General features: G+C 58.8%; 90 protein-coding genes and 15 pseudogenes (2 of these 105 cut by a window edge). 65 read left to right on the forward strand and 40 right to left on the reverse strand.

Annotated elements, in window-relative coordinates:
* Together dctA and XH91_RS36170 are read left to right on the forward strand one after the other, a co-directional pair.
* Positions 1 to 595, forward strand: partial view of a C4-dicarboxylate transporter DctA gene (dctA, locus tag XH91_RS36165; RefSeq protein ID WP_206733223.1) — the 3' end only. Its footprint begins 635 nt before the window's first position; only the last 595 of its 1,230 coding nucleotides appear in the window; the start codon falls outside the window, past its left edge; the stop codon is at positions 593 to 595.
* Positions 596 to 1,434: 839 nt separating this feature from the next.
* Entirely contained in the window at positions 1,435 to 2,106 is a 672-nt protein-coding gene (locus tag XH91_RS36170) for an FkbM family methyltransferase (protein WP_128929894.1), read from the forward strand.
* 169 nt (positions 2,107 to 2,275) lie between these two features.
* On the opposite strand, the gene XH91_RS40270 is transcribed toward XH91_RS36170, so the two are convergent.
* Positions 2,276 to 2,464 carry a transposase domain-containing protein gene (locus XH91_RS40270; protein ID WP_465251698.1) on the reverse strand — a complete coding sequence of 63 codons (189 nt, stop codon included), beginning with the start codon at positions 2,462 to 2,464 and terminating at the stop codon, positions 2,276 to 2,278.
* A gap of 214 nt (positions 2,465 to 2,678) precedes the next feature.
* Here XH91_RS40270 and XH91_RS40350 point away from each other — a divergent pair.
* The 4 genes and pseudogenes from XH91_RS40350 to istB form a co-directional block, all read left to right on the forward strand.
* Positions 2,679 to 2,993 (forward strand): annotated as a pseudogene (locus XH91_RS40350) (integrase core domain-containing protein); the annotation flags it as partial.
* Between the two features lie 331 nt (positions 2,994 to 3,324).
* Positions 3,325 to 4,350: an IS110 family RNA-guided transposase gene (locus tag XH91_RS36185; RefSeq protein WP_164934317.1), complete on the forward strand. Its 1,026-nt coding sequence runs from the start codon at positions 3,325 to 3,327 to the stop codon at positions 4,348 to 4,350.
* Between the two features lie 281 nt (positions 4,351 to 4,631).
* Positions 4,632 to 6,104, forward strand: a pseudogene (istA, locus tag XH91_RS36190) (IS21 family transposase).
* Positions 6,101 to 6,843, forward strand: a pseudogene (gene istB, locus XH91_RS36195) (IS21-like element helper ATPase IstB); the annotation flags it as partial. The pseudogenes istA and istB, both read left to right, overlap by 4 nt.
* 1,090 nt (positions 6,844 to 7,933) lie before the next feature.
* Here the strand turns inward: istB and XH91_RS36205 are convergent.
* Both XH91_RS36205 and hisC read right to left on the reverse strand, forming a co-directional pair.
* A complete protein-coding gene (locus XH91_RS36205; RefSeq protein ID WP_128955129.1) occupies positions 7,934 to 8,947 on the reverse strand; it encodes an LLM class flavin-dependent oxidoreductase in 1,014 nt (337 codons plus the stop codon).
* 37 nt (positions 8,948 to 8,984) lie between these two features.
* Positions 8,985 to 10,037 (reverse strand): histidinol-phosphate transaminase, encoded by a 1,053-nt coding sequence (gene hisC / locus XH91_RS36210; protein ID WP_232995662.1) that lies wholly within the window; start codon positions 10,035 to 10,037, stop codon positions 8,985 to 8,987.
* A gap of 655 nt (positions 10,038 to 10,692) precedes the next feature.
* Between hisC and XH91_RS40280 the strand changes: the two genes are divergently transcribed.
* The 3 genes and pseudogenes from XH91_RS40280 (at position 10,693) to XH91_RS40290 (ending at position 11,354) form a co-directional block, all read left to right on the forward strand.
* Positions 10,693 to 11,085, forward strand: a complete 393-nt coding sequence (locus XH91_RS40280) for a transposase (protein WP_128929899.1) — start codon at positions 10,693 to 10,695, stop codon at positions 11,083 to 11,085.
* A pseudogene (locus XH91_RS40285) lies at positions 11,019 to 11,159 on the forward strand (IS3 family transposase); the annotation flags it as partial. The gene XH91_RS40280 and the pseudogene XH91_RS40285, both read left to right, overlap by 67 nt.
* Positions 11,157 to 11,354: a DDE-type integrase/transposase/recombinase gene (locus XH91_RS40290; protein WP_167506288.1), complete on the forward strand. Its 198-nt coding sequence runs from the start codon at positions 11,157 to 11,159 to the stop codon at positions 11,352 to 11,354. The pseudogene XH91_RS40285 and the gene XH91_RS40290, both read left to right, overlap by 3 nt.
* 151 nt (positions 11,355 to 11,505) lie before the next feature.
* On the opposite strand, the pseudogene XH91_RS36225 reads toward XH91_RS40290, so the two are convergent.
* A pseudogene (locus XH91_RS36225) lies at positions 11,506 to 12,044 on the reverse strand (IS30 family transposase); the annotation flags it as partial.
* A gap of 560 nt (positions 12,045 to 12,604) precedes the next feature.
* Here XH91_RS36225 and XH91_RS36235 point away from each other — a divergent pair.
* The gene (locus XH91_RS36235) at positions 12,605 to 13,021 is read left to right on the forward strand and encodes a MerR family transcriptional regulator (protein WP_128929901.1); all 417 of its coding nucleotides are present in this window, start codon (positions 12,605 to 12,607) and stop codon (positions 13,019 to 13,021) included.
* 205 nt (positions 13,022 to 13,226) lie between these two features.
* Here the strand turns inward: XH91_RS36235 and XH91_RS36240 are convergent, their stop codons facing one another.
* Positions 13,227 to 14,168, reverse strand: a complete 942-nt coding sequence (locus XH91_RS36240) for a LysR family transcriptional regulator (protein WP_128929902.1) — start codon at positions 14,166 to 14,168, stop codon at positions 13,227 to 13,229.
* A gap of 725 nt (positions 14,169 to 14,893) precedes the next feature.
* On the opposite strand from XH91_RS36240, the gene XH91_RS36245 reads away from it, so the two are divergent.
* The 12 genes and pseudogenes from XH91_RS36245 to nifA all read left to right on the forward strand — a co-directional run bounded on the left by XH91_RS36245 (position 14,894) and on the right by nifA (position 30,711).
* Positions 14,894 to 15,487 carry a NodA family N-acyltransferase gene (locus XH91_RS36245; RefSeq protein WP_128929903.1) on the forward strand — a complete coding sequence of 198 codons (594 nt, stop codon included), beginning with the start codon at positions 14,894 to 14,896 and terminating at the stop codon, positions 15,485 to 15,487.
* Positions 15,488 to 15,498: 11 nt separating this feature from the next.
* Positions 15,499 to 16,143 (forward strand): chitooligosaccharide deacetylase NodB, encoded by a 645-nt coding sequence (nodB, locus tag XH91_RS36250; RefSeq protein ID WP_128930191.1) that lies wholly within the window; start codon positions 15,499 to 15,501, stop codon positions 16,141 to 16,143.
* A gap of 7 nt (positions 16,144 to 16,150) precedes the next feature.
* Complete coding sequence (nodC, locus tag XH91_RS36255) at positions 16,151 to 17,461, forward strand: chitooligosaccharide synthase NodC (RefSeq protein WP_128929904.1); 1,311 nt, start codon at positions 16,151 to 16,153, stop codon at positions 17,459 to 17,461.
* Between the two features lie 80 nt (positions 17,462 to 17,541).
* Positions 17,542 to 18,150, forward strand: a complete 609-nt coding sequence (locus tag XH91_RS36260; protein WP_128929905.1) for an SAM-dependent methyltransferase — start codon at positions 17,542 to 17,544, stop codon at positions 18,148 to 18,150.
* Between the two features lie 30 nt (positions 18,151 to 18,180).
* Positions 18,181 to 19,893, forward strand: a complete 1,713-nt coding sequence (nodU, locus tag XH91_RS36265; RefSeq protein ID WP_128930192.1) for a nodulation protein NodU — start codon at positions 18,181 to 18,183, stop codon at positions 19,891 to 19,893.
* Positions 19,894 to 19,901: 8 nt separating this feature from the next.
* Positions 19,902 to 20,816 (forward strand): nodulation factor ABC transporter ATP-binding protein NodI, encoded by a 915-nt coding sequence (gene nodI / locus XH91_RS36270; RefSeq protein WP_128929906.1) that lies wholly within the window; start codon positions 19,902 to 19,904, stop codon positions 20,814 to 20,816.
* Complete coding sequence (locus XH91_RS36275; RefSeq protein WP_128929907.1) at positions 20,813 to 21,601, forward strand: ABC transporter permease; 789 nt, start codon at positions 20,813 to 20,815, stop codon at positions 21,599 to 21,601. Before nodI ends, XH91_RS36275 begins: the two co-directional genes overlap by 4 nt.
* 139 nt (positions 21,602 to 21,740) lie before the next feature.
* A complete protein-coding gene (locus XH91_RS36280) occupies positions 21,741 to 23,774 on the forward strand; it encodes a carbamoyltransferase family protein (protein ID WP_128929908.1) in 2,034 nt (677 codons plus the stop codon).
* Between the two features lie 181 nt (positions 23,775 to 23,955).
* Positions 23,956 to 24,984: a nodulation protein NodZ gene (locus XH91_RS36285; RefSeq protein ID WP_128929909.1), complete on the forward strand. Its 1,029-nt coding sequence runs from the start codon at positions 23,956 to 23,958 to the stop codon at positions 24,982 to 24,984.
* Positions 24,985 to 25,630: 646 nt separating this feature from the next.
* Positions 25,631 to 26,701: a GDP-mannose 4,6-dehydratase gene (gmd, locus tag XH91_RS36290; RefSeq protein ID WP_128929910.1), complete on the forward strand. Its 1,071-nt coding sequence runs from the start codon at positions 25,631 to 25,633 to the stop codon at positions 26,699 to 26,701.
* Positions 26,682 to 27,631 (forward strand): annotated as a pseudogene (locus XH91_RS36295) (GDP-L-fucose synthase family protein). The gene gmd and the pseudogene XH91_RS36295 overlap by 20 nt, the downstream one beginning before the upstream one ends.
* A gap of 1,364 nt (positions 27,632 to 28,995) precedes the next feature.
* Entirely contained in the window at positions 28,996 to 30,711 is a 1,716-nt protein-coding gene (gene nifA, locus XH91_RS36300; RefSeq protein WP_128929911.1) for a nif-specific transcriptional activator NifA, read from the forward strand.
* 2,122 nt (positions 30,712 to 32,833) lie between these two features.
* Here the strand turns inward: nifA and XH91_RS36315 are convergent.
* The gene (locus XH91_RS36315; protein ID WP_128929914.1) at positions 32,834 to 33,445 is read right to left on the reverse strand and encodes a hypothetical protein; all 612 of its coding nucleotides are present in this window, start codon (positions 33,443 to 33,445) and stop codon (positions 32,834 to 32,836) included.
* 1,642 nt (positions 33,446 to 35,087) lie between these two features.
* Between XH91_RS36315 and XH91_RS36320 the strand changes: the two genes are divergently transcribed.
* Complete coding sequence (locus tag XH91_RS36320; protein ID WP_232995663.1) at positions 35,088 to 36,197, forward strand: glycoside hydrolase family 28 protein; 1,110 nt, start codon at positions 35,088 to 35,090, stop codon at positions 36,195 to 36,197.
* 213 nt (positions 36,198 to 36,410) lie between these two features.
* Here XH91_RS36320 and XH91_RS36325 read toward each other — a convergent pair whose 3' ends face one another.
* Positions 36,411 to 37,385, reverse strand: a complete 975-nt coding sequence (locus XH91_RS36325; RefSeq protein WP_128930193.1) for a pectinesterase family protein — start codon at positions 37,383 to 37,385, stop codon at positions 36,411 to 36,413.
* Between the two features lie 262 nt (positions 37,386 to 37,647).
* On the opposite strand from XH91_RS36325, the gene XH91_RS36330 reads away from it, so the two are divergent.
* From XH91_RS36330 to XH91_RS39190, 15 genes and pseudogenes are all read left to right on the forward strand, one after another.
* Positions 37,648 to 37,959, forward strand: coding sequence for a transposase (locus tag XH91_RS36330; protein ID WP_128929916.1), 312 nt, complete (start codon positions 37,648 to 37,650; stop codon positions 37,957 to 37,959).
* A 140-nt stretch (positions 37,960 to 38,099) separates the two neighbouring features.
* Positions 38,100 to 39,189 (forward strand): annotated as a pseudogene (locus XH91_RS36335) (IS110 family RNA-guided transposase).
* A gap of 9 nt (positions 39,190 to 39,198) precedes the next feature.
* A pseudogene (locus XH91_RS36340) lies at positions 39,199 to 40,083 on the forward strand (IS3 family transposase); the annotation flags it as partial.
* 1,596 nt (positions 40,084 to 41,679) lie between these two features.
* A complete protein-coding gene (locus XH91_RS36345; protein WP_232995639.1) occupies positions 41,680 to 42,510 on the forward strand; it encodes an SDR family NAD(P)-dependent oxidoreductase in 831 nt (276 codons plus the stop codon).
* Positions 42,511 to 43,097: 587 nt separating this feature from the next.
* Positions 43,098 to 44,600, forward strand: coding sequence for a nitrogenase molybdenum-iron protein alpha chain (nifD, locus tag XH91_RS36350; protein ID WP_128929919.1), 1,503 nt, complete (start codon positions 43,098 to 43,100; stop codon positions 44,598 to 44,600).
* 85 nt (positions 44,601 to 44,685) lie between these two features.
* Complete coding sequence (gene nifK, locus XH91_RS36355) at positions 44,686 to 46,230, forward strand: nitrogenase molybdenum-iron protein subunit beta (protein WP_128929920.1); 1,545 nt, start codon at positions 44,686 to 44,688, stop codon at positions 46,228 to 46,230.
* Positions 46,231 to 46,347: 117 nt separating this feature from the next.
* On the forward strand, positions 46,348 to 47,910 hold the full coding sequence (nifE, locus tag XH91_RS36360; RefSeq protein ID WP_128929921.1) for a nitrogenase iron-molybdenum cofactor biosynthesis protein NifE: 1,563 nt from the start codon (positions 46,348 to 46,350) through the stop codon (positions 47,908 to 47,910).
* An 11-nt stretch (positions 47,911 to 47,921) separates the two neighbouring features.
* Complete coding sequence (gene nifN, locus XH91_RS36365) at positions 47,922 to 49,304, forward strand: nitrogenase iron-molybdenum cofactor biosynthesis protein NifN (RefSeq protein WP_128929922.1); 1,383 nt, start codon at positions 47,922 to 47,924, stop codon at positions 49,302 to 49,304.
* Between the two features lie 20 nt (positions 49,305 to 49,324).
* On the forward strand, positions 49,325 to 49,735 hold the full coding sequence (gene nifX, locus XH91_RS36370; RefSeq protein WP_128929923.1) for a nitrogen fixation protein NifX: 411 nt from the start codon (positions 49,325 to 49,327) through the stop codon (positions 49,733 to 49,735).
* 100 nt (positions 49,736 to 49,835) lie between these two features.
* Positions 49,836 to 49,985: a DUF269 domain-containing protein gene (locus XH91_RS36375; protein ID WP_232995640.1), complete on the forward strand. Its 150-nt coding sequence runs from the start codon at positions 49,836 to 49,838 to the stop codon at positions 49,983 to 49,985.
* Between the two features lie 11 nt (positions 49,986 to 49,996).
* A complete protein-coding gene (locus tag XH91_RS36380) occupies positions 49,997 to 50,230 on the forward strand; it encodes a CCE_0567 family metalloprotein (RefSeq protein WP_128930194.1) in 234 nt (77 codons plus the stop codon).
* Complete coding sequence (gene fdxB, locus XH91_RS36385) at positions 50,136 to 50,468, forward strand: ferredoxin III, nif-specific (protein WP_128929924.1); 333 nt, start codon at positions 50,136 to 50,138, stop codon at positions 50,466 to 50,468. The genes XH91_RS36380 and fdxB overlap by 95 nt, the downstream gene beginning before the upstream one ends.
* Before the next feature lie 846 nt (positions 50,469 to 51,314).
* Entirely contained in the window at positions 51,315 to 51,617 is a 303-nt protein-coding gene (locus XH91_RS36390) for a HesB/IscA family protein (RefSeq protein WP_128929925.1), read from the forward strand.
* A 113-nt stretch (positions 51,618 to 51,730) separates the two neighbouring features.
* Positions 51,731 to 51,946, forward strand: a complete 216-nt coding sequence (gene nifT / locus XH91_RS36395) for a putative nitrogen fixation protein NifT (RefSeq protein WP_128929926.1) — start codon at positions 51,731 to 51,733, stop codon at positions 51,944 to 51,946.
* Between the two features lie 515 nt (positions 51,947 to 52,461).
* Entirely contained in the window at positions 52,462 to 52,659 is a 198-nt protein-coding gene (locus XH91_RS39190) for a hypothetical protein (protein ID WP_164934261.1), read from the forward strand.
* Positions 52,660 to 52,781: 122 nt separating this feature from the next.
* On the opposite strand, the pseudogene XH91_RS36405 reads toward XH91_RS39190, so the two are convergent.
* Positions 52,782 to 53,477, reverse strand: a pseudogene (locus tag XH91_RS36405) (transposase); the annotation flags it as partial.
* Positions 53,478 to 54,031: 554 nt separating this feature from the next.
* On the opposite strand from XH91_RS36405, the gene nifB reads away from it, so the two are divergent.
* The 13 genes and pseudogenes from nifB to panC all read left to right on the forward strand — a co-directional run bounded on the left by nifB (position 54,032) and on the right by panC (position 67,438).
* Positions 54,032 to 55,588 carry a nitrogenase cofactor biosynthesis protein NifB gene (gene nifB / locus XH91_RS36410; protein WP_128929927.1) on the forward strand — a complete coding sequence of 519 codons (1,557 nt, stop codon included), beginning with the start codon at positions 54,032 to 54,034 and terminating at the stop codon, positions 55,586 to 55,588.
* A 10-nt stretch (positions 55,589 to 55,598) separates the two neighbouring features.
* Positions 55,599 to 55,838, forward strand: coding sequence for a 4Fe-4S binding protein (locus XH91_RS36415; RefSeq protein ID WP_128929928.1), 240 nt, complete (start codon positions 55,599 to 55,601; stop codon positions 55,836 to 55,838).
* A 943-nt stretch (positions 55,839 to 56,781) separates the two neighbouring features.
* On the forward strand, positions 56,782 to 57,096 hold the full coding sequence (locus XH91_RS36420) for a nitrogen fixation protein NifZ (RefSeq protein WP_128929929.1): 315 nt from the start codon (positions 56,782 to 56,784) through the stop codon (positions 57,094 to 57,096).
* Positions 57,097 to 58,500: 1,404 nt separating this feature from the next.
* Positions 58,501 to 59,385, forward strand: a complete 885-nt coding sequence (nifH, locus tag XH91_RS36425; RefSeq protein ID WP_128929930.1) for a nitrogenase iron protein — start codon at positions 58,501 to 58,503, stop codon at positions 59,383 to 59,385.
* A 95-nt stretch (positions 59,386 to 59,480) separates the two neighbouring features.
* On the forward strand, positions 59,481 to 60,131 hold the full coding sequence (locus XH91_RS36430; protein ID WP_128929931.1) for a nitrogen fixation protein NifQ: 651 nt from the start codon (positions 59,481 to 59,483) through the stop codon (positions 60,129 to 60,131).
* 485 nt (positions 60,132 to 60,616) lie between these two features.
* Positions 60,617 to 60,928 (forward strand): annotated as a pseudogene (gene nifW, locus XH91_RS36435) (nitrogenase stabilizing/protective protein NifW); the annotation flags it as partial.
* Between the two features lie 180 nt (positions 60,929 to 61,108).
* Positions 61,109 to 61,951, forward strand: a complete 843-nt coding sequence (locus XH91_RS36440) for an electron transfer flavoprotein subunit beta/FixA family protein (protein WP_128955188.1) — start codon at positions 61,109 to 61,111, stop codon at positions 61,949 to 61,951.
* An 18-nt stretch (positions 61,952 to 61,969) separates the two neighbouring features.
* A complete protein-coding gene (locus XH91_RS36445) occupies positions 61,970 to 63,076 on the forward strand; it encodes an electron transfer flavoprotein subunit alpha/FixB family protein (protein WP_128929933.1) in 1,107 nt (368 codons plus the stop codon).
* On the forward strand, positions 63,051 to 64,400 hold the full coding sequence (locus XH91_RS36450; protein ID WP_283810024.1) for an FAD-dependent oxidoreductase: 1,350 nt from the start codon (positions 63,051 to 63,053) through the stop codon (positions 64,398 to 64,400). Before XH91_RS36445 ends, XH91_RS36450 begins: the two co-directional genes overlap by 26 nt.
* Before the next feature lie 31 nt (positions 64,401 to 64,431).
* Positions 64,432 to 64,728: a ferredoxin family protein gene (locus tag XH91_RS36455; protein WP_128929935.1), complete on the forward strand. Its 297-nt coding sequence runs from the start codon at positions 64,432 to 64,434 to the stop codon at positions 64,726 to 64,728.
* Between the two features lie 200 nt (positions 64,729 to 64,928).
* Entirely contained in the window at positions 64,929 to 65,162 is a 234-nt protein-coding gene (locus XH91_RS36460; RefSeq protein WP_128929936.1) for a hypothetical protein, read from the forward strand.
* Between the two features lie 529 nt (positions 65,163 to 65,691).
* Positions 65,692 to 66,570, forward strand: a complete 879-nt coding sequence (gene panB / locus XH91_RS36465; protein WP_128929937.1) for a 3-methyl-2-oxobutanoate hydroxymethyltransferase — start codon at positions 65,692 to 65,694, stop codon at positions 66,568 to 66,570.
* A gap of 4 nt (positions 66,571 to 66,574) precedes the next feature.
* Positions 66,575 to 67,438 carry a pantoate--beta-alanine ligase gene (panC, locus tag XH91_RS36470; protein ID WP_164934262.1) on the forward strand — a complete coding sequence of 288 codons (864 nt, stop codon included), beginning with the start codon at positions 66,575 to 66,577 and terminating at the stop codon, positions 67,436 to 67,438.
* A gap of 72 nt (positions 67,439 to 67,510) precedes the next feature.
* Here panC and XH91_RS39195 read toward each other — a convergent pair whose 3' ends face one another.
* On the reverse strand, positions 67,511 to 67,663 hold the full coding sequence (locus XH91_RS39195) for a hypothetical protein (RefSeq protein ID WP_164934263.1): 153 nt from the start codon (positions 67,661 to 67,663) through the stop codon (positions 67,511 to 67,513).
* Positions 67,664 to 69,161: 1,498 nt separating this feature from the next.
* Here XH91_RS39195 and XH91_RS36480 point away from each other — a divergent pair.
* Positions 69,162 to 69,329 carry a DUF2934 domain-containing protein gene (locus XH91_RS36480; RefSeq protein ID WP_128929940.1) on the forward strand — a complete coding sequence of 56 codons (168 nt, stop codon included), beginning with the start codon at positions 69,162 to 69,164 and terminating at the stop codon, positions 69,327 to 69,329.
* Between the two features lie 392 nt (positions 69,330 to 69,721).
* On the opposite strand, the gene XH91_RS36485 is transcribed toward XH91_RS36480, so the two are convergent.
* From XH91_RS36485 to XH91_RS36515, 6 genes are all read right to left on the reverse strand, one after another.
* Positions 69,722 to 70,822 carry an HAD-IA family hydrolase gene (locus XH91_RS36485; protein WP_128929941.1) on the reverse strand — a complete coding sequence of 367 codons (1,101 nt, stop codon included), beginning with the start codon at positions 70,820 to 70,822 and terminating at the stop codon, positions 69,722 to 69,724.
* 8 nt (positions 70,823 to 70,830) lie between these two features.
* Positions 70,831 to 71,883, reverse strand: coding sequence for a DNA-processing protein DprA (locus XH91_RS36490; RefSeq protein ID WP_128929942.1), 1,053 nt, complete (start codon positions 71,881 to 71,883; stop codon positions 70,831 to 70,833).
* Positions 71,884 to 72,271: 388 nt separating this feature from the next.
* Entirely contained in the window at positions 72,272 to 73,384 is a 1,113-nt protein-coding gene (locus XH91_RS36495; RefSeq protein WP_128929943.1) for a Fic family protein, read from the reverse strand.
* Positions 73,385 to 73,562: 178 nt separating this feature from the next.
* Entirely contained in the window at positions 73,563 to 73,763 is a 201-nt protein-coding gene (locus XH91_RS39770) for a hypothetical protein (RefSeq protein WP_128929944.1), read from the reverse strand.
* A 641-nt stretch (positions 73,764 to 74,404) separates the two neighbouring features.
* Positions 74,405 to 75,277 carry a S1/P1 nuclease gene (locus XH91_RS36505; protein WP_164934264.1) on the reverse strand — a complete coding sequence of 291 codons (873 nt, stop codon included), beginning with the start codon at positions 75,275 to 75,277 and terminating at the stop codon, positions 74,405 to 74,407.
* Between the two features lie 1,200 nt (positions 75,278 to 76,477).
* Entirely contained in the window at positions 76,478 to 77,821 is a 1,344-nt protein-coding gene (locus XH91_RS36515; RefSeq protein ID WP_128929947.1) for an LLM class flavin-dependent oxidoreductase, read from the reverse strand.
* A 253-nt stretch (positions 77,822 to 78,074) separates the two neighbouring features.
* Between XH91_RS36515 and XH91_RS36520 the strand changes: the two genes are divergently transcribed.
* From XH91_RS36520 to XH91_RS36550, 7 genes and pseudogenes are all read left to right on the forward strand, one after another.
* Complete coding sequence (locus XH91_RS36520) at positions 78,075 to 78,347, forward strand: hypothetical protein (protein ID WP_128929948.1); 273 nt, start codon at positions 78,075 to 78,077, stop codon at positions 78,345 to 78,347.
* Between the two features lie 114 nt (positions 78,348 to 78,461).
* Positions 78,462 to 79,391 carry a TauD/TfdA dioxygenase family protein gene (locus XH91_RS36525; protein ID WP_128929949.1) on the forward strand — a complete coding sequence of 310 codons (930 nt, stop codon included), beginning with the start codon at positions 78,462 to 78,464 and terminating at the stop codon, positions 79,389 to 79,391.
* Between the two features lie 27 nt (positions 79,392 to 79,418).
* Positions 79,419 to 80,474 carry an ABC transporter substrate-binding protein gene (locus XH91_RS36530; RefSeq protein WP_128929950.1) on the forward strand — a complete coding sequence of 352 codons (1,056 nt, stop codon included), beginning with the start codon at positions 79,419 to 79,421 and terminating at the stop codon, positions 80,472 to 80,474.
* Positions 80,471 to 81,346: an ABC transporter ATP-binding protein gene (locus XH91_RS36535; RefSeq protein WP_206733218.1), complete on the forward strand. Its 876-nt coding sequence runs from the start codon at positions 80,471 to 80,473 to the stop codon at positions 81,344 to 81,346. Before XH91_RS36530 ends, XH91_RS36535 begins: the two co-directional genes overlap by 4 nt.
* Entirely contained in the window at positions 81,339 to 82,214 is an 876-nt protein-coding gene (locus tag XH91_RS36540) for an ABC transporter permease (protein ID WP_128929951.1), read from the forward strand. Before XH91_RS36535 ends, XH91_RS36540 begins: the two co-directional genes overlap by 8 nt.
* 40 nt (positions 82,215 to 82,254) lie before the next feature.
* A pseudogene (locus tag XH91_RS36545) lies at positions 82,255 to 83,870 on the forward strand (FAD-dependent oxidoreductase).
* Entirely contained in the window at positions 83,867 to 84,187 is a 321-nt protein-coding gene (locus XH91_RS36550) for a 4Fe-4S dicluster domain-containing protein (protein ID WP_128929952.1), read from the forward strand. The pseudogene XH91_RS36545 and the gene XH91_RS36550 overlap by 4 nt, the downstream one beginning before the upstream one ends.
* Before the next feature lie 278 nt (positions 84,188 to 84,465).
* Here XH91_RS36550 and XH91_RS36555 read toward each other — a convergent pair whose 3' ends face one another.
* Both XH91_RS36555 and XH91_RS36560 read right to left on the reverse strand, forming a co-directional pair.
* Positions 84,466 to 85,689: a type II toxin-antitoxin system HipA family toxin gene (locus tag XH91_RS36555; RefSeq protein WP_128929953.1), complete on the reverse strand. Its 1,224-nt coding sequence runs from the start codon at positions 85,687 to 85,689 to the stop codon at positions 84,466 to 84,468.
* Positions 85,682 to 86,200, reverse strand: a complete 519-nt coding sequence (locus XH91_RS36560; RefSeq protein ID WP_249798546.1) for a helix-turn-helix domain-containing protein — start codon at positions 86,198 to 86,200, stop codon at positions 85,682 to 85,684. Before XH91_RS36560 ends, XH91_RS36555 begins: the two co-directional genes overlap by 8 nt.
* Before the next feature lie 537 nt (positions 86,201 to 86,737).
* On the opposite strand from XH91_RS36560, the pseudogene XH91_RS39775 reads away from it, so the two are divergent.
* Positions 86,738 to 86,998 (forward strand): annotated as a pseudogene (locus XH91_RS39775) (Fic/DOC family N-terminal domain-containing protein); the annotation flags it as partial.
* Between the two features lie 136 nt (positions 86,999 to 87,134).
* Positions 87,135 to 88,091, forward strand: a complete 957-nt coding sequence (locus XH91_RS39780) for a Fic family protein (RefSeq protein WP_232995664.1) — start codon at positions 87,135 to 87,137, stop codon at positions 88,089 to 88,091.
* 496 nt (positions 88,092 to 88,587) lie between these two features.
* Here the strand turns inward: XH91_RS39780 and XH91_RS36570 are convergent, their stop codons facing one another.
* The 7 genes and pseudogenes from XH91_RS36570 to XH91_RS36600 form a co-directional block, all read right to left on the reverse strand.
* A complete protein-coding gene (locus XH91_RS36570; protein ID WP_128929955.1) occupies positions 88,588 to 88,986 on the reverse strand; it encodes a type II toxin-antitoxin system HicB family antitoxin in 399 nt (132 codons plus the stop codon).
* A 5-nt stretch (positions 88,987 to 88,991) separates the two neighbouring features.
* On the reverse strand, positions 88,992 to 89,180 hold the full coding sequence (locus XH91_RS36575; protein ID WP_128929956.1) for a type II toxin-antitoxin system HicA family toxin: 189 nt from the start codon (positions 89,178 to 89,180) through the stop codon (positions 88,992 to 88,994).
* A 75-nt stretch (positions 89,181 to 89,255) separates the two neighbouring features.
* Positions 89,256 to 89,882 carry a UPF0149 family protein gene (locus XH91_RS36580; protein ID WP_232995571.1) on the reverse strand — a complete coding sequence of 209 codons (627 nt, stop codon included), beginning with the start codon at positions 89,880 to 89,882 and terminating at the stop codon, positions 89,256 to 89,258.
* The gene (gene tnpC, locus XH91_RS36585) at positions 89,879 to 91,438 is read right to left on the reverse strand and encodes an IS66 family transposase (protein ID WP_128929539.1); all 1,560 of its coding nucleotides are present in this window, start codon (positions 91,436 to 91,438) and stop codon (positions 89,879 to 89,881) included. The genes XH91_RS36580 and tnpC overlap by 4 nt, the downstream gene beginning before the upstream one ends.
* A 50-nt stretch (positions 91,439 to 91,488) precedes the next feature.
* A pseudogene (gene tnpB, locus XH91_RS36590) lies at positions 91,489 to 91,843 on the reverse strand (IS66 family insertion sequence element accessory protein TnpB).
* Positions 91,840 to 92,313, reverse strand: a complete 474-nt coding sequence (gene tnpA, locus XH91_RS40295) for an IS66-like element accessory protein TnpA (protein ID WP_128929538.1) — start codon at positions 92,311 to 92,313, stop codon at positions 91,840 to 91,842. Before tnpA ends, tnpB begins: the two are co-directional and overlap by 4 nt.
* A 176-nt stretch (positions 92,314 to 92,489) precedes the next feature.
* A complete protein-coding gene (locus tag XH91_RS36600) occupies positions 92,490 to 92,864 on the reverse strand; it encodes a hypothetical protein (RefSeq protein ID WP_188637391.1) in 375 nt (124 codons plus the stop codon).
* A 68-nt stretch (positions 92,865 to 92,932) separates the two neighbouring features.
* Here XH91_RS36600 and XH91_RS36605 point away from each other — a divergent pair, with 68 nt between their 5' ends.
* Entirely contained in the window at positions 92,933 to 93,262 is a 330-nt protein-coding gene (locus XH91_RS36605; RefSeq protein ID WP_128930197.1) for an EAL domain-containing protein, read from the forward strand.
* Positions 93,263 to 93,486: 224 nt separating this feature from the next.
* Positions 93,487 to 93,727 (forward strand): annotated as a pseudogene (locus XH91_RS39790) (IS630 family transposase); the annotation flags it as partial.
* Between the two features lie 647 nt (positions 93,728 to 94,374).
* Here XH91_RS39790 and kynU read toward each other — a convergent pair.
* From kynU to XH91_RS36640, 7 genes are all read right to left on the reverse strand, one after another.
* Positions 94,375 to 95,589, reverse strand: coding sequence for a kynureninase (gene kynU / locus XH91_RS36610; protein ID WP_128929957.1), 1,215 nt, complete (start codon positions 95,587 to 95,589; stop codon positions 94,375 to 94,377).
* On the reverse strand, positions 95,586 to 96,425 hold the full coding sequence (gene kynA / locus XH91_RS36615) for a tryptophan 2,3-dioxygenase (RefSeq protein ID WP_128929958.1): 840 nt from the start codon (positions 96,423 to 96,425) through the stop codon (positions 95,586 to 95,588). Before kynA ends, kynU begins: the two co-directional genes overlap by 4 nt.
* A gap of 256 nt (positions 96,426 to 96,681) precedes the next feature.
* The gene (locus XH91_RS36620) at positions 96,682 to 97,533 is read right to left on the reverse strand and encodes an ABC transporter permease (RefSeq protein ID WP_128929959.1); all 852 of its coding nucleotides are present in this window, start codon (positions 97,531 to 97,533) and stop codon (positions 96,682 to 96,684) included.
* A gap of 2 nt (positions 97,534 to 97,535) precedes the next feature.
* Positions 97,536 to 98,381, reverse strand: a complete 846-nt coding sequence (locus XH91_RS36625) for an ABC transporter ATP-binding protein (protein WP_164933581.1) — start codon at positions 98,379 to 98,381, stop codon at positions 97,536 to 97,538.
* Entirely contained in the window at positions 98,381 to 99,427 is a 1,047-nt protein-coding gene (locus XH91_RS36630; protein WP_128929961.1) for an ABC transporter substrate-binding protein, read from the reverse strand. The genes XH91_RS36625 and XH91_RS36630 overlap by 1 nt, the downstream gene beginning before the upstream one ends.
* Positions 99,428 to 99,473: 46 nt before the next feature.
* Positions 99,474 to 100,688 (reverse strand): CaiB/BaiF CoA transferase family protein, encoded by a 1,215-nt coding sequence (locus XH91_RS36635; RefSeq protein WP_128955189.1) that lies wholly within the window; start codon positions 100,686 to 100,688, stop codon positions 99,474 to 99,476.
* Positions 100,688 to 101,623: a hydroxymethylglutaryl-CoA lyase gene (locus tag XH91_RS36640; RefSeq protein ID WP_128929962.1), complete on the reverse strand. Its 936-nt coding sequence runs from the start codon at positions 101,621 to 101,623 to the stop codon at positions 100,688 to 100,690. Before XH91_RS36640 ends, XH91_RS36635 begins: the two co-directional genes overlap by 1 nt.
* Before the next feature lie 446 nt (positions 101,624 to 102,069).
* Here XH91_RS36640 and XH91_RS36645 point away from each other — a divergent pair, with 446 nt between their 5' ends.
* Positions 102,070 to 103,230 (forward strand): amino acid aminotransferase, encoded by a 1,161-nt coding sequence (locus tag XH91_RS36645; protein ID WP_128929963.1) that lies wholly within the window; start codon positions 102,070 to 102,072, stop codon positions 103,228 to 103,230.
* Positions 103,231 to 103,271: 41 nt separating this feature from the next.
* Here XH91_RS36645 and XH91_RS36650 read toward each other — a convergent pair whose 3' ends face one another.
* Positions 103,272 to 104,081 (reverse strand): GntR family transcriptional regulator, encoded by an 810-nt coding sequence (locus tag XH91_RS36650; protein ID WP_232995542.1) that lies wholly within the window; start codon positions 104,079 to 104,081, stop codon positions 103,272 to 103,274.
* A gap of 1,096 nt (positions 104,082 to 105,177) precedes the next feature.
* Between XH91_RS36650 and XH91_RS36660 the strand changes: the two genes are divergently transcribed.
* Complete coding sequence (locus XH91_RS36660) at positions 105,178 to 106,434, forward strand: GGDEF domain-containing protein (protein ID WP_128929965.1); 1,257 nt, start codon at positions 105,178 to 105,180, stop codon at positions 106,432 to 106,434.
* 435 nt (positions 106,435 to 106,869) lie between these two features.
* Here the strand turns inward: XH91_RS36660 and XH91_RS36665 are convergent.
* The 8 genes and pseudogenes from XH91_RS36665 to XH91_RS36700 all read right to left on the reverse strand — a co-directional run.
* Positions 106,870 to 107,264: pseudogene (locus XH91_RS36665) on the reverse strand (Fic family protein); the annotation flags it as partial.
* A 295-nt stretch (positions 107,265 to 107,559) separates the two neighbouring features.
* Positions 107,560 to 110,094: a S8 family serine peptidase gene (locus XH91_RS36670; RefSeq protein WP_128929966.1), complete on the reverse strand. Its 2,535-nt coding sequence runs from the start codon at positions 110,092 to 110,094 to the stop codon at positions 107,560 to 107,562.
* Positions 109,997 to 111,073 carry an AAA family ATPase gene (locus XH91_RS36675; RefSeq protein ID WP_128929967.1) on the reverse strand — a complete coding sequence of 359 codons (1,077 nt, stop codon included), beginning with the start codon at positions 111,071 to 111,073 and terminating at the stop codon, positions 109,997 to 109,999. The genes XH91_RS36670 and XH91_RS36675 overlap by 98 nt, the downstream gene beginning before the upstream one ends.
* A gap of 615 nt (positions 111,074 to 111,688) precedes the next feature.
* Positions 111,689 to 112,063, reverse strand: a complete 375-nt coding sequence (locus tag XH91_RS36680; protein ID WP_074274398.1) for a helix-turn-helix domain-containing protein — start codon at positions 112,061 to 112,063, stop codon at positions 111,689 to 111,691.
* Entirely contained in the window at positions 112,063 to 112,374 is a 312-nt protein-coding gene (locus XH91_RS36685) for a type II toxin-antitoxin system HigB family toxin (RefSeq protein ID WP_128929968.1), read from the reverse strand. Before XH91_RS36685 ends, XH91_RS36680 begins: the two co-directional genes overlap by 1 nt.
* A 297-nt stretch (positions 112,375 to 112,671) precedes the next feature.
* Positions 112,672 to 113,133 (reverse strand): hypothetical protein, encoded by a 462-nt coding sequence (locus tag XH91_RS36690; RefSeq protein ID WP_128929969.1) that lies wholly within the window; start codon positions 113,131 to 113,133, stop codon positions 112,672 to 112,674.
* Entirely contained in the window at positions 113,123 to 114,085 is a 963-nt protein-coding gene (locus XH91_RS36695) for a helix-turn-helix domain-containing protein (protein WP_128955131.1), read from the reverse strand. Before XH91_RS36695 ends, XH91_RS36690 begins: the two co-directional genes overlap by 11 nt.
* Positions 114,086 to 114,161: 76 nt before the next feature.
* Positions 114,162 to 115,343, reverse strand: the 3' portion of a protein-coding gene (locus XH91_RS36700) for a carbon-nitrogen hydrolase family protein (protein ID WP_128929971.1). 144 nt of this gene lie beyond the right edge of the window; the window shows 1,182 of its 1,326 coding nt (coding positions 145-1,326); the start codon falls outside the window, past its right edge; its stop codon occupies positions 114,162 to 114,164.

The raw sequence follows: 115,343 nt of genomic DNA on the forward strand, positions 1-115,343 counted from the left end.
GATGGGCCTGATCGCGACCTTCTACGTCACTGCGGCCCTATTCGTGCTCCTGGTGCTCGGCATTATCGCGCGCCTTGCCGGCTTCTCGATCTTCAAGTTCCTCGCCTACATCAAGGACGAGCTGCTGATCGTGCTCGGCACCTCGTCCTCGGAGAGCGCGCTGCCGTCCTTGATGGAGAAGCTGGAACGTCTCGGCTGCTCAAAATCGGTGGTCGGCCTCGTGGTGCCCACGGGTTATTCGTTCAATCTCGACGGCACCAACATCTACATGACGCTAGCGACGCTCTTTATCTCGCAGGCGCTCGGCTACGATCTGACGTTCAGCCAGCAACTCACGATCCTGCTCGTGGCGATGCTGACCTCGAAGGGGGCCTCTGGCATCGCCGGTGCAGGCTTCATCACGCTGGCGGCGACGCTCGCGGTCGTAGATCCACGGCTCGTGCCGGGCATGGCCATCGTGCTGGGCATAGACAAGTTCATGAGCGAATGCCGCGCGTTGACCAACCTCTGTGGCAACGGCGTGGCCTGCGTGATCGTTGCCTCGTCCGAGGGCGAGCTCGACCGAGAGACCTTTAATGCGGCTCTGAGCTATTAGTTGCAGCCGTTATGGCCGTCATCTCGCACCCTGTCATGGCGCGGCGGCCTGCACGGTGCACAAGTTGGTATGAACATAGGTCTTGAAACCGAGCACCGGAGCCGTTCACTCGGCAGTATGTCAACGGCCATTGATGCCATCTTTGTAAGTGACGTGCCATCGTGGTGTCGCACATCAACTTAGAGAGGGCAGGGCATCGGGTCCCCACCTAAGTTTGAATGACCATAATCATCGCGAGTGCGGGTGGCCCCGTACGCCCGGCAGCACGCGGCCAGACCCCAGGCGCCACCATCGGACGGTGATTGCGCGTGTGTTGTATTTAAATGACCTTTTCGCTGGCCTCTGGAGGCCAACTATCCATTAGCCAAATATAGCCCATCATTGAAATCGATTGTACAGCCGAGGGTGGGCCGCGCAATAGTAAGCAGCAGCTCGGTGCGAGCTCGCAAATAGAGATCCCTCAATGAATATTAGGGCGCAGAACGCTACCGGAAACACGATTGTTGATACGCTCCTATTTGCCTACTGCTTGGCCAGATCTCACCGATTGTGGACGCTCTATCCAACCATAGGGTTGCCTGTCTCGCCTCCGATCGCGTGCTCTCGGGTAGCCGCACCGTTTCCTCGACCTCGCAATTTCCACTTGTGAACGCGGCTCTGAGCCAAAGGCTACTTACCCCGGTCAATGATCCGCCAGAGCCTCGCAACAGAGCTGCCATTGCCCTCTCAACGTTGTTACTCGTTACTCGACGAGTGCCCTTATTGAGCAACCCGCCAGCACCTCCCAGGCTCCTGGTTCCACCGGTTAACACACATCGCAACGAAAAGGATAAGGACAGATGCTAGAGTCGTTACCTACACTGGAAATACACCAGAAGATCGTTTCTCATCTTCGGGTCACATGCCCGGTTATCTTGGACATTGGATGCAATGATGGTAGCGACACACAGCGATTTCTTGAGCTGTGTCCAGACGCCAGCGTATACTGCTTTGAACCTGACCCTCGCGCAATAGCTCGCTTCAAGGAGAATAAGCGTCTGGCTCGACCCAACGTGGCGCTCATGCAGCTCGCCATCAGTGATCGAAACGGTACCATCGAGTTTCATCCGAGCAATGGGGACGGAGATGCGAGGGGGTGGGACTTATCGGGCTCCATACGTAGACCCAAAAATCACCTTTCAGAATATGATTGGGTTCGCTTTGATGACTCGATTCTGGTCGAGACCCAGCGACTGGATGACTGGAGCGGCGAAGCTGGTCTCAGCGGCCCTGTTGATCTAATCTGGATGGATGTTCAAGGAGCTGAGTCGGACGTAATCGCTGGCGGTCAGAAAACCCTGGGCAGAACACGGTTCATCTACACCGAGTATAGTGACCGCGAACTGTACGAAGGCCAGCTTTCACTGCGCTCCATCCTTGACCTCCTTCCCGCGTTCGAAGTGGTTACTCTGTATCCGCGAGAGATTGAGGGCGACGTTCTGCTTAGAAACAAGGTGCTCCGGTCTGTTTGAGGAAAGCCACGCTCGGCAGAGTGGATGACCGACATGCGCGGTTCGCGGGCTTGTTTGTACCGCAGCACTCCTATCGCGGGGCCGACGATGAAGTGGCAAGTTGCCGAAGCTTTGTTTGCATACCGCCTAGGGTGGCTCGTTGGCTATCCAAAGCGCGCCAGGATACGGCTCAGACAATTCCCAGCCCGGAGGCATGCATGGGCAGATCGCAGGTGGCGCATAGATCGATGCGTTCCCGTGGGAGATGCTCCGCCAGTGGCCGGCGGGCTGGCTTGCGGCGCTCGAACGATGGCACCGCCATCTTGTCCGCAGCCACCTGAGACCGGTCTGGACTGCCCAGCTTTTTCCTCCAGGCCAGCGAGCTGCAGCTCGAGCCAGTCCAGCAATGCGCCTCGCTCCGGAGGACTGTCCGAACTGCTCGTGCTGGAGCTTCTTGAGCGTGAGCTTCTCGATCTCTCGATCAGCTAGGTCCCCGCTTGCCTTCCGCCCCGCCGGCGAACCGGACTTACGTCCGCCGCGCAGGCTGTCTGCAGCGTCCGAACCGCTGATCGCGCAACCGATTTAACTCCATTGAGCGCGGCAACTCCAAGATGGTGGTCAACGACAACAGCGAGGCCGACAGCAATGGCATCATGTCGTGGGCTGATCAGAGCCGCCTAGCCTGGCACTAAATGGGGCCCGGCAAGCCTATGCAGAATGCGCATCGAAGACTTCAATGGCCAGCTGCGGGGCGAGCCGCTGTTTACGTCCCTGCCCAGGCCCGTGTCGTGCCTGGGTGCCGGCGGGCCGATTACAACGACGCGCGACCACACTCCCAGCTCGGATGGAAGACCCCGTTCGGGTTCGTCTTCACCTGCCGGGATCTGGCACTGCGCTATGCGAAGGCTCCGCGTCAGCTTGTCGCGCGGCGATCAGGATGGAAGGCAGCGTCAATCAAGGTGAGAGAGTTTCGCTGGGCTCGTGACGTAGGGAGGGCGTAGCCCGACCGGAGTTACGAGCCCAGCGTCGGCGCGATCCCGAGGAGGACCGCGCCGACTGGTGATCGCGGCCGGCGGGGTTATGCAAGTGGTTCTTCCGCCAAGAGGAATCACTCGCGTGCCCGGCCGACACATCACAGATCACCAGATGAGATGGGATGGTTGCCGCCCTCCCCAGACGGCATCGTAATGTGCCAAGAACGCAGTGTTTGAACCCCGAAGCGAAGAGGACGGCAAATTGATGGATACGGTGATCGGAGTGGATCTAGCCAAGAATGTGTTTCAGCTCCACGGGGCGTCAATGGCGGGACACTTGAAATTTCGAAAGAAACTGTCGCGGCTTCAGTTTCGGAAGTTCATGGCGGGCCACCCATCGGCAGTGGTGGTGATGGAAGCCTGTGGCAGCGCCCACTATTGGGCACGGGAGATGGTCAAGCTCGGCCATGAAGTGAAACTGATCGCTCCGCAATATGTGAAGCCTTTTGTGAAACGCCAAAAGAACGACGCGGCTGATGCCGAAGCAATCGTGATCGCGGCACAGCGCCCCGAGATGCGCTTCGTCGAGCCGAAATCGGAAGAACAGCAGGCCAGGGCAGTGCTCTTTCGGGCTCGGAAGCGCCTTGTTCATCAGCGCACCGATCTGGTGAATGCGCTGCGTTCTGTTCTCTACGAATTCGGCCATATCATCCCGCAAGGAATCGAACAACTTAAACGCATTGACGCAATCCTCGAAGATCCGAACAGCGATCTACCAGAACTGGTCCGCGAGGAATGTCGGAGTCTCATTGATCAGATCGCCTACAAGACGGAGCGGATCGATGCCAAGGCAGAGCAGCTCAAGAAGTTGGCGACGCGGACGGTCACGGCGCAGCGGCTGCAGACAATGCCGGGGGTCGGCCCGCTGACCGCACTCGCGATCGAGGCTTTCGCGCCCGACATGGCGGCCTTTCGACGTGGCCGAGACTTCGCGGCTTGGCTCGGCTTGGTCCCACGGCAACATTCCTCAGGGGGAAAGGAAAGGCTCGGACGCGTTTCGAAGGAAGGACAGGCGGACATTCGCCAGTTGCTCATCGTTGGGGCGATGTCGCGGCTGAACTGGCTCGGGCGCAAGTCGATCCCTAGCGGATCCTGGCTGGCGCAGATGCTGGCGAGGAAGCCGCGCATGCTTGTGGCGATCGCCTTGGCGAACAAGATGGCTCGGACGATTTGGGCCATGCTCACCCGGAAGGAGGATTATCGGAACCCAGCGCAGGCAGTGACGGCATGACTGCATGCAGCACGAAATAGCCTGACGTTGGCGAAGGGGGTGTGAGAAGGCGACGACCCGAATGGGCGCAACGATCGAACAGATCTGGATCAGGAAACCAGCTAGAGCCAAAGAGCCGACGTGCTCGGAGATGAGAATTGGACCTGGTCCGCGGATCACCATACCGGCCAGCGGCTTCTGAAAATGCCGTAAAGGAAGGCCTGACAGAAGACCGCACTCGATCACACGCCAAAGGGTCAGAAACTTCTTGCATTGCGGGCGGCAACCACAGAAGGCTCTACATGAAGTACCGTCAGACCGATAGCCCGCCAGTGGCGGCGGCCAAGGCGTCATTCAGTGCGTCGACCGCCTATCGGATCGAGAGAGATCCCCGATTTCCATCGCAAAGGAAGGCGCCCCGCGGCCGGCGACGACCGGACCCGTTGAGCGAGGTGTTCGAGACCGAGATCGTCCCGATCCTGAAGGCGGCACCTGGCTTACGCCCGGTGGCGGTGTTCGAGGAGATGCTACGGCGTCATCCGGATCTCGGCATCGGTATCCGTCGTACCCTGGAACGTCGGATCCGTGCATAGCGGGCGGTCCACGGCGAGGAGCAGGAGGTGATCTTCCGCCAAACCCACGAGCCTGGCCAACTCGGCCTCTCCGACTTCACAGACATGGACGAGTTGGGTGTGACGATCGCGGGTGCTCCGTTGGATCATCGTCTCTATCACTTCCGTTTGGCCTATTGCGGGTTCGAGCACGCCCACGTCGTGCTTGGCGGCGAGAGCTTCGTCGCCCTGGCGGAAGGCCTGCAGAATGCCCTCTGGTCGCTCGGTGGGGCGCCGCGGGAGCATCGGACCGACAGTCTGTCGGCCGCATTCTGCAATCTCAATCGTGATGCACGGGACGATCTGACGCAGCGATACGAGGCCCTTTGTGCCCATTACGGCATGCGGCCTTCCCGCAACAATCGAGGCGTCGCCCACGAGAATGGCTCGATCGAAGGGCCTCACGGTCATCTCAAGCGAGCAATCGCGGACGCCTTGCTGCTGCGCGGAACTGTCGACTTCGACGATCTTGCCACCTATCGCGGCTTCATCGACGAGATCGTCAGCCGCCGCAATGCCCGCAACGCCAAGCGGATCGATAGCGAGCGCGTGGTGTTGCAGGAGCTGCCCGATCGGCGCACCTCCGACTACGAAGAGGTGATCGTCCGCGTGACCTCGTCCGGCGGCTTCACCCTGCGCAAGGTGTTCTACACGGTGCCATCGCGCCTGATCGGTCACCGGCTGCGGGTGCGCCTTTACGACGATCGTCTCGACGTGTTCGTCGGGGGCACCCATCTCGTCACCTTGCCGCGTGGGCGGCCGCATCCCAATGGCAAGTACGACCAGGTCGTCGATTATCGGCACGTGATCCATTCCCTGCGGCGCAAGCCGATGGCACTTCTCAATCTGGTCTACCGGGATCGGCTGTTCCCGCGCGATGCCTACCGGAAGACCTTCGATCGCTTGCGCGAACGCTTGCCGGACAAAAAAGCCTGCCGGATCATGGTCGATCTCCTCGCGCTCGCTCATGAACGCGGCTGCGAGACCGAACTCGCCGATCAGCTCACCGCCGACCTCGAGGCCGGCCAACTGCCCGACATCAACCGGCTACGTGCTTACTTCGCCCCCGATCCCGCCAACCTGCCGAACGTCGTGGTGCAGCTCGTGCCGCTTGCGACCTACGAATGCCTCATCGGTACCGCCGAGACCGGAGGTGCCGCATGAGCGTAACGAACACGGTTGATGCCGCGCGCCTCAATCTGTTGCTCAATGAGCTCCGTCTGCCTGCCATCAAGGTGCTGTGGGCGCAATTTGCCGAACAGTCCGACAAGGAAGGCTGGCCGGCCGGCCGCTTCCTCGCGACCATCGCCGAGCACGAGATTGCCGAACGCGGCCGCCGTCGGACCGAACGACACCTTGTCGAAGCACGTTTGCCCACCGGAAAGACCTTCGACAGCTTCGACTTCGAAGCTGTGCCGATGATCTCAAAGGCGCAGGTGATGGCGCTCGCCGGTGACAGCTGGCTGGGCAAGGGCGCCAATTTGCTGTTGTTCGGCCCGCCCGGCGGCGGAAAGAGCCACTTGGCGGCAGCGATCGGCCTGGCCCTCATCGAGAACGGATGGCGCGTCCTCTTCACCCGGACCACCGATCTCGTGCAGAAGCTCCAGCTAGCGCGACGCGAGCTTAACCTCGAGGCGGCCATCAATCGTCTCGATCGCTTCGATCTCCTGATTCTTGATGATCTCGCTTACGTCACCAAGGATCAGGCCGAGACCAGCGTGCTGTTCGAGCTCATCAGCGCACGCTACGAGCGCCGCTCGATGCTGATCACCGCCAATCAGCCATTCGGCGAATGGAACAGGGTCTTCCCGGACCCCGCCATGACCTGGCCGCTATCGATCGCCTCGTTCATCACGCCACCATCGTCGAGATGAACGTCGAGAGCTATCGCAGACGGACCGCCCTCGAACGAAAACGCGGTCCCGGACGGCCGCCATCGCACGCGACATCCAAAACCGTCGCTGATTGACGCTGCGCGACAATCAGAGTTCAACAAAACTCTTGCGCGCGACAATCATCGCGGCAATCATCATCAGGCCGCGACACGCCTCGCCATCCTGATTGCCGCGCACTTCCTACCCAGATTGCCGCGCTACATCAGCTCCCGTCGCTACGACCCCAATCGGGAATCCAACAGCCAGAGTGTACTCAGGGCTGGATAATCGTTGGGGGTCAGTCAAAGTCTACGGCTGCTGATGTAGTTCCAGAAGTTCCAAATGGGAGTCGCCAAGTTCCATGCCTTTGTCGGAACGAGCCGCCCGTCCAACAGTCAAGCACGGATGACGCCAGACTGGGGACAGACGCCGGCACTGTCGTCCCCGGAATGTCTACTGAAGGAGCAACAACGGCTCACATCTAGGGCCAAGTAATCTCACCCCACGCGCCAAATTGCTACCTCTCGGTAACATGGCATGATCCAATCCGTCGGGCAGGAATGACAAATTGGGGTTCGCTTGCTGGCTGTGGGCCCATCCGGTTTGGACCGTGCAAACCACAGCCACGGCAATCGAGGACGACGAACCGTCCGTGATGACGACTACCGCATCCTGCTCGCATCTCGACAAAAGCTCGACAAGTTCACAAACCTTCATCTTCCTAACCAACTTCTCGCCATCTAACCTCCTACTACAACAGCTTCTGTCTCTCTTTGACATTTCGCATTGCTCGGCTGACTGATCCGCCCTCAGTCGGTCGTCACTCTCCTGTTAAATACAGAGCCCACCTCGAGGTCATCGGACCTCGCCACCTTGCGAGGCACCACCACTCGCTCGTTCAGCGCCCGGAAAGCCCGCCGAATGAGCAGACCTGGAGTACTCACCCGCGCCGCCTGGGACAACCATGCTTCGAACACTTGATGTGCCCGCTCGACTGCACTAGGTGCAGCCGAGCGGGCATCCGCTTCACAGGCGCTCGACCTGGCGCCGCAGCGCCTGTCCAGAGAGGATCATGGGCTTCAGCCCACCGAAAGGTTTATCACTCTTATCCTAAGAGGTTCATGGGCCGCCTCCCGCCATAAGTTCGGACCGGAGAATAGTCGCCGTGTTCAAGGCCGCAACAAGCGGGAGATCGCCAAAGGCCACTTGGCAGAGAAGATAGTTAGCTCCCGCTTGCTCCAGGTGATCAATAAGGACACTTCGCACAGAAGCGGCGGTTCCGACAACGCACAATTCACTTTCAATTGCTGCTTCGAAGGTTGGCGGAAGGTTCGGAGGGGCAGGTACCCCGCTGAGATCATAAAGGACCCTAAAGCTCGTGAGCCATCTGTCGTAAGCCGCTGCAGCTAGCGAATACGCATGAGCTTCCGAAGTGTCTGCTACAATCATGCGAAGCAAACCGACAAGCGGAGCCCCTCCGCGCCAATTGCACGCGCGGTACGCGTCAGTCGATTTCCGAACCATAGAGGCCGGGCCAATGCTCGCGATATTGGCACCGATCTCAGCGGCCGCTCGCGCAGAGCCGGGCTGGCTCACGGGAATCCAGGTCGGTGGATGGGGACGCTGATAAGGCGTAATTGCTAACGGCACTTCGTGGAGGCGATAATGCTGACCTTCGTAGGACAAGGTCCCGCCTCGCATCGCTCTGGTCAAGATCTCCATTCCTTCGGAATACAGCTCGCGAGCGCTCTCTGCGCTAACCCCGAAGTACCCCAATTCAATCGGTAGAGAGCCCCACCCGATACCGAGCTCAAGACGACCGCCGCTCAAATGATCCAGCATGCATGCCTCTTCATAGGCCCGAAGGGGGTGCTGAAGGCTTAGCAGCATGACCATCGGCCCGATGCGGAGCTGCTTCGTACGCTGCGCAACGCTCGACAGAAATACGTTAGGCGAGGGCGATCGCCCGTGCGGTGTGCAATGGTGCTCGGCAAGATGGTACGCGTGGTATCCCAACCGGTCACACGCTTCGGCCAACACCAGTCGATCGTTATACTGCTGCGATAAGTCGAGACCGTCTTCGTCCAAGTGGTCAAAGATTCCAAGCCGTATTCGACGTGATACATTTGTCACGTTAGTCCTCCCGATTTGACGAAATCGTTCTCATTAATCAGATCAGCCCCCCAGCAATGCCACTGACCACAGATAAACAGGTGTCCATCTGCTCCGCCGCACCTATTGAGATTCTTATGAAGCCCCCAAGGTCCCCCTCGGGAAACACCGCAACGTTCACATTCTTCCTCTCTAAGGCTTGCTGCCACCATCTACCGTCGTACCCAAGCGGTACGCGAGCCAATACAAAGTTTGCATGTGATGGCAGGACATAGAATCCAAGCGCCGACAGCGCCACCATAGTTCTCTCCCTTTCCTGAACAATGCATTCAATGCACTGATCGTAGGCATTACGATGCTCGAGGATGCTGACGCCAACGGACTGGCTAATCACGCTCATGTTGAAAGGGTTCTGTATGCTACGCAGTCTTGCAATCACCCGCGGGTTACCGAGGCCAAAGCCGATGCGAAGGCCCGCTGCAGCGTAACTCTTCGAAAACGTCCTTAGCAGCAGAAGATTCTGATATCGGTCGATCAGACCCAGTGCATTGTCTGGAGCAAAGTCGACATACGCCTCATCGAGCACGATAAGCTGATCCGTTTCAGCGACCAGTCGCTCAATTTCCGCGATCTGAACGAATGTCCCTGTTGGGTTATTTGGGTTGGCGAGCACGATGAACTTTGCGTCTCCTGCCGCCTGCCGAACACTTTGGCTCGCCGGCAGAGCATTGTGATCGGCCCAATCAACTTCAAGCAAGCGCGCTCCGTTCACCGCCGCCAATTTATGATTGAACGAAAAGCCGGGCGACAACATTCCGACAGTATCGCCAGCGGCAAGAAACCCCCGGTAAATAAGTGCGAGAATCTCCGATGAGCCATTTCCTGCGATCACCTGCTCGACAGAGACCCCATAGGCTCGCGCGGCCGCTGATCGTAAGCCGCCGCTGTCCTCCTCCGGATACCTATTGTGGGTTCCAATCGCGGCAAACGCAGCCCGCATGACTACGTCAGGCATCGGGAACGGGTTTTCGTTCCTGTTGAGGTTCACGCATGGCAGCGAGTACGCAGCGATCCCGGCGGATCTGCCTTCCGCGAGACTCCTGTCTGCCATAGCATGTCGATGAAGGTATTCCTCGTCACCTGACATCCAGATCCTCCTCTATGCAGCCCGACATCCGCCTGCTGCCGCAGGTCGCGCTGCTTTCCCTATCTCTGTTGCGGACCAGCCGCACCTCACCTCTTGGTTTGTTCAAAGCCGGTCACAGTGCCCCACATTGGGCTCTATGGGTTCGGTTGAAGACACTCGAGGCTGTCACACAGCAAGGCGTCAAAATGCAGCCCTAACCGACAGCATCTAGCGCGATCGCCATAGCCATTGCTTACCAATCGAGCTCACTCGGCACGCCTGTGCGCTTCCACCTTTTCCGTGTACAACCTGACCCTGCGGTCGATTCAAGTGGTTTATCCCAAGGCCGCTCCTGCAGACCGACATTAATCAGCTGGAAGCACACACAATCCGAACCAATAATGCCGCCGTTCACAGATCACTCCTTTCGCCACAGGGCCGCCAAAAGCAAACCGCCTGCCCCCCGGCCTGTTCAAATGACCTGTTGAGCCTCTGCCGCTGAATGCCGCACCGATCAGAAACAGCCCGGTGCCACACCGCACATTGGCTCCGGATATTACCGATCTCCCTTGTTGCACCCGTGAACCTCCTCCGAATTGATGGACACCTGTAGTAGGCTCGAAGAGCCAGGAGGTGTCGGATGGAAGGACGTCAGCGTCGGTCGCTTACGGACGACTACAAGCGGCAAGCGGTTGATCTCGTAACATCGAGTTGGCGCTCGATCGGATCTGTTGCCAAGGAGCTTGGCTTGCGAGAGTCCGTGCTGCGGCGGTGGGTGGAGCAGCGAGGGGTTCGGCTGCAGCCGACGGCGGCGGCGCGGCGCCCCACGACGCGGGCGACGCTGCCGTCGGCGGACCACGCGGCAGAGATCGCGCGTTTGCAGCGAGAGAACGAGCGGCTGCGCATTATGCCTGGCGCTCGCGCCCGGGGAGCCGACGATCTGCTGCCAATCGTGACCTCGTCGACGACATCAGGCGGGTCCACCGCGACACCCGCGGGCGTTATGGCAGCCCGCGTATCCATGCCGAGTTGAAGGATCAGGGCCGCGGGGCGAGCCGTGGTCGCATCGAGCGGTTGATGCGGCGTCACGGCAGCAGGGCCATCATGGCGCGGCCACGTCGGGTGCGGACCACCGACAGCCGCCACGACCTGCCGATCGCCCCCAATCTGCTCGACCGCAACTTCATCGCCACTGCGCCGAACCGGATCTGGCTGGCCGATATCACCTACATCGAGACCGATCAGGGCTGGCTCTATCTGGCTGCCGTCATGGATCTGTACAGCCGCAGGATTGTCGGCTAGGCGATGGCGGATCATTTGCGCGCCGAGCTGGCCTTGGCGGCGTTGCGGATGGCGATCGCGGCGCGGCGGCCAAGTGCCGGCCTGATCCACCATTCCGATCGCGGCGTTCAAGGCGGATTCAAGCGGTCGTCGCAACACAGATTGTGTTCACTCACGATAGCAACTCGTCAAGGGCCTCTGCCGGCGTTTTCTAACCCAGGGTTTTTCTCGGTCGAGCATTGAGGGCCGCGGCCACAGCGGCGATCTCGTCGGCGCTGTGGCCGCTCAGGTCGGTGCCTTTCGGGAAGTACTGACGCAGCAGCCCATTTGTGTTCTCGTTGGTGCCACGCTGCCATGGGCTTTGCGGATCGCAGAAGTAGATTTGGACACCCGCGTCGATCTTAAGACGATCGTGCTGAGCCATTTCAGCTCCCTGATCCCAGGTCAGCGAACGACGCAGCTCTTCGGGCAAGCTGATGATGGTGCGCGTAATCGCGCCGCGCACCGCTTCAGCTCCGTGCCCTGCGAGAGCAGGCCCATTCTTCATGCGCGGAGCTTCGCCATGCCCCGCAACCCGGGGAAGATGCAGCAGCATCGTGAAGCGCGTCGTACGCTCAACCAGCGTGCCGATCACCGAGCTGCCAAGACCAAGGATGAGGTCTCCCTCCCAGTGACCGGCACCGCGCGATCGGCCGCTTCGGCGGGGCGTTGTCGCTTAAACTCGCTCCTCTAGGCGGGGGCACCTGAGAGCTTCTCCGTGCCCGGGCCGAGGAGCCTGCGTTTTTTCAAGTCTCCGGTCCTACGCGCCCCAGGTCCGTCTCCGTTCTGCCTCATAGCAGCCAAACCCCTTTGTAAGGAGCCGCGCCGACGTGACGGATTTGAATACAAGCTAAGGGACCACGTTGCATATGCCAGGCCGCATCTATACTCCCGAAGACCTCTTAATGCTCGGACGTCTTCTTGATGAGGCCGTCGTTGCGCTCCCCGATTGCATGCGAACTCCTGCGAATCGCACAGCACTCGCGACGCTCATTCTTGAACGCACGTCCGCCGCGGACGATCTGCGTTCATTTGTCAGGCTGATGCAGCTTGTAGCGCCCTCAACGTAGTTCAGGCCGGATGCGCTATTAGCGCAATATTGCGCTACATGGCCTGCCGCAACACCCGCGTATCGCAAGCTTCGTTCGATCTACGACACGCCGCCGCCCTGCCAGGCAAGCGGTCCGAAAGCGCTTGAACCTCCCCTGGCGTCAGGTTGTACAGGTCCGGCTATGAACAGGCCTTCATTCTATAAGCGTCGGTGGCGGCGCATTGGTGAACTTGCAGATGCCACCGGCGTCACGGTGCGGGCATTGCGTCACTATGAGCAGACAGGACTGCTCACTGCTTCTCAGCGTACGTGCGGCGGCCATCGCATGTACGACGCCGACAGTTTGACACGCGTTTACCACATAGTCGCACTTCGCCGGCTCGGCCTTTCGCTTCAGGAAATCCGGAGCGCTCTTGAAGGACGCTCGTCTCTTTCGCGTTTGTTGAGCGAGCAGCTGGAACGTGCAGAGCGCGAAGTGATGCGCGCAACCGCCGTCCGCGATCTGCTGCGCCGCCTCGCTCAGAATGTCGACGCAGATGTCCGGCTAGACGAGCTACCCAACCATCTGAACCGACCTCCGGGTAAAGTCGACATGTGAGTACCTCTGCTCGAACGGCGCGCTCGGCGGCAATCAGAGTGGGGCCGTCGCCTGTCTGGACGCCGCTGCGCGACACCGTTTCCGACGACCAACAAGGGCATGCGGGTCATTTGCTGCGGCCAACCCGTGTCACGTGGAGGCCAGTAATTGAAGGCTTAGCGCGACATGCTCCGCCGCGTCTGAACGGCCCCAATTGGGGGACGCGCTACTCAGGAGCCAGGCTTGGTTCCTCCTGTGACGAACCGAGGCGAGCGGCTTCCTCAAGCAAGACCTGGCGCATCCACTTGCTTGCAGGCTCATTGTTGTGCAGTGCAGGCCATTGCAGCGTCTCCGTAAAGCCAGGCAACGGCAGGGGAAGCTTTGCAACGCGCAAGGGTAGCGATTTTGCGAAATGCCGCACCAACGTTGCCGGCATGGTCGCTACCCGGTTCGTCCCGACGAGCATGTGGGGCATCATGCTGAAGCCCTGAACCACGACCTCCACGCGCCGCTTAACTCGATGCTCCTGCATGAACCATTCGTCGATTGACGGGACGCGAGAACGGCCGAACCGGACAGCAACGTGCCCCATGGACATGTAGCTTGAGAACGTCAGCGGTCGCGCCAATCGCTTGTTGGAACGGCAGCCCACGCAAACCAGCGTCTCATCAAATAGCGTGGCCTTCGGATGCTCATCCGTCGTGTACACGTCGGGAAGAATGATAAAGTCGACCGCACCCCGCTGAAGGGGGTGGTCGAATGGATCGGCCAGTGGCATCAGCTCGAATTTGATGCCGGGCGCCTCTCGCGCGACGCGCTCAATCACCTTGCGAATAAGCACGATAGCCGCGAAATCGGACATGCAAAGGCGAAAACGGCGATTTGATTCGTCCGGCCTAAAGGGCTCGCGAGACGTGATGGAAAGCTGAATGTGCAGTAACGCTTCGCGAGTAGGTGAGGCGAGAGCCTCTGCGCGTGGGGTCAGGACAAGTTCACGGCCGCTCATCGTGAACAACTCGTCCTTGAAATACGCACGCAGGCGGGCGACCGCCGCACTCATTGCGGGCTGGCTCAAGTTGATGCTGCGTGCTGCTGCCGTCAAGTTACGCTCTGCTATCAGGGCATCAAGAGCGACGAGCAGATTTAGATCTAGGCCACGAAACCGCATTGTTCATTCATCCGCAGTGTAGATGTAACTCATCTAAACAATCGATTTTACCCGCGCGCGCCACGATGGAATAAAAGTGACGTGTCCGACGCAACACGTTAGATTTTGGAGACCACGATCGTGGCGCTGCGCATTGAACATAGTGAACCGCGAATCATAGCGACACCGCCCCAGGCATTTCTTGAAGCTCACATATGGTCTCAGCCCTGCAGACCCCTTGGTCTCGCGACCCAGTTATCAAGCGGCAATGGGCTCTTTACAACGATCAATCGGACAGCGCGCCCCATCCAATCGACACCACCATGCGTGCCCCTTGCAAACAGCAACAGGCGCTATCCCAGTTCGAGCGCGCCATGTCTTACATTAGTAGCCCGTACCAGTTCACACATTCAAACCACCTCGATCACCCCATCAAACATCTTTAAGGCGAGTAATACATCAGAGGTGCTTTGTCTCGCAACTCGCAGGACGCCGATATGTCCGCGAAAGGACGCCGATATACCATCGTATATTGTACAACCTGACCGCACCCACCTTCTTTCTAGCAGGATTCCTGTAGGGCTCCCGCGGCCTGCTACGCATTGCGCCGCATTCCCAAGTCGTTCTTCGCCGAACCGCAGGAGAGCGCCTGCAGCAGCCCCGTGCGCTCGATTCCGTGCGCACCCTGCTGTAGCGCCTCACCTCATGCATACACGGCAATGAAGCCAAACGTAGGAGATGGGTCGATGCGCCCCCCAATACAGTGGCGGACGTGCTGGGAGAATGAGTTGGAGCTATCGGATCATATCCAGCTCTCGGCATTCTTACGAGCGGCTTACGGACCGACCGGAACGTTCAATGCACGTCCCTTTGAGGGCTATCGGAGCTGGGCGGGTGCGAGGCCCGAGCTCCGATGTGTCGGCTACGACAGCAGGGGCGTTGCGGCTCATCTTGGCGCGCTGCGACGGTTCATCAAGGTCGGCGATGCCGACGTGTTGGTGGCCGAACTCGGATTGTACGCGGTACGCCCCGACCTAGAGGGTCTGGGAGTGCCACACTCTGTACGCGCAATGTATCCTACACTACACCTGATGGGCGTTCCTTTCGGATTTGGCACAGTCCGTCATGCGCTCAAAACGCACATCACGAGGTTGCTCGATCGCCCAGGGCTGGCCTCGATCATTCCGGGTATACGCGTCCGTTCTACGCTGGCGGAGGTCTATCCTGCTTTGCCGCCCACGCGAACAGACGACGCTCTTCTCGTCGTTTTGCCTGTCGGAAAGCCGTTGAGCGAATGGCCGCCCGGAACGACAATTGAGCGAAACGGGCCCGAACTGTGACAGGCCTCTCTATGCACTTAACAAGCGTTGGCGATGGCAGGCAGTATGCTGACTCACCAAGCGTCCACTTGACGTTCGACGACGGGCCGCACTCTTTTTATACCCCGCACATCTTAGACATCCTCTCCCAACATAACGTGCCGGCGACGTTCTGCGTCATCGGCAGATATGCAGCAGAACATCCGCACATTACGCGCAGGATAGTTTCCGACGGACACGAACTCGCAAACCACACCATGAACCATCCCGATCTCTCGAAATGCGAGCCAACGAAAGTCGCGTCGGAGATTGCACACGCGAACTGTGCCATTAAGTCGGCTTGCCCGGAGGCTCGGCTCCGACATGTGCGTGCGCCATATGGGCTCTGGACCGAACATGTGCTCTCCTGCGCCGCGAGCGCTGGGCTCGGCGCACTTCACTGGTCTGTAGACCCTCGCGACTGGTCTCGGCCTGGTGCGGATGCGATCGTCAGCGCGGTACTGAGCTCCATCCAACCTGGAGCCATTGTTCTTTTGCACGATGGCTGCCCTCCCGATGAACGCAATTGGGGTCATGATCAAAGGCTGCGCGATCAGACAGTATGCGCCGTCAGCCAGCTAATTCCCGCATTGCACAGTCGCGGCTTTGCAATTCGTCCCATTCCTCACTTTCACTGAGACCAGAATGAGCCTGCTTGTGACCGCCAGCACTGCCGCGATTGGATCATACACAATCCTTTCAGCGTTTTATAAGAGCGCTCAAATGATCTATGCAATAAAGAGCCGGGCCTCATCGCCGCCACTCACGGACGTCGATCACGAAACGATGCCCAGTGTCGACGTTATCGTTCCTTGCTACAATGAAACGCCAGACACCCTGTCGGCGTGCTTAGGCTCGATTGCCGCCCAGGATTTTACTGGACGACTGCGCGTCTATGTCGTTGACGATGGCTCTCAAAACCTCGCTGCTGTCAAAGCTGTCCACGACGCTTACGCGCAAGATACACGATTTCGCTTTATCATTCTGCGAAAGAACGTAGGCAAGAGGAAGGCGCAGATTTGTGCCATCCGGCAGTCATCTGGAGACCTGGTTCTCAACGTCGACTCTGATACGACGCTCGCAGTCGATGTCGTCACAAAACTAGCAGCTAGCATGCACGAGCCGGAAGTTGGTGCCGCTATGGGCCATCTGGTCGCGACCAATCGGGATCGCACTTGGCTCACGCGGCTCATCGACATGGAGTACTGGCTTGCTTGTAACGAAGAACGCGCTGCACAAGCCAGCTTCGGTGCTGTTATGTGCTGCTGCGGACCCTGCGCCATGTATCGCCGTTCGGCTCTTACATCGCTGCTCGACAAGTATGAAACGCAATATTTCCGCGGGAAGCCCAGTGATTTCGGCGAGGATCGTCACCTCACAATACTTATGCTGCAGGCAGGGTTTCGAACTGAATACGTTCCAGATGCGATAGCCGCAACCGTCGTTCCCGACAGGCTCGGACCTTATTTGCGTCAACAACTACGCTGGGCACGCAGTACGTTCCGCGACACGCTGCTAGCACTGCGGCTGCTGCCTCATCTTAATGGCTATCTCACATTAGATGTTATCGGACAGAACCTTGGCCCTCTTCTTTTGGCTCTGTCCATAATGACCGGGCTCGCTCAGCTTGCGACCACGCACACCATACCATGGTTGACGATCGTTGCTATTTCATCGCTAACGCTGATGCGGTGCACCACAGCGGCGATTCGTGCTCGTGAGGTGCGATTTCTTGGCTTCGCGTTGCACACGCCAATCAATCTGTTCCTAGTGCTTCCCTTGAAAGCCTATGCATTGTGTACATTGGATAACAGTAACTGGCTCTCCCGTACGACGCCTCCGGCATCACTCTGCGGGGCTCCGGAAACGATCCACGAACGTGACGCCTGTCACCATGATGCCGCTCGGCGACAGCCGGCAGCGCTGGCGGTCACCGGGGAGGGGACCACCCGTTAAGGCGCTCCAACGCTCGGCCTGTGATCTAGGACCGCGCTCAAACGCGGCGAAAACAAGCGCACTAAAGTAAGGAAGGGTGAATGACATTCGATAAGGTACTGCGCTTGCTCGAGCGGGAGATGGAGGCGGACGACCCGTGGCGGCTCAACGCGAACCCATTCGAGCAAGAGCGCCACGCGCACTTGCTCCGTCTGTGCCTCGCGGAAGGCGCGGTCGGTAACGCGCTTGAGGTGGGTTGCGCAGCGGGCGTCTTCACGGCAAAGCTGGCGCCCCACTGCCAGCAACTCGTAGCAATCGACGTTCTGCCGCGTGCGATCACTCGAGCAAGGGAGCAAGCTCAATGGCCTCATATCGCCTGGCACATCTCTGACGTGCGGGACCTCAACGCAACTAATCCATTCGACCTGATCGTGGTGGCGGAAGTGCTTTATTATCTTGAAGATACCGGCCAGATGGGTGACGCCATCGAGAAGCTCACGCGAATGCTGGCGCCCAGCGGACGGCTCGTTTTCGGATCAGCGCGTGACGCCTCTTGTCAGCGTTGGGGGCATCCTGCGGGTGCCGAAACAATGCTTGATGTTTTGAATGAACATCTGGTCGAGACTGAGCGCGTACAATGCCGTGGCGCGAGCATCGACGAAGATTGTTTGATTGCGTCTTTTCGCACTAAGTCGAACTTGCCAGACTAGTGCATTCGCTGCGGCGAACACGGAGTGACTATGCGAATCTGTGGAATCAAGCTGACACATGACGGAGCGGTTGCCGTTGTGGAAGATGGGCGCTTGCTCTTCTGCATAGAGCAAGAAAAGAGAGCCAATAATCCACGCTATCAAGCCATCACCGACCTCTGCGCAGTCACTCTCGCGCTGGCCGAACACGGCTTAAGGCCCACGGATGTTGACCGATTTGTCATCGACGGCTGGGACGGGCTGACGCACTCGCAATTTGATGTCCTAAGTGAAGGGGTGCCGCTCACCATTAAGGGAGCGCCATATATCGAGTCCCACGAAAACACGCTCCTCACGCCCTATGCCGGGTCGGGCCTCGTCCTCGATCGGGTGCCTTTACGTTATCATAGCTATGCTCACGTAGCCGGCCACGTGGCCGGCGCTTACTGTACCAGTGCTTTCGCCAAAGCCCGAGCCCCTGCATTGTGCTTAGTGTGGGACGGCTGCATCTTTCCGCGCCTGTATCATGTAGATCCGACCGGAGCCCGCTTCCTCGACACTCTTTTCCCTTTCATCGGCCATGCCTATGCTATCGCTGGGCAGCACTTCGGGCCCTATCGTCAAGCCAGCAGGGCAGGCTGGGATCTTGGTGTCGCAGGTAAGCTTATGGCGTATATCGGGCTAGGCGCTCTCGATGAGGGCATTCTGGCAGTCTTTCAAGAGATGTATGAAGCGTGTCTAGCCGGTCCTTCCGAGCGTGCTCGCGCTTACCGTGCCAGCATAAACGATCCTGAAGCCTTACTTGCCGCCACTGACTGGTTTTTCGAGGCATGCGGTCGTCGGCTCACCGGTACGCCTTCCGAAGATGTACTCGCATCTTTTCACGTTTTTCTGGAGCGGCTGCTGGAGCAAGAAATAGGACTTGCTCTGCTACGGCACTCAGGTCTTCCGGGCTTACGGCACCTGTGCATCGCTGGAGGGTGTGGACTTAATATAAAGTGGAATAGTGCTCTGCGCGCGACGGGATTGTTTGATTCAGTTTGGGTACCCCCGTTTCCAAATGATAGCGGCTCAGCAATTGGCGCGGCTTGCGCCGCCATGGCCGAGCCAAACGCTTTGACTCCTTTGGAGTGGTCAGTTCACAGCGGACCGGCCTTGACCGGAAGCAACCCATCAGGCCAATGGGAGGCTTTGCCCTGTACCATCGTAGAGCTTGCGGCTCTCATCGCTACAGGCAAGCCCGTAGTGTTCCTCACCGGCCTCGCGGAGCTCGGACCCAGAGCACTCGGCGGCCGCAGTATTATTGCGGCTGCAACCTCCAAGGAGATGAAAGACCTTCTGAACGATATCAAGCTACGGGAACGATTTCGTCCCGTCGCTCCTATTTGCCTCGAGGACCGGGCTGCTGAAATTTTCGATCCCGGCAGCCCAGATCCTTACATGCTCTTCGACCATCAAACCCGTCGCGAATGGCGGACAAAAGTTCCCGCTATCGTGCACCTGGATGGTTCTGCCCGATTGCAAACAATCTCCCGAACGTCTCCGCAAAAGATCGCTGCTCTTCTGGTCGAGTATGAGAAACTTACAGGAATTCCGCTGCTCTGCAACACGAGCGCCAACCATCCTGGCCGGGGGTTTTTTCCTGATGTTGCTAGCGCTTGTGACTGGGGTCGCGTCGACCATGTTTGGTGCGACGGCTTTCTCTGGCAACGATCCGTCGAAGCTGGTCTGACATTATCCAATTCCGCTCTGGTCACTGACTAAGACAGCCTATGTCCAATCCAGCGATTCAACTGACTGACGTCCAAAAGACTTATCATGATCGAGGCGTCGTACGGGGTCTGACCTTTAGCGTCGCTAAGGGAGAGTGTTTCGGGCTACTCGGTCCAAATGGGGCGGGTAAAAGCACGATCGTTCGGATGATCCTCGGCCTCATATCGCCCGATGCCGGCCGGATCACTGTTTTGGGTGAGCAGGTGCCGGCACGCGCCCGTTTGGCGCGCGCGGGCATCGGCGTCGTCCCACAAGTTGATAATCTCGAGGATGCGTTCACTGTGCGCGAAAATCTCCTCATATTTGGACGGTACTTTGGACTGAATACGCGCGAAAGTGAGGAGGCTGTGCCTTCGCTGCTCGAATTTGCGCGACTTGAGGGTAGAGCAGAGTCACGGGTCGCGGATCTGTCCGGCGGCATGAAGCGACGTCTCGTGCTGGCCCGTGCCCTGATCAACGATCCACAACTGCTCATCATGGATGAACCCACGACCAGCCTCGATCCCCACGCCCGCCACTTGATTTGGGAACGCCTGCGTCTTCTGCTCGCTCGAGGAAAGACTATCCTGCTGACGACCCACTTCATGGAAGAGGCTGAACGACTTTGCGATCGCCTCTGCGTGCTAGAGAATGGACGTAAGATCGCCGAGGGTGCGCCCAATGCTCTGATCGACTCTCAGATTGGCTGTGATGTCCTCGAGGTCTACGGCGGAAACCCACTCGAGCTCCGTGCGATAATAGAGCCTCACGCTTCGCGCATCGAGGTGAGGGGAGAGACGCTGTTTTGCTACGCGCCGGATCAGGCGGCGGTGCGGCTTCGGCTTCGTGGATGCACCGGTCTGCGCCTTCTGGAGCGGCCGCCTAACCTGGAAGACGTCTTCCTGCGGTTGACGGGACACAGGATAGACGCATGAAGACGATATCCAAAGCAGCCTTGCCATCGGACGCACTCAGTTGGATCAGCGTGTGGCGCCGCAACTATCTGGCATGGAGGAAGGCCGCCGCTGCTTCGCTGCTTGGCAACTTGGCCGACCCGTTGACCAACCTCTTGGGTCTCGGCTTTGGGCTCGGCCTGATTGTCGGCAATGTAGACGGTCACTCATATGTCGATTTCTTGGTCGGCGGAATGGTGGCAACCAGCGCTATGACCGCGGCAAGCTTCGAAACTCTGTACGGAACGTTCGCTCGCATGCGCAGCCAACGAACCTGGGACGCAATGATGTGCACTCCGCTCACGCTGGGTGATATCCTCCTCGGTGAATTGGTTTGGGCAGCAAGCAAGGCCACTTTGGCGGGCACCGGAATCGCGCTTGTTGCTACGGGGCTTGGCTATGGCACCTTATTATCCACGTTCTATTGTTTCCCCGCTCTCGCCCTCACCGGCCTTGCGTTCGCGAGCGCGGCGCTCGTCGTTGTCGCGATTGCCCCAAGCTACGACTATTTTGTGTTCTACCAGACTCTCATCTCGACCCCTATGGTGTTCCTATCCGGGGCAGTCTTTCCCGTTGCGCACCTTCCGCCCGCTCTCCAGTTGGCTGCAGCCGCGTTACCTTTGGAACATTCGATTGCGCTAATACGGCCTGCAATGCTCGGGCTACCACTCGATAGCATCGGCGCGCATGTTGGTGTCCTTTTCGCTTACGCAGTACTGCTCTTCTTACTGTCGGCAAAGCTATTTCGGCGACGCTTATCACACTGACGATGCCCAGCCGCTTAATGAACGCACACCCTGTTTCTCGGCCTGCGCTTGCCGGCCTATTCGCGTTCAACGTCGCGGACGTTTCATTACCCGGCCGCCCTAAAGATCATGATTACTACCACACTTGCTGGAGGATAGAATGCTGTGTCTTGGATTGAGCGGCGGATTGGATAAGGTCCATGAATATCGACCTGCACTCTCGCACACATTCTTGCATGATGGCGCAGCTGTCATGGTGCGTGACGGGCGTGTGTTAGCCGCGGTTGAAGAAGAACGCCTAAACCGAATTAAGCATTCCAACAAATTTCCCGCCCAGGCCATCCGCTACTGCCTGGCTGCTGCGGGAGCGCAATTAAAGGACATCGATCGCATCGCATTCTATGCAACCGAGTCCTATTGCAACGCGATGCTTCGGCTTTTGTTTGGTTCGGAGACGCAGAGTGGCATCCCTCTCGACGCCAGAACCCTTCTACAGCTTATGCTATCGCAGGAGTTTGATACAGAGATCGAGCCATCGCGCTTGTCATTCGTCAGTCACCATCATGCGCATGCAACAAGTGCTTTTGCTGTGTCCGGCTATGACGAAGGTCTAGTCTTGGCAATCGACGGCGGCGGTGATTTCCTCTCCGGGATGGTGGCCATTGGATCGGGAAGTCGTCTTACTCAACTACATACCTTCCCAGAGGACGGTTCCCTCGGATTGTTTTACTTAGAGGCAATCAAGTGCCTCGGTTATGGCTTGTTCGACGAGTACAAGGTTATGGGCCTTGCTCCGTACGGGGACTCCTCGCGTTTCCGAGAACTATTTCAGCAATTCTACGAATTAAAGGAGAACGGTGGCTACAAGATACATTTGAACGACATCGCTCCGGCGTTAGAGCACGACATACACGTTCGCGGCAAGGGAATGCCGTTCACCCAAGAGCATAAAGATGTTAGTGCAGCCTTGCAGGAGGCCTTGGAACGTATTGTTTTTCATGTTCTCAGGCATTACCGTGAGGTGACCGGCATGAAGCGGCTATGCTTGGCTGGTGGTGTCGCCCACAACTGCACCATGACCGGTAAGTTGCTCTATACAGGACTATTTGATGATATCTTCGTGCAGCCCGCGGCGCACGATGCTGGATGCGCACTCGGCGCTGCTCTCATGGTTTCCGAAGAACAAGGACGTCCCGCACCCCGTGAGCGGCTTCAGCATGTCTATTGGGGCCCGGCACTTGGGGATGACCATGCTGTAGAGCGAGAGGTTGCTGCATGGCGCGGGCATATCGACGTGCAAAGAAGCGCGAACGTGGCGAGCGTGGTAGCTGAATGGATAGCCAACGGTTCGGTTGTTGGCTGGGTCCAAGGCCGCTCCGAATTTGGACCGCGCGCCCTCGGTAACCGCAGCATTGTTGCTGACCCCAGACCAGCAAAGAATAAGGACCGCATAAACGCCATCGTTAAAAAACGCGAGGGCTACCGGCCGTTTGCACCTTCCGTATTGGAGGAACATGCCGCTGAGTTTTTCGATCTTCCTAAGACCGCGGGAGCTTTTCCGTTCATGAACTTTGTCGTTCAAGTTCGTGATTGCAAGCGAAGTGTGCTTGGTGCGGTTACGCACGTCGATGGTACAGCACGGCTGCAGACGGTGTCACGTAGATCGAACCCGCGGTACTGGGAGCTGATTAATCAATTCCACAAGCGGACGGGCGTCCCTGTCCTCCTCAATACATCTTTCAACAACAATGTCGAACCGATCGTGCAGTCGGTTACCGACGCAATGGTCACGTTCCTTACGACAGATCTTGACGCCCTCGTGATCGGATCGCTTCTCATCACGAAGCGCGTCGCCACGCCGGAGGACTGGGCTGCGCTCCGCGTTTCCTTACCGGCCTACACTTCACTTCGCCGTACCCCGGATCACGTCACCGCAGAGTGTCGGGAGATCGTCTGCGAGACTTATACCACCTTCTCCGATGGCGGCGCTGTGCGCATCTCGCCCGATCTATTCGAGTTGCTGCATGGAATCAAAGGGGACGCCGCCCTCGGCGAGCTTCTCGCTCACGTAAAGGGCGAGCGGCGCGACGCAATCATCCTTGAACTTCGGCAGTTGTGGGAAAAGCGCCGCATCTGCTTGCGTCCCGCCGCCAACAATCTGGGAGATCTGCGCGATCAGGCGCATGCGACTTGATAGGTATCTCTTTGTCTAGCTAGCGAACGGCAATCCATAACCGACCTCTTGGTCGCGAAGCGGACAAGCTCTCGCAACCTAACATACGGCTCGCGACGGCCTGGCGGACGATAACACTGCCGGTACTTTCCTGCCGTCCAGGGTGAGCAACTTATTCAACTGCCGGAGCAATGGATTCAAGATGACTCATCAACAGCGCTTCGTCATTTCCAGGCGTCGCACCGGTTTCGGCGATTGCTTATGGTCGCTCGCGTCAGCCTGGCAATACTCCAAGCGAACAGGGCGCACTTTGGTCATTGACTGGCGCGGATCTTGCTATCTCTCTGACCCCTTTACAAACGCCTTCAGCGTGTTCTTTGAGCCGCTCGACAACATCTCGGGCGTACCCGTTATCTGCGACGATAAGATCAATCAACTCTGCTTTCCTGGGCCGTTTTTTCCACATTGGTGGAACAGGCCTGCAATTGACGGCGTTTACCGGTCGGATGACCAAATTTTCCACGAGCGTGATGAGCTGCGCAGGTTGTTGGTAACGTCAAGGGATATCCAGGCGAATACTATCGTTTGTGACGCTTGCTTAATGTGGGGCTGTGATCAGGAGGCCGAGCGCAACATATTCCAAAGCATCACACCACGCCAGGAGATCAGGCGTCGCATCGACGATGTTTACCATCGAGCGTTTGAGGGGCACGATGTAATCGGGATACACGTTCGGCACGGGAACGGTGAAGATACTATGGGTCATAGGCCTTATTGGACCGACCCACGAGTCGCTATGGAGCAGGTATGCGCTGCAGTTGAACGGGCAAAAGCATTGCATCATACACGACCGACAAGGCTCTTTTTGTGCACTGACAGTCCCAGCGTCGCTGATCACCTTTCGGCTGTCTATTCTGAGCTCTTCAGCATTCCCAAACGCTTCCGAGCGAACGATGCTGGCCCGCTGCACACTGCAGATCTTGGAGTCGAGGGCGGATTCGCTGCTCTCGTGGAAATGTACCTCCTGGCCTACTGCCATACCGTTATCCGATTTCCGTCGACAAGTGCTTTCTCGCGCTACGCAAGCCTAGTCGTCCCCCAAGTAATCGAATTTAGCTTGGACGATCCAAGCCACTTGATCTTAGCCGAAAGGTCATCCGCCGAGCACGCGCCAGATGCGCGCTCTCTCGCCGGTCCTCACGAGCGGCGGCCAGCGAAGCCGGCCTTTTGATGCTTGCCACAGGACGTCAAGCCCCACCAGCGCCAAGAAAGGCTTAAATGAGCCTAGCACTTACTTCAGCAGTCACCAGGTACAACGCCTCGGTGCCATATCTGGACATCGGTTCGAAGCCATCCAATGGACTCCGCGCGAAGCGAGGGTGCGACACTGCTGTCGTAATGTCTCACCGACCTATGCCGTTCTCCGACGGAGCCGGCTCGGTTCGTATCCCAAGCACCTTGTTTGGTGAAGGCGAGTGCTGCGGATGAAGGTGCGGCGGGAGTAGATTTCTCAAATGAGTTACCGATGCCCATACCTGGAGATAAGGTGGTCACACATTGTGCTGGACCTCTCTATGCACACGAGGGAAGGGCGCCGAGCTCACCTCGCGCGGGTTGATGCCGGATGCAGGCCTCCCAGGATCGTTAATTCAGGCCCCAACGTACTTGGTATTCCTTGCTGCTTTCACCACACAGCGCCTTGCCAACTTCTCCACGGCTGAGAGATGGTGGAGCCAGGGCGCGCCGCCACACTTCCCCGGAATATGAGCACTAGCGCCATAGTAGTTTGACCACGCCGGACGATATGTCAGAGGGACAGGCTTCGGCCGTTGCTGGAAGTCGGTAGGCCCCTGAGGCATTTGGGAGCATTTGTGAATATGGCTGAGCGCGTCGCTCTCATCACCGGCGTAACCGGGCAAGACGGGGCTTATCTCGCCGACTATCTACTGTCGCTCGGCTATGTTGTGCACGGCATCAAGCGCCGCTCGTCCTCGTTCAACACAGCGCGCGTCGATCACCTTTACCAGGATCCGCATGTCGGCAAGGTCCCGTTCCTGATGCATTACGGCGACATGACGGATTCGACCAATCTGATCCGCCTGATACAGCAAATCCGGCCGACTGAGATCTACAATCTCGCCGCCCAAAGCCATGTTGCCGTCAGCTTCGAGAGCCCGGAATATACCGCTAATGCGGACGCAATCGGGGTGCTGCGCCTCCTGGAAGCAGTCCGCATTCTTGGAATGGAGAGGCACACGCGGTTCTATCAGGCTTCGACCTCGGAGCTTTATGGCCTGGTGCAGGAGATTCCGCAGAAGGAGACGACCGCATTCTATCCACGCTCGCCTTATGGCGTCGCAAAGCTGTATGGCTACTGGATTACGGTAAACTACCGCGAAGCCTATGGCATGTTCGCCTCCAACGGTATTCTGTTCAACCATGAGAGCCCGATCCGTGGCGAGACCTTCGTGACCCGCAAGATCACGCGTGCCGTCGCGCGCATCGAGGTCGGCCTGGAAGATGCGCTCTATCTTGGCAATCTCGAAGCCAAGCGGGATTGGGGCCATGCCCGCGACTATGTGGCGGGCATGCATTTGATCCTGCAGGCCGATAAGCCAGACGACTTCGTGCTTGCCACCGGAGAGATGCATTCCGTGCGGGAGATGGTCGAGCTGGCCTTCGCGCAGGTCGGCCGCCGCATCGAATGGCGGGGCGTGGGCGTCGAGGAAACCGGCCTCGACGCTAGAAGCGGCAAGACCGTGGTCCGCATCGATCCGACCTATTTTCGCCCCACCGAGGTTGATCTTTTGGTCGGCGATGCCAGCAAGGCGCGCACCAAGCTCGGGTGGAAGCCAAAGCGGAGCTTTGTCCAACTGGTTCAGGAAATGATGGCGAGTGATCTGGCCGAAGCAAAACGGGACGCCGACAATGGCAGCCACTTCCTTTGAGCTGAAGGTCACACGCGTCTACGTCGCCGGTCATCGCGGCATGGTCGGCAGCGTGCTGGCGCGCCGGCTCGCGCAGGAGGAGGTTGAACTTGTGACTGTCGACCGGCACGGTCGACCTCTGCAACCAGGCCGCCGTATTCGACTGGTTCGCAAAGAAGACGCCGCAAGTCGTTTTTCCTTGCCGCGGCCAAAGTCAGCGGTATCCTCGCCAACAATACGCGGCGCGCTGAGTTCATCTACGATAATATTGCCATCGCGCCGAACGTGACCCATGGCGCGCATCTGAATAGCGCCGAGAAGCTGATGTTTCTTGGCTCCTCCTGCATCTATCCGAAGCTGGCGCCACAGCCGCTTCGCGAGGACTCACAGGCCAGCTGGAGCCGACCAATGAGCCCTACGCCATGCAAAGATCGCCGGGATCAAGATGGCCGAGGCCTATCGCAGCCAGTATGGCAGCGACTTCGTCAGTGTAATGCCGACTACTCTGTACGGCCTTGGCAACAATTGTCATCCAGAATACAGCCACGTCGTAGCCGCGCTGATCCGGCGCTTTCACGAAGCGACGCTTGCCGGCGCGAAAAACGTTGTGGTCAGGGACACCGGCTTGCCACGCGCAAATTCCTTTATGTCGACGACATGGCGAATGCCTGCCTCCGTTTGATGAAGCGCTATTCTGAGTCCGAGCTCGTCAATATCGGGAGCGGCGAGGACATCATCATCGCCGAGTTCTCCCGCCTCGTCGCCGAGGTCATCGGTTATCGAGGCGAGATCAGCTTCGACACCTCGCGTCCCGGCGGCATGCCACGCAAGCTGCTCGATCTCCGCCGCCTTGACAAGCTCGGCTAGCGGGCGACGACGTCGCTTCGCGACGGCTTGATGCGCGCCTATGAATCCTATCAGGCGTTCACTCGGCTCCCGCCGCAAACCTAGATACGATTACCACAAGCAGGAGTTAGCCGCAGGGAGCAGGAACGACATGCCACACGAGGCTGCCACGCGGTCGTGGCGATGATGCTCACGATCATCTAGGCGCTCATTCTATCGCGTGATGCCTGGGTCTCGGTGTCGTTCGACTCGTCCTGCTGTCCCATGACGCACCCCCTCAGGGTGGAACCGCGGACGAGCTCTATCCTGAGACGCCGCTCTGCGATTCGCTTCTTGGCAACGGTAGTAGCAATGAGAGGCGCTCCGTGGTTGCGGACCAACGCGCACCATCGCCTTACACTCCCTCGTTTGACCTTCTCGCCATTGCGACGTGCCGGTTCCAGACTCAACCGCCCTGACGGCCCTCGTCAGCGGACGTTTCGTAATCGGCCATGCTGACATACCGGGCGCCCTCCAGTGGAGACACGGGATCAGTCGCATCAAGCCGTTGAGCGAACACGCGGAGGACCGCGTCACCGGCCGCGCAAAGCGCCTTTGCCCGACCGCCTCACTCTGCCATTTTGCATGCAGCCTGTCAGTAAATCACTCTAGGTCGACGGCACCAATGCTTCGTCAATAGGCCTCCGACCGTGAAACCACCGCTTACGGGCGCGGTGTTGACGGCTCGAGGCGACCGAGTCAGCCGGCCATTGCGAATGCTTCGTCAGCGTCCTGCGAATCCGGCACAGCTTTAAGCGTCGGAGCGACGCGCTGCGGCCAAAGGAGGTCAAGGAGCACGACGACCTCGCAAACCAGTCTGGTGCCTGATTACGTGTCTCGAGCGAAACGTCCCGGCTCCTACAGCTGCCTCTACAGCTGTTACGGCCATTGTTCTCGCGTAAATCACAGTACCCGGACCTCGTCCGAACGCACTTTTGCCCGACTACGGCTGAGCTCGCATGCCGCGCCTCTCGCAGCCCTCCCAATGGGCAGCAGCGCGCTGAAAGCGATTTGCGGTGGCACCTTCATCGGTACACCAGTCCAGGACGAGCGGAGCGAGCTGCATGACCACGACTTTGAAAGAAGTCCGATTGTCACCAATCGGAAATGGCGGCCCTCGCAGCTTCGCCGAACCTGTTCACCTGAGCCTAGATGCTGCCCGCAGTAGGGACCGGCATGGACGACAGACGACCTGCTATCTCTGAAAGCACTCGAGGATCATTTGCATAAGATGCGCCAATATGGCGCACTCCTTGCGTTAAAGGACCTCACATATTCAAACTGGCGACGCTGCACCGGAGCAAATCTCTCGTCCAGGGCTGACTCTTTAATCATGGTTGGCCTTGTCGTCGCTGCACGAAACGTTGTTAGGTCCGCGACAGCGCAGGCGCCACGGCCGGCGTAACAACGATCGGCGGAAACCGGACAATATGACTAGCGACATTTTGTCTTCAACATCACAGTTCAAGTCACCGGGAGCGGAGGCCTCTCGCAGCGACGCTCAATGGGCACACCCGAAAGTGCCTGAGATCCTGCTGCGCATAGCGGAACAACTCGCCGCGCCCTTTCGGCTCGAGCTTCGGCTGGAGGCCGTCGTCGCGTTAATACAGTCTCAGCTTCAGATGCAACATTGTGTGGTCTGTCTGCATGCCGGTCACAACGCTCCGGCGATTGCCGTGGGCGCGGGCTGGACTGAAGGGAGCGATCAGCGTTTTCGACTCCGCCTGCCGCAAGGAGCTGTCGAGCGCGTGCTCAATACGGCCACACCCCTTATAATAACCCCTACGCAACCGAACAATTCCCAGACCACAAGCGATTCAGGTTCATCTGACGCCACGGCACATAGTCGATTGTCGTTCATCGCCGTTCCAATCGCTGTCGAGAGCACGACCGTCGGGGTGCTCTCGGCCGAGCTGTTCCGGGACGGGTCCCCATCGTTAGATCCCAATTCACACGTGACCCTTCTCCTCGCTATCGCGAACATGCTCGGCCACTTTCTGAGGTCATACCTCTCCACGGCCCACGATGACAGCGAGCCGCCTCTTGCGACCGATGGCAACCAGACAACGTTGCCGCAGGATGATCAAGCCGAAGCGGACCGCAACCTAACGCTACCTGGCGTAGTTGGTCGCAGCCCGGCCCTGCGCAAGCTCCTCCGCAAGATCAATGTGGTCGCTAAATCAAATGCAACGATACTCTTGCGAGGCGAGTCCGGTAGCGGAAAAGAGGTTGCTGCACAAGCGATCCACGACCTATCGCCCCGAGCCAACCGCCCATTCGTCAAACTAAACTGTGCGGCATTATCGGAGACTATTTTGGAATCTGAGCTGTTTGGACACGAGAAGGGCGCCTTTACCGGAGCCATCAATTCGCGCAAAGGGCGCTTCGAGCTGGCTGACAAAGGCACGCTGTTTCTCGACGAGATTGGTGAAATCTCACCTTCTTTTCAAGCGAAGCTGCTGCGAGTGCTACAACAGCAGGAATTTGAGAGAGTCGGCGGTACACACACGATAAGAGTTGACGTTCGACTCATAGCAGCGACTAACAAGGATCTAGAGGTCGCCGTTTCGCAGACACAATTTCGCGCGGATCTCTACTACCGTCTGAGCGTCATCCCTTTGCTTGTCCCACCATTGTGTGAGCGCCGCGACGATATTCCGTTGCTCGCTACTGAATTTCTTCGCACGTTCAACTCCGAAAACGAGCGCTCGTTGACTTTCGAACCAAGCGCGTTCGACGTATTGAAAAGTTGCGAATTTCCCGGCAATATTAGGGAGCTTCACAATTGCGTTCAGCGGACTGCCACCATGGCGGCCGGTCCAGCGATTAACAGTCGCGATTTCGCCTGCAAATCCGATGGTTGCTTCTCCGCTCGACTTTGGAAGAGTAAGCAGCCGCTATCGATGCCGTCACAACCGCTGCCGCATACGGGGCCATGCGATGCTTCATCCGAACCCGCTCACGGAACCACGCTCTCGCACCTGCAGGTTACGAGAGGTGAGCGAATAATTGATCGCGAGCACCTTATCGCGGCCATGGAAAGGGCGGGCTGGGTACAGGCGAAAGCAGCACGGCTACTCAAACTGACGTCGCGCCAAATAGGCTACGCACTCAAAAAACACGGAGTCGAGCTAAAGCACTTATAATCACCCTTGACTGCAACCGGGGGATCGTTTGAAAGCACAGGTTCACGCTTCAGCTTACCGGGCCACTAAGGCACGAGCAAATCACACGCAGACTCCGCCGGATGCTTCTCGTAAGATAGACCGCTTTCAAGGCAGAGGCGCAGTTCAACCGATCATCTACACCACGGTGCGCCAGCGACAGCTCACACCGTTGCTCATCTGATGCTTTCGTGTGGCGGCCCACCTTGACTAACCACTTAGCGACTCTGCTCATCTAGCACCCGACCACACTGGTTCAATGAATTCGCTCCGCCAGGCGCCTTTACTTCGACGATACATCAGGCCCCTTAGGCTGGATACTCGCTTGCAATCCGACGCCACGTACATCTCCTGGACACGCTGCTCACCGTGCGTCGAACGCCGGACGTAACCGACCGCGCTACTTAGTGTCAGCCAGCGCCAACACCGTACGACAATCTATATGATCGCCGGCTCACTTTGATACACCACTCGGCCGCTCGCGGGTTGACAGAACCAAGCGGCATTCCGCACTCACACCGGCCACGTTTGACTTCAGACACGAAGTGATTGCGTTCGCATCAGGTATGGCCGCGCTACAGAGCCGAAAGACGTCGGCGATACACGCCTGCTTTTCCTGTTCCGTGGGTAGAGGCCCGCCGGCTTTGGCGTACATGAATGACAACGAGTTTAGCGCGGCAACAATACTAACCGTTAGCATATAGTACTTGAATCTGTCGCTCCAGCAAGATGAGTTGAGCTGCCTTCGACGCATGATATCCTCTCAAGGTAGGTCGGCTTAGGTGGACACGGTGTGCTATAACGTTTGTAGGTCGCAAGTCGACGACTTCGAGTGCTACCGAGAGGGTATGGCTCGAACGGTTGCTTAGTGGGCCATCGTAACCTGATTGAATCCATCTGCACGGACGATGACCATCAATTCATTGATCCCGGTTTATCGACCGCACGGCCAATCCAAACCACGAGCAGCGCCCCTGTTTGTGGAGCCGCCCGATCTGGCTCACGATGCCCGGTACATCGCCCAAAGATAACACCATTGCGGCCTCGCGCGTCTCGTCTCGAACTGCTCATTTGCTTCACATCGTACAATCTCTCGCTGCGTCCGATTCAACCCCTCTCTTAACCAACTGAGCACATTTGTAAGCAGCCGTGCCCGCGCCCCACACTCGCCGCCCCGGTTCAACGAGCCGGCACCTCAGAGAGTTCTCAACGGCCACCATCATTGCCTCGGGAGCTGTATCTCGCAATCAACAGCCAGCACCGGCCACGTTGGCCTGACTATAGCGCCCGCTTTTCGCAATGCCCTTTCGCTCGGACCTACACTTAGATCGGCGCGGGTCGTGGACAGAGCGCACAGCTGATCCGTTGGATCTGCGCAGGATCTTCTTGATTCTCTCGTTACGTCACGTTGTACGCATCATTCGCCGAATTGCGAAAGGGACACTTCGATGCTTCAGCAGAAATTCACGTTCATCGGGAGCACGCGATCGCGTCAACTTCCATCGCCACTCTCCATTGATCGGCGTGCTTACAACTCAGGTGGGCACGAGCCACGTTCTGACAGTGTGCGCGAGGAGGCGCAGTACGTCTGGCAATTGTGCCTTTCCCCTCAAGAGCGGATAACGTACATTCGAAACAATCGCTCGTATTTTGCTTTTGACAGCTATCGAGAGATGATCGAGGTTGTCCGCGGCCGTCGCTTCAGCGGTTGCGCGCCGCAACTTGTGAATTGGCGCCGCCGATTCAGAGCGGGAGTATGGCGCTTCGCCGCACTGTACTGCCTTGCGACATGGATATTTATTTTTTTTGCTCTCCGCTTGCTTCTCTCCTGATGGCAATACTGCGAGGTTTCCGATCCATAGACCATGAGCGGGCGTACGGCCGTCCGCTCTGAAGCGATTCTCCAGAGAGCCAGGGAGGAGGCGGCGATCCAACATGCGCAGCACCGGAGCGCAGAAAGGTTGTCTGCCCGCTACGACACTATGCGATTGCAACCCGCCCTGCCCAGTCGACTAACAGAAAACGTCAAAGCCGAGCACATCGGCATCTCCTCACAACGCGAGCAATCGCGGCTGCGCTACTTCGGAAACGATGTTAGGTACAGTCACATCTCTTCGGCGGCGGCAGCAATCGCAGCGACGCACTTGATGAAACGATTAAACTCGACTTTGGTTTCAGATGTCCGGCCGAGGATAAGTTTAGCTATATCTGTTCTATGGCATTGCGTCCGCAAACTCGGAGTTAACGCCGATACCGCTTTGTCAAAAAGATGGCCCAATCTCAAGAGCCTTTCCGGCTCATAGATGTCGCTCATTTCTACCGGAGCACGGTTAGCGAAGCGATCCGTCGCCTCAGTAGTGACGCATTTGACTTTGGAAACAATCCCGAGCTGCGCGAGTATGAGTTGATTTGTCAACTCAGTGAGATGGCGGGTTGCTTCGCCTGGCGCTTCACCTCCGCCCACTAACCTGCCAATCTCCGCAACTTGCGCTTCGATATTTTGCCTGAGACGTTCCTGAGAATCGCTCGGGTCAGCCGCATCAGGCGGGTCAGCAAGCGATTCGAGGTGGGGCCGCCGGGAAGGTAAGGGGCTTGTAAACAGTCGCCACCACGACAGATAGTGCCTCAGTTTCGGCAACCACAACGTTAAGGCCTGATCTCCCATGCTGATTTGTTCCGCCGAGGTCGAGTTTCTGGTACTGTTCATCATCATCATCACGTCCACCCGTTATATGGTTCTGTACCAGGACGCGCGCCGTGAGTGAAACGGCTAGTCAGCGTATAACGCACGCCATGCGGCCCCTGCGACCTGAGTACCAGGCTTGATCGACATCAGTGAAATCGATTGTTCTGATAGAGCGCATTCATATTCTGAATTGGTCGGCCGCACTGACATCGAGGCCATGCAGCGAACGCCTCCTCCCACCCGCTCGCGTCTGCCTTTCCCCCAAGACACGCTTTTTGCAAATATGGCAGAACAAATGGTGGTGCAGCATTGCGAGCATGGCCAGCGCTATGCAGTGTTTGGTCCAAGGCGCTCTACGGACGCAGGGAGCGGCGCTGGCCGTAGCTCTGATCCGCCGCAATCGCATTCGAGCGATTAGGGCCGTAACCTCCTGTCCGCGCCAACGTAACTCGTCACGATCTCTCGATCGCTCCGAACCTGATCGCGCTCGACTTCACCACCACAGCTCCACACCGGCTCTGGCTGGCTGACATCACCTATATCCCGCCTGTCGAGTGCCGGCTGTATCGCGCCGCCATCACCGACCGGTTCGGCCGCAAGATGGTCGATCGGCCCATGTGCTATCACATGCGGGCTAACTCCCCTGTGCTGTGATAACGACGATCCGCCAGCAGCCTCTGACGGACTGATCCATGATTGAGGTCGGAGCGAGCAGTACGTTCCACATATCGCGTGCGGAGCCCTGCGGCTGCGGGCTGTACCCGATCGACGCGCCACAAGGGCGACTGCTTCTACAATGCTTTGATGGAGAGCTTGTCCACCACCCTGCCGAGCTCGTTCACGATCGTCAGGAGGAGACTCGTGCCGATGCACCGCGTGTATATCTCCGCGTTCGTTCGTGACTGCTACATTCCCGCCCGGCTCCATTCCACCATCGGATCGCCCCTCCGATCATCGCCTCAAAAGCCAAAGTGGCTACGATCCATCATTTAAATGGGCCCCATCCAAACACTCAATTTTACTAAGCTCGGACAAACGCGCATACGCGAGACGGGCATTCGACAAGCTGCGCGGGGCGCGACCCAGCTGTTTTCTGATCGGTCACTTGAGGGACTTCGATGCAAGCCAATTGCGTAAATAGGTCGTACCCTCCGGGTGACTGCGACGGGCAGACCGGAAGACAAAGGCAAATACGGTCATAGTATGCGGACGTAGCAGTACATTCGGATGGCTAAATGACCCGCCAGCGATTTCGTTCGACTCCGGGAATAGGGAGACGTCTGCGGTCGTCGCTTTCCACCAGCGCACTTCCGCCGGATGGCCATCCGTTTCACCACGCGGCAATTGCACCCGCATCTACAGGTTACGAGACTTGCACAGCCGTAGCGACCGCCCGCACTTGCCTGCCTATGAAACCAATGGAGTGGCAATGGCCGCCCGTTTCCGCTACCTAGCCGCAGTTTTCATACTTGCGGTCGGGCTGCTTTCCGCCGCGTCTCAGGCAAAGGATCGCCGCAATGTTCGCGAACCGGCCGCGCCTAAAGGGGTATGCGCGCGCCTAGACCCGTCAGGTGGAAATGACACTGCCAGATTGCAAGCCGCCATAGACCATTGCGTCCCAAGCGCCGCCGTATATCTAGGCCCAGGGCCGTTCCTTTCGGGTCCAATCGAAATGAAGTCCGGCACAACACTGTGGCTCGCTGGGGGCGCGATACTGACGGCTGTAGCCGACCCAAAAGCATACCAAAAGAGCTCGGGAAGCTGTGGCCACATCGATCGGAGCGGTGATGGCTGTCGGCCCCTCATCAGTTTCACGAAGACTAAAGGCGGCGGTCTCTATGGATACGGTACAATAGACGGCGGAGGCGGGACCTTGATGGCGGGCACGGCTGAGACTTGGTGGCAACTGGCCCGTCGTGCACAAAGTGAGGGCGCAAAACAAAACGCGCCTCGATTGATCCAAATGGACCGTGCTGAGGACGTCTCTGTTCATGGCATCACCTTGCGCAACGCAGCAAACTTTCACATTGCGATGAGCCACGTGGAACGTGCTACCATCTGGGCGGTCATCATTGATACACCCGCTGATGCCCGCAATACCGACGGAATAGACCCAGCCGCAAGCGAGGATGTGACGATAATCCACTCCTTTATCCGCACCGGAGACGACAATATCGCGATCAAGGCTGGCACAAGCGGCCCTGCACGCCACATTTCCATTTTAGACAACCAATTCGGCTGGGGGCACGGCATGTCGATTGGTAGCGAACTGAATTCCGGTGTCAGTGACGTGCTGGTTCGCAACCTGACCTTGGACGGCACGACATTTGGTCTGCGCATTAAAAGCGATCCCAGCCGAGGCGGCTTAGTTGAGCGGGTTAATTACGAGAATATATGTATGAGAAATAACAAATGGCCCATACACTTCGACACGCGCTACGGCCCCTTCGCTGGCAATAACTTGCCACTTTATCAACAGATCGTCCTAAGGCACGTCTATGGGACTGATGGTACGCTCGTAATGCGAGGCTTTGATCAACAGCATCCGCTCGATATTGCGATGGAAGATGTGCGCTTTTCTCCCCGCGCAACTTGGCAAGTGGAGAATGCAACAGTGACCGCGGTCAATGTATTTCCATCTCCGCCAGGTGCCGCCGCTACTCCACATTACGGCGCATCGAACCCGTGCGTAGTTGCCTTCCGCCCGTTCCCTGAAGCCACCAGTAGCAAAAACGGTGGCATTGAGCGCGACCCTCGGGCCGCAGCTCCAATCGATCGCTGACGATCACAAAGGATTGGCCGGTGTAAAAGCCGGATTGCATGGTTGCGGTCAGCTTCGTACCCGCCGTGCTTGGTACGCAACTCGCACCAGTGCTTCCTGATACTCACGCTCCCACACAGATGGTCCCAATTCGGGCCCGCCAAGACAGCCCGTCTGCAGGCCTGTCGCTAATCGGCACCGGCGCGCTGCTATTGCGGGCACTCCCGCTGCGTTCTATCGCGCTTGCGGGATCCAGCTCGTATCGTGCGAGAAGAATGTCTGGAGCGACCATTGCATTGCCTCCCGATCGCTTAGCTGGCGCGCATATCTTTCTCTTCCTCTAGGATCGGCACCAGTACCGGAGGATCTGTATTCAGCATAGTAGGCGTTCATTAAGCGGCGGCTCTTGCCCGGGTCCCATTCCACCCACCCCTCAGCCATGACCGGCGCATTAATCTGCGACGATAAGAAGATCACCGCAGCATAGGGACGCCATGGACGCCCAAGAGCAATGTCGCGCGCGCCCTTGTCGGCTGTCAGCGTGCAATGATCAAACACAAAGGCGCTGTCTTCGTCCGGGAAGGCTCTGCTTTGTGCGGTATAGACGACTGCGTGGTTTGCAACACCGTGTAGCTCACATTGCCTAAAGTAGGCCTTGGCGTTACCAAATATAAAATCGATATGGCCTTCGACGTAGCAGTTTACGAAGAACTGACGACTGGCGTTCCTGTTCGGCCCCTTGTTGACAAACAATGTGTCTTGCGCACCAAGTATTCTGACGTTTGCAAAAACATCCTTGTCGCCGGTGACAGAAAGTGCCACTGCCTGAGATGCTGGATTGCCCGAATTGGCAGAATAGTCGTTCCAAACAGTCAGATTTTCGAGCCGGAAGTTATCGCCCGACGCATCTAAGGTCGCGGAACGGACAGTCCCACCCGCAGTGACGGCGCTATCACCGTAGACAATCACCGCTTCATCCGGCCCACCACCGGCGCCCTTGATATTGACATTGGGTTTCGTCACTCTAACCTTTCCGCGATAGGTACCCGGCGCGACTACTATACTTCCACCAGCCTGAGGTAGCGCGTCTACCGCGTCTTGTATTGACCTATACGCGCCCTTTTCAGATAACGATACCTTCAGTTGCTCGGCATCGCCTGAGCGAACACTCGCAATCGTTGCCATTAATGCGACGACGCACAACACCATCTTCAACTCGATCTCCTCCTGTTTTGGCTTGCGGTGGGGCTTGATTATCCGCTTGCCTGGAATAGCGCAATGACACTGCTCGCGACCACTCTCCCAACCGGCTGAGCTACTCGTCGAACATGGCCGCGCGTATGTGGCGCACTTTAGATTCACGTGACTAGCTAGTCATCTGGAACGCAAGTTCGTCACATTAGTTGATAGCTGAACTTCCTCCCGAATGAGTGGACACCTGTAGTAGGCTCGTTGAGCCTGGAGGTGTTGAATGGAACGTGCACGACGGTCGTTTACTGAAGAGTACAAGCGCGAGGCGGCAGGATTGGTGGTGTCGAGCGGCCGCTCGATCGGGTCGGTCGCCAAGGAGCTCGGTCTGCGCGACTCAGTGCTGCGGCGCTGGGTCGATAAGCTCCGGCGCGAGCCGGCATCGGCGGCGTGGCGCCCCACCACGCAGGCGACGCCGATGTCGGCGGACCAGGCTTCGGAACTCGCCTTGCTGCGCCAGGAGAACGAGCGGCTGCGGATGGAACGCGACATTTTAAAAAACTGTCCAGCGTCGTGGCGCGCCTGCGCGGGATAGAAACAGCCTTGTGCTATCATTTAGCTCGGAGGGTAGCGGCCGGAGAGTGGTGACGCCGTTTCGACGGCGATCCCGATTAGGAAGATGACAAATTGGCATAGCCCAGACCCTCCAGCCCATCATCGGACGGAGGAGTTGCGATGCCTAACAGGACAACCGACCGCGGCCCGGACCTAAAGCTGGTCAACCTCGGCGCGGCCGCTATCGATATCGGATCAAAGATGCACATGGCCGCGGTAAACCCGGCCTGCACCGACAAGCCAGTGCGTGCATTCGGCACATTCACGCAAGACCTGCATGAACTGGCGGACTGGTTCAAGATGTGCGGCGTGACCAGTGTCGCGATGGAATCCACTGGGGTCTATTGGATCCCAGTCTACGAGATCCTAGAACAGCGCGGGTTTGAGGTCATTCTGGTCAACGCGCGGTACGCCAAGATTGTACCTGGCCGTAAAACCGATCTCAGCGATGCCGCTTGGTTACGCCAGCTCCACTCCTATGGCCTGTTACGGGGCAGCTTCCGACCCGATGCCGAGATCGCAACGTTGCGAGCCTATCTACGCCAGCGCGAGCGGCTCGTGGAATATGCTGCCGCCCATATCCAACATATGCAAAAGGCTCTGATGGAGATGAACCTGCAGCTCCATCATGTTGTGTCGGATATCACCGGCGCGACCGGCATGCGGATTATCCGAGCCATTGTTGCAGGCGAACGCAATCCCGACCTCCTGGCAACCTATCGGGACGTGCGCTGCCACTCATCGATCGAGACGATCCGCGCAGCGCTCGTAGGCAATGACCGCCACGAACATGTTTTCGCGTTAGCTCAATCACTGGAGCTCTACGACGTTTATCAGGCAAAGATGCTCGACTGTGATCGCAAGCTCGAAGTCCTGATCAGTGCATTGAACACCAAAGGAGCAAGACCGGTCGGAAACCTAGCCAAGCCGCGCGTAAAGACCAAGCAGGTCAACATCCCCACCTTCGATGTCAGGACCGCACTGTACGGAGTGCTGGGCGTCGATTGAGGCGGTGACGGCGACGGCTCGCAAGATTGCGGTTTTATTCTACAACACACTCCGGCACGGCATGAGCTACAAGGATCCTGGCGCCGACCAATATGAGCAGCAATATCGTAGCCGCGTCCTCGCCAACCTACAGCGCCGGGCGAAATCGCTAGGCTTCGTGTTGCAGGCCCTCCCGGGCGACGCCAATCCGGCTGTTTCTTAGGAAGTCGATCGCGATCTTTGCCGGAACCCGGACATGAGCTTTCGCTTCATCGAGGACCATCGCGACACCTATCCGGTGCGGCTGATGTGCGCCGTGCTCGAGGTCTCGCCGGCCGGCTACTACGCTTGGCGCGACCGCCCCGTGAGTGAGCGGACAAAATCCCATGCCGCGCTGCTGGCCGAGATACGGCAGGTCCATCAGGACAGCAGCGGCCGCTACGGCAGTCCGCGCGTCCATGCCGCCCTGCGCAGGCAGGGACGCAGCGCCAGCCGCGGCCGGATCGAGCGGACGATGCGCCGGCATGGCATCCGCGCCATCACCGCAAAGCCACGCCGTGTGCGCACCACCGACAGCCATCACGACCTGCCGGTCGCACCGAACCTGATCGCGCGCGACTTCACGGCGGAAGCCCCGAACCGGGTCTGGCTCGGCGACATCACCTACATCCCGACCGCCGAGGGATGGCTTTATCTGGCCGCCGTCATGGATCTGTTCAGCCGAAAGATCGTCCGCTGGGCCATGCGCGATCACATGCACGTCGAGCTCGCCTCCGCAGCCCTGACGATGGCAATCCGGGAGCGGCGGCCGCAGGCCGGATTGATCTGCCACACCGACCGGGGTGTGCAGTACGCTTCGCACGCTTATCGCAGCACCCTTATGGAGGCCGGCATGACGGCATCAATGAGCCGCAGGGCCGATTGCTACGACAACGCCCCGATGGAAAGCTTCTTCCATACCCTGAAGACCGAGCTCGTCCATCATCGCAACTACAAGACCCGCGCCGAAGCTCAACGCGATATCTTCGCCTTCATCGAGGGATTCTATAACCGGACAAGGCTCCATTCCGCACTCGGATATATCCCCCCGATCGAGATGGAGCTAAAAGCCGCTTAACCCGTCCACTTTATCGGGGGAAGATCAGATCCAGGTCAATGTGTTGGGCGCCGAACGTCGGCGGGATAGAGTTACTTCGAGTAGGTCTGCCCGGTCGAGGAAATCTTGCAGGCCGGGGAGAGGGTCTGCGGCATCATGCGGCTGGGATGGCTCATAGGTTCTGTTCACATGGTGTCGGATAACGCCCTATCGATCAGGACGGCGCAAATGACTTACATGCTAGCAGGCATCGGCTGGCGGAGTTCCACATTGAGTTAGCAGCCGCAGAGCGCAGGCTGAGCGCGGACTCTGTCGCTTCTTGCATTTTGGTGAATCCCACCGCGTCCAATTGCTTATTCACTGCGTCGCACAAATGTAGATCGCGACGCTGTTCGGGATCCCGTTCCCACCCCGAAAGCGGCGCTGGCAGCCGAGCGTGCGAAGGTTTGGCGATCGGCGCTGAGCCGTTCGCTGTGGCCTACGCCCAACAGCTACCTTACGGAAGAATGTCGGAACCAAAAGAACTCGAGCCATTTTCTGCGGCCACCACAATGTCTGAAGATCCTCGGCATTCATTCAGTTCCCGAGAACTGCCGGGCGCCGGGCCGGCCTTAGCGAGGCACCTATGTTGTATGCCGCATGAGAGCTCAAGCCCGCCGAACTCCCTGGGAAGCAGCGATCATCACTGCAGGATCGATGCGCCTTTGAAGACTGCTCAGAGACGTTCGGCGGATTTTGCCGGCGCGACGATCACGATGTTCGCGCGCCGGGGACCTTCAGATTGCCGATTGCAAGACACAATCGGTGGCTTGATCGGCGCAATAGCAAAATGGCAGCTCCTGGCTCGACGAACCCACGGCTTGACATCTGTACTACTAGCGCCACTCTTTCCGCTCGCTGGCCTCCGGCCCAAAGCAGCTTTTTTAATAGACAACTGTGAGACCTTCTCACTTATGATCAAAACGCCGATTGGCCATTCCACGCCCACGCGTCGAGCCTATCTAGCCGTCACTTGCACATGAACTTCGCCTCCAGCCGAGCTCTCAATGATTGCGCTTCAAAAGCACAAGGCCATAGCGGTCGGCCGGCTTGTCCGCAAGTCAGCGGCAACAACATCTTTGTGCAGCAGGAGACGGCCGTGATGCCAAGACATACACAACTACCAGGAACGAAGGCGGACACCCGATGGCATCGATGACGGTGCGTCGGGACGCTGCGGAGAAACTCTCTCGCTCGTGTCCTCGGGCGTCCTGTAGCGACCGCTGCGGCGCCGGGTACGCCAGCGTGACCCGAATCGGCGCTTACCAGTAAGCTGACAGGATCATACCCAATGAGCGCCGGTTTTCAGTTTCATGTAGCGGCCGTGCCGTGCCGTCTAGACGCCGTTCTGTTCAAGCGGGATCTGTCGACGAGCCTCGCTTGTTGGAGTGTGATGACGCGGCACGCCACGCTCCGAATCAAAGCGGCCCGCCTCGTCCTACACTCTACATGTCGCGTAAGCGACATCGAGCCGCGCACATCGCGACTACCGGCCAGGAGACGCGTGGCCCGGGTCCTGCAGGGCCACCTGCTAGCATCATTAGAGTGCGCCCGCCGAGGCGCTATCAGGAGCTTCGCGTGACCCTCAATCTGCTGGACCGCCAAAATGTAACAGATGGCGCGCCAGCGCCCGCCGCGTGCCCATCTAGCAATAAGCGGCGCACTCAAAATGCCGAGGGGAAGACGCTCGTATTGACTGGTGCTTCCCGCGGTATAGGCCACGCGACCGGCAAATTGTTTTCGGCAGCTGGATGGCGGATCATCACGTGTTCTCGGCAGCCATTCGAGGGTAGCCGTTGTCCTTGGGAAGCAGGATTGGACAACCATATTCAAGCCGAACTTAGCGACTCTCGAGCGTTGCAGCACGCGATCGCGGAGATCAAGGAGCGGCTCAATGGCGGCCCTCTGCATGCGCTTATCAACAATGCGGGCATTTCCCCGAAGGCCGCTGACGGCACCCGATTAAATTCGCTGAACACTCCGGTCGACACCTGGAAGAGCGTGTTCCATGTCAATTTGCTCGCACCCATCATGTTCTCGCAGGGGCTCTTCCATCAGCTAACGCTCGCTTCTGGTGCAATCGTGAACGTCACCTCGATCGCCGGATCGAGAGTGCATCCGTATGCCGGTACTGCCTATGCGACATCAAAGGCGGCACTTTCGTGCTTGACCCGCGAGATGGCGCATGACTATGCGCCTTACGGGATTCGCGTCAATGCTATTGCACCAGGCGAGATCAAGACAGACATTCTGTCGCCGGAGACAGAAACCAATTTGATCCCAACTATCCCGATGCACCGGGTCGGAACACCGGACGAGGTCGCGAAGGTTATCTTCTTCCTTTGCTCGGAGGCTGCCAGCTATGTCACAGGTGCCGAAGTGCCTGCAAATGGAGGGCAGCATGTGTGATCAGACACCAAGAAGAGTTACTCACGCGCGATCGATTAATTGGCAGCTCCCGCATGGAGCGTTGAGCGCTCGCGTTACTCCCGACTAGCAATTCCTGATTCCGCAGTTTCGATCCAACGGCCACGCCGTACGAGCCAGGATAGCGCCGTTGCTCGCACGCCGCGGCGCGACCGCGATGGCACGCCTCTCGCCTGAGAGATACCACGTTTTGGCCCACGTTCCATTCCGGCCGCAGGAACATTTTTTATGAGCTGCCACATAGACGCTAGCCCCGATGCCCAAGGGGCGGCGGCCAGAAGGTGAAATTTATTAAGCGCGGCCTTTATAAAACAAGTCCCGCTAATATGGCTCGACGGGGCATGTCACATTTCGAACAATGCTACGAGTAAGAACATATCAGCACGCGGCTACGTCCACTTTGCGACAATCGGGTGCATCGACGCTGTCTGCCTCCGACCTTTTTCCTTCCTATCCGTCGGCACACTTGTTGCAAACGCCTTCTAATGCAGCCTCGCGTTAATAGATCGCCAGAAGCGCGCGCCGCGCAAGGCGCCCGATCGTTCAAGCACCGCATCCGAGGAATTCGTATGAGCATAGTCACTACCCAGAGCGCCGCGGAGATGAAGGCCCGCAACAAGCAACTGATCGATGAGGCCTTAAAAATCTACCCGGAAAAGACCGCCAAGCGCCGCGCCAAACACCTGAACGTACACGAGGCGGGTAAGCACGATTGCGGGGTTAAGTCGAACCTGAAGTCGATCCCCGGAGTAATGACGACTCGCGGCTGTGCATACGCTGGCTCCAAGGGGGTCGTGTGGGGCCCGATCAAGGACATGATTAACATCAGCCACGGTCCGGTCGGCTGCGGCCAATATTCCTGGGCTGCACGCCGCAATTACTACATAGGCAAGACCGGAATCGACAGCTTCGTCACCATGCAGTTCACCTCCGACTTCCAGGAGAAAGACATCGTGTTTGGCGGCGACAAGAAGCTCGGTAAGGTCATTGACGAACTTCAGGAGCTCTTTCCGCTCAACCACGGCATTACGATTCAGTCCGAGTGCCCGATCGGCCTTATCGGCGACGACATCGAGGCTGTGTCGAAGGCGAAGTCAAAGGAACACAATGGCAAGACCATTGTACCGGTTCGCTGCGAAGGGTTTCGCGGCGTCTCGCAGTCGCTTGGCCACCACATCGCCAACGATGCGCTGCGGGACTGGATCCTGGACAGAGTGTCGCCGGAAGCGACACCCGCGTTCGAGTCAACGCCCTACGATGTCACGATCATCGGCGACTACAATATCGGTGGGGACGCTTGGTCATCGCGTATCCTGCTCGAAGAGATGGGCCTGCGTGTGATTGCGCAATGGTCCGGCGACGGCAGCCTCGCCGAACTGGAAGCAACGCCCAGGGCGAAGCTCAACCTATTGCACTGCTACCGTTCGATGAACTACATCTCCCGACACATGGAGGAAAAGTTCGGCATTCCATGGTGCGAGTACAACTTCTTTGGCCCTTCCAAGATCGCCGATTCGCTGCGCAAAATTGCCAGCTTCTTCGACGAACGCATCAAGGAAGGTGCCGAGCGTGTGATCGCCAAGTACCAGCCGCTGATGGCCTCGGTAATTGAGAAGTACCGCCCCCGCCTCCAGGGCAAGACAGTGATGCTGTTCGTCGGCGGCTTGCGTCCCCGCCACGTAATCGGCGCCTATGAGGACCTTGGTATGGAGGTCGTAGGAACGGGCTACGAATTCGGCCATCATGACGACTACCAGCGCACTGCTCAGCACTACTTAAAGGACGGCACACTGATCTATGACGACGTCACGGGCTACGAGTTTGAGCGTTTCGTCGAGACCATTCAGCCAGATCTCGTCGGCTCCGGCATAAAGGAGAAGTACGTCTTCCAGAAAATGGGCATTCCATTCCGTCAAATGCACTCCTGGGACTATTCCGGTCCTTATCACGGCTATGACGGCTTCGCGATCTTCGCTCGTGACATGGACATGGCAATAAACTCGCCCGTCTGGAAGAAACTCAAGGCACCTTGGAAGGATACTCCAGCGCCAGGCCTAATGGCCGCGGAATAAAGGAATGCACAGATCTGGCTCCGCCTATGCGAGAAGGCGGGCCAACCTAGTCGATAAACCAATCGCCGAAAAGGAGAGTGCCGCGTTGACACAGAATGCCGAACACGTCCTCGATCACTTGGATCTATTCCGAGGTCCGGAATATCAGCAAATGCTCGCCAAAAAGAAGGCGCTGTTCGAGAACCCGCATGACCAAAGGGAAGTCGAGCGGATCAGCGAATGGTCAAAGACGCGAGAATACCGCGAGAAGAACTTCGCGCGTGAAGCATTGACTGTGAACCCCGCCAAGGCCTGCCAGCCACTCGGTGCGGTGTTCGCTGCCTCCGGTTTTGAGGGCACGCTGCCCTTCGTTCACGGCTCACAGGGTTGCGTCGCATACTACCGAAGTCATCTTTCGAGACACTTTAAGGAGCCAAGCTCCTGCGTCTCTTCCTCGATGACTGAGGACGCCGGGGTGTTCGGTGGTCTAAACAACATGATTGACGGGCTCGCTAACGCTTACAACATATACAAGCCCAAGATGATCGCGGTTTCCACCACGTGCATGGCCGAAGTGATCGGGGATGACCTGAACGCCTTCATCAAGACAGCGAAGGAGAAGGGGTCAGTCCCGGCACAATATGATGTTCCCTTCGCTCATACACCTGCCTTTGTCGGCAGCCACGTGACCGGGTATGACAATGCGCTGAAGAGCATCCTTGAGCACTTCTGGGATGGCAAGGCAGGCACCGCCTCCAAACTAGAGCGCAAGGTGAACGGCAAGATTAATTTCATCGGTGGGTTCGACGGGTACACGGTCGGGAACATCCGGGAAATTAAGCGCGTCTTCGAGTTGATGGGAATCGAATATACTATACTCGCCGACAACAGCGATGTCTTCGATACTCCGACCGACGGCGAGTTCCGCATGTATGATGGCGGCACCACGCTGGAGGACGCGGCTAACGCGATCCATGCCAAAGCCACGATCTCCATGCAGCAACACTGCACCGAGAAGACACTGTCCTTCGTCGAGGGGCACGGTCATGAGGTTGCCGCCTTCAACTACCCCATCGGTGTCAGCGCGACGGACGAATTCCTAATGACTGTGTCCCGCATGACCGGCAAGCCGATCGCGAAGGCATTGGAGCGGGAGCGCGGCCGTCTCGTGGACGCCATGGCAGACTCCAGTGCGTATCTGCACGGCAAGAAGTTCGCGATCTACGGCGATCCGGATCTCTGCTACGGGCTCTCTTCATTCCTCCTGGAGCTCGGTGCAGAGCCGGCTCATGTGCTGTCTACGAATGGTGGCAAGGCTTGGGCAGAGAAAATGGAGGAACTGTTTGTTAGTTCACTGTTTGGCAAGAACTGCTCTGCATATCCCGGCAAAGATCTCTGGCACATGCGCTCCCTATTATGCACTGAGCCGGTCGATTACCTGATTGGCAACACCTACGGGAAGTACCTCGAGCGCGATACCGGGACGCCACTGATCCGCATCGGTTTCCCTGTGTTCGATCGGCACCATCAACATCGGTATCCCGTCTGGGGTTATCAGGGCGGCATAAACGTTCTTGTCAAGATACTGGACAAGGTCCTGGACCAGATGGACAGGACTGGAGCGGACTATAGCTTTGATATCATCCGCTGACGTAAATGATTTGGTCTAGCGCCGGCCAGAGCAGGGTCGACGGCCGGTGTCTAGCCAGAAAGATCCACGTCGCGGCACAAGGCTCGCGCGGCGGGTCGAAGAAAATAGGAGATACGTATGAGCGTCGACACGTCCGCCATCGAGGACGTCTTCAACGAGCCGGGTTGTGGCAGAAACGACAACAAGACGGCGGCCGAACGTACTATGGGGTGCACTAGGCAGTTGAAGCCAGGAGAGGCGGGCGGCGGATGCGCATTCGACGGCGCCAAAATCGCGCTACAGCCGTTCACCGACGTTGCGCATCTGGTCCACGGCCCAATCGCCTGCGAGGGCAATTCCTGGGACAACCGAGGCAGCGCCTCCTCAGGCTCCGATCTCTGGCGCCGAAGCTTCACGACCGACATGAACGAAACCGATGTAATCTTTGGCGGCGAAAAGCGCCTTTATCAAGCGATCGGGGAGGTGATCGGCAAGTTCGATCCGCCGGCTGTCTTTGTTTACCAAACCTGCGTGCCAGCCGCGATTGGCGACGACATCAAGGCCGTGTGCAAGGCTGCCGTGGCCAAGTTCGGTAAGCCTATCATTCCTGTAAATTCGCCGGGGTTCGTCGGGTCCAAGAACCTCGGAAACAAGCTTGCCGGCGAGGCGCTGCTTGAGCATGTGATCGGCACTGAGGAACCGGACTATACCACTCCCTACGACATCAATATCATCGGCGAATACAACTTGTCCGGCGAGTTCTGGCAGATCAAACCGCTGCTCGATGAACTTGGCATCCGCATCCTTTCTTGTATCTCCGGCGATGGGAAATATCACGAGCTGGCCTGTTCGCATCGCGCAAAGGCTGCGATGCTAGTGTGTTCCAAGGCGATGATAAACGTCGCCCGTAAGATGGAGGAACGCTACGGCATTCCCTACTTCGAGGGCTCGTTCTACGGCGTGCAGGATTCCAGCAACTCCTTGCGGACGATCGCGCGCATGCTGATCGAGCGCGGCGCGCCGCTGGAGCTTGGAGGGCGTACCGAGGCTGTCATCATGCGTGAGGAAGCAAGGGTACGCGCGGCGATCGAGCGCTTCAAACCACGATTCAAGGGTAAGAAGGTTCTGTTGATCACCGGCGGTGTTAAGTCGTGGTCGGTGGTCGCGGCGCTGCAGGAGGCCGGTCTAGAGATCGCCGGCACCTCCGTGAAGAAGTCCACCAAAGAGGACAAAGACCGCATCAAGGAGCTGATGGGCCGGCACGCCCTTATGATCGAGGAAGCGGCGCCGCGCGACATCTACAAAATGTTGATGAACTCCCGGGCTGATATGATGCTCTCCGGCGGCAAGTCGCAGTTCGTCGCGCTGAAGGCGATGATACCTTGGCTTGACATCAACCAGGAGCGTTCTCAGGCGTACATGGGGTATATTGGCATGGTCAAGCTGATGGAGGAGATTGATAAGGCGCTCTACAATCCAATATGGACCCAACTACGCCGTCCCGCGCCTTGGGACGAAGCGGAGGTCAATCGGCAGACCAACATCCCGCACACGGATTCGCACGCCGCAGAGAATTCCACCGCCGTGCGAGGTCATTCCAGCGCCGCCGGATTCAAGGAACGCGCCAATGCCTCGGGCAGGTGGGTCGTTGGGCACATTTCCGCTGCGCAGGCAACATGCGCCGTCCAGGCGTCGGAATAGGGCGTCTGCCAATGGCCATCGTCTCCACCTCCGAGAAATCCTGCACGGTCAATCCGCTCAAGATGAGCCAGCCGATCGGCGGCTCTTTCGCCTTTATGGGCCTTCGCGGCGCGATGCCGCTGCTACACGGCTCCCAGGGCTGCACCTCGTTCGGCCTGACCCTGTTCGTGCGGCACTTCAGGGAGGCAGTGCCGATGCAGACCACCGCAATGAGTGAAGTCGAGGCCGTGTTCGGCGGTCAGGAAAATGTCGAACAGGCGATACTTAACATCTACAATGGTGCGAAACCGGAAATCATCGGGATCAATTCGACCGGCCTGACCGAGATAAAGGGAGAGGACGTCGAACGATTCATTTACCTGATTCAGCAAAAGCACCCACAGCTCGAAAGGCTTCCGCTGGTTTACGTCTCGACCCCGGATTTCAAGGGCGCGTTCCAGGACGGCTGGGACAAGACGGTCGCACGAATGGTGGAAGTCCTGGTCCATCCCGTCGAGACGGGTCGGGCGCGGGATCCCGCTCGCATCAATGTTCTGCCGGGCTGCCACCTCACGCCAGGCGATCTCAATGAGCTGCGGACGATCCTGGAGGATTTCGGACTGAAACCATCCTTCCTGCCGGACCTGGCCGGTTCGCTCGACGGTCAAATTCCCGATGAGTTCACGCCCACCACGATCGGCGGCATCGGGGTCGACGAGATTGCGACAATGGGGCAGGCGGCATGGACGATCGCGATCGGCGCGCAGATGCAACGTGCGGCGGAGGCCATGTATGCGAAAACAGGCGTACGATTTCGCTTGTTCGAACGCCTCTGCGGCCTCGTTCCCAACGACGAGTTCATCGCGTTTCTGAGCAAGATCAGTGACCGGCCAGTTCCGCTAAAGTACCGCCGGCAGCGCGGCCAACTCGCGGATGCTATGTTGGATGCGCATTTCTACATCGGGGGCCGTAAGCTGGCGATCGGCGCCGAGCCGGACTTGCTCTTCGATCTCTCCAGCATGCTGTACGACATGGGTGCCAATATCGCAGTCGCCGTGACCACAACAGCCTCCCCCGTGTTGCAGCGTATCAGGACGGAGGAGGTCCTGATCGGAGATCTCGAAGATCTCGAGGAACTTGCCAAGACCCACGGCTGCAATCTCCTCATCACCCATTCGCACGGCCGCCAGGCGGCCTCGCGCCTTAACATCCCGTTTTTTCGCGCTGGCTTCCCGATGTTCGATCGTCTTGGCGCCGGCCACCAGCTCTCAGTCGGCTACCGCGGCACGCGCGATCTCATCTTCGGCCTCGCCAATCTTGTCATTGCCGATCGCGAGGCGAAGCACCAGCCGACGCCCGATACTTGGCGAAGCGTTGACCGCGACTTCAAGACCGTCCCGTCCTACCCGCAATAACCCAATAAGGAGAATAGATCTTGAAAGTCGCTTTTGCCACCCAGGATCTGAAGTGCGTGGATGCGCATTTCGGTTGGGCCAAGAACATCGCTATCTACGACGTCACTCCGGACGCTCACCGCATCCTTCAGGTCATCGAGTTCGGTGACGATCTCACGGAAGATGGCCGCAAGGATAAGCTGACGCGGAAAATCGACGCCATCAAGGACTGCACGATCCTTTATGTCGCTGCGATCGGCGGCTCGGCCGCGGCACGCGTCGTTGCCAACAAAATCCATCCGTTAACGGTGATCAAGCGCGAGGCGATCGAGACCCTCTGCATCAAGCTCGAAGATGCGCTGAAGGGCTCCCCACCACCCTGGTTGCGCAAGGCGCTCGGAGGTACGAGCAAAGCCCCCCTCCATTTTGACGACTGCAGGACGCTTCCATGACAGACGCTGCTTAACCCGCTTTCTCCCGCACTGCGACTCGAGTCGGCCGCGCTCGCAATCGAGAAAGCGACTGGCGTCATGATCTTGACGATACTTAGAGATGCACCTCGAAGAATTTGAGCGCATGGACCTGCTCGGCGGCCGGTTCATCGTCATCAACAAACAACCGCGCGACGTGAACCGCTTAGACTTCGACGATTTCGGCACGCTCGCAGCCACGGTTAATATGTCTGTCGGCCGAGCGGCGTAGGCCAATCGGACCTGCACGATCTATCGACGGCGCTTACGCCGAACTTGGCCTCGATCCTGAGCGTCGCGCAGAAGGCTCATGATGCCTTCACCAAGCTTGATCGCAAGCGCAAACAGAAGAGACAGAAAACAGCGCAAAATGATCGCAATCATGTCCTACGTAACCCGCGACGGACGCGCCTGGATACCGGACTATCTGGTATCAATCGATACCCAGAAGTGCATCGGCTGCGGCCGCTGCTATAAGGTTTGCGGCCGGCAAGTCATGACGCTGAAGGGCATCAACGAGGATGGCGAGGTCATCGGCCTCGATGATGATGATGGTGACTTAGAGAGGAAGGCCATGGTGATGCAAGACGCCGGTGCATGCATCGGCTGCGGCGCCTGTTCGCGGATCTGTCCTGCGAACTGCCAGACTCACACCCGGCCGCTTGAACTCGGGCCGGAGTGGACGAACCCGCAAGTCGATCCGCCGCCGTTTTAGGCAGCGTTCTTGGCCTCCGCAAGCCATCTGTCGGCCCGTGGGCGGCTCGGCGCCGGACATCACTGCGACGAACCCGATCGCACCCGTTCCCCCGCGTAACTTTTCTACTTGGAACTGTGAACACACCGAGCCCGGTGAACCTGACGACGGTCTGCTCTCTCGTGCGACCGTGCTCTGAGCCTCGAGGGCTTGTCCTTGAACAGACCGAACCCGCTAGCCGGCGTTGTGCGCCTGTACCACCATGCTCCGGTGCAAGTTGTTTTGCCGCAACCAGTGGGCAGCTCCTGAGCACGTTGTTCTTAGTGCTATGGAGCTTAGGTTAGCGCGGATGTGCTTAATGCCTAAGGCTCGGCAAACGCATCGCCGACAGCGAACTATTCGTCACCACGCCGATCATCGCTTACGACGCCCTGACCGTGACGCCCTAGCTTTGGGGTACGCCACGGCAGCGTTGAGACAACGAAAAAGAGCCGTTCGTGTCTGGTCCGATCGACCTCCAAGAAGGCGACGCGGGATGGGATGATAGTACACATCTATGGACGAGTCCGCCGACAGCGCCAGAGTTAGCGCCGCCGACCTGTCACAGGCGCGATGGTTTTCGGCCGCCTTAGTCCGCCGGCGTCGACGAACGTTTCCATACATGGGATTCCGGACTGCTGTGTGCGGTACGCCCGGTACAGCTGTGCCATTCCGCTTCTCGTGCGCCACCGAGGCCGGTTGTCGCAGATCCGACACGCGAGGCGGAGCAACGGGCGGTGGCGGCGAAATGCCAGTGATTTCCGTCTTCTGTGTGCTCTGGCACGAGAGTTGCGATCTGTTGAACGATCCATAACAGCGGGACGTGCGATGATTGATTTGACGGAGAGCGCGGTGAATGCGGTGAAGGCAGCGATCTCGATGGCGCCGCAACAAACGAGCGGTTTGCGCATCATAGTCGAAACCGGCGGCTGCGCCGGGTTCAAGTACGTGATGGCCCTCGCCGTGGAAGCCAATCCGGACGATACTGTTATCGAGCGTCACGGCGTCAAGCTGTTCGTCGATCGCAAGAGCCTGACGCACCTCAACGGCACCACCATGGACTTCGTCGTGGGTCTAGATGGCTCCGGTTTCACGTTTGATAACCCCAATGTGAACTCACACAACGACTAACGAAGTAGCGATGTGATGCACGCACTGCCCGAGTCCCTATGGAATCAGAGAGCATCGCATCCGCCGTGCGAAGAGCGCACGAGCAGCGGCTCCCGCAACCAGAAGTTCAGATCATGAAAGTCACGATCCGCCGCTCAACGGAGACCGGTCTGTCGATTTACGTGCCGAAGAAGGATCTCGAGGAGCCAATCGTCGAAGCCGAGCACGAGACGCTGTGGGGCGGGTGGATCAAGATCGCCAATGGCTGGGTGCTCGACCTGCCGCACATGGCCTCCGACACCCAGTTGCCCATCACGATCAGCGCCAGGAAGCGGGGCGGAGAGGGATAGGAGTGATGAATGCGCTCGCCCCATACACGAATTCGCCGGCCCCACCCCGGCGCTGAAGCACATCAGAAGACCTCACCAAGTCCGCCCATGCCCCGTGAGAAGGCACCCCTGCAAGCGCCTTCGCCAAGCCACATTCGTTTTCGCCGCTTAAGTTGCCGCCAATCAGAAGAGGCTAGTAAAATTGCGCAACGGGAAGCCCTCTTCGCCGGGCGCTGCCATTTGACCCCGCCCACCTGGCGTAGCCCGCACCGATCTCGGCGATGATCGCTGGTACGGTTTTTTTTATGGCAAGCCGCGAAAGAAGGATGGACCACAGTCATAAGGCGTGCTGCATCGGCTACGGTCTTCACGTTTTTCGCCTGCAGCAGAAAACGGGCAACTCCTGCGCACCTACCGGGCTGTTGAAGAACTCAGCCGCGTCTACAGCGAACGCAAAGTCGTCGCCAATGTGGATCTAGAAGTGGCTCATCGCCGACACATGACAACTCGGTGCGGGGCGATCCGTGGCGGGTGACTTGGCAGCCATCAAGGAAGCCCTTCAGGGCAGCGAAGGCACATTTGTTGTCGGGCTTGTCCTCGAAGGTGAGATGCGCCTCTTCGACAAGATCGAGAAACTCTCTGTCCCGGTTGTCCATCTTGACAATGTTCGTCAGCGACCGGCCAAGCCCCAGCCGAAGCCGTGCACCTTAGCCTTCAGCCCGGTCCCGCGATAAGATTCGGCAATCGCACCAGCTTGTAGGCGGTGGCAACGAAGATAGAGGCCCATTTGGCGCGCTCACCACCATGAAACCTGTCTCTTGCCCGGCAACCGTATTGATCCCGCCGAATGCCTCCCGACCCGCTTGCAGATGCGCTGGCTTACGGCTAGTGACCGACCCAAACTCAGAGCTACGGCCGCTGGTATTCTGTGAAACATGCGCGTCACGTTCATCGAGCGCGGCTCATTGACGAACTCTTCCGCATCGTGGGCCGGCCATTCAGCACGCGGCTCCATCATGTGCAGCGCTGCGATGCATTCGGCATGCCCGCCAGCATGAGGCAGGCGTCGGCCAGCCGGTCGTGGCGGTTCTGCATCAGCCCGTGTCCACAGTGGCGTCCTCTTGCCTTTGCCCTTCCTGCAGCGCGGTAGCGCCTAGCATCGGGACTGGTGGTCGACGCATGGAGGTCCTTCCAGCGTGTTTTGGCTATGGAAGTCGGGCCGGCGGCTCGCCAGAGTCGTCCTTCGGACTGCCGATTGAGCACCCGGCCGCCGTTTTTCGAGAACATCGAACATCCCGGACCACGTCGTCACCCCCGATTGCGACAAACCAGCGGACAGCGGGCGGGTATTCCAGCCGCTCTTCACAAGCCGTTCCGCGCGGATCAAATAAAACGCCTGCAACAGCGTCGCCCGCAGCAGCTTCACTCTGCGAGATCGCAGCCCGTCCAATCGTCGAATAGAGCGCAGCGCAGTCCCGCTCCAACGCCGACAGCGCCTCGTTCACAATCGTTAGAATCGCGGCGGATGATCACGCCGCACCCGCGTCTCCAGATCAAGCTAGCTATACAGCTCGCCCATTCGATTATCGCCGCGACCCAGGCACCATCTCCGAAGTTTGTCGGAGCCGCCAATGGATCACGGTACCACCATCAGCGGCGAGCGACTTTTTTTCAACGGCCTGCTAGAACGCGACGGACGCCCCTACGCTTGGCGGGCGTCCCCCTTCGGCGCGCGACCAAACGCTGTCTTTAGAGCGAACTCCTCTTTGCGCCCTGGGCTTCAATTCGATTCATTTTAATTTGCGCGCGCGGCCAGGTTCGGGCTGACGCTCTGGCTCATGATAGCCAGATACGATCGGTCGAACCGGGGATGCGCAGACCATTTTCGTAAAAGCGCTCTCTGGTAACGCCAAATTCGTCCATTTTCCAACGTGCGTCGGCTACCCGACATACTCGACTTCTGTAACGACCAATCTTGCAGGCGCAAACCAGCGCATGGACCCAACGCTGGCATAGAGGTTGCTGAAGGCCGTTCTAGAACGACGCATCAGACGCTTGGCAAGATCCGAGCTTCCAATCTATTCGGTCTCCAGGGAGAATGACCAAATGTACGCTTCAGCTCAACACGGCGCTAGCAGGAGCGATATCCTCACCGCTCTCGGCGATACCAAGCAGGTCGGGCGCAAGAGCTGCAGCACCTCAGGTTGTTGCGGTCAAGGAAAGTGCGGATCGCAAAAAGGGCAGGGAGATCTGCCGTCCGGACTCTGGGACAAAGTGAAGACCCATCCATGCTATAGCGAGGAGGCGCATCATCACTACGCGCGCATGCATGTCGCGGTGGCACCCGCTTGCAATATTCAGTGTAACTACTGTAATCGCAAATACGACTGCGCAAACGAGTCGCGCCCTGGCGTGGTCAGCGAGAGGCTGTCGCCCGAACAAGCTGTCAAGAAAGTACTGGCGGTCGCCTCGGCCGTCCCGCAGATGACGGTGCTCGGCATTGCTGGCCCGGGCGATCCGCTGGCGAACCCCAAAAGGACGTTCAAAACCTTCGAGCTAGTCAAGACCGCGGCCCCCGACATAAAGCTGTGCCTGTCCACAAATGGGCTTATGCTGCCGGATTACATCGACGCCATTTCCAATTTCAACGTCGACCATGTCACGATCACCATCAACACGGTCGATCCTGAGATCGGCACTCGGATCTATCCTTGGATCTTCTATAAGCACAAGCGTTACACCGGCCATGAAGCGGCTAAGATTTTGACTGAACGCCAGCTTCAGGGGCTTCAGATGCTCACCGAGCGCGGTGTCCTCACCAAAGTCAACTCTGTAATGATACCGGGGATTAACGACCATCACCTTGCGGAGGTCAACAAGGTAGTGAAATCGCGCGGCGGTTTTTTGCACAACATCATGCCGCTTATCTCCTCACCGGAGCACGGCACTGCTTTCGGCGCCAGCGGTCAGCGTGGCCCGAGCCCTCAGGAGTTGAAAGCCGTTCAAGACTCCTGCGAAGGCGAGATGATTATGATGCGGCACTGCCGTCAGTGCCGCGCTGACGCTGTCGGTCTGCTTGGCGAGAGCCGCACCGCCGAGTTCACCATCGAGAGGATCATGTCAATGGAGCTGAACTACGATATGGACACCCGTAAGGCTTACCGAGCCAAGGTCGAGAAGGAGCGCGCCGCTATGATTGTGGCAGGGCATGACGCGCTTGTCGGACTGGCGGATGTGTCAAGCGACATCAAGGTGCTGGCTGCGGTCGCGACTAAGGGCTCTGGTCTGATCAATGAGCACTTTGGCCACGCTGCGGAGTTCCAGGTTTACGAGCTCTCGAAGGCAGGGGCGAAATTCGTAGGCCACCGCCGCGTCGATGTCTATTGCCAGGGCGGCTACGGCGAGGAGGGCAGCTTGGCTTCGATTATCAGCGCAATCAATGATTGCCACGCAGTGTTCGTGGCTAAGATCGGCGCCTGCCCGAGGGAGGCCCTGATCAAGGCAGGCATCACGCCAGTCGATCAATTCGCCCATGACTTCATCGTCAAGTCGGCGATCGTGTGGTTCACAGCCTATCTGAAGAAAGTCAACAGCGGCGAGATTGCACACGTGCAGCGCATTCAGGCCGGCAGTCGCAACGCCACGGTTATTTCTGCAGCTTGAGGAGACATCAATGCCATTCAAGATCGTTTCTTCGCAATGTACGGGCTGCTCCGCCTGCGAGCTGGAATGTCCGAATGCAGCAATCTTTGAGAGGGATGGCTCTTTCGTAATCGATTCAAAGAAGTGCACTGAGTGCATCGGGCACTTCGACGAGCCGCAATGTGTGGCCGTTTGTCCTGTGGACAGAACCTGCGTCATCGATACCTCGCTACCGCGCTACCAAGCGCCTGCTAGAGGGGAAACAGCATGACCTTCATGGTCATACCGACAACGCGCCAATCGACGTCAAGAATGCCCCGCAGCGACCGCGGCATTGGAGGCAGCTTTCTGCTCGGGCGACTGCTCCCAGCCTGGCAGCCGCCCGAGCGTAACCGCTGAGCCCCGACCGGCGGGCCGGGTCGCCGAGCGGCGGCTCGAGATCCAGGAGCTACTGGAGCTCGACCCCAGCGATACAATCGACGCCAAGGTTTTGCTGAACGTGTTCGAGAGGACAGACACTATGATGAGTTATGGCGGCGTCGAGGCTCTCGACCGGAACGCCAGGTCGACGCAATCGTTGTCTGAATTGGCGGTCCATGGCGCGGGCGCCTACCAGATCAGTCGCGCTTAGGTGTACCATTGCTAGCACCGCACCGCCTTTTCCTCGCCCAGCGCCTCGACGAGGCCCACCCGCCATATTCGCGTATCGTCGCTGCGCAATCGCAGTAGGGCTCTCATTCTGGTCTTGCGTCACCTCTGCTGGGCGATCTCGTCAACAGATCCGCGGGCATCCCCTCAACGCCTGGCCGAGCAATTTGGTGTGCCGTCGCGAAACGCTCCGCATCGCGCGACGAAGATGCGAGTTCGAAAGCCGATCGAGAATGGCAGCCTGCAGCCGATCGTTGCCGGCGAGGCCGGCGAAAACTCAGATGCTAGCATGTACCGGCTAACACCGGAGCTCCCTGGAGGGATAATCAAGACGAGGCCAATGTCCACCCGGTCGTGGCCCAAGGCATTTTACGCATGGCTACCCGGCATGCTTACCTAACGCCACGCTGCAGTGCACTTGACGGCCCGCCATCCGACATCCATTTCAGCGTTACGGCTCGTGCCGTGGCTGGCGAGCTCATGGTGCGGGGCGAAAGCCATGATAGCCTCGTGCAAAACGCGCGCGGCCGCCGGCCACCCCTCCGCTGGAGCGAGGAAATGCGAGTATGAGCGACCACGTGAACGACGACGACTTTATCGAGCTAACGGCCCAGCCGTTTTTCAGCTATGGAGAGAAAGTGCGGGCAACGCGCACCATTCGAAATGATGGGACGTATGCTGGCAAGGAGATCGGCGAGGTTCTCGCTGTGAAGGGCGAGATCGGCTATGTCGTCTCGATTGGCACCTTCCTCCAGCGATTCTACATTTATGGCGTCGATTTCATCGAAAGCGGTCGCCGCGTCGGGATGAAGCGCAAGGAGCTTGATCGCGTTGCGCCGCGCGACGGCATCAGGCACGTCCAGTTACCGGACGAGTGCTGATAGTCGCGCTGGATTGACAATTGTTAGTCGCCGGCACGTAAGGGGCAGTCGATCGGCACCACGACCGCGTCTTTTCCAAGAATCGACCGACGATGTCTAGGCGCGCGCCGACCAACTAGGCGCATTATGTTGCTGACCGACACTATGCAGACCTGTCGATCCAAATCGTTGATTCCGCGGGTGGCGGTCGGTCGCCTCCCAGGCGAGAAAGCGGGCGGTACGCATGCGCTTGCGGCACGAAGGCATCACCGGATGCACATCGAAACATGAGAGGGCACACGAGCGACGCATCTACGTACGATTATTCCAGTGAGAACGTGCTTTTATGGAAGATCGCACACACGGCGGTGCTTCTGCACGGCAGGACAACGGCGGCCGGTGCACACTTCCGGCTCTTCGCTGGCCAATGGCCGGCCTGAGGCCTCGCGATCGACGCTCGCTTCAGCGCTCGTCAGCCAGGGGTAAGACCAGAATATCCCAGAGCATTGGCGTAACTAGGCGCCGCCGCATCCGACCCGGCTCGCTCTATCTCGGCTCTCGGGTTTCCCTGCCGCGGCCAGTCCAGCCATAACGTGACAGGCGTCTTCCTAAGGAAGCCGCACCATCGCTGTGCGGTCCATTGCTCGCGCCAGAAGCTCCTTCTTATCGCGCTTTGGCGAGGCGCCTGCAGTTCAGGTTGCCCGAACGTCTTCAAGCACCTGCATGATTGCAACAGCCGTTAGCGCCAGTATTCATCGCTTATCCGTGGCTTCGTCGCACTTGTCGACGACAGCGAGATGTTCGCGCCGGGAGCGCGCTTCCTGCCTTAGGCGATCGGTTTAACGCTGCGCTCCATCAAGAAGGCGCCGAACAGCAGCCGAGCAGGGTTCAGCCAGCCCACGCCCCTTTCGGGAGAGTCGGCCTCCGCCCGAGGCGAGGCTGTCGCTCTCGATTCCCGCATGCGACAGGCTCTGGGCGGCATAGCTGATCCACTTTCGTCCGTCACAGACATTGGACAATGGCTCCTTAACTGTCGCAATACCGATCTGCACCGACGCGTCTAAACGCTAGCGCCCAACCTGAAGCAACCTTTCCCCCGCCTATGGCGGCGCAGATACGCTGTGATCTTACCATGGCGGCGCTCCTTTGTCTGGATCCTCACACTGGCCTGACTTTCGTAGAGGCGACATCCCTTCCAACTTCGGCTCCGGGCGAACCACTTTGCGAGCGTACTCAGCGCCTTAGTCCGCGCGGAGCCAACGGCACACCAGTTGCACTTCGCATACAGCAACACGGTGGGAGCTGAGAGCTCGGCTGGCGGCTCCAAACTCTCCCTACCGAATCCTCGGGTCGCCGCTTCTGACGGTGGCTCAATGCGACGCGAGACTGCGCGGTGCTTTTGGCACCCGCTTAATGGAGATGAACATGTCGTCACTGAGGCAAATCGCATTTTACGGCAAAGGTGGTATCGGAAAGTCGACTACGTCCCAGAACACGCTCGCAGCGCTTGCTGAGATGGGCCACAGAATCCTTATCGTGGGATGCGATCCTAAGGCGGACTCTACGCGCTTGATCCTGCACGCTAAGGCGCAAGACACCATTCTCAGCCTCGCCGCCAGTGTCGGCAGCGTCGAAGACCTTGAGATCGAGGACGTCATGAAAATCGGATATAAGGACATCCGCTGCGTGGAGTCCGGTGGTCCAGAGCCTGGCGTCGGTTGTGCTGGGCGGGGGGTCATCACCTCCATCAATTTTCTAGAACACAACGGTGCCTATGAGGACATCGACTACGTATCCTACGACGTGCTCGGCGACGTCGTCTGCGGCGGCTTCGCAATGCCGATCCGCGAGAACAAGGCGCAGGAAATCTACATTGTGATGTCCGGCGAGATGATGGCCATGTACGCCGCCAATAACATCTCCAAAGGCATTCTGAAATACGCCCATTCAGGCGGCGTCCGTCTTGGGGGGCTTGTCTGCAACGAGCGTCAGACCGACAAGGAGCTGGAGCTAGCGGACGCGCTGGCGAAGAAGCTGGGAACTCAGCTCATCTACTTCGTGCCGCGAGACAACATCGTGCAGCATGCTGAGCTGCGCCGCATGACGGTGCTGGAGTATGCGCCGGACTCCAAGCAGGCGGATCATTATCGCAACCTTGCATCCAAGATACACAACAACGGCGGGAAGGGCGTTGTTCCGACCCCGATCAGCATGGACGAGCTGGAGGATATGCTGATGGAACACGGGATCATGAAGGCGGTAGACGAGAGCCAGATCGGCAAAACCGCGGCCCAGCCCGCGACGCCATAAGGATCCTGCCGGTCTCCTCGTCTCATGGGGCCGGCTATCCAGCGGTCTTTCCAATAGCGGCGGGGCATTTCTTGGCTGAGGTGCAAGCGAGTAACATGGAAGTGTCGAACTCTCGATCGGCTGAGCCGAGCGCCGTTGTGCAACAGGTCGGAATCGCGCTCTATCGACTGCTCACGGGCAGCAACCCAGCGGAAGCCGAAATCAGCGCCGACGATGATTTCGATCGTCATGCACTGGCCTCAATCCTGGTCGCTGCCGCGTTGGATGGCGGCTCGATCGTAGAACGCGTTGGAATTCCAGAGCATGCCCTGAGAAAACTGCTCGCCGGCTTTTTCCCGGCGGCCGCGGCCCGCGCCTTCACATGGATACCAAACTCATCCTCCGACGTCCATGACGAAACCGCTGTCCTGCGCGAGCTCCTGCTCGCGCAGCGTTCGACTGCCGGCGACGTCGGCCATTGGCTCGCGGCAATGGTAGCGCGACGTGCAATGGAGCCTCACCACCTCTGGCAGGATCTCGGGCTGCGCGGGCGTACGGAGCTGTCCCGTCTCCTGACGCGCCATTTCGCGCCACTGGCCCGCCGGAACACCGGGAATATGCGTTGGAAGCGCTTCTTCTATCGCGTGCTCTGCGAACGCGATAGTTTAGGTATGTGCAGGGCGCCAGTCTGCACCCAATGCGCCGATTTTGGTCGTTGCTTTGGCGAAGAGAGCGGTGAGAGCCGCCTGGTCGAACGCAAGCTGTAGCTGAGGTGGCACGTGCATTGCTCACTTCGATGATTGGAATGAATATGGAAAGACCCAGATGACGGCACCCCGCCCGACACCATCAGACCTTGATCAGTCCCGATCTCTCGTCGACCAACAACATCATCTCGACCGATGGCACACCAAGCGCCAACCTCCAGAAAGCAAGACGGTGCCGATCGCATCAGCGCTAATTTCCGCAAGCATCAACAACGCCACAGCTTCATGGGGAAGTGACGGCCTTGCGCGAACACCGGTCCGTCGTGCCAGCCAACTCGTCCGACGACGGTCGGCTCCGGACTACCAGCATCGGCCACTGTTGCCGACGCCCGGAGTGAGCGCGCCGATGCGGACTCGCGGCGTGCAGATCGCCACCAATTAGATCGCACCGGGCCGGACGTTGAGGCGCAACGCTCGCTCGGCATATCAGCGCACCCGCGAAGCAGACCCGGCCGGTAGAGACCGCAGAGTATGAAGGAACTTGAATGTCTGATGGAATTATCGCGCGCCTCAGCAAAGCCGCTTCTGCCGAAGAGTTCTTCGCTCTGTTAGGCGTCGACTACGATCCTAAAGTGGTCAACGTTGCGCGGCTGCACATTCTCAGGCGCATGGGCGAATATCTTGCTAAGGAGAGCCTTAGCGATCTGGCGGACGACAGCGTTGCTAAACGGTGCAAACTCGTGCTTGAGCGCGCATATTCAGATTTCGTCACGTCACCGCCGATTGAACAGCGCGTGTTCAAGGTCTTAAAGGACGCCGCGCCCGACACCAAGCCTGTACCCGTACTAGTGCAGATTGGTAACGAAATTGAACTGCCCTCTGTCGGACTGGCTACGCCTAGTCGCAGCGGCGTACTGCCCTCCGGGCGCCTAGCGGTTACACCCGAAACCTCCGCCGACTGAAACGTTCTCGTTCTCGTTGGTGTGATTGCCATTCCACTCTGAACTGTTTTGGGGAGATTAGTCTTGGAGAAGATCATGCACTTGCTCGTTTGCATCAAGCAGGTTCCAGACTCCGGACAGATCCGCGTGCATCCCGTGACAAATACCATCATGCGTCAGGGCGTGCCGACCATCATCAACCCGTACGATCTCTTTGCATTGGAAGCTGCCCTTGAGCTACGCGATCAGTTCGGCGGCGAAGTCACGGTGTTGACTATGGGCCCCCCTTCTGCCGAGGACAGTCTTCGCAAGGCGCTCACCTTCGGCGCGGATCGTGCGGTGCTCCTGACCGATCGCTTTTTCGCGGGCGCGGACACCCTAGCCACAACCTACGCTTTGGCGACAGCGATCCGTAGGATCTCGAGCGAGTTCGGCGCCCCTGACATTGTCTTCACAGGAAAGCAGACCATCGATGGAGACACCGCACAGGTCGGCCCTGGCATCGCAAAACGGCTTGGCCTGTTTCAGCTCACCTATGTTGGCAAGATCAGCGCACTGGACTTGCATGCCCGCACCATCGACGTCGAGCGACGCTCTGAGGGTGGCGTCCAGTTGCTTCGGACACGGCTCCCCTGCCTGGTCACGATGCTCGAAGCGACGAACCAGATCCGCCGCGGTGCGATGGCTGATGCGCTGCGCGCTGCCCGCGCGACGATCCTGAAATGGAGCGCGCAACAGGCGGGGGTTGATGACATTTCACAATGCGGCTTGCGGGGCTCGCCCACCGTCGTCAAGCGCGTTTTCGCACCAGCCGCCCGCAACGAGAAGGCCACGATGATAGAGCCTGACGAGCAGCCCGCGGAGGCATTGATCAACGCTATTTTCAGGTGCCGGCCGGCCCTCGAGATCGAGCTCGCGGCACTGGCGCGCGGCTATTGAGCTAAAGAAAGGCGCAACATGAATACCGCATCTGAAATCGGCGCTTCCCCTTCGAGTCGCGCCGCGGCTAAGAAGCAGCTGTCTGACCGCTTCAAGACCTACAAACATGTGTGGGTCTTCATCGAGCAAGAACGCGGCCAGGTCCACTCTGTATCCTGGGAGCTAATGGGCGTTGGCCGCAAGCTTGCTGACAAGCTCAAAGTTGATCTCGCCGCAGTGGTGATCGGGCAAGAGGGCGAGGCATCGCAGGCCGCCGCTACCGAGTCGTTCTGCTACGGAGCCGACCTTGTCTATATGGTCGCCGATGATCTGCTCAAGGACTATCGCAACGAATCCTATATCAAGGCGCTCACCAAGCTCGTCAATAGCTACAAGCCCGAGATCTTGCTCCTAGGCGCGACCACTCTAGGCCGCGACCTAGCAGGTTCAGTCGCAACGACATTGCGCACTGGTCTGACTGCCGATTGCACAGAGCTCGACGTCGATGCCGACGGTTCCCTCGCCGCGACGCGTCCGACCTTTGGCGGCTCGCTGCTATGCACGATCTATACGCTGAACTACCGTCCGCAGATGGCTACAGTCCGGCCGCGCGTGATGCCTGTGCCAGAACGCTGCGCGCGCCCGATCGGCCGCATCATCACCCTCCCGCTTGGACTTGTCGAGGACGATATCGTAACGAAGGTGCTGTCGTTCCTACCGGATCGCGATTCCGCACGATCCAATCTCGCTTATGCCGATGTTGTCGTTGCCGGAGGCCTCGGCCTTGGTTCGTCTGAAAACTTCCGGCTCGTGCGCCGGCTCGCCGACGTGCTAGGTGCCGAGTTTGGCTGCTCGCGCCCCCTGGTGCAAAAGGGTTGGGTCACATCCGACCGGCAAATTGGCCAAACCGGCAAAACCATCAGGCCAAAGCTCTACATCGCCGCCGGAATCTCCGGAGCCATTCAGCACCGCGTCGGTGTCGACGGCGCCGACCTTATCGTCGCCATCAACACCGAAAGGAACGCGCCTATCTTCGAGTTCTCGCATTTAGGCATTGTCGAGGACGCGATCCGGTTGCTGCCAATCCTGACCGAGGCGTTTCGCGCCCGGCTGTCGCCGCATTCGCGCGACCGGATCGCAGGATAGGACAAGGAGAGACCTCGTGACCGCGGAAACATTTGACATCATCGTCGTCGGGGCAGGTATGGCCGGCAATGCAGCGGCGCTCACGCTTGCCAAGCACGGCCTGAAGGTTCTTCAGCTCGAGCGTGGCGAATATCCCGGGTCGAAGAACGTGCAGGGTGCGATCCTCTATGCCGATATGCTGGAGGCGCTTGTCGCTAACTTTCGACAAGACGCGCCGCTTGAGCGGCATCTGGTCGAACAGCGCTTCTGGATGATGGATGACCGCTCTCACACCGGCCTGCACTACCGCTCCGACGACTTCAACGAAGAAAGGCCGAACCGCTATACTATCATCCGCGCTCAGTTCGATAGGTGGTTCTCGCAGAAAGTTCGCGAAGCTGGCGCCACGGTGCTATGCGAGACAACGGCAACCGAACTAATGCAAGATGCTAACGGCAAGGTGGTGGGTGTGCGGACTGACCGCGCCGATGGCGAGATCCATGCTGGCGCGGTGGTCCTCGCGGAAGGCGTCAACGGCCTTCTTGGCACGCGGGCCGGCGTACGCAAGCGGCCTACGCCGGACACGGTCGCACTCGCCGTGAAGGAGATGCACTTCCTACCGCGCGAAGTTATCGAGGCCCGCTTCAATCTTAAGGGCGATGAAGGGCTCGTCATTGAGGCTGCGGGCACCATCTCCCGCGGCATGACAGGCATGGGCTTCATCTACACCAATAAGGAATGCATCTCCCTTGGCATCGGATGCCTGGTCGCGCACTTCACAAGCACCGGGGAAACACCGTATGGTCTGCTCGATCGCTTCAAGCGGCATCCTTCGGTCGCTCCGCTGATCGAGGGATCGGAAGTCAAGGAATATGCCGCTCACCTCATTCCCGAGGGTGGCTTCAAGGCCATTCCGCAGCTATATGGCGAGGGCTGGGTCGTCGTAGGCGACGCCGCTCAACTCAACAACGCTATGCATCGCGAGGGCTCAAACCTCGCAATGACATCGGGGCGACTCGCGGCCGAAGCGATCATCCAAGTCAAGTCGCGCGGCGCCCCAATGACAGCGACGAATCTGTCAATTTACAAGACGATGTTGGACCATTCGTTTGTCATTAGGGACCTAAGGAAGTACAAAGACATGCCCGCGCTGATGCACACCTACTCCCGGAACTTTTTTCTGACATATCCGGAGCTCGTCTCGGAATCGATGCAGAATTTCTTGCGGGTCGACGGGACACCAAAGGCCGAAAAGGAAAAGCAATCACTAAACTCCTTCGTCAAGAGCCGTTCGTGGAGCGGCCTGCTCGGTGATGCCGTTCGCCTCGCGCGCGCTTGGCGGTAACGCTTCTCTCACACCCCCATGAGGGCTAACCATGTCGACCGACCGATCCGCGCGCGTCGAGGACAGGCTATTCTACAACCGCTACCTGCTTGATCCTGGGCACCCTCACATCAAGGTGCGGCCACACACGATGCCATCCTCGGAGCTCGTGAGCATGCTGACAACCTGCCCGGCTCACTGCTATGTAGCTAACGACAAGCACCAGATAGAAGTCGCCGTGGACGGCTGCATCGAGTGCGGCACTTGCCGCGTGATCTGCGAGGAGAGAGGTGACATCGAGTGGAGCTATCCGCGAGGTGGTTACGGCGTACTGTTCAAGTTTGGCTAATAATTCGGCTCAACGTAGCTGTGATCTTTCAGGAAGTGCCCATCCGTTCTGAACCGAGAAAGCTGAGTTTCCGAAGCTGCAGTGTTCTGGGAGAGACCGGATGAACACCCACAAGAATGCGCCGTTGATGCCCAAAGGTCGATAGGCGATGCTGCGGAGGAGTAGGCTGCCGCAAGCCGATGGCTGACCTGTGAAACATCTTGCCGAAGACGATTGAAAATAGGTCAAGCGGTTCCGCGCGGAAGGTGTTGCTTGGTTGCGCAATCGCTCCTCCAGACCCTTTCGTCGCCAAGTCCCGCCAGCCACATGTGCAGGCTTCGACGCATTGCGCCGACATCTACACCGGCACGCAGATCGCCGACCAGGTCGAAGTGTCGACGGCCGCCGTCAGCCATCCTCGTCGCTTAGAATTGAACCGGATCGCGAGGAGCTGACTGAGCGGGGAAGGCCGATATGAGCGTGAAAGCCCAGGCGAGATCATTCACATCGACATCATAACGCTGTGGCGTTTTTGGAGGGATCGGAGACGGCATTACCCGGCGCTCCCAGCCCGTCTACATTGACGACCACTCCCGTGTCGCCTTTTCCGAGATCAAGCCATTGGCGCCCAAGGGACGCTGCTGCCTTTCGGACGTCCCTAAGACCCGCGCGGCATTTTTGGTTCGGCGTGCAATAGACGTGTTTCTGTTGCCTAACCTCGTCTGCAATGTCCCCGGCCGCGCGCCGCAAGCCGTCCATCACCGGAACAGTTGCGCCCCTCCACGTGCTCAACGCCGCGGGATTTGGTTACGCGAAGAAGTACTCACACCATGATCGCGCAATCATCAAAACCTCCGGCCTGCTGATGTTGCCATTCAGAGAGACATTTTCTCTTTCTTAAATTGACCATTGACCCATTTCTGTCGTCTCCCCTAAGAAGCGCAGCTGCAACGAATGCGGATTGAACACAACCGGGGATCGCAGATGAGCCACATATCTCAAGCGCCCAGTGCGCGAGTGACGATTCCGCTCCTTCAACAATGGAAGGAGGAACGGCGGCGCATAACGATGACCACCGCCTATGACGCCGTGACAGCGCGGATTGCCGATTCCATCGTCGATATCCTCCTCGTGGGCGACAGCGTCGGCAATGTCTGTCTCGGCTACGACAATACCCTTCCGGTCAGCATGCCGATGATGAACTATCATCTGGAGGCTGTCGCGCGCACAAGACCTCGTGCGCTGCTCGTGGCTGATATGCCGTTTCTCAGCTTCCATGTCAGCCCGCAGGAAACTATCCGCAACGCAGGTGGCTTCCTGCAACGGGGAGCAGATGCCGTCAAGCTGGAAGGGGGCGCCAAGCGCATCGACATGATACGCGCGCTGGTCCAATGCGAAATCCCGGTGATGGGACACCTCGGCCTCACCCCGCAAAGCGTCAACGTCATGGGCGGCTTCAGGGTGCAGGGTCGCACGAGCGAGGCTGCATTGCAACTGCTCGAGGACGCGCACCGGTTAGAGCAAGCGGGATGCTTTGCGCTCGTGCTCGAGGGCATTCCGGCCGAGCTTGCAGCGCGTGTGACCGAGATCCTGAAGATTCCGACCATTGGGATCGGCGCGGGAGCGAAATGTTCGGGCCAGGTACTCGTGTTCCACGACGTGGTCGGATTGACGGAGGGGCACCGGCCGAAATTCGTGCGCCCCTATTCGAACGGATTTCAGGTCTTGCAGGATGCCCTCGCAAGCTGGGCGACCGATGTCCGGGAGGGCACATTTCCGGACGCTCAGGAGTCCTACCGTTTGCCGGAATCCCTGGCGGAGGTCGTCGCAAACTGGACGCCAGGCGAGCGGGACGGAATTTAGCGTCGTGCGCACCATAAAAACCGTCCGCGAGCTGCGCCGCGCCCTCGCTGGTCACAAACCGAATGGTCGCGTCGGATTTGTGCCCACAATGGGATACCTGCACGATGGTCATCTCGCGCTTGTTAAAGCGAGCCGGGCACGCTGCAACACCACGGTCGTCAGCATCTTCGTCAACCCGGCCCAGTTTGGCCCGAAGGAAGATCTCAGCGTGTATCCACGGGACTTCCCCCGAGACGAACGACTGTGCCGCGAGGCTGACGTCGATATTATCTTTGCTCCCGGGGCGGAGGAAGTGTATCGGTCGGGGTTCGACACCTTTGTCGAACCGGGTGCACCGGCACAGCCCCTCTGTGGCCCGTTCAGGCCCGGCCACTTTCGGGGTGTTACGACCGTCGTCTGCAAGCTGTTCAACATGGTGCAGCCTGATCTGGCGTTCTTCGGACAAAAGGACTTTCAGCAATGTGCCGTAGTGCGGCGGATGGTCACCGATCTCAATCTCCCGATCGAAATCGTCACCGTCCCGACGGTTCGCGATCCGGACGGGCTCGCCATGAGCAGCCGGAACCGCTATCTCAGCGCTCCTGAACGCAGCAGCGCCCTTTCCATCAGCCGCGGCCTTTTCGCAGCAAAGGCTGTCTTTCAGGCAGGCGAGCGCGATTCCATCCGGCTGTTGTCACTCGCCAGGCAGACTATAGAGATCGACGAGCTGCAATACCTGGAAATCGTCGATGCCGAAACGCTCACGCCAGCTACAAGCGAGCTGACGCGTCCTGCTGCGATTTGTGTCGCAGGTTATGTTGGCTCAACCCGGCTGATCGACAACATCCTGCTCGATACCACGGAGGCTCGCAGGCTGACCGCGCGGTGATAAGCGAGCACGATCTCCGTCGCGCCAGGAGGCAGGGCGGTGCTCCAGCGCGCGTGCTGATCCCAGCCGCGCTCACTGCGATGATGTTGCAGCTCGTTCGACCTTTTGCACCTTGAGTGCACGACGCTTCATTGTCGCCGTCAGCTTTTTTGCTTTTGCCGGGCGAGGTTTCTTTGGAAAAACGATGCCGGCTTGAGATAGCTCCTTCGGTCCGCGCTTCGTCATCATCATTCTCCGAACATATCTGGTTGATTTCGGGACGGCGCCGCAGCAGCTAACGCCGCACACCTGGCCGCTCGCCAGCTCGCGGCGGTGAAGCTGGATGTCGCGCGCCGCCTGGCGCGCTGAGCAGCAAAAACAAAGCCCTGTTAGCCTCATACCGGGCGGCCAGCCGGCTACGTTTTGAACCTGCCATGACCAGCATCCCTTCATCCGTCGAGAGCGACCAGAACCAGCCGCGGCCACGGCGAGTGAGCAAAATCTCATAATAGGGAAAACGGTCGGACATCGAATCCATTGTTCGTCTGCGCGCGGCGAGTTCCGGACCACCCGCTCGGCCGCGCCTGCCTAGCGGATGGGTTCACATCCAACCGTTGGGGGGCGTGCTGAACAGCTGGATCGGCCTGTTGCAATCCCGCTGCGGTGAAAATCATCAACAAATCCCAGTTCAACGCCGAATTCCGCCAGGACAGCCGGGTCCGTTCTTGCCCCTAGTTGCGCAATGTCGTCCGTGTTCGTTGACACCCGGCCTGGGTGCGTCATCCGGGCTAACAGTTTATATTGTCCTACTTTCAGACGAAAGATCAAATTTGCAACGTGCCTGCTCGTGCCCTTATTTTCCTTCACGTTTTCGGAGTCGCCCGTGTTGGACCCAGCGACGAGTGTCCTTCTCCGCGCCGTGCTTGATGAGGTCTGCCAGGAGATCTCCCGCAGTGAAACTGGCCTTCGTGCCCATGTCGCCTCCAAGTTGATCGAAGCCGCAACCAAGGGTGAGACAACAGCGGAGCGCCTAAGGCAGGTCGCGCTTGAGGCACTTCGCTCGACGCCGACGATGTGGCGCTAGGGAAGGGCGTGGCTGTGACTTTCAAGGTTCGTGTTGAACATCCTGGCCACCGGCAAAGACGGCCTCGCACAGATGCCGGATCTCAAGCAAATATACCAGGTTTAGCTACGGTGGATCCGATTAGGCCAAGCGCTCGAGAAGAATGATCGCATACTTGAGCTAGCCTTTTCTCAGAAGTTGATCGAGCGCATCGATCGAGATAGCGCGTCACCGAACAGAGCCCCGTGCCCTGGAGGCGATGGAAGTAAAGTCGCCTGCTGTCAGCGAGGGCACCAATATCAACAGCGCTTTTCTCGATGCGATTGTAGCTGGCGAGCCGCAGCGCATGACAACAAGCAAGCCGGTGTTCTAGCGACGCCTTTGGCTGCACGCGGATGGAGCCGGTCGCCAAGGCGGCCGGCAGCGGCCCGCACGTCTGCATCTAAACGCATCATACGCTCGTGAAGGTAAGATCGTGCTGAGGGGAAATTTAGCTAGGCCTTCCGGCCTTCTGAGGTTGGAGCGCGCTAATTTTGCTCGGGCGCATCTCATGCCTCGCCCTGGTTATTGGAACATGCTGGCTTCTGGGCGGTTCAATGAAAGGGCCCTTGTGCCCCCACGGTCCTGCCGCATACCCCCAAAGCCCCCCAAAGGCGGGACCGTGCCCCCGCGGAGTCCGCCATGGCATTCCCGACCGAAGAGCAGATCAAAAACAAGGCCCACGAGCTCTGGGAGAAAGCAGGCAGGCCGGAAGGGCGCGAACTCGAATTCTGGCATCAAGCCGAACGCGAGCTGCAGGAGCAGGCAGAGCGCGGCGCTCCGGAAAATGGCTCGCCTGACGCGATTTAGCCGCCGCCGTTTGGCACTCTCTACACGGGATCATGTTGTGCGTGCCCGCAAGACCGCCCGAGCGGAGTGAGCGACGAGCAGACGGGTGGAAACGGTTCGGCCGGGTTATTCGTCAACGTCAACTCTCATCTCGCGTGAGCTCTGCACGTCTGATTGGACGGGCCTCAAACCGCTGGCCATTCAGATCCACGTCCGTCTTCCTCTTCTTCAATGCCGGTCGTTGTCGATGGCGTCGTTCGTTCCGCGCTCGCTCGGCATGTTTTCTGGCTTGGAGCGCGGATCAATCGCTCACGCGCACATTAAAGCGCGATGAGAATGAGATGAATCCTCGTCGCGCTTTAGGTTATTGTTTGAGCCTCCGAAAACCGCTGCACACTTCTCGGGATCATGCTCTAGAAGTTTTCAGTGTTTTGGCAGTGGTGAGGATAACCCGAGCAGCCCCAGAATTTGAAATGGGTTGTGTGATTCTCCCGGATTTTCATAGAGCGACCGCAGGCGGGGCAGGTCTTGCGAGCAAATACCCGCTGGTCCTTCGCCAGCGTCATGATCCTGACTTCGCCGGCGCCGCTGGCGGCGAGTGTCCGGACACATTCCCCGGTGGTCTCCCCGGTCGTGTAGACATCGTCGATCAGCAAGATCTTGTTATTGTTCCATCTGAAATTAGAATGGAAAGCGCCTTTGATTGCTTCGGCGCGCTCCAGCGAATTCATCTGCTTGTAGCCCTCGATTTCCTTGACGACACGCAGGCCCTTCAGCTCCAGTTCGATGTCCTCATCGAAATGATCTGCTGCCTCATTGAGCAGCAATTCAAAGCGATTGCGCTGTTGAGAAGGCTTCATCGGAACCGGCACAACATAGTCCGGTGCCCAGTCGAGGGTTGCGATGGCTCGACCTACGGCCTCACCGAGAATCTTGGCGTGGGTATCATCACTCTTCAGCGACAACACGGCTGCGCTCACGCTTCGCCAATATAGCCGCGGCCAGGAATGTTCGCGTCTCAGCAAGGTGGATGCCTTCGACATGAAGACGTCCGGTGCACTGGAGGAAAGCTCGAAGATTGACGTAGGCCCCCATCGGACCGCAACAGAAGTCACCCCGGCATGGTAACTGGCTTCGATGTCACCGACATCATCACCGATGTAGAGCGTTTCCGTCGTCGCAGCCACGCCGACACGACGTAGCGCTTCCAGGATCGGCTCGGGGTCGGGTTTGTGGTTCTGGGTATTGCCGTAGCTGACCAGCACGTCGTAAGGGATGCGGAATTGCTGGAGGACTGAAGTCGCGTACCATTCAGGCGAAGAGGTGACGATGCCGATCCTCTGTCCGTCCGCCCTGAGAAGGGCGGGAAGCTCATGAGGCGCCGCGCGGCCTTGCGCGGGGAACGGCCGGATCAGATGCATATTCTGCCGGACATTGTCCCACATCTGAAAGCGACGTTGCTGCGCAATGGCCGAGCTATCGAAAAGCGTCATGTCGAGGTCAAACAGGAACATCCCAGCCGTTAGAGCATCGACATCTGCGTGGGTGACGACGGCGGAGCGACTGTTTGGGTTTCGCCACCAGCCAAGCGGCTTTCCAATAAGCCAAGCATGGAGGCGTAGTCTTCCTTGCTGGCTAGCGGCACAGCCACCGGGCGGTTGCCATACCTCTCGGCGAGTATGCGTCGGTAGTCACCTTCAGCCCGCACAGCTTCGGCGAAGCGGCTCGCGGGCAACTGCGTCATGGCCAAGATGCCCTGGCTCTTAGGCTCTGTGGCATGACGGCCCTGCGGCACTGGCGCAAACAGCACGCGGTCCTGTTGGATCGTGAAGCGCACCGTGTGCATCGAGCCGCCCTTGATGTCTGTCTGCATGACAAAGGTTGCTATCGAAAGCCCGCTTTGCAGGCGATCGCGCTGCACAAGATTGCGCGGGGATGGCGGCACGCCGAAAGGCTGCTCGCTGATCAGCGCGCCATCCTTTTCCAGAATCTCTTCGGCGAGCTTGCTATTCTGCTTCGGGTAAATGCCCTCAAGACCACCCGCCATCACAGCGACGGTCCGCCCGCCGTGATGCAATGCGCTTTGGTGGCTCAACGTATCGACGCCGATCGCAAGGCCACTCACGATCGCCCAATTGGCGCCGACCAGTGTCTCCACGATCCTATCGCTGACGATTTCGCCGAATTCGGACGGCTCGCGCGTGCCGATGCAAGCGACGCTGCGGCGCGGCGGAAGCTGGCCCTTCACAAACAGGATGGGCGGGCGATCGGCAAGAGAGCGCAGAGCCACTGGATAATCCGTATCGAAGATCGACAGAACACGCACCCCACGCCGATCCGCCTCGTCGAGCACTCGCTGTGCCTTCTCGCTGGCTTTAACAATGGCGGCGGGCTCCTGAAGGCATTCAGCCACCGCGGCCGAAACGACCGATCGAAGCTTCGCAGGCTCGGCGCCCAAAATCGCTTCAAGAAGCGAGAATCGTTCAGCGAGACGCTCGGCCGTAGCAGGGCCGATACCGCGCAAAGCGGTGAGTGTGAGAATGCCGGCTGCAGTTCGTGTCTCGGTGCCAATCATCGCATTCAACGCCTTTCAAATTGCCCTACTTCGGCGTTCTAGAACGACAGTCTCTCTTAAGGACGAGGATGAACGAGTCCGAGGTTAACGCAGTAAATGGCGAGCACCCTAGGAGATCGGCGGCGGCGAAGGATCAAGATTGCCGTGAACACGAACTTGCGCTTGGCATCCGCACATCGATGGACATCTGCACAATAGGTCATCACAGCGTAAGCAGGCAAGCCGGCCTACTCGATCAGCAGGTTGATAGAGCCGATCACCCGTGTTGAGGAAGCCTCAGCAACGAGAGTTCTTGTCTCGACGAATTAACGACGTCGATGTTGCGGTTAAGTTGCGTTGAGAGGATCTTCTCAAATGCTTCTTCCTCCTCATCCTTCCCGTTCCGCCATCAGCTGTGTGTGTCAACGAGCGAGTAGCTGGTGCTTCTGCCCCCGGCGGCATCTTTCTTAAGGATGCCATGTTCGATCAATTCCTCAATGTCCCTTGCCGCCGTCGCCTGGGAGACCTTCGTTAGCTTTGCCCACTTTGAGGACGTTAGCTTGCCCTCAAATCCATCGAACAGGCAATTAAGCACAGTTCGTTGACGTTCATTGAGCTGGCGAGCCGCATGACGATCCCAGAAGTCCGCTTTCTGGAGAATTCTCCCGAGAATGGCATCCGCGTTGTCAAAGGCGCGATCTAAGCAATCCAGGAACCACGCCATCCAATCGGTGATGTCGAGGTTTCCTTTCTGGATCCGCTCGAGAATTGAGTAGTAGTCGTTCCGCTCGCGCCGAATCTGCGCGGACATACTGTAAAACCTTTGCGGGCTCCGCTCTGATCTTGCCAGCGCAAGGTCAGCGATCGCACGCGCAATACGACCGTTGCCGTCTTCAAATGGATGGATGGTCACGAACCAAAGATGAGCGAGAGCGGCCTTCAACACGGGATCGATGCTAACGATATTACGGTTAAACCACTCCAAGAAGGTCTGCATCTGCGCATCGAGACGCTCGGCCGATGGAGCTTCATAGTGTACGCGCTCGCGACCCATCGGGCCCGAGACAACTTGCATGGGTCCAGTCTCGACCGTCCGCCACGCGCCGACGACTATCTTGGTCATACCGCTGCGCCCAGTGGGGAAGAGCGCGGCATGCCAGCCGAAGAGGCGTTCGGCAGTTAGCTCCTCGGCATAGTGTTCGGTGGCGTCGAGGATCATCTCGACCACGCCTTCGACGTACCGGTCGGCAGGGATAAGGCCCCCAATGTCCATACCAAGATGACGAGCGATGGAGGACCGAACCTGCGCATGATCGAGGATCTCACCCTCGATCTCACTCGACTTCACCACTTCTTCAGTGAGGGTCTGAAGAGTAGCCTCAGTTTTGAGGGGGAATCCGAGCCGCTCCATCCGGCCGAGCAGGCGGCCCTGCTTATGACGGACCGCCGCCAATCGGTCTGCAATCCGCTGCATATCCCAAGTGAATGTGGGCCAAGCAGGCAGTTCATGAATGTAGGCCATAATCTCATCATCTCTTGCAGAGATTATGCAAGCTAATCATTGCGCTGACAAGCTATTCTCTGCAACAAATGATGAGAAAATTGCCATAATCTCAGCAAGAGAATTCGGGGACCTGCGTAATGAGAGTCCGGAGAAGATAACCGTCTCGGGCGGGCGGTAATCGCTTCGAAGGGTTGGATCACACTTCGCCAGCGCCGGAGAAGAGCACCGTCGGCGGCGTTGCGCGGGGCGGCGGGAGGGACCGAACGCCTGGCGATCCCGGTCTGCTCTTCAGATCGTAACGCTGGGCGAGGTCGAGAAGCCGCCGCTTGGTGAATGGGTCGGCTTTCTCTGCTAGATCGCGCGCCCGCTGCGCAAAGCCACTATAGAACTCTTCCACGACGCCCCCCCGCAACATCACTGATAACCCGAATATCATTGCCGGATGCGCGTTCCGTCAAGGGCCTGCTGATGCGTCGGACGGATTTAAAGGATCTGCTTGAGCTCACGGCGCCAGAGAAACTAAGCTCACAGCGGAGGTGTAGCGCGGCAATCTGGGTAGGAAGCGCCTTCCATCCTGATCGCCGCGCGACACGGGGGGAAATCCGATCACAAGGCTCTACGCAAGCCGAAACCCTGTGCCCGACCTGCGGCAAGCCGATGACGGCCGTGCCTGACGACGAGGCGCCCGGCCGGCCGGGCTACGTCTGCCTCGCCTGCGGAGGCGATCCCCTGCACGATCCAGCTGCGCGGAAGTGGGCGGATAGCCCGCTGTGGCCGCCGTCCAAATAGCGCAACAACGAAACCGTCCCCGAGAGCTGGAGCCGACGGTCCTCTCATCTCGTCCAAATGCTTCGTCGTCGACTGCATTTCCAGCCTTGGTTTCATCAAACGAGCTGGCGGTGCTGTAGCAGCCGACGCCACCTCTAGGACGCAAATAAGGGCGCAGAAATATCAAATCAACGGCGGCGTTTCGCGTTGCCTTCGAGAGATGAACAAAGTTGTGATCGGACGCGTCTGTTGGTCAACGCTCGCCTCACATCACGAATCTCCAAGTGCATCCTCAAGGATGGCTTTCAATCGCGCAGCTCCCTTTGCCAGCTCGCCATCAAGATCTGATTTGACGGCAGCGGCATACTCCGCTCCGAGCTCAATGGGATGACCAGCGTCGTTCTGCTCCGGCGCACCTTGAGGCAGAAGCTGATAGGCCCTTATCCCGAGCGCATGGGTGTCATTGGCCCAAGCAGCGATGCGTGCCTCATCATAGGGAGCGGGCTCAACCGCCGGCAACGATGCACCGTCGATTGCGTCCGCATAGCTTCCCCACGAATAGGCCTGAAGGTCGATCAGAGAATCATCCCACATGCTGTGAAACGTCGATGCGCGCGTGTATGACGTTCCATCCGAGCGTTTGGCACGCAATATGACGTGCAACTTGTTACCACCCTGGTCGCCATCCCGTTCACTTGCGTGAAGCGGTTGCTCAAGATCACCCGCAAGATGAACCACCAGCTTGAGCGCACGCAGCCTGTCGTCCTTACTGCGCGAAGTGTCCTTTAACACCGCAATCGCCTCAGGCAGGCCCCGCACGATGCAAGTGCCCTGATTGTTTGCCTCATTGCAGTCCAGCGCGGAATCATAAGTGGCGCGGGCGACATCGATGTCGACGAAGTGCCAGCGATACGTGTTCTTCCCTTCTGCCGTGAACTTGTAGTCGTCAGCCCAGTTCGAGATCGACGCCAACGAGGTCTCTCCGATCAGGTCCTTGAGCTTGGTCGTGGCAGCCGGGGTGAGATGTCGCTGCGCGAGCTCAGCAATCACGGAATGCCCGAGCTGTCCCCACGCGAGCGCAGTCGACGTGCTGCCCGCCAGGATGGTAATGCAGGCGGGAAGTAGAACTCTAAGCTTTGTCACGGCAACCTCCAAAAAACGCATCGCATGTCAAACAGATGGTTGTGTCGGCTCTCGCCGCATCTCGCGGGCACGGCGGAACGTTTCCGCGGATTGGGCTGTCTCAACGCTTCCGATAGCGCTGCTCACCGCGCTCTGCCCTCGACCGGCGCCGGCGGATAGTTCTTCGAATCTGACTGACGAGATAAACGCCCCAAATGATCAGCATCTTGCCAACGCATTCCTTGCTCCCGCCAAGCCTTAAGGTACGTTGACAGGCGGCATGGCTTCCGTCGGACGCAACGCGACACTCTCACGCTGGTGTCCGCGCACGGCCAAGATAATTGCAAAGATGGCAAGGACAATCAGAGACCCACGCATGTCGAAAGGATACTCCCGAACTCTTATCGCAATTATGAAGCCGCTCACATCTACCTGGACGGAGGTTCTGGACCATCTTGTACGGCCAACGTCCAAGCAGCTTAAGTCGTATGCCAAGCCTTAAACGAGGCCTGCTGCTGCAACACGCCTCAGTCGTCTCGAGCAGTGTCCAAAAAATGCATTTTCAACGCGCAATAGCCGAAAAAGTGCGAGCAAGCGGGCTAACAACAGCCGCTCCAAACCTGCTCTGATTCGAAGCTGGCAGAGACAGCTGAGGCACTCATGCGCGAACATGATCTCATCTCAGGAAGCTTCCTGGGCCTGACTGGAGCGGGATTTGTCCTCCTGTGCGCAAGCCTGTTTGCATTCACCTTTTTATAGAGAACCGCTAGATCGGAGCCGGCGCGGATCAAGCCACAGTTACTTTGATGTTTCGGTCTGGGCAGAGACGTGCGCTGGCCTTCTGCTCTTCGACTTCTAATTGCAATGATTTTGTTTGAAGGCGCCGTCAGGCGGAGTCTTGATGCTCCCGACCAAGAGAGGAACCCGATTCGTCCGTTTTGAACATGAACATCGGATGACCCTCCTGGCAGCGGACGGGCGATGGTGGCGCAACTGTATACTAATCGAGGCGTCCGAAACTGGCGCCCGCGTTCTTATCGACGGATCGCCAGACGTGCTGCGATCACGGCATTTTTTCTTGCTGCTTTCAACGACTGGCTTGGCGTTTCGGCGCTGCGAATTGGTCAGGCTGGACGGTTCTGAGGCGGACATTCTGTTCAAAACCGGCAACGCACCTTGCTGAAGAGACGACGTGCGCACGGCCCGACTGGTTTTCCACCCTCACGCAATGGCCCGCACGGCGCCCGAGAACAGGCTGGCCGGGCGGCTCAAACCGTAGTGATCGCGCAGACTGCTGCCCGCATAATCACGGCGGAAGAGGCCGCGCTTGCGCAAGATCGGCACGACCTGTTCGGCGAACAGGTCGAACCCGCCCGGCAGCCACGGAGGCATGACGTTGAAACCGTCGGCTGCGCCGTTCTCGAACCAGGTCTGGATGTTGTCGGCGATCTTTTCCGGGGGGCCGGCGATGACCCAATGCCCGCGCGCACCGGCGAGGCGCTGCACCAGCTGGCGGATCGTGGGCTTTTCGCGATCGATGATGTCGACGATCAGCTTGAAGCGGCTGGCAACGCCATGCGCACCGTCGGTATCGATCAGGTGACGTGGGAAGGGGCCATCGAGATCAAAGCCGGCGAGGTCGAGCCCGGTCATCTGGCGGAGCTGGGCGAGCGAGAACTCCGGCTGGATCAGCGCGTTGAACTCGTCCTGAAGCCGGTCGGCCTCCGCTTGTGTGCTGGCGATGAACGGCGAGATGCCGGGCAGGATCTTGATCTGGTCAGGGCTGCGATCGAACGCACGCGCCTGCCGTTTGATGTCGGCATAGAACTCCTGCGCGCTCGCCAACGTCTGGTGCGCCGTGAAGATGGCCTCGGCAAAGCGCGCTGCGAAGGCGCGTCCGTCCTCGGAAGAGCCGGCCTGGACATAGACGGGCCGGCCCTGCGGCGTCCGTGAGACGTTGAGCGGGCCGCGCACGCGGAAGTATTTCCCTATATGGTCGATCGCGTGGATCTTGCTGGTATCAGCGAAAATGCCGGAGACGGGGTCATTGACGAGCGCATCGTCCTCCCAGCTGTCCCATAGCGCGGTGACGACATCGAGATATTCGCGCGCCCGCTCGTACCGCTCGTGATGCGGAGGATGCTCAGGCAGGCCGAAGTTCTGCGCTGCCTGTGGCGAGCTTGTCGTCACGATGTTCCATCCTGCACGCCCGCGGCTGAGGTGATCGAGCGACGCGAACAGCCGAGCGAGATTGTAGGGTTCGGTGTAGGTGGTTGAAGCGGTCGCGATCAGGCCGATGTGCGTGGTAGCCGACGCGATCGCGGCGAGAAGCGTGATCGGCTCGAGCCGGAAGCGCTGCGCGTAGCGGACGTTATCCGAGAGCACCGGCCCGTCGGCGAAGAAGACCGCGTCGAACTTGTGCGCTTCGGCGCGTTGCGCCAGTTCCTGATAGTAGGTGACGTCGAGAATGCGGTCCGTCGTCGAGGCCTTGTGCCGCCACGCGGCCTCGTGATGACCGTCCGGATAGATGAAGAAGTTGAGGGAAAGCTGGCGTTTGCTCATCATCTGGCTCGCAATGGTTGGTTATCTCCGGATCGCGGCGTCACCGCGCGCGTTGCAGTTGACTCTATGTCGATGCTCGCAAAGCTGTCGATGTAATGAATTTGCGTTGTTGTCGGCGAAGCGAGCATGAACGATACGAGCGCGTCGCTAGCGGGAGATGAGTGCGTTCGTGCTGGTGATCAAGGCAAATGAACCGCGTCGTTTCGTGCGTCCGTTGGCTCGATTTTGCTCGTCTTCGCGCATGTGAGGCGCTCGCATGGGCCGTCATGATCGCAAATCTTTCCGTGCTCGCCGTCCCAACGAAGCGATCATTGCGCGGCGCCGAAAACAACGCTGGTTTCGTTTCATTGACTGGAGCGCCATCGCTTTTACCATCGGCAACGTCCAAGCGAGGTCGTTCACCATGCGGCAATCCGATCCAAACATCGTTCGCAATGTGGCCCGGCTAATGGTGCTGTGCGCATCGCTTCGCACTGCGGCGATGGCGGAGAGCTGTACCGCCGGGATCCGCCTGCTGCCGACTGTCTAGCCGCCGACGTGATCCCCTAGGGCCAACCAGGAAACCACCCGTCACTGTCCGCCGCCGCCGGCATGACCGGCGTATGGCGGAGCTTTGTCCACGAATTCAATGAGAGATACGATCATGAGCAACCCGATCACCATCGACAACGTCATTCCGCGCGCCGATATCGTCAAACGTGCGGCCCGGCTCGGTGCCGAAATCCGGAACGTCAAATTATCAGGCGATTTGTCCGACGACGTCATTCGCGCCATCAATCATGTGCTGCTGGAGCACAAGGTCACCTTCTTCCGCAACCAGGGGCATCTCGACGATGCCGAGCAGGAGCGCTTTGCTATCAGGCTCGGTAAGCTCGTGCCGCATCCGACGGTCGGTGCGACCAAGGGCACTTCATCGATCCTGGAGCTCGATTCAGGTCGTGGCGGCGGTCGTGCAGACCAGTGGCACACGGACGTCACCTTCGTCGATGCCTATCCGAAAATCTCGGTGCTGCGTGGCGTTGTGATCCCGCCATACGGCGGCGATACCGTGTGGTCGAACACGGCGGCGGCCTATCTCGACCTGCCGGCGCCGCTGCGCAAGCTTGCCGACGAGCTCTGGGCGGTCCACAGCAACGCTTACGACTACGCGGTGAAGACGCCCGCGAGCGAAGCGGATCGCAAGCATTTCGACGAGGTTTTTACCGGCACGATCTATGAGACGGAGCATCCGGTCGTGCGGGTTCATCCCGAAACCGGCGAACGCACCCTGGTGCTCGGCAACTTCGTGCAGCGCTTCGTCGGCTTGCCGAAATATGATGGCCAGAAGCTGTTCGAGCTTTTCCAGTCCCACATCACCGCGCCCGAGAACACCGTACGCTGGACCTGGCAGGCCGGTGACCTCGCGATCTGGGACAACCGGGCAACCCAGCACTACGCCGTCAACGATTATGGCGATCAGCACCGCGTCGTCCGCCGCGCCACCATCGATGGGGAAGTGCCTGTCAGCGTCGACGGTCGTCACAGCGTGACGCGCGTCAAGGCGCCGAAGGCGCAGGCGCCCAAGGCCGCTTGATCTCCAACACTTGACCGGGTTTGACACATGAACTCTCTGTTTCAATTTTTTCAAGCGCGGCATCGTGCTGCACGGAGCGCCGCACGGCGGCTGCTTGTCAGCGCGCTGGCATTGGGCCTTGCCGCTCCCGCCTTCGCCGAGCCGCCGCTCGACAAGAGCGAGATCCGGTATCAGGGCTGGGCGGGGCAGGTGACCTTCATCGAGCTCGCCGACGACCTCGGCTATCTGGCGCCCCTGAAGCTGAAATGGGTCGGCAACACCATCAGCGGCCCACAGGACATCCAGACCGTGGTGACCGGGGATATCGACATCGGCGGGGCTTTCTACGGCGCGATCCTCAAGCTGATCGCGGCAAAGGCGCCCATCAAGGCCGTGGTCGGCTATTACGGCTCGGACGCCAACACCTATAACGGCTACTTCGTCAGGGACGACAGCCCAATCAAGACCGCGCGCGACCTGATCGGCAAGAAGGTCGCCGTCAATACGCTCGGTGCCCATCTGGAATTTGTGCTCCGCGAATATCTCGCCCGCAACGGCTTGACATCAGCGGAAGCCAAGCAGGTGACGCTGGTCGCGATCCCGCCGGTCAGCGGTGAACAGGCCTTACGCCAGGGCCAGGTCGAAGTGAGCACCCTTAGCGGCGTGCTGCGCGACAAGGCACTGGAGCGTGGCGGCATCCACTCGCTGTTCAACGACACCGGTCTGTTCGGCAATTTCACCGGCGGCTCCTACGTCCTGCGCGACAAGTTCATCAAGGACAATCCGGAGGCCTCACGCAAGCTGATCGAGGGCATTTCGCGCGCCATCGCTTGGGCGCAGTCGACGCCGCCCGAGGAGGTGCGCGCGCGCTTCGGGCGCATCATCGCGGAGCGCAAACGTAATGAGGACGCGACGCCGATCAAATACTGGAAGAGCACGGGCGTCGCGAGCAAAGGCGGGGTGATCTCGGATGCCGAGATCCAGGTGTGGATCGACTGGCTGGAGAAGGACGGTCTGTTCAAGCCGGGCCAGGTCAAGGCCTCCGAGACCTACACCAACGCCTTCAACTATTTCCGTCCCGGCAAGACGGCGGAGGCCCAGTGACCCAAGCGAGCCCGATCAAAATCAGCTTCGAACACGTCCGCAAGGAATTCGTGACGCGCGGCGAGGGAGGCGGCCCGTTGGGCCGTTTCACCGCCCTCGAGGACATCACGCTCGATGTTCGCACTGGTGAGTTCCTGGCCCTGGTCGGTCCCAGCGGCTGCGGGAAATCGACCCTGCTCGATCTGTTGGGTGGGCTGACGACGCCGACCAGCGGCCGCATCCTGCTCGACGGGCGGCAGATCAAAGGGCCCGGCCGCGACCGCGGCATCGTGTTCCAGCAATACGCGCTGTTTCCCTGGCGCACCGCCCTGGAGAATGTCGAGTTCGGGCTCGACATCGCCGGGCTGAAGGCCGCGCAGCGACGCGAGATCGCGCGGCATTTCCTCGACCTCGTTGGCCTGTCCGGATTTGCCAGCCGCTATCCGCACGAGCTCTCCGGCGGCATGAAGCAGCGCGTCGCGATTGCCCGCAGTCTTGCTTACGATCCCGAGGTGCTGCTGATGGACGAGCCGTTTGCCGCGTTGGATGCCCAGACGCGCGAGACGCTCCAGACCGAGCTGCTGCGGATCTGGCGCGCCACCGGCAAGACCATCGTCTTTATCACCCATGGCATAGACGAGGCCGTAGCGCTTGGCCAACGCGTGGCCGTGATGACCTCGCGCCCGGGCCGGATCAAGCAAATCTTCGACATTCCGGCCTCGCTGCGCAGCGAAGATGAGGACGTGCGTTCGCTGCCGGAGTTCGGTCAGGTCAGGCACGAGATATGGAGCCTGCTCCGGGAAGAGGTGCAGAAGGCGCAGCAGGGACAATCGAGCCGCCCCGCCGATGTCCGTCGCGGCAACAGTGACGTGAAGGAGATCGCGCATGTCTAGCCTTGAAACGCTGACGCTGCTGGAGCTCGCGCATGGGCGTCCGAACGCGTTGTCAGGCGGAGATCGCGCATCCCCACGGATCGCCGGCCGGCTTCATGCTGCCCTGCGCGCGCTCGGCGCATTGGGGCATCGCTCGCTGCTGCTCATCGTGCTGCTGTCGGTGTGGGAGGTTGCCCCGCGACTTGGGGTGGTCGATCCGGTATTCCTGCCGCCGTTCTCCGAGGTGATTGCCGCCGGCTGGCAGCTCGCACAGAGCGGCGAGCTCTATGACGACGTGTCAGCAAGCCTGCTGCGTGCCTTGAGCGGGTTTCTGATCTCGGTTGCCTTGATCGTTCCGCTTGGCCTTCTCGTCGGCTGGTACGCGCGGCTCGGCAATCTCCTGAACCAGTTCATCGAAATCTGCCGTAACACCGCGCCGCTGGCGCTGCTGCCGGTCTTCATCCTGCTGCTCGGCATCGGCGAGATGTCGAAGATCACGATGGTAATCTACAGTTGCGCCTGGCCGCTGCTGCTCAACACGATCGCCGCCGTCAAGCAGGTCGATCCGCTCCTGATCAAGTCGGCGCGCACCATGGGCGCGAGCCCGCAGCAATTGTTCCGCAAGGTCATTCTTCCGGCAGCGCTTCCGACCATCTTCGTCGGCATTCGCCTCGCCAGCGCCTCTGCCATGCTGGTGCTGGTCGCCTCCGAGATGGTCGGGGCGAAGGCGGGGCTCGGCTATCTCATCATCAACAGCCAGTACAGCTTCCTGATCCCGCAGATGTATTTCGGCATCCTGGGCATCACTGTGATCGGGCTGGCGTTCAACGCTGTGCTCGAGGTGATCGAGCGGCGCTTCATGCGCTGGAAGGCGCCGGTTTCGGCGTGAGCGCGCCAATTGTAATGGTTCGAACTTGGGGACGTGTTCAATGACCAACCAAATCCATCGCGCCGAGCGTAGGTCCGCACCTTCAGGATCGGTCGAATATGATGCAGACGTGCTGGTGCTGGGTGGCGGGCCCGCGGGCACCTGGGCAGCGGTAAGCGCGGCCGAACGCGGCGCGCGTGTTGTTCTCGCCGATAAGGGCTTTTGCGGCACCTCGGGCTCGACCGCGGCGGCGGGAACCGGCGTCTGGTACGTCGATCCCACGCCGACTGACCGCGAGGCGTCGATGGCGAGCCGCGAGAAGCTCGGCGGATATCTTCAGGACCGCCGCTGGATGGTCCGCACGCTCGATCTCACTTTTCAGCAGAGCAATCGCCTCGCCGAATGGGGCTATCCCTATCCCGTGGATGACCACGGCAAGTCGCAGCGCAACTCGCTGCAAGGCCCCGAATATATGCGCTTGATGCGCAAGCGGACCAAGCAGGCCGGCGTCACCGTCCTCGATCACAGCCCGGCGCTGGAATTATTGCTCGACGAGGCCGGGGCGGTTGCGGGCGCGAGCGGCCTGCGTCGCCAGAAGCAGGATCGCTGGACCGTGCGCGCCAAAGCGGTGGTGATTGCGACCGGCGGCTGTGCGTTTCTGAGCAAGACGCTAGGTTCGAACGTGCTCACCGGTGACGGCTATCTCATGGCCGCCGAAGCCGGCGCCGAATTCAGCAGCATGGAGTTTTCCAATCCCTACGCGATCTCGCCGGCGTTCGGCTCGGTCACCAAGACGCTGTTCTATGGCTGGGCCAACTTCACCTATGAAGACGGCAGCTGGTGCTGCATCCAAAGGCGGTCGTTCCGCGATTGCCCGAGCCCTGCTTCGGGGGGCCGGTCTATGCGCGGCTCGACAAGGCCGACGCGGACGTCCAGCTGCACATGCGGGCCTCGCAACCGAATTTCTTCCTGCCCTTCGACCGCACCGGAATCGATCCGTTCAAGGATCGTTTTCCGGTTACGCTGCGACTGGAAGGCACCGTGCGTGGCACCGGCGGCCTTCGCATCGTCGACGAGACCTGCGCAACCACCGTCCCCGGGCTCTATGCCGCCGGAGATGCGGCGACGCGCGAATTGATCTGCGGTGGCTTCACCGGCGGCGGCAGCCACAACGCCGCCTGGGCGATGACGTCGGGGACGCTGGCCGGGCAGGGCGCCGCGGACTACGCGCGGCAAGCCGCTGACGGTCGAGAGCTGTCCTCGGCTGGAACGGTCGGCCTCCGGAGCCGGTCGCGGCGCGCATTCGAGCCGGCCGCGCTGGCGCGAGCCGTCCAGGACGAGGTCTTCCCCTATGAGCTGAATTATTTCCGCGAGGCCTCACGGCTCGGTGGTGCGCTGGCGCGCCTCGATGCCGCCTGGCGCGATGTCTCGGAAGCAGGCGCTGCCGGCGCGGCCGAATTGCTCCGCACGCGTGAAAGCGCGGCGATGCTGGCCACAGCGCGATGGATGTACCGCAGCGCACTGGCGCGTCAGGAAAGCCGCGGCATGCATCGTCGTGACGATTTCCCCGAGCAGGACCATCGGCAGCGCCACTACCTGACATCGGGCGGCCTTGACGAAGTCTGGACCGCCGTCCGGCCCCATGCCGAGGCGGCTTACGCGGAGGCTGCGGAATGATCGAGGTCATCGATAGCGAGCGCTGCACCTCTTGCGACATTTGTGTCGCGGTATGTCCGACCAACGTATTCGACAAAACGGACGGGCTTCCGGTGATCGCGCGGCAGAGCGATTGCCAGACCTGCTTCCTCTGCGAGCTCTATTGTCCTGAGGACGCGCTCTACGTCTCCCCTTTTGCCGATGAGACAGAGCGGGTCGATCTTGTCACCGTCAAGGAGGCCGGGGTGATGGGCAGCTATCGCCGTGCCGTCGGCTGGACCGACGAGACGAGCAATCGGCGCAACGCTGATCGCAGCTACCTCCTCTTTGTGCATTGAGGACAGTGCATGCATTCGCTCCCGCTCCGCCATCAATGCGACTAACGTTGCGGCGTAGGTGCGTAACGCGATGGAGGCAACTTCGCTGGGATCGACGCATAGATCTGATAGAAACCGTCAATGACGGTCTACTCGCAACTCAAGAATTTCATATCCAGCGCCGGGCGAGGCTCGCCTGACCCCACAGTCCGCGCGCAGGGACTTCATCGAATTCAAATAACCAGTGGGAAGGAAGCGTCTCTCACTCTATTCTGTCAGAAACCCCGGCTATTCAAGCCTTAGAGCTCCTTGTAGATCGGGATCGTCTCGGTATGTGCATCGATGACTTCGATGACTTGTCGTTGCAGCGGGAGTTCTGTCTTGCGCTCCTTCCAAAGTTTCTTGAAGCGCTGCACCGTTTCCGCAGCCGTTTCGAGCGCAAGCGTCTCCGACATCTTCGCCTTGGCAGCCAGATGCGCCAGCTCGTCCTTTGAGAATTCGGCCATCTTCTTCGTGCGCGAATAGTTCAACGCCATCTTGTCGTCCGGGATGTACGCAATAGTCGAGAGCAGATCGTAGGCGGGCGACAGGACGGGTGTCCGCCCATCAGGGTAGATCAATGACCAGTTCTTCAGGTGCATGTCGGCGTTGCCGATCAGTGTGCTGAATACGAGTCGTCGGACGAACTCGGCGAGGTCGGCCTCACCAGTCTCAATGCCGAGGACACGCGCGATGCTTCGGTAATTCGCCTTGTCGTATTTTTCATCCGGAAAGACGCCGAATACCTGAGCGAAATCCTCCATGTGGACCGGAGCATCAGCCGTGCGGTCGAACCGCTTCACGGCAAACGCCCGCCCCTCGAGTTCGCCGATTCCGTCCGGAAGACCTTTGATTGCCTCGACGTCGATCAGTTGAAGCTCGGGCACATCCATGCCGATGTCCTTCGCCAGGGTCATCATGGAGTATTCGTTCTCAGGCACGCCGATATACTGATGTGACGGTAGCTTGACGATCCATGAACCGCCGACACCTTCGACCGGAATAGTGAGTCCGCCCTTCTTGGGATCATTCTTGAGCGCGGAGAACTTCAGCTGCACGCCCGCAAGCGAGAAGCGCATCATGTTCTGCCGTTTATCGGGCGTAAGATTCTCCTCGACCTGGGGGGGCAGCGCGTCTCCATCGGCCGGGTGGACCGACAGGGCACCCGGAAGGTCTCGGCCCAGCATCCACAGGAGGAAGAACTCGCGCCGTTCCTTCACGCCCGCCCGTTCCGCAAGATAGCGACGAAGCGGCCCTTCCGGCAGAAGATTGGAGAAGAATGGCGCGAGAACTTGTTGATACGGTTTGAACGAGGTGAGCAGATTCCCGAACGAGTCCTTGAAAGACAGGCTCAAGGTGGAACGGTGGGCGTCATCGATGTAGGTCTGATTGAAGGCGAGCAGCGAACGATCGCCCTGCACGAGTGTGAGAGTCGCGATCGGGGTATCGTGCAGGTGGACATTTAGAACGGATACGTCAGGCATCGTCGTCCTCATCGTCGAGAGCGTAGGCGGGGCGAGGGGCTTCTTCGGGATGAGCGACCCTGTTGCGTACACCCTGTAACGCGCCTGCAGAATCTTCCAGCAGAGCCCTGGGTATAGGTTCGACGCTATAGGGACGCAGGCTCTCGACGATATCTGAGACAAGTGCCAGGTCGGTTTTTGAAAGATGGACCTGTTTCAGAAAGCGAAAATATTCGGCGATGCGGTCGAGGGTGGCTGAACTGCCATAGCGTTTCCTTTGACCAGAGACGATGCGTTCGGCCTTGCTGAAGACATCCGACGATCCTTGTTCGGACGAGAATTCGGCAGCGTTTGATCGCAGTAAGCCCTCTATCGCGGGAAGAAGTTTCTTCGGCACAAGGACGAGCTCCAGGTCGAGCGCCCGCGCCATCTGCATGAAGCTCGACAGGCCCGGTTCGAGGCGACTGGTCTCGATTTGCGAGATGTGCGCCTGGGTCATACCCGCGCGGGCCGCCAGCGCGCGTTGGCTCATGCCCGCCTTTGCGCGCTGAGCGGAGGCGGCTTTGATGAGCTCTTCACTTTGGTAAGTCACAATATATTATCCTGATCAAATAAGTCATTCGATCTGTATTATATATCGAAACGCCGACATGTCTCAAGCTGACCGATCAGTATTGTTATCAAGCAGCCATCATGATAAGTAAAATTATCGATGAAGCGCGGACGAATTTCGCTTGCGCGCGGCCTTCGCCGGGCCGGCTCTTGACTAGGCCGCCCGGCCCAGGCCCTGCGGCGTTCCCGCCCGCGCAAGAAACTGCGAAAAACCTAGCTGCCTAGACGATCATCGCTGCCATAGCCGAGAGGCGAACGGATCCATCGTGGACCGATAACGAAAGAGACTTTGAGAGCCTCAGATCCATCAACCCGCTTTGCAAAGGCCGGAACTCATAAACACGAGGGAATTGCTTCCTTGCGAACCAAAATAAAGCCTCAGCGATCGCGGTGTGTTATGGTTTTTTGCAACAACCCAAAATATAACTAGCAAAATTAGCCTCTTAGTTTGGGTTCCATGAAGCGTAGCGATCTCAGCCGCACCATCCGGGAAACCCTAAAACGGCTTCCGCCACCCTACGATTCCCACTACGGGATCGTTCCACCGGCACCTCCAGAGGACGGCGTATTCGCCCCCGGTGCAGCGAAAGCCCTGGAAGCGGCACAAGCGGCATTCGGGACGGTCAACGCCATCCTTACCAGGCGCGAGGCGGTCAGTTCCTCGTCGATCGAAGGCACCCAGAGCACTCTCGACGAACTGCTTTCCGTCGAAGAGACGGGCGATGACGGCGCCCGCAACGAGGCACGCCAGGTCTGCAGCTACGCCGTCGCCCTCGATAGGTTTGTCCCGCGGGCCACCGAGCTTGGCTACGGCGTCTTCACTATTGATCGATCAAGGATCTCCATCGCGCGTGATGAAGGACGACCCGGATTATCAGGACGATCCCGGCGACTTCCGAACGCGCGTAGTCTGGATCGGCGGGAACAAAGACATCGCATATTCAAGTATAAATCCTCCACCCCCACCCGACGTGCCAGATTGCCTCGCTCAGGCGGTCGACTACCTCCGGAACGAGGGCATGCAGCAGATGACTCAAGGGTTCATCACGCGCATGGCCATTGCGCACGCCCATTTCGAAGCGGTACACCCCTTTCGCGCCGGCAACGGTCGCGTGGGTCGTCTCCTCCTCCCGCTCATGATGGCGGCGGAGAAGCGTGTACCGCTGTACCTTTCTCCCTACATCGAAAGCAAGAAGGGCACGTACTACGCATCCCTCAAGAACGCCCAGCAGCGGCTCGACTGGGAGCCGATCATCACGTTCATGGCCGACGCCGTGACCGCCACCGTTGAAGAGCTCATCCGCACCCGGCAGGCGCTGTCGGAGTTGTCCGAACGCTGGAGGGGTCGCCGGAAATTCCGTAAGGGTTTCTGCGGCTCTTCGGGCGCTGGACGAGCTTCACAACTATCCGGTCGTGACGGCGAAACGGCTCCGCGAACTTCTCGACATCTCTACCGCCCAGATCAACCAGGGCATCGCGCAGCTGGAAGAGGTGGGCATCCTACGGGAGCGGACCGGCTACGCGCGCAACCGCGTACGCCGCCTCGGAGGCGCTTGCCATCATCAACCGCCCGTTCGGCGAAGAGCCGGTTCTCGCAAACGTCAGTCCCGAGGTCGGTCCTGACAAGATCTCGGTCGGCCCCAAGGGGCCATAGAGCGAATTCCGGAAGATGGCTGCGGCTCAGAATCGAAGAGGCGCTCCGGCTGCTTCATCGAAATAAATCCGTTCTCTTATGCCGGTATTGGCGGATGAAAAATTTAGAACTGGCAAATTTGGAACTATGGGCAGGCAAACTATGCCGCGAGAGCTAAGCGGATCGTCCAGGTGGTCCACGGCCATGGATGCTCGCGTCATGTTCAACCGCGGCCTTCTTCGCATCCGTCGCAACTGGCCGACCACTGTCCACGCCGCCGGCCTTTATTCGGTATTGGCTATCCGTTGAGCCTACGGCTGGCCGTCTGACAACGAAATCGGCCCCCGCAACCGAATTGCTGCCGGAGCCGGAATTCACCTCGTCCAAATGCTTTCGCCATCAAACTGCAATCCCACGCCTCGTTCCATCGAACGTGGCTCACGGTGCTGTCGACGCAGATCAAGGCGCGCAGGCTCGGAGTGCCGAGGAGTCCGGGGGTGCAACGTAACAGTGCCGGGGACCACGCTCGTGCCGATCGGCAGAATTCAACCTGCGTCTCGGCATGTCGCTTTGAACAGCGTCAACATCGCATCGGCCCACATAGCGGTGCCCATTCCGCAATGCGTCCGTCTGATCGTATTGCGGTCTTTTTCGAATGAACTCAGAGCCTTGATTTAGGCTGCTTCTCCTATGAGTCTCTTCGCGGCCTGAGTTAGGAGGCCCGATCTCGTAAAGCCGTGCGCTTCAGCATATTTGTCGATCTGATTCAGAACGTCCTCAGGAAGGGTGACATTCACACGTATAGCCTTTGGTTGTTCGGGTTTGACCGACACCAAAATAGCTACCCCAGTTCGATGATCAGGATCTGCCATAACATCCTCTAGAGTAGAGGGCTCCGGAATGGCTTCTCCATCTTCAGCAAGACCCTCGATATGAAGGGTGAGGGCTTCCTCTGCCATAGCACGAGCGTCATCAAGGCTTTTGCCTGCCGTGATCACTCCGGGGAAGTCTGGAAATGAGACGCCGAAATCGCTGTCGGCATCCTTATGGATAAGACCAATATAGTTACGCATGGCGCTTACCTCAGTTTGAGACCTGACTGCTTTTCAATACTCTTCAGTGTCCCGAGTGGGACATCCCGTTCGGGGTGCGGAACAATTACGCGACCCTTCTTGAATGGATGTTTGAACTGCACATGGCTGCCTTTCCGGCCCACCTCAAACCATCCATCCCCTTGAAGGATCGAGATAATTTCCCGGCTTTTCATAGTGTGTATTTATACACACTATGTGTAGACTGTCAACCCAATGGTAACCGGTATGAGCTCCCACGTCTGCAGTGATCAGCCTGTGCGAGCGTAGCGGGTCGGCATCCAGTACTGACGCATGGCCTCGACGACGTCCGGAATGTCGGCATGGGCGTTGCGCAGGAATTCCTCGGTCTCGCGGCCTTTCCTTGGTGGTCCAAGCAGTGGACGCCCTTGATCGTCGACGCAATGCAGCAGGATGGGCAGGAGCAAGCCGTGGTGTATGTTGCTGACGTCGAGCAGTGGGCCCCAGGCTGATAGTCGCAACCGCATGGCGGCATGGAATCCCTGACACCACGGCCGCGCATCAACGTCGCCATTCGGCTTGCGGCCATGGACCGGTGCGAACCGATGTGGTGCGGTGGAAAGAACATTACTGATGTCGTTGTGGCGCAGCGCGACGGCCGAAATCGCGGCGAACTCCGGCGTGCCGCCATGGTTGAATGCGTCGGCGTCGATGGCGAGCAGCGGACAGATCCAGTCGAGCGGACTCATCGACACCGGCCCGGCCACGATCGCGGCGACATAGCCGTCGAGCATGGGAAGACTGGTGGCGACGGGATGCTGCTCGGCACGAGCCTGTAGCCAAGGCTCAAGTTCGTCGAGCGGCATCGCGGCTGCCGCCATCGATGATGAAGATGATGAACGGCGGCGGCGGGTCATGCGGCCACCCGTGCGCTGAGCTCGCGGGTCGCCTTCCAGTTCCAGGGGAGAAGTTCGTGCAGCTGGTGGCTCTTGGTCTGACCGGAGACGATGCGCTCCAGCACATCGGCCAGATAGGCCTGCGGATCGAGTTCGTGGAGCTTTGCCGTATTGACCAGCGACGCAAGGATTGCCCAGCTCTCGGCGCCGCCCTCGCTGCCGCTGAACAATGAGTTACGGCGCCCCATCGCAATCGGGCGCATTGAACGCTCGACGGTGTTGCTGTCGACCTCGACGCGGCCATCGCGGAGAAATAGCGTCAGTCCGTCCCAGTGATTGAGCGTATAGTTGATGGCCTCCACTAGCTTCGATTGGGAGAACAGGTGGTCGAGCATCGAGGTCAGTCGCGCCTTCAGCACCTCCATCAGCGGTGCGGACCTGGTGCGGCGGGCGGCAAGCCGCTGTTCGGCGCTCAAGCCACGGATCTCGGCCTCGATGGCGTAGACCGCTTGCAGGCGCTCGATCACTTCGTGAGCGAACGGCGACTGCATCGTCTTGTACACCTCGACGAATTTGCGTCGGGCATGCGCGAGACAAAAAGCCAGCTGGATCGCCCCGCCTTGACCGCGGGCAAGCGCTTTGTAGGCGGCATAGCCATCCACCTGCAGAATGCCGGAGAAGCCGGCCAATTGCCCGGCGATCTCCTCGGTGCCGCGGCCATCCGCAAACACATAGGCGACCGCCGGCGGCGATGGGCCACCCCATGGGCGATCATCCATCGCATGCGCCCAGAACTGGCAGATACGAGTGCGATGTCGTCCGGGATCGAGCACCGGCATCGGCGTCTCGTCGCAGAACAGCCGCGGCGAAGCCTGGATCGTCCGCAGCTGAAGCTCATAAAGACTCTTAAGCCACCATGCCGCACGCTTCACCCAGCCGGCGAGCGTCGCGCGGTCGAGATGAAGGCCCTGACCGGCCAGGATCTGCACCTGGCGGTACAGCGGCAGATACCAGGCGAACTTCGAGATCACCACGTGAGCCACGAGTGCCGTCGATGCCATGCCGCTGTCGATCAGACGCGGCAGCACCTTCGCCTGCACCACGCCGTCGGTGCAGCCGCGGCAGGCGTATTTGGGACGAATCGTGCGCAGTACCCGCAGGATCGCCGGGATCACGTCCAGTACCTCGCTCACATCCTCGCCGATCCGGTGCAGAAGGCCCTGGCAGCACGGGCACGCTGTCGTGTCTGGCTCGAGCACCTGCTCGCAGCGAGGCAAATGCTTGGGTAGCGCGCCGATGTTGCGCCTCGCCTTCTTGCGCGGCTTCCCAGCCGGCTTCGTCGCAGGCAAATCGTCGTTGGCTGGCGCAGGTGATGTGACGCCAGTCGCGAGATCGTCCAGTTCGAGCGCGAGCTGCTCGGCCACGATCGCCGCCAGCCGCTCTGAGCGCTTGCCGAAGATCATCTCCTTCAGCGTCTGCATCGCCACACGTAGCTTCTCGTTCTCGGCGTCAAGCGCGAGCACCATCTCGGCCAGAGCCGCTGCATCGGTCGGAAGAGCTTCGGGACGAATCGCCATGATCGAACGATATATCCGCCCATCACAGGCTCCAGCAAAATCTTCGCCTCTCAGCCGACAACGGCCGGCTGCTTCACAGGCTTGTGTGAAACACGCGTCCACTCAAGTCCGTCGAGCAGCATCGCGAGTTGTGTCGCACTCAGATGCACCACGCCGTCGCGGACCGGCGGCCAGGTGAAGTGTCCCTGGTGCAGCCACTTCGTCACCAGCACCATGCCGCTACCATCCCATGCCAGAAGCTTCACTCTGTCCGCGCGCTTGCTGCGGAACACGAAGATGTCGCCGCAATACGAGGTTCGCGTGCAACGCTTCGCTCACCAGCGCCGACAGCGTGTGCACCGACTTGCGAAAGTCGACTGGCTGTGCCGCCAGCACCACCTTGAGGTCAGACCGTAATGCAATCAACGGATGCCCCGAAGCGCCGATAGCACTGTCGAAAGCGTCGCCAGCTCCACTCCGGGCTCGACCCGGATGCGTGCCCCGCCCAGCTCGATCTCGATCATTCCGCCAAGCTTGCCTGGAGCCGATGCCATCTGCGGCGGCACCTTATGCGCGCACGCTAACCGGTCCGACTCGTCTGCCGTCGCCGGACCGCTCTCGGAAGCGATCCGGACCGGCACGAAGCCTGGCGCCTGAAAGCTCACTGCCGTCGCGAACTTGCGCCGCCACACCGTCAGCAACCCACGGACAACGCCATGGCGCCGAGCGACCTCGGAAATATTGGCCCCTTCCTCGAAGCTCTCGGCCACGATCCGAGCCTTCTCTTCAGCCGTCCAGCGCCGTCGTCGACGCTGCCCTGTGATCACCTCGATCCGACGATAGGAGCCGCTTTCCTGCCTGGCATCAAGCCTGGCTTCATGCATGGCATCTGCCATAGCCCACCTCCAAAAAACAGTTCATGCCAGGCTGTATCGCAGCTCATTCGCGCGATGCCCAGGTGGGGGGCTCATGCCGGTTACACCCAATGTTGACCCCAGGGTTCCGCCTTCGATACCGGAATTTCTGAGGCGGCGGTAACAGGACCGAATCTGCAGCGGGCTGGCGTGTGGCTCTAAGCGGTTGGCTGATACAGTGTTGGAAACCAACGATCGACAACCGCAGTTGGGAAGCCGAGCTTCACCGGCGAGCGTGTTGTGGACGAGACGAGGTAACCCTTTTCAATAAGGGAGTTGAGCACCGCCCGCGCCTGGCGCTCTTTGTAGCCGGTGAGGCCGCGCGCAGGGCCCCGAGCATATTCGCCCGCCATGACCGCTTCGCGCAGCAAAGGCCATGAACCCTTTGGAAGGCGCTTTGCACGCGTCTCCTCCTCGGTCCAAATCTCCATCCGCCTCAGTAATTCTTCCGGCTCCAAAAGCCCGGCCATGAAGTTGACCTGGTCAACACAGGTGGCCAGGAAGAATTTGCAGAAATCAAGAAGCCCTGCCATCGTAAGATTGCCTCGGCTATCGAGGTCGCCGCGACGCGGCTCGTCAGCAGCCTGCAGATAGGCGTGGTATTCCTCGTGAAGCCAAGTCAGTCGATTACCTCCACGCTTTCCTATTCGATCGCATCAAAGTCGATCGCCCCTTCGTCGCGGAGCTTGGAACCAACCAGCGCTCCGACGCGATCATGCGTGCCATCGTGAGCAGGACCAGGAGTCTTGGAATACCGCTGCTGGCCGAGGGTATCGAAACGGAGCAGCAATGGTCGTGGTTGCCCAAACTCGGCTGCAACGCAGCACAAGGCTATTTGATCGGTAGGCTAAAACTGCCACACGCCGTTTTGTCCCACATGATGAGTGGCAGGTCACGTCGACGAAAGATGGGGCTTGGGCACTCCGTGTAATGCACATTGTAGCATACCGTTCGGGACCGTGAAGATCATGAAGTCTGCTTGATTTGCCGATGACAGCAGATCTTTCTGGTCGCTTTCCGTGACGCGCCTTTTCTTATCATTTTTCGAAATAATTTCGATCGGGAAGTGGGCATTGCGACGACGGCGCCGGAAGGCGCGCGACCAAAAAATTCGACGGTTGCGGGCGAGGGGGCCAGACGGCTTGGCCGGCAGGTCACTACACCCCGAAACACGCCAGTTGGCTCATCATGGTCGAGTGCGAGATCAGCGTGTTTCAGCGCCAGTGTCTTGGCCGCCGCATCGACGACCCCAAAAGGTCCCGAAACGAGATCGCAGCATGGCAAAGCCGGCGAAGCAAAACTCGAGCTCGCATCAAGTGGATGTTCGCAACCTGACAAAGCACGCGCCAAACTCGGCCGCGCCTATCCAGCCACCGCAAAGAGTCAAAATCACTGAGCTGAACCACTAGGTGCTCGCGCATTTTAGTCGTTCCAAAAAACGTTAGGGTGATCCCGCTCAAATTTCGGAGTTTCAGTCGTTTCCGACACCGATAAGCCGGGCTAGTAAGAGCAATAACCAGAAGGCACCGTTCATTCGAACACTCCCTTCTTCTCTACGCCGAAACGACGCACTCCATCCTGCTTCGATCCGTCGCGGAACGAGGAGCGGAGCTCCTCGCCGGGGGCGCTCGGGAACGGCATGCATGCCTATCTGTAGGTTCAATCCTAATTCGGACTCCGTAACGATGAATTAGGACACCGCGGTTAGGCGGAGATCGTCGGGTGCTTCCTCAGTCCCACCCGACACAGCTTAAATGCGTATATCGGAAAAGGGAGGTCCCGGCGGCAAACCGGGGCTTTTTCGTTTGGCTCAAGGCGGTAAACACAAAAAGGCAAAAACGCCGCCCGCTTGAAAAACCGATGCGAGCGGCGTTTAGCCAGCCAAGGGAAGGTGATGCAAAATCCCAGCGAGCACTAGTATGCACAGACTGTAACACGATTTTGTGTCGGGGAAAGGGACACCCGCCAGACGAGTACCTGCTATCTCGCAGCAGGGTATTGTGTGTGAGCAGACTTGGTGGAGACGCACGCATTGCTAAGCGCTCATGTCACGGCATGCACAACGTCATATTCTGGCCGCCGCCAAAGCTCCCGCGTAAATACCCGCTCGATCACCTCGATTGCTCTCATCACTTCGGCCTTGCCGATATAAAGCGGGGTGATACCGAACCGCATGATGTCGGGCGCCCGAAAGTCGCCGATCACGCCATGGGCAATCAGGGCTTGCATCGCTGCGTAGCCCCTTTCAAATGCGAACGAAACCTGTGAGCCTCGCTCTTCATGCGAGCGCGGCGTCACCAGCCTGAGCTGCGGGCAGAGACGCTCGACTTCGCCAATCAGCAGATCGGCGAGCTCGAGCGAGCGAGCGCGGACTTCATGCATGTCGATGCGGTCCCAGATATCGAGCGAGGCTTCCAGCGCTGCCATAGCGAGCACGGGCGGAGTGCCGATCCTCATGCGCTCAATGCCAACTGCTGGTGCATAGCCGAGATCGAAGGCGAAGGGCTTGGCGTGGCCCATCCAGCCCGACAGAGCAGGCCGCGCGTGATCAGCATGGCGCGGCGCAATGTAGAGAAACGCCGGCGCCCCAGGGCCGCCGTTGAGATACTTGTAGGTGCATCCGGCCGCGAAGTCGGCGCCAACGCGTGCGAGATCGACGGGCAACGCGCCGGTAGAATGTGCGAGGTCCCAGACAGTGACGATGCCCAGTGCGTGGGCTCTTGCGGTGAGCTCGGCCATGTTATGACGCCGCCCCGTGCGATAGTCCACCTCCGTGATATAGAGCACCGCGATTTCCTCGGACAGCGATTCCTCTATCTCCTCAGGCCGAACGAGCCGCAATTGGTGCCCGCGTCCCAAGGTCGCGATCAAGCCTTCGGCCATATAAAGATCGGTCGGGAAATTGCCGGTATCCGACAACACGATTTTGCGATCACGATTCATCTCGAGCGCGGCGGAGAGCGCCTGATAGACCTTCAACGACAGCGTATCGCCAACGGTGACAGACCCAGTTTCAGCGCCAATAAGCCGTGCAATCCGATCACCCAGCTTGCGCGGCTGCACATACCAGCCGGCAGTATTCCAGGCGCGGATCAGCTCGACGCCCCACTGCTGCTGGATGACGCGGCCCATTCGATCAGCCGTGCTAAGCGGCAGCGGACCAAGCGAATTGCCATCCAGATATGTCACACCGTCCGGAATGTTGAACAGCGGCTTTGTCTGTTCGTAAACGCGCAATCTGTTTTCTGTAGTGCTCATAGGACCGTTCGGACGCGCCAGAGTTCCGGGAATAGTTCGACCTCCAGCATTCGCTTGAGATAGCTGACGCCGCCGGTGCCTCCCGTACCTCGTTTGAAGCCGATGATGCGCTCCACGGTGGTCACATGGTTAAAGCGCCAACGGCGGAAATAGTCCTCGAAGTCGACGAGCTTCTCAGCAAGCTCGTAGAGCAGCCAATGCGTTTCCGGCGCCTCATAGACACAGCGCCAGGCCTCGACCACTGCATCGTTGAGGCGATGCGTTTCACGGACATCACGTTCCAGTACGGAGCGCGGAATCGCAAGCCCCTTGCGGTTGCCGAGGCGCAGCACCTCGTCGTACAGGCTTGGGATTGTGAGCTCCCTCTCAAGAAGCCGTGTCGCCTCCGCATCATGCGCGTGCGGCTTCAGCATGGCTGGATTGCGATTGCCCAAAACATATTCGATGAGGCGGTACTGACGGGATTGGAAGCCGGACGACTGTCCGAGCTTCGCCCGGAAATGCGTATACTCGCTTGGCGTCATCGTGCGCAGCACGTCCCATGCGCTGTTCAACTGTTCGAAGATACGTGAGACGCGCGCCAGCATTTTCATTGCCGGCGCGACGGCGTCGCGTGCAATCGCGTCGCGGGCCGCACCCAATTCATGAATGGCAAGTCGCATCCAGAGCTCCGAGGCCTGATGCTGCACAATGAACAGCATCTCATCGTGCGCATCCGACAGCGGATGCTGCGCGCTGAGAATGGTCTCCAATCGCAGATAATCGCTATAGGACATCCGCGCAGCGAAATTCGTTTCTGCGCCTTCTGCTGTTGGATCGTAGTCATTGTTGGCCATCGCGGGCGTCCTTAGTCAGACCGATCAGACAAGGGGTGAGCTCTGACCAGGGATCTCTTAGTGGGACGACTGCGCCTGCAGGGGTTGCGATTTGGCTCGACGACGAGACGACTCGGAACCTCCCGCCTGATCCGGACATCCCCCATCAGCTCGGCTTGGCAACTTAAGCTGAGACGTTCACCGCCGCCCACCCGCGCTGCGAGCGTGCCAAATTGCGCATTCATCGTCGCTGTTCCATCATCTGCCGGTCGACGATTTATGCAGATCTTTCGAACTGCGGCTGCCAACGCAAGAGGTATGATTGCAAATATTGTACAAGCAGCGCCAGCATGGTTCCGACGATCATCATTATAAAGATCGCGACCATCATTTCGCTGGCATTGGCGCGTGCCTCTGCCTCAATGATGAGCTTGCCGAGGCCACGTTCAGCGCCGATAAACTCTCCGACGATCACGCCGACAAGTGCAAACGACACTGCAGGGAGCAGAGACGCGAACACCCAGGCCAGCGCAGACGGAATGACAACGGTACGCAAGATGGTCAGCTCGCTCGCGCCCAATAGGCGGGCGGCGGCAATTTGATCTCTGTCGACCGCCCGCGTGCCTTCGAACGTATTAAAGAACACGATGAAGAACACGACGAGTGCGGCGGTCACCACCTTCGACACATCGCCAAGGCCAAACATGAGAATGATCAGTGGCACGAGCGCGATGCGTGGGATCGAATTGAACGCCAGAATGAACGGTCCAAATATGCGCGCAAGAACGTCCGAGCGTCCGAGGAGGAGGCCAACGACGATGCCGGCGGCCGAGCCGAACAGAAATCCCCACCAAGTATTCTTCAGCGTGACAAGCGTCGCTATCCAAAGATTGTTATCGGCATTCCTGAAGCAGACCAGAAAATCCGATGGGTCGTTGAGGCAGCTAAGCCGCAAGAAGCTCTGCCAGATCAATGACGGCTTCGCCACGAAATACGGGTCGAGAATCTTGGGAACATAGGCTCTTGGCAGAACTGCTTTGCTCCATTCAAAGCCCCATTGCCAAATCACAAGCAGAAAAGCGAAAATTGCGATCTGCCAGAGCACGATCACCTGACGACGGGTAGCCATGATCAATCGGCCTTGGTACGGCGAAACTCTTCGCCAAGCGAATGCCAGATGTGAGAATACAGGCGGCCGAATTCGGCCGTTTCGCGCAACCCGACTGGATCTCGCGGACGAGGAAAGGGCACCTGGAAGTCATCCTTCAGCCGTCCGGGCCTTGCGGACAGGACGATGATGCGGCTGGCCAGTGTAAGCGCCTCGCCGAGGTCGTGAGTTACGAACAGCACAGTCTGCCGTTCGCGCTCCCAGATATCGAGCAATGTCTTGTGCATTTCCAGCTTGGTATGAGTATCAAGCGCGCCGAAAGGCTCATCCATCAGGAGAATTTCAGGTTCGAGGATGAGGGTGCGCATTAAGGCCACCCGCTGACGCATCCCGCCCGAAAGCATCCGAGGAAAGCTCTGGCCGAAGCCAGTCAACCCGGCCTTTCCAATCGCATCGGCAACCCGCGCGGAACGCTCCGTCTTCGTGATACCGGAGATTTCGAGCCCGTAGCCGATATTCTGCTCGACCGTTCGCCAAGGAAATAGTGTGTCGCGCTGAAACACGTAACCGACGTTGGAATTTACCTTGCCGGTATCAACTAAGTCGCCGTCGACGAGAATTCGGCCGCCTGAATGTGGCAAGAGCCCGGCCACCATGTTGAGGATCGTGCTCTTTCCGCAGCCGGAGGGGCCGAGCAAGGCAACGAATTCGCCTTGGCGAACCTCGAATGATACATTGTCGACGGCAGCAAAATCGCCTCGACCGGCGCTGAAGCGCTTAACTAGTCCTTGCACAGCAATCCGAGTGCGACCAGCGTCCGCATTCGTCGTTTCTCGGGCAACGGCGAGGCTGGGGCCAGGCGCGGACATCACTTGTATTTTGCCTTCGCTACATTGAGAAAGCTCATATCGACAACGTCCTCGTATGCAGTCTCCGGAATTTCTGTACCCTTGCGGGACCAAATTCTGCTGCCCCGATCATAGGCGGCTTTGTCGATGTTTCCGTCATATGCCCAAGTCAATTTGTCAAAGCCAAGCTCTGCGCTAACGGCGGTGGGATCGATTCCAGAAAACCACTTGGGCGCAACCAGTGCCTGGACTTCGGCGAGCGGCGTCGTTTTGACCCACTTCATCGCCCGATAAATCGCGTTCACGAAGGCCTGTACCGTCGGCTTGTCCTGCTCGATCGTGTCCGCCAGCGTGTAGACGACCAGCACCGGAACCGTGCCCCCGAAATCTTTCTCAAACATCCCCGGTTGGGAGGTATCGTAGATCAGAGTGCCAAAGCCCTTTTTCTTGATTTCGATGATCCAACTTGGCGGTGCCATGATGGCATCAAACTGCTTGGTTTCGAGAGACGGAAACATGATCTCCTGCCCGCCGCCAGCGACCCAATTCACTTTTCCGCCAAGCCCTCGTGCTTCAAACAGATAAGTGCCATAGACCCAACTGCCCGATCCGATGGCCGTGGCCGCGATGATCGGCTTGGCCCCGTCTGGGCGCTTGTAGGCCGCTAGCTTCTCGAGCGACGTGATGCCGCTTTCATAGAGGTCTTGCCGCACAACAACATTGGCGTACGAGCACGCCATTTCAGTTGCGAGCAGAATTTTGCATGCCTTGCCGCGCGCCGTGAGTTGAAGGGGGTGACTGGCGTCACCGTGGGCGAACATCGCTTGGTCCGAAGCGAGCATCTGGCGACCGAAACTGCCCGAGTTGCCTGTAATCAGTTTCGAATTGAGTCCTTCATCCCTGAAATAGTTCTTGAGCTCGGCGATCATGCCGATGGCATAGATTGGCGTTGTGGGGCCGAAGGCGAGGGTGACCGGCTTGCCTTGAGCGCGCGACTGGCTCGGCAGCAACGAGGTGCCCGCAAATGCGGAGCCCGAAACAAGGACTCGGCGCCGTGTGATGGTCATGCATTACTCCCCTGCTGCTTGTTGCGAACCAGGCGCTTAAGATCCGTCATACGGCCGACGAGGCGATTGTCCCCGCTTTTTCTAACGCAGCGATTTCGTTTGTCGAAAACCCGATATCGCCGAGGATGTCGTGTGTATGTTCGCCGACCTGAGGCGGGTCATTGCCATTTGCGAGGCGGCGGCCGTCGAGCGATATCGGCAGCAAGGGGGTTTTGGTGTTACGGCCATCGGGCAAGCGGATCTCGGTCAAACCACCCGATTTATTGAGGTGGGGATCGCTGAACAAATCACCCGGTTTGTTCACGGGCGCATAGGGCAGCTCAAGTTCTTCCAGCTTCGCGGCAAGTTCGGCCTTGTTCCAGCCGCCAAATATCTTGGCGACTTCCGGGATCAGCCAGTCGCGATGATCAACTCGACCTTGAGCCGTGATGAAACGCGGATCGCTCAGCCAGGCAGCCCGATCAAACGCGAGGCAGAACGCCTGCCATTGCTCCTCCCCAACGACAGTGACGAAAAGCTTTGATCCGTCCTTTGTATCGAACAGGTCATAGATCGGCCAAGGACTGTCCTTCACCGAGTACGGAATTGAAGGGCGTCCGGTGACGACCTCGCACATCATCGCCTGTGCCATTAGAAAGACGTTGTTCTCGAAGAGGGCGCTTTGGATGTAACGACCGCGGCCGGTGCGCTGTCGTTCGGCGAGCGCGGCTTGGATCGCGATCACCCCAAACATGCCACCCATGACGTCATTCACTGAGGCGCCCGCGCGCATTGGCTGGCCCGGCAGGCCGGTCATGTAGGCGAGCCCGCCCATCATCTGAACGACTTCATCGAGCGCAAGACGGTTCTCGTAGGGTCCGGGGAGATATCCCTTGAGTGAGCAATAAATCAGCCGCGGCGCGAATGCGGCCACTGAATTGTAGTCGAGACCGACCCTCTTCATCAAACCCGGTCGGAAGTTTTCGATCAAAACATCGCTGCGCTCAGTGAGCCGGCGCGCCACCTGTTTGCCTCCCGGGCTCGACGTGTCGAGCGCGATGCTGCGTTTGTTCCTGCTGTATGTCGCAAAAAAACCCGCGGCAGGCCCCTTGAAATAGCGAGTGCGATCGCCCTTGAGCGGCTCGACTTTGACCACATCGGCGCCCAGGTCGGCGAGGATGAGCCCACAGGTAGGGCCCATGACCATCTGACTGAATTCAACGACGCGCACGCCTTCGAGGGGGCGGGGAATTGTCGGCCCTGATGTGGGATTGCCGCCCATCATGCCACCCTCCGCAACACCCTTGGAATTCCAGCCTCGTGCAGATGACCTGTCAGGTGCTTCTGCTCAACGTGCCGGGCGAGAATTTCGCGTGTCGCCATCAACCGATCCAGATCGATCCCAGTGGAGAGGCCCATCCGTTCGAGCATGAACACGAGATCCTCAGTCACAATATTGCCCCGTGCGCCCGGTGCGAAGGGACAGCCGCCAAGCCCCGAAACAGCAGCATCGAAGCGCCGGACATCCGCTTCGAGCCCCGCGACGACGTTGGCAAGACCGGCGCCAAGCGTGTCATGCAGATGTAGCCTGAGCATCATTTTTGGGCCGGTCTCGTTGCGAACCGCGCGTACGATCCGCTTAACCTGCGTTGGGGTGCCGTAGCCGACGGTATCTGCTAGTCCGATCTCGTCCGCACCCGCCTCGGCGAAACCCTGCACAAGGCGACACACCGCGGCCTCACTGACGTCGCCTTCCATTGAGCAGCCAAAAGCTGTCGCTACAGCGCCCACAAGATGCGGCCGCTCAGGAGCTTTTTGCGCGTTGATCCTCGCACGAACTACACGGAATGCTTCGAGCTGTTCCTCAATCGTGCGGCGCACATTCGCCCGGTTGTGCGTTTCGCTCGCCGAGATCACGAAATACATGCTGTTGACTCCGGCCGCGAGCGCGCGCTCAGCACCTTTAACGTTCGGTACGACCGCGCCGATGGTCGTAGACTTATGGGTCAACGCGTGCGCAACAACTGCTCCAACGTCGCCGAATTGCGGCACGACCGTAGCCGGTACAAATGAGCCCGCATCGACCTCGCTCACCCCCGCGGCGACGATCGCACTGATCAGCTCGCATTTTGCGCCTGTTGGCACAATGACATCCAAGTTTTGAAGGCCATCGCGCGGTGCAACTTCGCAGATGTGCACATCCGGTGAATTGTCCATTGGCGCCCTATTGTATATTCTTGCATTAAAGAACAATATGTGACATCATCTGTCAATGAAGATTCCGAACCGCTTCGGGGGCCCCGGAACGAGGCTCTGCCGGTGGGCGGCCAGGACATGATCCGCTCGCATTCCGCGGAATTCTATTTTCGGGTGAGGTTTGCATGGATTATCCTGTTGGCTGAACTGCCTGGCGCTGCCTGTTCGCGCGCCGCGCGGCGATATTCATCGGGCGTCCGCTTCAGGGGTGCATCCCGACGGAATCCTTTCGCCCTGCGGTTCTGGCGTAAGCCAAATAGCGTTCTTGGTGAAACGGAAGCGCCGCACCAAGAATGCCTTTCGTCCACGAAGCCACGCCCGTGCCCGATTGAAGAGGCGCGCCAACTCCAGCCCTCATTGCATAGAGCCAATGAGCCGCACAAACGATCGTTCAGTAAGGAGAAGCTATGTTTCAAGCCCTGCCTGATCTGCCGGCCGACGCCGTGTTGGCGTTAGCCGAGGCATGCCGCAACGATCCTCGGCGGGACAAGATCGACCTGAGTGTGGGGGTCTATCGAAACGATAACGGCGTTACGCCCGTCCTGTCCGCGGTGAAGGCCGCCGAACATCTCTTGGTCGAGGGACAGGACACCAAATCATACGTAAGCCCACTCGGTGACACAAAGTTCGTCAGCCTTATCCGCGAGCTCGCGATCGGAAACATCGAGGTGGATCGACTAGGTGGCGTTCAGACACCTGGCGGCGGCGGTGCGGTCCGGTTAGCTTGCGAGGTCATAAAGCTGGCGGCACCCTTTAGCCGGATATTTGTGGGCCTGCCGACATGGGGCAACCACATTCCAATCTTTGAGGCCGTGGGATTGGAAATAGGTACGTACACCTATTACGACGTCATTTCTCAAACGCTTCGCTTCGACGAAATGCTCTCATCGCTCAAGAGCGCAAGGAGAGGGGATATCGTGCTGCTTCACGCGACTTGCCACAATCCATCGGGCACGGATCTTAGCCTTGATCAATGGCGGGCGATCGCGCAACTTGTGGAGGAGAGAGGCCTCATTCCTCTCATCGACTTTGCCTATCAGGGATTCGGTGATGGTTTAGAGCAGGATAGAGAAGGACTAGAAATAGTGCTGTCCAGCGTGAGCGAAGCGTTCGTCGCTTATTCTTGTAGCAAAAACTTCGGACTGTATCGGGAGCGGACCGGAGCGCTCTTCGTCTATGGCACGAACCCGGTCTCAGTAGGGCGGACTGTTCAAGCCATGGCTGCCCTAGCGAGAGTTAACTGGTCCATGCCGCCCGACCATGGTGCTGCGGTCGTCGGCACTATCCTGTCGAACACCGCCCTTCGTCAGGATTGGCTTCGCGAGCTCACGACGATGCGGGAAAGAATTTTAAAAATTCGTGCGGCCGTCGGACGGGGTATGCCCGAATTTTCTCAGCTCGGGGCGCAAAAGGGAATGTTCTCCACCTTACCCTTGCATTCTGCCACGATCGACCGTCTCCGCAAGGATGATGCGATCTATATCGTTGGAAACGGCAGGATCAATCTGGCCGGCCTTACAACTGACGACGTGCCACGCTTTGTCGACAGTGTCCGGCGAGCAGTTTAAGCTGTCGAAATGCAACTCGGAAACGGATCCGCCTGTGGCACCTATCTGAAGACGTACACCTTAAGCGGGCGTCGAATATGACGCATCATCAGAGCCGATGCATCAGCATACCGGCGGGCCTCCAGGACGTCGAGCAGCCTCAGGTGTTCCTTCACGTGCCGGCGCATGCCGTCGCGATCAGCGAAGCTTCGGTATGCAAACAAGCGACGAATCGAATTTACGCGCTTAAGTGACTCGACGAAGAAGGGATTCTTGGCACCGCGCGCGATCTCCTCATGGAAATCACATCCCCATTGAAACACTTCACCTATCGTGAATTTTTCCAGCTCGCCATCAAAAATGCGCAGCTGGCGCTCGCGAAGTCGCTCGATGACCTCTGGCGCCAGAGCGTAACCAGGTTGAGCAATTGCTGCTGGTTCGATCACCGCGCGGAACGCCATAACTTGTGTCTGCGCTTCGGGACTTGATACAGTTTCAGCAAAACGCCACCCGTAGCCCGGTGAGCGCGCGATCCACCCTTCCGCTGCGATCCGATCCAGCAGTCGTTGTAATTCGGTGCGTGTTAGATCGTAACGGCGCAGCAATTCGGCTTCCGTGACATCGGCGGGAAGGCGCTTTGCGACCACGTCCGTTGCAATCGTCGCGTAGGCCTCTTCCGCGCGGCTTACCGCCGCCAGTGTGGATTGTGCGGCTACGCTCGTAGGGTCTCTTGTCAAGACAAAGCCGCGGTGCAATTCACCGCGCGCGAACCCCGCCTCTTCTAGAGCCTTTAAGCCTAGGCGAATTGGCGCGCGCGACAGGCCAAGCGCATCGGCAAGCTTTTGCTCGATGAGGCGATCGCCGGTCTTCATCCCATCGCGACGGACAACGGACAAAATGAGCCCAGCCAAGTGCTCGGCACGACCGAGCGGGCTCTTTTTCTTGGGCCGTCGTGAGATGGGCGACAACGGCCGAGCATCTCGATTCAAAGGTCTTTCTTTCCCGTTTGCCAGCATGTGGATGTAACTCGTGGCCAAGAGCGAAGTCAACTTGGAGCTATTGTACTAAGGATGCGAACATTGCCGCTGTGGCAAGGCTCCAAGTCCGCCGCCTTCCAACTTAAGGAGGCGCAACGCGAAGTTTGGCGAAGCCAGTTGCGGCTTTCGGATGGACGCGTCTGATTTCGCGCTCAATCTCGTCGAGGCGCACTTCGATCCGGCGTACTCCTGGTTCGCGTCCTCCTTTCTACGTAGATGCATCGACAAACTCGGTAACAATCTTATGCGCGAGATGCTGGCATAGCCCTCCTAATCTTGAACGCCTCAAGCCCATCGAGGTAGATTGCGCGACCGTCAACACAAGCCTTCGTCCATGGATCGAGATGAAGCGTCGGCAGATAGAACAGCCGGCGTTCCAGTTCGATGTCCTCTGATGCGGTACTTCCGGCTGCGCTCATGGCACCCCTCAACGTAACCTAATTTTTTGCGAGCAGCGTCAGCTATTTCCCGGAAGGGTATTGCTGCGGCAAGATCGCCAAGAAAGTGCCAGATCCCGAGCTGTCGTTCCAGGAAAGCGGACTTGAGGATGTCAACCATCTGGTTCGGCTGCACCCGTCCTCGGAGCTTGGGTTGCGTCTATGGACTTCTGGCCTGGGCTGCCATTCTTAATGCCGCCCGACCCGCGGGCGCGTCTCACCGCGCCCCAAATACAACCCTCCGCGGACGCACACGCCTGAAGGGGCGGTCGGCTCGGCGAGCCACGGTGAGGAGCAGCCGAATAGTCGCCACTGGTCTGCTGATCTTTCACCGGGAAAATACGGGACCGACGGCATTCATCTCCTGCTGAAATGGCCAAGATTCTGGAGAGGGTAAGATCAAACCGGAAATCAAACGGAATATTTACGCTTCGCCGAAGTGGTCCGGTAACGCATAGAAACTATACTGCCGCTTGTCCGAGTGGCAGGTTGGAATGAACGAGATCGCAGTAACATTAGCTTCCGTCGACGCCTGCGTGAACGGGCGACGGACGCGATCGATCAGATTCCCCCCGGACATCGAACGGCAATTTGAAGCCGACATGCACGACAAGCGGTGTAAGCGCTTGACGATCGGACTGCTCGTTTCGGCTCCCCTCTATAACCTTTTTCTGCTCGGAGATTGGCTGCTGGTCCCGGACGTCGTGCGGCTGGCCATGTGGGTACATTTCTCAATAGTGACTCCGTGGATGCTATTGGTCGCCTGGCTCGTATCGCGCAAACCGAGGCCCTTCGTACGGGAGCTCCTAGCAGCCAGTGTTCCGCTACTCATCATCTTGCAGATCGACCTCGGTTTTGCCCTGACGGCGAGCGAGAGCGCTGCGCACTACCAGTACGTGGTGATTCCAACTTTGCTCTACACCAATGTCTCACTGCACAGACTCGAATTCCGCTTCGCTCGTGTCGTGACTGCCGCGATCCTGTTGCTTCACACCGCGTTCGTCATATCCGCAAGCTACATCTCCGCCCCGATAGCGGTGACCATCATCGTTCAGCTCCTCATCTGCGGTTACATCACTCTGATCGCAAACTATACAATGGAGCGCGATCTCCGTAGAGCCTACCTCTATTCGCTGAGAGATCGGCTCAGGCACGCCGATGCGGACGCCGCTTCACGCCGCGATCCATTGACGGGGTTAGCAAACCGGCTGCATCTTGATGATGAACTGTCGCGAGTTTGGTCTCGCCCCGAGTGCCGAGCATCGCCCGTTTCAGCTGTCATGATCGATATCGACCATTTCAAGCACTTGAACGATCGCTACGGACATGCTGCAGGCGACCTCTGCCTGAAACGAGTCGCCGCCATACTTCAGGCAGAGATACGAAGGACGGGTGACCTCGTCGCCCGATATGGAGGCGAAGAATTCCTGATAATCCTGCCGGATATGGCGATGATGGATGCCGTGCGGCTGGCCGAACGCATTCGCCGATCGATCGAAATTGCTGCGATCCCCAATGAAGGCCGGAGCCTCTTAGGCATCGTCACCGCCAGTTTTGGCGTCGCAGCTTGTTCGCCGTCGGATTTGTCTCCTCTGGAATTAATTGCTGCGGCCGATCACGCCCTGTATGCCGCCAAAGGCAAAGGACGTAATCAGGTCTGGCCTCCACTTGTGGCCGACGCCACCGTTCGCTCGTTGACTGAACCATTGACGTTTATGGCGTCGTCCTCAGAAGCAGCACGAGGGGTTTGATTTTCCTGCTTGGGCAAACCCGTGGGAAGCTGCGTAAGCCAGGGACATACGCTAAGCTCTCGATTGCTTCCGTGCCTCCCCCGATCCGGGCTGGGGTAGCCGATCTCGCGTCGAGTCTGATCCACTTGAGCAGTCATATTCAGATTCCAGGATCTGAAAAAGCGATACTCGCTCGCTGCACGGCAGAGACTTGGCTACGGCTCTGCTTTGCCAAATGAACCTGCGTATAACTGTTCAATCCTCTCGACTTCCTCTTGGGTCAGCGCCGCGAACTCATTGGCTCGTGCGCGGTTTGATAGCTTACCTTGATTTTGCCGAAGAAAGCCGAAGAGGTTATTCAGCGTCCTCTCGGGCATATCGACTAAACGCTCGACGCCGGCGCAGAACGTGTCGAACCCTTGAAGAACTCTGGCTTCATTCGGAAGATCTTTCTCAGTTCAGCTCTCGACCGAGCAGCCACTCATACAGGAACCAGATGCGACGCCTGTAAAGACCGGTCAGCTTCTGTTTGACCAGCTCGACGATTTCGCCTTCGGCCACAGCAAGAAAAAGCCGCTTCAGGACGGCAAGATCCACGCCCTCGTATTTCAGCGCAATGTTAGATGCGCCTCAAGGGAAGCTTCTGGGGCGTGCCGAGGTGTGTAAAGGCGCCAGCCATCCTGCTCTAGGATACGATGCTTGGTCCCGATCGCCGAGAGCGTCCGTGGAATTGGAGCGGAGAGGTGATAAGCGTCGATGAGGGCGGCATAGCCGGCCGGAGCACCGGCTTCGGGCAAACGCCGGTCATGAAAAATCGTCCCTGCTCCTGAAAACTGTGCGCTCAACGACATATTCCCGAAAGTTCAGCGGCATTAGAGGAGGCGGACGTCGCCGATCTTACGAGATGAGATTCTTCAAGGCCGGATAGCTCGCGCCGAACACGAAACCGTCCACGCTGCGGGAATCGAAGGCGAGCAACCAGAGACCTTGGGCTTCATTGCCTGAGAACCTGAGAATTTCAAAGGTGCAAAAGCTGCGCCGTTTGGCCCGGGATTTCAACCTCTTGGATTGATGCGGCACCTCCGGGCACCTTAGGCAGGCCCATCGCTGGTGAGATCCGTCTTTCAAAGGTCGAGCACAATCGAGCTAGCGGACCGGAACGGCAATGGGCGGCGCAATCCGCGCTCGAGCCTCATTGTAGACCTCAATGATGCCTGGCATGGCTACGGTTACAGCAACGCCGAACGGAACTTGCTCGTCTATCTTGCTGCCTCTGTCAGGCTCGCGTTGAATGATCAGCTCGATTTCAGAATCGACTGTCAGAGCCGGCGCCTTGTCGCCCAGCCAGCGCCGAGAGAAAACGGTCCCCTTGCTTGCCTGATTGACATCAGGCTGCGTCTTGGATGGCTGCACGCGGAACTGATCGATCTCATCTGAACTCGCCAAAAGCGAAAGCTTCACTGAGCGATACGATTGTCGACCGGGATGCACGGGCGTGAACCATGCAAGCGTTGCGGTCACCGAGTGGGGGAGAGATTGGCCGCTCATGCAAGCCGGTAACGGAACAACAACCGAACGTCTTGTCTCCTGCGCCAGCGTTCCGACGGCCCAAAACGTCGCCCTGTCGGAAGCGCAATAAATTGCATCGTCCGGACTAACAACGCCGTAGCCTAAGAAGCGCCGGATATTATCCTTCTGCCTGACGAATTGCTTTGCATCAGCTGGACCTAGCACGCTCTTGATGAGCTCGGCGCTATCTTGCGGCCACGAGGCTGTATGCACTAACAGCGCCTTGAGAAGCGCGGCGCGCTGATGGTGGGGCAGGGACAGAAAGTCCTGCCCGTACGTGTCTTCCAAAGCGTCATGAATTCTGTGAGCCGTCCTGGAGGCCAGAGCTGCCGCAGCACTTGTGCCGGAAGTGTAATGCTCCCAATTGCTGCTGCCCTCGCGCGGCGGAGCTGCAACCTTGAGCCCATGCGGTCGAGCAGGTCCACTTGGCCTTACAGCAAGCGCCGTTCCACTGGCCACCATGGTTAAATGCTCACGAGAGCCAGGCATCAAAATATCCGGTTTGACGCCGTTTGCAAATCCTGGACCCAATCCGCTGGATGGATTGGTGATGATCATCGGATGATACGGATCGACCCTGCCTCTAGCGCTACGGCGATCGGCTGCGCTAACGGCGTCGATATTGGCGGAGCCTACCGTGATCCCGTTCACTGTTTCCGACGGTGAAAGCAGCCGGCGAGAAGTGATCAATCGCGACAGCGCGGACAACGTATGTCTGGCCCGATCGGGCTGGTCCGTCGCTTCATAAGCAGCCATGGTGGGGATGGATGCTATCTCGAATGAGCCGGCGTGATTGCCGGCACTCACGCAGAACAGAATTCCATATCGATGGGCCAATCTGTCGACCAACCTCGCCCAGGGCGACAGCCGCCCATGAAATGGCTTTCGGACATTGCCGAGCGAAAGATTGACGATCACAACTGACGGAGCGCTCGGATCGTCGTTGCGCCGCATCGAGACCACAGCTTGATAAACCAGGTCGACAATCAGCCGGTCCTCAGGAAATTGATCAGCAGCCCCCAAGAGCGGTATGCAATGGATGCGGCGCGCCAGCGGCGGCTCATTGGTGTTTCGGTCGCCATGCACGATCAGAGAAGCCATAGCTGTGCCGTGAGCCCTTTCAGCCACGACGGCTGCGCCCTCTAAATCGAATTGATCGTCGACATTCATTCGATCACGAAGCAGAGGGTGCTGGGAAACGGGCACGCCATCCAATAAGGCCAAAATTGGTTGGCCTTCAGAAGGAAGCGGTCCCAGTCCGCCTTGGAGCTGACTGGCGTCTTCGACTTGCACCGGCGCAACAATACTCTGTGGCCGAATGTGCATGACCGGGTCCATGCCGCTCAACCCGGTCGCGGAGCGCTCGGTAATTTGCCGGATCGCGGCAACTGGCAGGTTAGCCAAAAGGGCATGATAGGCGATGTCCGGGATCCGGCACTGCGTCACAAGAGTGCCACCGACCGCCCTAATCTCGCTGATGACTCCTTGTTGGTTCGAAGCCGCCATGTCCTCCGACGATCGAAACACAAGCTCGATCTCAACGGGGAGAATTTCCTCATCTCCCATGAGCTCGATCTCGTGCGCAAGGATCTCTCGATCACCATCTTGAACACGATCTCCCGGCCCCCATACTCTGATGTCACGGAGCGTCGCAAAGACATCCCGCCAGGGTGCGAACCCCTCCCCAATTGCTTGCCCGGATACCCATCTCTTCCAGAGCGACAGGATGTTCTGCAAAGCCGTGACATCTGGCACAAGAAGATAGGCCTCAGGCGACTTGTCCTTCTCATCGCCCTCCAGCTCCTCTTCATCGATGAGCTCCAGACCAGGCACTCTTCGGATCGCATTCGCAAAATTCGCAACTGCCCCCCGAACCTCAAAAACCAGCAGCCGCTCTGGCGCCAGCGCGGACGGGTCTGATCGCAAAGTTAAGCCGCTTGGGTCTCGACCCAAGACTTGTTCGAGGCGACGGAAGCGGGGGCCAAATGCTGCATTCTGTGCAGCAGCCGTGAATTTAGCCGGCCTGGGGATCGGTTGCGGCCTGCCTTTTGGTCTTGCCGCCTGATTGCCTGGCGTCAGTCGCAGCAGAGGCTTCGTTGGATCGGCCGCCATGCAGGTTCTCTGGCTTTACTCTCGATGACCAAAATTCGAGTTCAGTCTTGACCGCAGAATCGATCGAGATCTCACCAAGACCAAGAATTTGTCGCCGTCGAACGTTCTGACAGAAATCAAGCACTTCAGCATAGGAGGTTGCGTCAATCTTTTGCGCGAGTTCAAAAGCCGACAGCGAAGGGCGCTCGGGCCAGCCCATATAAATTCGTTCTATGAAATGTGCGATTTCCGCAACTTGCGGAGCGGGAAATGCAATCTTTATCTGAAAACGTCTCCATACGGCTCGATCAAGCAATTCAGCATGATTCGTAGCCGCTATTGTTACCACGTAACTGGGAAGTTTATCGATCTGCATCAAGAGAAACGAAACAACGCGCTTGATTTCGCCCGTTTCGTGATCATCTCCACGCTCTTTTCCAATCGCATCGAACTCGTCGAAAAACAAAACGCAAGGTTGGGTTCGCGCATAGTCGAATAGCGCGCGAAGACGCGCGTTTGTTTCGCCTAGATAGCTTCCTACGAGCGCGTCGTACCGCACCACGAAAAACGGCAGAGAAAGGCCCTCTGCAATCGCTTCTGCAAAGGAAGTTTTGCCGTTGCCTGGAGGACCAGACAGGAGAACCCGATGCCGCGGCTCATATCCGCTTGCCCGCAGCACGTCTGCCCGCACATGCTCCTCGATCAGCTGCATCCCTTCGGCGCGCGCAGGCAAGGGTAAAACCAGCTCATCGAGAGATATGCGTGGCGTAACTTCTAAAATCGTGTCGCGCCCAGCAGCTTGCGGAGACCGCTGAGAGGCAACCAGACTTGGCGGCGTCACAGCTATCGTCTGCAGCGCTCGCTCAAGCCGATCGGCCAGCGCGTGATGACTCTTTGCGCGCTCATCAGCCACAATCGCTTCGACCGCCGAGCGCATCATTGGCCGATCGCCGGTCACACCGGCGCGCACGAGAGATATGAGTAAGTCGCTCTTGGCCATGACAGACAGCCTATTACAGGATTGCGCGCCCACGCTGCTAGAAATGGTCCCAGCTTGTGAACAACTCGCCGATAACCAAGGTTCCTTGCCGGGGTCGCTCGGCGAGCCTATCCGGCGGGGATTAACATATTGAAAAGCTGCAACAAATAAGACTTCTCGTCCGCCGTCATGACTGGTCGAGTCTGTTCTGCCTGCTCAAGCATTCCCCGTCATCCTGTTGACTGCCTGCCTCTGACAAAACTAGCCAGCCTTCATAGCTAGCGCCGACCGAAAGTCCGGCAGAGCCTTCGAGCACTCGCCTCGCGCGCTTTGGCGCTTTATGCCCATCCGAGAGGGGTCGTCAGGGGATTGTTCACTTTTTGTTCAATGCCGTCAAGTCGCAGTCCAATACCGGCGTTCGACCTGTTCCGGAGCGAGAATCGTGAGCAAATGGATCAAGCCCACCGGGGGCGCCGATGCTCGTATCCGTGCATAGTCGAGCTGCTGCAAGCAATGGATGACCCTAATCCCTAAAAGGCGTTGGAATCGCATGCGCTGAACTTTCTCGCGTCGATGCAAATATTCACGGCCGCCGAGCAAAGTAGCCCCCTATCGAAAGTCATGGTCCCGATTGACCTAAGCCGCAACACTTCCGCTCGCGGAGATCAGCAAATCCGCTGGAATATGGAAACGTTCGCGCAGACGCTTCACCATCGTCATGCTCAATTCGCGCTTGCCGGACATGACCTCACTGACGCGACTAGCAGTGCCCAGAAGCGGCACAAGATCAGCGCGCGTCAAACCATGTTGTTCCACCAGATAGGTTAGCAAATCGGGCAACGGCGGCGCTTTGCGCGGCCAGCGTGCGCGTTCATAAGCCTCGATAAGGCGAGCCTGAGCTACCATACGCGCTCGATCGGCAGCCTCGTTAGATTGCATCAGCTTGCCGACAAGCGCCTTGGCCGCCTCATGATCGGCCTGGTTCTGGATAATTATCAATGTTGCCTTCATCACACCGTCTCCGCGTCCACCTTGTCACAGTCTTCATGACTGCCGAAAAAGCGGATCATCAACACGCCATCACGATATTGAACCATGGCGATCAGGCGGTAGTCATTGGCCTTGATGTTGAACACCACGCGTCCGCCTTTCAGGATGCTTGCCTTGGGATGCGATCGCTTCACCTGTTGCGGCGTCCGCCAGTCCGAAGCCTCAGCAATTGCCAGCCATGCCCTGTATTGAGCGCGCGCTGCATCGATGCCCCGATGACCAGAGCGTTCGGCAAAATAGCGCTCACCAAGGTCCGTGCCGACCACCAGCATGAAGGGATACTACCGTCGATTTCCCAAAAATGGAAGAGGGGAATTTCCATTTTTGGGAAACGCATGCCGCCCGCCGACAGTAAGATAGTCTTGCCACTCGGGGCTAATTCACGATCCGATCGGCTCGCACTTTCGCGGCGAAGCCGAAGCCCGCCGCGAACGCTTCTAGGCACGCCCCGCGGTTGATAAATCAAAATCGCATTTCGAACTCAGAATGACGCGGTCAATTGCGACTGGACAATTTTGTGCGTTAGAAGCAAAAGAATCGTCTCGCCGCAGATGCTCTCAAGACTTCCGCTAGGGAAGATTGGGCGGCTGACCAATTCGCTCCAGATCGGCGAGACACTTGTCCAGGTTGCTTTTGGCGTCCTGCAGGAACCTGCTCGTTTCGGCAAGCCGCCTGAGATCAGGCTTGACCGGTCCCTCGCTCACAGCGCTCAGCTGGTGGCAAACAGTTGCAAGATCACCCGAGATGTCTTCGAGGACGAAGGCGAGGTTTTCCAGCGGCACGAGCTCCGAAAAGAAAGACTTCAAGGCGCTTTCGTCCTGGCCAGAGGGACCTTCGAATCTGACTTCGACCAGTGGCACCAACACCTCGCGGTTGTCGCGCCCGACCCTTCCCATGCTCATGATGAGCGAGCTGAACGTCGTCGAAACAAAGGTCAACCGATCGAGCAGGGTGTTTCCATACAATACTAGCGATTCCGATTCGCCTTGCGCCTGCTCCGTTGTCGAAGCCCCGAGATCCTCATTCGACATGCTCGGAGTCCTCTCCTGCGCTCAAGTGCAGCATACCCGAAGGGAACGAGACGGGCTTTGGACTGTTCACCGCCTCAATCGATGTGGAGGCGCCGTGACCTTCGGCTTTCTTCACCTGCACGACCGTCACCGACGAGCCATGATACGAGCTCTTCGTTCGCGCCTTCATATAGCCGGGAGCTGTCGGTGCCGGCGGATGAAGCAGGTAGTCCTCCATCACCTGACGGACGCCAAGCGGGTCACGCATCACTAGTCCCGCCGCATGCAACGTAGGATGCATCGGGCTCGGCAAATCAAACAGGCTGCGAAGAACGACATTTTCTTCAGCCGTGAGGGCAGGGTGGGTTCTGAGACCCATTTTCCTGCGCATAAGCTGCGCCAATTGGCCAGCGCCCCTTGCTGTGGGCCCTTCGTGCCTTTCAAGCGCCATAAGGCCATCGCGCGTCAGCGCGAAATGAGCAAACTTTCCAGCCGCCGTTCGTTCCACAAAACGCGCATTGGTCATCAGGCGAAGAATGCGGCTGAGATTGGCATCCTTCAGATCCAGTTTCTTAGCAATGACCGTCTTCTCCAGCTGACGCGACGGTGCATCCCGCAACAACCGAAGTATCTCGACGACATGCTGACGGTGCATGACCTCGCTTGGACGAGCAACCTTGGCGGTGTTGATCGACATCTGCAGAAGATCGTAAAACGCTCTGAAGCGCTCGGCATAGGCGGCATTCTTCGGCGCGAGCGAGGCGCTCACCCGACGCAGAATATCAAACCATTCCCGCAGCTCCGGATCGCGGCGCCGGCTCTCCAGAGAATTCCAGAGCCAAGCCCCAAGTGTTGCGTAAATACGCTCCAGGCTGCTTTCGGATCCCTCTTTAAGGAATTCCGAAATGACGCTCCGCGCCTCAGTCGCGGTGGCCTCGCCGCTCTCTATCTTTTCCAATGCTACGTCCGACATGGCCATACCCTACGTCACAACCCTTAAGATCATTTTACAACGCTTTACTCTGATTTTAGTCTCTGAATCTAGGGTGTCACCGGCCCCATTTGTAGGCAGTCCAAACGGTCTTTTGACCGAGTTCCCGGGCGGAAACAGCGTTCGGCTCTTTGAGGAGGGGTAATATAGTACCAAGCCGGCCATCCCCGTAGCGGTTGTGGGTGGGATGTTGCACGACAAAACTTCGCGTGCCGAACTTCACTTCCACCTGGCTCGCAGTCGTCTGGTGGCCCTGCATGGTGCGGTCGTTCCCCATCGAGGGGACCAGCATCACATCGACATCCAGGTCCCTGAAGGGCGTGTCGCAGACGTCACAGAAGTCGAGGCAAATTGCGACGCCAATCAGGGCGCCTTCAGTCGCAAGCACGCACATCCGCTCGCCAGCAGTTATGTTTTCGATCCCCCAGTCGTCATCGGCGTAAGGGGCGATCTTGTCGTAGACGAGCCGCTCCTCGCCATAACCGTCATAAATCCGGGCCCGATTCACAATCTCCTTGCCTGCCACCTCGTGCCACGTTCCCGGAATGACGATCTCCGGAGGCTCCAGCGGGTCGGCCACATCTCGCTCGCGGATGAACTTGACGATCTTTTCTCGCAGTCCTGGTGGTACCGTGAGCTCGGGCCAGACGATTGCGATGCAGTTCTCCTGCAACGCGTTCGCCATCTGAAGCAAGACCGCGTTCCCCGCCGCCGGCGCATCGACGCCGCTGACGATGAAACGCTTGTCCCCGTCTACCGTTGCGAACTCCGCCTCAAGCTTGAGCGCCTCGAAAAGGCAGGCGCCCATTTTCCAATTCGTGGGGTCTTGAGCGGCACTATGCAAGGTACGGCTATCGACCACCTCGACGGCATAGCCGTCAATGAAGGTGGGCAGGATCCGATGAAATAGCAGGCCTCGCTTTGAATAGGCTTGGCTCCGCCGGGCAGGGCGGCCGGCGCTCACGCCCTGTCGCGGAATGAACCAGCATCCGAGCGCCTCCAGGCGCCACTCGCCCGATGCAATCGGCCATTGCGACCGCCGCTCGAGCAGCACGCGGTCGATGGCCCGGATGAGACCTCCAAGCGACACAGCAACCTGCTCGGGGGTCTCCTCGGAAACGGACCAAAGGAGGCGGCCTTCTCCGACGCTGTCACCGAAACTCCGGGCAGATTCTTCAAGACGCCGCTCCGAAAGATTGCGGTAAGCCTTGTACACGCTCGGCGGCGCCTTGCGGAACAA

Source organism: Bradyrhizobium guangzhouense, assembly GCF_004114955.1.
Classification (GTDB): Bacteria; Pseudomonadota; Alphaproteobacteria; order Rhizobiales; family Xanthobacteraceae; genus Bradyrhizobium; species Bradyrhizobium guangzhouense.

What these genes read in the sequence shown, in the direction of transcription:
- XH91_RS36170 (WP_128929894.1), top strand. Translation starts at nt 1,435, where the DNA reads ATGCTAGAGTCGTTACCTACACTGGAAATACACCAGAAGATCGTTTCT.
- XH91_RS36185 (WP_164934317.1), top strand. Translation starts at nt 3,325, where the DNA reads ATGGATACGGTGATCGGAGTGGATCTAGCCAAGAATGTGTTTCAGCTC.
- hisC (WP_232995662.1), bottom strand. Translation starts at nt 10,037, where the DNA reads ATGGCAGACAGGAGTCTCGCGGAAGGCAGATCCGCCGGGATCGCTGCG.
- XH91_RS40280 (WP_128929899.1), top strand. Translation starts at nt 10,693, where the DNA reads ATGGAAGGACGTCAGCGTCGGTCGCTTACGGACGACTACAAGCGGCAA.
- XH91_RS40290 (WP_167506288.1), top strand. Translation starts at nt 11,157, where the DNA reads ATGGCGCGGCCACGTCGGGTGCGGACCACCGACAGCCGCCACGACCTG.
- XH91_RS36235 (WP_128929901.1), top strand. Translation starts at nt 12,605, where the DNA reads ATGAACAGGCCTTCATTCTATAAGCGTCGGTGGCGGCGCATTGGTGAA.
- XH91_RS36240 (WP_128929902.1), bottom strand. Translation starts at nt 14,168, where the DNA reads ATGCGGTTTCGTGGCCTAGATCTAAATCTGCTCGTCGCTCTTGATGCC.
- XH91_RS36245 (WP_128929903.1), top strand. Translation starts at nt 14,894, where the DNA reads ATGCGCCCCCCAATACAGTGGCGGACGTGCTGGGAGAATGAGTTGGAG.
- nodB (WP_128930191.1), top strand. Translation starts at nt 15,499, where the DNA reads ATGCACTTAACAAGCGTTGGCGATGGCAGGCAGTATGCTGACTCACCA.
- nodC (WP_128929904.1), top strand. Translation starts at nt 16,151, where the DNA reads ATGAGCCTGCTTGTGACCGCCAGCACTGCCGCGATTGGATCATACACA.
- XH91_RS36260 (WP_128929905.1), top strand. Translation starts at nt 17,542, where the DNA reads ATGACATTCGATAAGGTACTGCGCTTGCTCGAGCGGGAGATGGAGGCG.
- nodU (WP_128930192.1), top strand. Translation starts at nt 18,181, where the DNA reads ATGCGAATCTGTGGAATCAAGCTGACACATGACGGAGCGGTTGCCGTT.
- nodI (WP_128929906.1), top strand. Translation starts at nt 19,902, where the DNA reads ATGTCCAATCCAGCGATTCAACTGACTGACGTCCAAAAGACTTATCAT.
- XH91_RS36275 (WP_128929907.1), top strand. Translation starts at nt 20,813, where the DNA reads ATGAAGACGATATCCAAAGCAGCCTTGCCATCGGACGCACTCAGTTGG.
- XH91_RS36280 (WP_128929908.1), top strand. Translation starts at nt 21,741, where the DNA reads ATGCTGTGTCTTGGATTGAGCGGCGGATTGGATAAGGTCCATGAATAT.
- XH91_RS36285 (WP_128929909.1), top strand. Translation starts at nt 23,956, where the DNA reads ATGACTCATCAACAGCGCTTCGTCATTTCCAGGCGTCGCACCGGTTTC.
- gmd (WP_128929910.1), top strand. Translation starts at nt 25,631, where the DNA reads ATGGCTGAGCGCGTCGCTCTCATCACCGGCGTAACCGGGCAAGACGGG.
- nifA (WP_128929911.1), top strand. Translation starts at nt 28,996, where the DNA reads ATGACTAGCGACATTTTGTCTTCAACATCACAGTTCAAGTCACCGGGA.
- XH91_RS36315 (WP_128929914.1), bottom strand. Translation starts at nt 33,445, where the DNA reads ATGATGATGATGAACAGTACCAGAAACTCGACCTCGGCGGAACAAATC.
- XH91_RS36320 (WP_232995663.1), top strand. Translation starts at nt 35,088, where the DNA reads ATGAAGTCCGGCACAACACTGTGGCTCGCTGGGGGCGCGATACTGACG.
- XH91_RS36325 (WP_128930193.1), bottom strand. Translation starts at nt 37,385, where the DNA reads ATGGTGTTGTGCGTCGTCGCATTAATGGCAACGATTGCGAGTGTTCGC.
- XH91_RS36330 (WP_128929916.1), top strand. Translation starts at nt 37,648, where the DNA reads ATGGAACGTGCACGACGGTCGTTTACTGAAGAGTACAAGCGCGAGGCG.
- nifD (WP_128929919.1), top strand. Translation starts at nt 43,098, where the DNA reads ATGAGCATAGTCACTACCCAGAGCGCCGCGGAGATGAAGGCCCGCAAC.
- nifE (WP_128929921.1), top strand. Translation starts at nt 46,348, where the DNA reads ATGAGCGTCGACACGTCCGCCATCGAGGACGTCTTCAACGAGCCGGGT.
- nifN (WP_128929922.1), top strand. Translation starts at nt 47,922, where the DNA reads ATGGCCATCGTCTCCACCTCCGAGAAATCCTGCACGGTCAATCCGCTC.
- XH91_RS36375 (WP_232995640.1), top strand. Translation starts at nt 49,836, where the DNA reads ATGCACCTCGAAGAATTTGAGCGCATGGACCTGCTCGGCGGCCGGTTC.
- fdxB (WP_128929924.1), top strand. Translation starts at nt 50,136, where the DNA reads ATGTCCTACGTAACCCGCGACGGACGCGCCTGGATACCGGACTATCTG.
- XH91_RS36390 (WP_128929925.1), top strand. Translation starts at nt 51,315, where the DNA reads ATGATTGATTTGACGGAGAGCGCGGTGAATGCGGTGAAGGCAGCGATC.
- nifT (WP_128929926.1), top strand. Translation starts at nt 51,731, where the DNA reads ATGAAAGTCACGATCCGCCGCTCAACGGAGACCGGTCTGTCGATTTAC.
- nifB (WP_128929927.1), top strand. Translation starts at nt 54,032, where the DNA reads ATGTACGCTTCAGCTCAACACGGCGCTAGCAGGAGCGATATCCTCACC.
- XH91_RS36415 (WP_128929928.1), top strand. Translation starts at nt 55,599, where the DNA reads ATGCCATTCAAGATCGTTTCTTCGCAATGTACGGGCTGCTCCGCCTGC.
- XH91_RS36420 (WP_128929929.1), top strand. Translation starts at nt 56,782, where the DNA reads ATGAGCGACCACGTGAACGACGACGACTTTATCGAGCTAACGGCCCAG.
- nifH (WP_128929930.1), top strand. Translation starts at nt 58,501, where the DNA reads ATGTCGTCACTGAGGCAAATCGCATTTTACGGCAAAGGTGGTATCGGA.
- XH91_RS36430 (WP_128929931.1), top strand. Translation starts at nt 59,481, where the DNA reads ATGGAAGTGTCGAACTCTCGATCGGCTGAGCCGAGCGCCGTTGTGCAA.
- XH91_RS36440 (WP_128955188.1), top strand. Translation starts at nt 61,109, where the DNA reads ATGCACTTGCTCGTTTGCATCAAGCAGGTTCCAGACTCCGGACAGATC.
- XH91_RS36445 (WP_128929933.1), top strand. Translation starts at nt 61,970, where the DNA reads ATGAATACCGCATCTGAAATCGGCGCTTCCCCTTCGAGTCGCGCCGCG.
- XH91_RS36455 (WP_128929935.1), top strand. Translation starts at nt 64,432, where the DNA reads ATGTCGACCGACCGATCCGCGCGCGTCGAGGACAGGCTATTCTACAAC.
- panB (WP_128929937.1), top strand. Translation starts at nt 65,692, where the DNA reads ATGAGCCACATATCTCAAGCGCCCAGTGCGCGAGTGACGATTCCGCTC.
- XH91_RS39195 (WP_164934263.1), bottom strand. Translation starts at nt 67,663, where the DNA reads ATGACGAAGCGCGGACCGAAGGAGCTATCTCAAGCCGGCATCGTTTTT.
- XH91_RS36480 (WP_128929940.1), top strand. Translation starts at nt 69,162, where the DNA reads ATGGCATTCCCGACCGAAGAGCAGATCAAAAACAAGGCCCACGAGCTC.
- XH91_RS36485 (WP_128929941.1), bottom strand. Translation starts at nt 70,822, where the DNA reads ATGTTCCTGTTTGACCTCGACATGACGCTTTTCGATAGCTCGGCCATT.
- XH91_RS36490 (WP_128929942.1), bottom strand. Translation starts at nt 71,883, where the DNA reads ATGATTGGCACCGAGACACGAACTGCAGCCGGCATTCTCACACTCACC.
- XH91_RS36495 (WP_128929943.1), bottom strand. Translation starts at nt 73,384, where the DNA reads ATGGCCTACATTCATGAACTGCCTGCTTGGCCCACATTCACTTGGGAT.
- XH91_RS36515 (WP_128929947.1), bottom strand. Translation starts at nt 77,821, where the DNA reads ATGATGAGCAAACGCCAGCTTTCCCTCAACTTCTTCATCTATCCGGAC.
- XH91_RS36520 (WP_128929948.1), top strand. Translation starts at nt 78,075, where the DNA reads ATGGGCCGTCATGATCGCAAATCTTTCCGTGCTCGCCGTCCCAACGAA.
- XH91_RS36525 (WP_128929949.1), top strand. Translation starts at nt 78,462, where the DNA reads ATGAGCAACCCGATCACCATCGACAACGTCATTCCGCGCGCCGATATC.
- XH91_RS36530 (WP_128929950.1), top strand. Translation starts at nt 79,419, where the DNA reads ATGAACTCTCTGTTTCAATTTTTTCAAGCGCGGCATCGTGCTGCACGG.
- XH91_RS36540 (WP_128929951.1), top strand. Translation starts at nt 81,339, where the DNA reads ATGTCTAGCCTTGAAACGCTGACGCTGCTGGAGCTCGCGCATGGGCGT.
- XH91_RS36550 (WP_128929952.1), top strand. Translation starts at nt 83,867, where the DNA reads ATGATCGAGGTCATCGATAGCGAGCGCTGCACCTCTTGCGACATTTGT.
- XH91_RS36555 (WP_128929953.1), bottom strand. Translation starts at nt 85,689, where the DNA reads ATGCCTGACGTATCCGTTCTAAATGTCCACCTGCACGATACCCCGATC.
- XH91_RS36560 (WP_249798546.1), bottom strand. Translation starts at nt 86,200, where the DNA reads ATGAGCCAACGCGCGCTGGCGGCCCGCGCGGGTATGACCCAGGCGCAC.
- XH91_RS39780 (WP_232995664.1), top strand. Translation starts at nt 87,135, where the DNA reads ATGAAGGACGACCCGGATTATCAGGACGATCCCGGCGACTTCCGAACG.
- XH91_RS36570 (WP_128929955.1), bottom strand. Translation starts at nt 88,986, where the DNA reads ATGCGTAACTATATTGGTCTTATCCATAAGGATGCCGACAGCGATTTC.
- XH91_RS36575 (WP_128929956.1), bottom strand. Translation starts at nt 89,180, where the DNA reads ATGAAAAGCCGGGAAATTATCTCGATCCTTCAAGGGGATGGATGGTTT.
- XH91_RS36580 (WP_232995571.1), bottom strand. Translation starts at nt 89,882, where the DNA reads ATGACCCGCCGCCGCCGTTCATCATCTTCATCATCGATGGCGGCAGCC.
- tnpC (WP_128929539.1), bottom strand. Translation starts at nt 91,438, where the DNA reads ATGGCGATTCGTCCCGAAGCTCTTCCGACCGATGCAGCGGCTCTGGCC.
- tnpA (WP_128929538.1), bottom strand. Translation starts at nt 92,313, where the DNA reads ATGGCAGATGCCATGCATGAAGCCAGGCTTGATGCCAGGCAGGAAAGC.
- XH91_RS36600 (WP_188637391.1), bottom strand. Translation starts at nt 92,864, where the DNA reads ATGGCAGGGCTTCTTGATTTCTGCAAATTCTTCCTGGCCACCTGTGTT.
- kynU (WP_128929957.1), bottom strand. Translation starts at nt 95,589, where the DNA reads ATGAGCACTACAGAAAACAGATTGCGCGTTTACGAACAGACAAAGCCG.
- kynA (WP_128929958.1), bottom strand. Translation starts at nt 96,425, where the DNA reads ATGGCCAACAATGACTACGATCCAACAGCAGAAGGCGCAGAAACGAAT.
- XH91_RS36620 (WP_128929959.1), bottom strand. Translation starts at nt 97,533, where the DNA reads ATGGCTACCCGTCGTCAGGTGATCGTGCTCTGGCAGATCGCAATTTTC.
- XH91_RS36625 (WP_164933581.1), bottom strand. Translation starts at nt 98,381, where the DNA reads ATGTCCGCGCCTGGCCCCAGCCTCGCCGTTGCCCGAGAAACGACGAAT.
- XH91_RS36630 (WP_128929961.1), bottom strand. Translation starts at nt 99,427, where the DNA reads ATGACCATCACACGGCGCCGAGTCCTTGTTTCGGGCTCCGCATTTGCG.
- XH91_RS36635 (WP_128955189.1), bottom strand. Translation starts at nt 100,688, where the DNA reads ATGGGCGGCAATCCCACATCAGGGCCGACAATTCCCCGCCCCCTCGAA.
- XH91_RS36640 (WP_128929962.1), bottom strand. Translation starts at nt 101,623, where the DNA reads ATGGACAATTCACCGGATGTGCACATCTGCGAAGTTGCACCGCGCGAT.
- XH91_RS36645 (WP_128929963.1), top strand. Translation starts at nt 102,070, where the DNA reads ATGTTTCAAGCCCTGCCTGATCTGCCGGCCGACGCCGTGTTGGCGTTA.
- XH91_RS36650 (WP_232995542.1), bottom strand. Translation starts at nt 104,081, where the DNA reads ATGAAGACCGGCGATCGCCTCATCGAGCAAAAGCTTGCCGATGCGCTT.
- XH91_RS36660 (WP_128929965.1), top strand. Translation starts at nt 105,178, where the DNA reads ATGAACGAGATCGCAGTAACATTAGCTTCCGTCGACGCCTGCGTGAAC.
- XH91_RS36670 (WP_128929966.1), bottom strand. Translation starts at nt 110,094, where the DNA reads ATGGCGGCCGATCCAACGAAGCCTCTGCTGCGACTGACGCCAGGCAAT.
- XH91_RS36675 (WP_128929967.1), bottom strand. Translation starts at nt 111,073, where the DNA reads ATGGCCAAGAGCGACTTACTCATATCTCTCGTGCGCGCCGGTGTGACC.
- XH91_RS36680 (WP_074274398.1), bottom strand. Translation starts at nt 112,063, where the DNA reads ATGAAGGCAACATTGATAATTATCCAGAACCAGGCCGATCATGAGGCG.
- XH91_RS36685 (WP_128929968.1), bottom strand. Translation starts at nt 112,374, where the DNA reads ATGCTGGTGGTCGGCACGGACCTTGGTGAGCGCTATTTTGCCGAACGC.
- XH91_RS36690 (WP_128929969.1), bottom strand. Translation starts at nt 113,133, where the DNA reads ATGTCGAATGAGGATCTCGGGGCTTCGACAACGGAGCAGGCGCAAGGC.
- XH91_RS36695 (WP_128955131.1), bottom strand. Translation starts at nt 114,085, where the DNA reads ATGTCGGACGTAGCATTGGAAAAGATAGAGAGCGGCGAGGCCACCGCG.